The sequence below is a fragment of the Pseudomonas ceruminis genome, from assembly GCF_021602025.1.
Taxonomy (GTDB): domain Bacteria; phylum Pseudomonadota; class Gammaproteobacteria; order Pseudomonadales; family Pseudomonadaceae; genus Aquipseudomonas; species Aquipseudomonas ceruminis.
Map to the genome: position 1 here is coordinate 283669 of NZ_BQHW01000003.1, position 104054 is coordinate 387722.

At 63.6% G+C, this 104054-nt stretch carries 100 protein-coding genes, 1 pseudogene and 1 riboswitch; of the genes and pseudogenes, 42 read left to right on the forward strand and 59 right to left on the reverse strand.

All coding sequences use genetic code 11. The annotated features are described in order from the left end of the window. Positions 1–111: 111 nt before the first annotated feature. Genes L6D80_RS05465 through L6D80_RS05475 form a run of 3 tightly spaced genes read right to left on the reverse strand, consistent with a single transcriptional unit; the run spans position 112 to position 2646 of the window. Positions 112–1206 (reverse strand): protein kinase family protein, encoded by a 1095-nt coding sequence (locus tag L6D80_RS05465; RefSeq protein WP_054901504.1) that lies wholly within the window; start codon positions 1204–1206, stop codon positions 112–114. A gap of 28 nt (positions 1207–1234) precedes the next feature. Next, complete coding sequence (locus tag L6D80_RS05470) at positions 1235–1861, reverse strand: LysE family translocator (protein ID WP_054901505.1); 627 nt, start codon at positions 1859–1861, stop codon at positions 1235–1237. Positions 1862–1863: 2 nt separating this feature from the next. After that, on the reverse strand, positions 1864–2646 hold the full coding sequence (locus L6D80_RS05475; protein WP_176512871.1) for a YqcI/YcgG family protein: 783 nt from the start codon (positions 2644–2646) through the stop codon (positions 1864–1866). 161 nt (positions 2647–2807) lie between these two features. Between L6D80_RS05475 and L6D80_RS05480 the strand changes: the two genes are divergently transcribed. The 3 genes from L6D80_RS05480 to L6D80_RS05490 all read left to right on the forward strand — a co-directional run bounded on the left by L6D80_RS05480 (position 2808) and on the right by L6D80_RS05490 (position 6930). Continuing rightward, the gene (locus L6D80_RS05480; RefSeq protein WP_054901507.1) at positions 2808–3728 is read left to right on the forward strand and encodes a LysR substrate-binding domain-containing protein; all 921 of its coding nucleotides are present in this window, start codon (positions 2808–2810) and stop codon (positions 3726–3728) included. Between the two features lie 74 nt (positions 3729–3802). After that, positions 3803–6163 carry a DNA polymerase II gene (locus L6D80_RS05485; protein WP_176512872.1) on the forward strand — a complete coding sequence of 787 codons (2361 nt, stop codon included), beginning with the start codon at positions 3803–3805 and terminating at the stop codon, positions 6161–6163. 215 nt (positions 6164–6378) lie between these two features. Beyond that, positions 6379–6930 carry a DUF4174 domain-containing protein gene (locus L6D80_RS05490; RefSeq protein ID WP_176512873.1) on the forward strand — a complete coding sequence of 184 codons (552 nt, stop codon included), beginning with the start codon at positions 6379–6381 and terminating at the stop codon, positions 6928–6930. A gap of 52 nt (positions 6931–6982) precedes the next feature. On the opposite strand, the gene L6D80_RS05495 is transcribed toward L6D80_RS05490, so the two are convergent. The 3 genes from L6D80_RS05495 to L6D80_RS05505 all read right to left on the reverse strand — a co-directional run bounded on the left by L6D80_RS05495 (position 6983) and on the right by L6D80_RS05505 (position 9720). Beyond that, positions 6983–7492, reverse strand: coding sequence for an HvfX family Cu-binding RiPP maturation protein (locus tag L6D80_RS05495; protein ID WP_176512874.1), 510 nt, complete (start codon positions 7490–7492; stop codon positions 6983–6985). Between the two features lie 207 nt (positions 7493–7699). Beyond that, positions 7700–8983, reverse strand: coding sequence for a sensor histidine kinase (locus tag L6D80_RS05500; RefSeq protein ID WP_176512875.1), 1284 nt, complete (start codon positions 8981–8983; stop codon positions 7700–7702). After that, on the reverse strand, positions 8980–9720 hold the full coding sequence (locus tag L6D80_RS05505; RefSeq protein WP_054901512.1) for a response regulator: 741 nt from the start codon (positions 9718–9720) through the stop codon (positions 8980–8982). The genes L6D80_RS05500 and L6D80_RS05505 overlap by 4 nt, the downstream gene beginning before the upstream one ends. Positions 9721–9937: 217 nt before the next feature. On the opposite strand from L6D80_RS05505, the gene L6D80_RS05510 reads away from it, so the two are divergent. Together L6D80_RS05510 and L6D80_RS05515 are read left to right on the forward strand one after the other, a co-directional pair. Continuing rightward, complete coding sequence (locus L6D80_RS05510; RefSeq protein WP_176512876.1) at positions 9938–10213, forward strand: DUF2790 domain-containing protein; 276 nt, start codon at positions 9938–9940, stop codon at positions 10211–10213. Further along, complete coding sequence (locus L6D80_RS05515; protein WP_176512877.1) at positions 10203–10736, forward strand: thioredoxin family protein; 534 nt, start codon at positions 10203–10205, stop codon at positions 10734–10736. The genes L6D80_RS05510 and L6D80_RS05515 overlap by 11 nt, the downstream gene beginning before the upstream one ends. Positions 10737–10790: 54 nt before the next feature. On the opposite strand, the gene L6D80_RS05520 is transcribed toward L6D80_RS05515, so the two are convergent. Further along, a complete protein-coding gene (locus tag L6D80_RS05520) occupies positions 10791–11639 on the reverse strand; it encodes a shikimate dehydrogenase (protein ID WP_176512878.1) in 849 nt (282 codons plus the stop codon). Further along, entirely contained in the window at positions 11636–12085 is a 450-nt protein-coding gene (gene aroQ / locus L6D80_RS05525) for a type II 3-dehydroquinate dehydratase (protein WP_054901516.1), read from the reverse strand. Before aroQ ends, L6D80_RS05520 begins: the two co-directional genes overlap by 4 nt. Positions 12086–12322: 237 nt before the next feature. Here aroQ and L6D80_RS05530 point away from each other — a divergent pair, with 237 nt between their 5' ends. Genes L6D80_RS05530 through L6D80_RS05540 form a run of 3 tightly spaced genes read left to right on the forward strand, consistent with a single transcriptional unit; the run spans position 12323 to position 17926 of the window. Further along, complete coding sequence (locus tag L6D80_RS05530; protein WP_054901517.1) at positions 12323–13573, forward strand: TolC family protein; 1251 nt, start codon at positions 12323–12325, stop codon at positions 13571–13573. After that, on the forward strand, positions 13570–14763 hold the full coding sequence (locus L6D80_RS05535) for an efflux RND transporter periplasmic adaptor subunit (RefSeq protein ID WP_054901518.1): 1194 nt from the start codon (positions 13570–13572) through the stop codon (positions 14761–14763). The genes L6D80_RS05530 and L6D80_RS05535 overlap by 4 nt, the downstream gene beginning before the upstream one ends. Positions 14764–14779: 16 nt before the next feature. Further along, positions 14780–17926: an efflux RND transporter permease subunit gene (locus L6D80_RS05540; protein ID WP_176512879.1), complete on the forward strand. Its 3147-nt coding sequence runs from the start codon at positions 14780–14782 to the stop codon at positions 17924–17926. A gap of 36 nt (positions 17927–17962) precedes the next feature. On the opposite strand, the gene L6D80_RS05545 is transcribed toward L6D80_RS05540, so the two are convergent. Then, the gene (locus tag L6D80_RS05545; protein WP_054901520.1) at positions 17963–19300 is read right to left on the reverse strand and encodes an MFS transporter; all 1338 of its coding nucleotides are present in this window, start codon (positions 19298–19300) and stop codon (positions 17963–17965) included. Between the two features lie 238 nt (positions 19301–19538). On the opposite strand from L6D80_RS05545, the gene L6D80_RS05550 reads away from it, so the two are divergent. Beyond that, positions 19539–20267, forward strand: coding sequence for a class I SAM-dependent methyltransferase (locus L6D80_RS05550; protein WP_176512880.1), 729 nt, complete (start codon positions 19539–19541; stop codon positions 20265–20267). Between the two features lie 81 nt (positions 20268–20348). Here the strand turns inward: L6D80_RS05550 and L6D80_RS05555 are convergent, their stop codons facing one another. From L6D80_RS05555 to L6D80_RS05570, 4 genes are all read right to left on the reverse strand, one after another. Beyond that, positions 20349–22496 carry a TonB-dependent receptor gene (locus L6D80_RS05555; protein WP_176512881.1) on the reverse strand — a complete coding sequence of 716 codons (2148 nt, stop codon included), beginning with the start codon at positions 22494–22496 and terminating at the stop codon, positions 20349–20351. 66 nt (positions 22497–22562) lie between these two features. Further along, the gene (locus L6D80_RS05560; protein WP_054901614.1) at positions 22563–22973 is read right to left on the reverse strand and encodes a DUF2946 domain-containing protein; all 411 of its coding nucleotides are present in this window, start codon (positions 22971–22973) and stop codon (positions 22563–22565) included. A 104-nt stretch (positions 22974–23077) separates the two neighbouring features. Continuing rightward, a complete protein-coding gene (locus tag L6D80_RS05565; RefSeq protein WP_054901522.1) occupies positions 23078–23458 on the reverse strand; it encodes a hypothetical protein in 381 nt (126 codons plus the stop codon). 125 nt (positions 23459–23583) lie between these two features. Continuing rightward, positions 23584–24063: a hypothetical protein gene (locus tag L6D80_RS05570; RefSeq protein ID WP_054901523.1), complete on the reverse strand. Its 480-nt coding sequence runs from the start codon at positions 24061–24063 to the stop codon at positions 23584–23586. A gap of 200 nt (positions 24064–24263) precedes the next feature. Here L6D80_RS05570 and L6D80_RS05575 point away from each other — a divergent pair, with 200 nt between their 5' ends. Further along, on the forward strand, positions 24264–24566 hold the full coding sequence (locus L6D80_RS05575) for a hypothetical protein (protein ID WP_054901524.1): 303 nt from the start codon (positions 24264–24266) through the stop codon (positions 24564–24566). Between the two features lie 104 nt (positions 24567–24670). Here the strand turns inward: L6D80_RS05575 and L6D80_RS05580 are convergent, their stop codons facing one another. The 9 genes from L6D80_RS05580 to ribBA form a co-directional block, all read right to left on the reverse strand. Continuing rightward, entirely contained in the window at positions 24671–25459 is a 789-nt protein-coding gene (locus tag L6D80_RS05580) for an ABC transporter ATP-binding protein (RefSeq protein ID WP_176512882.1), read from the reverse strand. Next, positions 25456–26472, reverse strand: coding sequence for a FecCD family ABC transporter permease (locus L6D80_RS05585; protein WP_176512883.1), 1017 nt, complete (start codon positions 26470–26472; stop codon positions 25456–25458). The genes L6D80_RS05580 and L6D80_RS05585 overlap by 4 nt, the downstream gene beginning before the upstream one ends. Continuing rightward, a complete protein-coding gene (locus L6D80_RS05590; protein WP_176512884.1) occupies positions 26472–27482 on the reverse strand; it encodes an ABC transporter substrate-binding protein in 1011 nt (336 codons plus the stop codon). The genes L6D80_RS05585 and L6D80_RS05590 overlap by 1 nt, the downstream gene beginning before the upstream one ends. A 307-nt stretch (positions 27483–27789) precedes the next feature. Next, on the reverse strand, positions 27790–29919 hold the full coding sequence (locus L6D80_RS05595) for a TonB-dependent receptor (protein ID WP_176512885.1): 2130 nt from the start codon (positions 29917–29919) through the stop codon (positions 27790–27792). Positions 29920–30029: 110 nt separating this feature from the next. After that, positions 30030–30235: riboswitch (cobalamin riboswitch) on the reverse strand. Positions 30236–30301: 66 nt separating this feature from the next. Beyond that, positions 30302–31450 carry an ABC transporter ATP-binding protein gene (locus L6D80_RS05600; protein ID WP_176512886.1) on the reverse strand — a complete coding sequence of 383 codons (1149 nt, stop codon included), beginning with the start codon at positions 31448–31450 and terminating at the stop codon, positions 30302–30304. 19 nt (positions 31451–31469) lie between these two features. Next, complete coding sequence (locus tag L6D80_RS05605) at positions 31470–32279, reverse strand: ABC transporter permease (RefSeq protein ID WP_054901530.1); 810 nt, start codon at positions 32277–32279, stop codon at positions 31470–31472. Between the two features lie 6 nt (positions 32280–32285). Further along, positions 32286–33188 (reverse strand): ABC transporter permease, encoded by a 903-nt coding sequence (locus tag L6D80_RS05610; RefSeq protein ID WP_054901531.1) that lies wholly within the window; start codon positions 33186–33188, stop codon positions 32286–32288. Then, positions 33185–34210: a polyamine ABC transporter substrate-binding protein gene (locus L6D80_RS05615; protein ID WP_176512887.1), complete on the reverse strand. Its 1026-nt coding sequence runs from the start codon at positions 34208–34210 to the stop codon at positions 33185–33187. Before L6D80_RS05615 ends, L6D80_RS05610 begins: the two co-directional genes overlap by 4 nt. Before the next feature lie 245 nt (positions 34211–34455). Then, positions 34456–35577 carry a bifunctional 3,4-dihydroxy-2-butanone-4-phosphate synthase/GTP cyclohydrolase II gene (gene ribBA, locus L6D80_RS05620; RefSeq protein WP_176512888.1) on the reverse strand — a complete coding sequence of 374 codons (1122 nt, stop codon included), beginning with the start codon at positions 35575–35577 and terminating at the stop codon, positions 34456–34458. Between the two features lie 78 nt (positions 35578–35655). Here ribBA and L6D80_RS05625 point away from each other — a divergent pair, with 78 nt between their 5' ends. From L6D80_RS05625 to L6D80_RS05650, 6 genes are all read left to right on the forward strand, one after another. Beyond that, positions 35656–35949: a DUF1330 domain-containing protein gene (locus tag L6D80_RS05625; RefSeq protein WP_176512889.1), complete on the forward strand. Its 294-nt coding sequence runs from the start codon at positions 35656–35658 to the stop codon at positions 35947–35949. 46 nt (positions 35950–35995) lie between these two features. Then, positions 35996–36397, forward strand: coding sequence for a hypothetical protein (locus L6D80_RS05630; protein WP_176512890.1), 402 nt, complete (start codon positions 35996–35998; stop codon positions 36395–36397). Between the two features lie 110 nt (positions 36398–36507). Further along, complete coding sequence (locus L6D80_RS05635; RefSeq protein ID WP_003256222.1) at positions 36508–36729, forward strand: MbtH family protein; 222 nt, start codon at positions 36508–36510, stop codon at positions 36727–36729. After that, positions 36726–37445 (forward strand): thioesterase II family protein, encoded by a 720-nt coding sequence (locus L6D80_RS05640; protein WP_176512891.1) that lies wholly within the window; start codon positions 36726–36728, stop codon positions 37443–37445. Before L6D80_RS05635 ends, L6D80_RS05640 begins: the two co-directional genes overlap by 4 nt. 57 nt (positions 37446–37502) lie before the next feature. Continuing rightward, on the forward strand, positions 37503–38054 hold the full coding sequence (locus L6D80_RS05645; protein ID WP_054901537.1) for a hydrolase: 552 nt from the start codon (positions 37503–37505) through the stop codon (positions 38052–38054). 26 nt (positions 38055–38080) lie between these two features. Beyond that, the gene (locus L6D80_RS05650; RefSeq protein ID WP_176512892.1) at positions 38081–39133 is read left to right on the forward strand and encodes a DUF1615 domain-containing protein; all 1053 of its coding nucleotides are present in this window, start codon (positions 38081–38083) and stop codon (positions 39131–39133) included. Positions 39134–39190: 57 nt separating this feature from the next. Here L6D80_RS05650 and L6D80_RS05655 read toward each other — a convergent pair whose 3' ends face one another. The 9 genes from L6D80_RS05655 to L6D80_RS05695 form a co-directional block, all read right to left on the reverse strand. Continuing rightward, positions 39191–40060: a metal ABC transporter substrate-binding protein gene (locus L6D80_RS05655; RefSeq protein WP_176512893.1), complete on the reverse strand. Its 870-nt coding sequence runs from the start codon at positions 40058–40060 to the stop codon at positions 39191–39193. Then, entirely contained in the window at positions 40057–40956 is a 900-nt protein-coding gene (locus L6D80_RS05660; protein WP_176512894.1) for a metal ABC transporter permease, read from the reverse strand. The genes L6D80_RS05655 and L6D80_RS05660 overlap by 4 nt, the downstream gene beginning before the upstream one ends. Further along, positions 40956–41702: a metal ABC transporter ATP-binding protein gene (locus L6D80_RS05665; RefSeq protein ID WP_176512895.1), complete on the reverse strand. Its 747-nt coding sequence runs from the start codon at positions 41700–41702 to the stop codon at positions 40956–40958. Before L6D80_RS05665 ends, L6D80_RS05660 begins: the two co-directional genes overlap by 1 nt. Then, entirely contained in the window at positions 41699–42601 is a 903-nt protein-coding gene (locus L6D80_RS05670; protein WP_176512896.1) for a metal ABC transporter substrate-binding protein, read from the reverse strand. Before L6D80_RS05670 ends, L6D80_RS05665 begins: the two co-directional genes overlap by 4 nt. Positions 42602–42617: 16 nt before the next feature. Beyond that, entirely contained in the window at positions 42618–43187 is a 570-nt protein-coding gene (locus L6D80_RS05675; RefSeq protein WP_176512929.1) for a DUF6162 family protein, read from the reverse strand. Positions 43188–43198: 11 nt separating this feature from the next. After that, positions 43199–43519: a hypothetical protein gene (locus tag L6D80_RS05680; RefSeq protein WP_054901544.1), complete on the reverse strand. Its 321-nt coding sequence runs from the start codon at positions 43517–43519 to the stop codon at positions 43199–43201. Further along, positions 43516–44055 (reverse strand): thiamine pyrophosphate-binding protein, encoded by a 540-nt coding sequence (locus tag L6D80_RS05685; protein ID WP_176512897.1) that lies wholly within the window; start codon positions 44053–44055, stop codon positions 43516–43518. Before L6D80_RS05685 ends, L6D80_RS05680 begins: the two co-directional genes overlap by 4 nt. Next, the gene (locus tag L6D80_RS05690) at positions 44052–45251 is read right to left on the reverse strand and encodes a PepSY-associated TM helix domain-containing protein (RefSeq protein WP_054901546.1); all 1200 of its coding nucleotides are present in this window, start codon (positions 45249–45251) and stop codon (positions 44052–44054) included. Before L6D80_RS05690 ends, L6D80_RS05685 begins: the two co-directional genes overlap by 4 nt. Before the next feature lie 174 nt (positions 45252–45425). Then, a complete protein-coding gene (locus tag L6D80_RS05695) occupies positions 45426–46760 on the reverse strand; it encodes a lysine N(6)-hydroxylase/L-ornithine N(5)-oxygenase family protein (protein WP_176512898.1) in 1335 nt (444 codons plus the stop codon). A gap of 198 nt (positions 46761–46958) precedes the next feature. On the opposite strand from L6D80_RS05695, the gene L6D80_RS05700 reads away from it, so the two are divergent. Then, positions 46959–47393, forward strand: a complete 435-nt coding sequence (locus L6D80_RS05700; protein ID WP_176512899.1) for a hypothetical protein — start codon at positions 46959–46961, stop codon at positions 47391–47393. 63 nt (positions 47394–47456) lie between these two features. On the opposite strand, the gene pbpG is transcribed toward L6D80_RS05700, so the two are convergent. The 3 genes from pbpG to L6D80_RS05715 all read right to left on the reverse strand — a co-directional run bounded on the left by pbpG (position 47457) and on the right by L6D80_RS05715 (position 49302). Further along, positions 47457–48383: a D-alanyl-D-alanine endopeptidase gene (gene pbpG, locus L6D80_RS05705; protein WP_223849219.1), complete on the reverse strand. Its 927-nt coding sequence runs from the start codon at positions 48381–48383 to the stop codon at positions 47457–47459. 317 nt (positions 48384–48700) lie between these two features. Further along, complete coding sequence (locus L6D80_RS05710) at positions 48701–48883, reverse strand: hypothetical protein (protein ID WP_054901550.1); 183 nt, start codon at positions 48881–48883, stop codon at positions 48701–48703. A gap of 95 nt (positions 48884–48978) precedes the next feature. After that, complete coding sequence (locus L6D80_RS05715; RefSeq protein ID WP_054901551.1) at positions 48979–49302, reverse strand: hypothetical protein; 324 nt, start codon at positions 49300–49302, stop codon at positions 48979–48981. Positions 49303–49463: 161 nt separating this feature from the next. On the opposite strand from L6D80_RS05715, the gene L6D80_RS05720 reads away from it, so the two are divergent. Continuing rightward, a complete protein-coding gene (locus L6D80_RS05720) occupies positions 49464–50285 on the forward strand; it encodes a shikimate 5-dehydrogenase (RefSeq protein WP_054901552.1) in 822 nt (273 codons plus the stop codon). 117 nt (positions 50286–50402) lie between these two features. Here L6D80_RS05720 and L6D80_RS05725 read toward each other — a convergent pair whose 3' ends face one another. From L6D80_RS05725 to L6D80_RS05735, 3 genes are all read right to left on the reverse strand, one after another. Then, on the reverse strand, positions 50403–50645 hold the full coding sequence (locus tag L6D80_RS05725) for a hypothetical protein (protein WP_054901553.1): 243 nt from the start codon (positions 50643–50645) through the stop codon (positions 50403–50405). Positions 50646–50742: 97 nt separating this feature from the next. Next, entirely contained in the window at positions 50743–51270 is a 528-nt protein-coding gene (gene gloA / locus L6D80_RS05730) for a lactoylglutathione lyase (protein WP_054901554.1), read from the reverse strand. A 222-nt stretch (positions 51271–51492) separates the two neighbouring features. Further along, positions 51493–51852: a histone-like nucleoid-structuring protein, MvaT/MvaU family gene (locus tag L6D80_RS05735; RefSeq protein WP_054901555.1), complete on the reverse strand. Its 360-nt coding sequence runs from the start codon at positions 51850–51852 to the stop codon at positions 51493–51495. A 357-nt stretch (positions 51853–52209) separates the two neighbouring features. Between L6D80_RS05735 and L6D80_RS05740 the strand changes: the two genes are divergently transcribed. Together L6D80_RS05740 and cobF are read left to right on the forward strand one after the other, a co-directional pair. Further along, positions 52210–53499: an OprD family porin gene (locus L6D80_RS05740; RefSeq protein WP_054901556.1), complete on the forward strand. Its 1290-nt coding sequence runs from the start codon at positions 52210–52212 to the stop codon at positions 53497–53499. 66 nt (positions 53500–53565) lie between these two features. Beyond that, positions 53566–54330, forward strand: coding sequence for a precorrin-6A synthase (deacetylating) (cobF, locus tag L6D80_RS05745; protein ID WP_176512900.1), 765 nt, complete (start codon positions 53566–53568; stop codon positions 54328–54330). 45 nt (positions 54331–54375) lie between these two features. Here the strand turns inward: cobF and L6D80_RS05750 are convergent, their stop codons facing one another. After that, positions 54376–54726, reverse strand: a complete 351-nt coding sequence (locus L6D80_RS05750) for a response regulator (protein ID WP_054901558.1) — start codon at positions 54724–54726, stop codon at positions 54376–54378. A 246-nt stretch (positions 54727–54972) separates the two neighbouring features. Here L6D80_RS05750 and L6D80_RS05755 point away from each other — a divergent pair, with 246 nt between their 5' ends. Genes L6D80_RS05755 through L6D80_RS05775 form a run of 5 tightly spaced genes read left to right on the forward strand, consistent with a single transcriptional unit; the run spans position 54973 to position 61472 of the window. Then, positions 54973–58440 (forward strand): response regulator, encoded by a 3468-nt coding sequence (locus L6D80_RS05755; RefSeq protein ID WP_176512901.1) that lies wholly within the window; start codon positions 54973–54975, stop codon positions 58438–58440. Beyond that, a complete protein-coding gene (locus L6D80_RS05760; protein ID WP_054901559.1) occupies positions 58437–59258 on the forward strand; it encodes a CheR family methyltransferase in 822 nt (273 codons plus the stop codon). The genes L6D80_RS05755 and L6D80_RS05760 overlap by 4 nt, the downstream gene beginning before the upstream one ends. Then, on the forward strand, positions 59255–59830 hold the full coding sequence (locus L6D80_RS05765; protein WP_054901560.1) for a chemotaxis protein CheB: 576 nt from the start codon (positions 59255–59257) through the stop codon (positions 59828–59830). The genes L6D80_RS05760 and L6D80_RS05765 overlap by 4 nt, the downstream gene beginning before the upstream one ends. Beyond that, on the forward strand, positions 59824–61050 hold the full coding sequence (locus L6D80_RS05770; protein WP_176512902.1) for a hybrid sensor histidine kinase/response regulator: 1227 nt from the start codon (positions 59824–59826) through the stop codon (positions 61048–61050). Before L6D80_RS05765 ends, L6D80_RS05770 begins: the two co-directional genes overlap by 7 nt. A 44-nt stretch (positions 61051–61094) precedes the next feature. After that, positions 61095–61472: a response regulator gene (locus L6D80_RS05775; protein WP_054901562.1), complete on the forward strand. Its 378-nt coding sequence runs from the start codon at positions 61095–61097 to the stop codon at positions 61470–61472. Between the two features lie 106 nt (positions 61473–61578). Here the strand turns inward: L6D80_RS05775 and L6D80_RS05780 are convergent, their stop codons facing one another. The 3 genes from L6D80_RS05780 to L6D80_RS05790 are packed head-to-tail and all read right to left on the reverse strand — an operon-like array spanning position 61579 to position 64218. Next, positions 61579–62160: a TetR/AcrR family transcriptional regulator gene (locus L6D80_RS05780; RefSeq protein ID WP_054901563.1), complete on the reverse strand. Its 582-nt coding sequence runs from the start codon at positions 62158–62160 to the stop codon at positions 61579–61581. Between the two features lie 12 nt (positions 62161–62172). After that, a complete protein-coding gene (locus L6D80_RS05785; RefSeq protein ID WP_054901564.1) occupies positions 62173–63021 on the reverse strand; it encodes a 3-hydroxybutyryl-CoA dehydrogenase in 849 nt (282 codons plus the stop codon). A 12-nt stretch (positions 63022–63033) separates the two neighbouring features. Then, positions 63034–64218 (reverse strand): acetyl-CoA C-acyltransferase family protein, encoded by a 1185-nt coding sequence (locus L6D80_RS05790; RefSeq protein WP_176512903.1) that lies wholly within the window; start codon positions 64216–64218, stop codon positions 63034–63036. A gap of 169 nt (positions 64219–64387) precedes the next feature. Between L6D80_RS05790 and L6D80_RS05795 the strand changes: the two genes are divergently transcribed. Further along, the gene (locus tag L6D80_RS05795; RefSeq protein ID WP_176512904.1) at positions 64388–65398 is read left to right on the forward strand and encodes an AraC family transcriptional regulator; all 1011 of its coding nucleotides are present in this window, start codon (positions 64388–64390) and stop codon (positions 65396–65398) included. A 28-nt stretch (positions 65399–65426) separates the two neighbouring features. Here L6D80_RS05795 and L6D80_RS05800 read toward each other — a convergent pair whose 3' ends face one another. Next, on the reverse strand, positions 65427–65864 hold the full coding sequence (locus L6D80_RS05800) for a carboxymuconolactone decarboxylase family protein (protein WP_054901616.1): 438 nt from the start codon (positions 65862–65864) through the stop codon (positions 65427–65429). Between the two features lie 199 nt (positions 65865–66063). Here L6D80_RS05800 and L6D80_RS05805 point away from each other — a divergent pair, with 199 nt between their 5' ends. Then, on the forward strand, positions 66064–66522 hold the full coding sequence (locus L6D80_RS05805; protein WP_054901567.1) for a nucleoside deaminase: 459 nt from the start codon (positions 66064–66066) through the stop codon (positions 66520–66522). After that, the gene (locus L6D80_RS05810) at positions 66519–67715 is read left to right on the forward strand and encodes a CynX/NimT family MFS transporter (RefSeq protein WP_176512905.1); all 1197 of its coding nucleotides are present in this window, start codon (positions 66519–66521) and stop codon (positions 67713–67715) included. Before L6D80_RS05805 ends, L6D80_RS05810 begins: the two co-directional genes overlap by 4 nt. Here the strand turns inward: L6D80_RS05810 and pdxR are convergent. Next, entirely contained in the window at positions 67708–69141 is a 1434-nt protein-coding gene (pdxR, locus tag L6D80_RS05815; protein ID WP_176512906.1) for a MocR-like pyridoxine biosynthesis transcription factor PdxR, read from the reverse strand. The two genes, L6D80_RS05810 and pdxR, sit on opposite strands and share 8 nt — an antisense overlap. Before the next feature lie 39 nt (positions 69142–69180). After that, positions 69181–69519 (reverse strand): hypothetical protein, encoded by a 339-nt coding sequence (locus tag L6D80_RS05820; RefSeq protein ID WP_176512907.1) that lies wholly within the window; start codon positions 69517–69519, stop codon positions 69181–69183. 173 nt (positions 69520–69692) lie between these two features. On the opposite strand from L6D80_RS05820, the gene L6D80_RS05825 reads away from it, so the two are divergent. Next, entirely contained in the window at positions 69693–70277 is a 585-nt protein-coding gene (locus L6D80_RS05825) for a flavin reductase family protein (RefSeq protein ID WP_176512908.1), read from the forward strand. 57 nt (positions 70278–70334) lie between these two features. On the opposite strand, the gene L6D80_RS05830 is transcribed toward L6D80_RS05825, so the two are convergent. From L6D80_RS05830 to glcD, 5 genes are read right to left on the reverse strand one after another with little or no spacing between them, the layout of a single operon-like run. Then, complete coding sequence (locus L6D80_RS05830; protein ID WP_176512909.1) at positions 70335–72503, reverse strand: malate synthase G; 2169 nt, start codon at positions 72501–72503, stop codon at positions 70335–70337. Between the two features lie 43 nt (positions 72504–72546). Further along, the gene (locus tag L6D80_RS05835; protein WP_054901573.1) at positions 72547–72945 is read right to left on the reverse strand and encodes a heme-binding protein; all 399 of its coding nucleotides are present in this window, start codon (positions 72943–72945) and stop codon (positions 72547–72549) included. After that, entirely contained in the window at positions 72938–74173 is a 1236-nt protein-coding gene (gene glcF / locus L6D80_RS05840) for a glycolate oxidase subunit GlcF (protein WP_176512910.1), read from the reverse strand. Before glcF ends, L6D80_RS05835 begins: the two co-directional genes overlap by 8 nt. Positions 74174–74182: 9 nt before the next feature. Beyond that, on the reverse strand, positions 74183–75235 hold the full coding sequence (gene glcE / locus L6D80_RS05845) for a glycolate oxidase subunit GlcE (protein ID WP_176512911.1): 1053 nt from the start codon (positions 75233–75235) through the stop codon (positions 74183–74185). Next, the gene (gene glcD, locus L6D80_RS05850) at positions 75235–76734 is read right to left on the reverse strand and encodes a glycolate oxidase subunit GlcD (RefSeq protein ID WP_054901576.1); all 1500 of its coding nucleotides are present in this window, start codon (positions 76732–76734) and stop codon (positions 75235–75237) included. The genes glcE and glcD overlap by 1 nt, the downstream gene beginning before the upstream one ends. A gap of 196 nt (positions 76735–76930) precedes the next feature. On the opposite strand from glcD, the gene glcC reads away from it, so the two are divergent. Beyond that, positions 76931–77695 (forward strand): transcriptional regulator GlcC, encoded by a 765-nt coding sequence (glcC, locus tag L6D80_RS05855; RefSeq protein WP_176512912.1) that lies wholly within the window; start codon positions 76931–76933, stop codon positions 77693–77695. A 35-nt stretch (positions 77696–77730) separates the two neighbouring features. Here the strand turns inward: glcC and L6D80_RS05860 are convergent, their stop codons facing one another. Together L6D80_RS05860 and L6D80_RS05865 are read right to left on the reverse strand one after the other, a co-directional pair. Then, positions 77731–78963 carry a M20/M25/M40 family metallo-hydrolase gene (locus tag L6D80_RS05860; protein WP_176512913.1) on the reverse strand — a complete coding sequence of 411 codons (1233 nt, stop codon included), beginning with the start codon at positions 78961–78963 and terminating at the stop codon, positions 77731–77733. Positions 78964–79074: 111 nt separating this feature from the next. Beyond that, on the reverse strand, positions 79075–79392 hold the full coding sequence (locus tag L6D80_RS05865) for a DUF2388 domain-containing protein (RefSeq protein ID WP_054901579.1): 318 nt from the start codon (positions 79390–79392) through the stop codon (positions 79075–79077). A 328-nt stretch (positions 79393–79720) separates the two neighbouring features. On the opposite strand from L6D80_RS05865, the gene codB reads away from it, so the two are divergent. The 5 genes from codB to L6D80_RS05890 all read left to right on the forward strand — a co-directional run bounded on the left by codB (position 79721) and on the right by L6D80_RS05890 (position 85125). Beyond that, complete coding sequence (gene codB / locus L6D80_RS05870) at positions 79721–80986, forward strand: cytosine permease (protein ID WP_054901580.1); 1266 nt, start codon at positions 79721–79723, stop codon at positions 80984–80986. Then, complete coding sequence (locus L6D80_RS05875; protein ID WP_176512914.1) at positions 80983–82200, forward strand: PucR family transcriptional regulator; 1218 nt, start codon at positions 80983–80985, stop codon at positions 82198–82200. Before codB ends, L6D80_RS05875 begins: the two co-directional genes overlap by 4 nt. 4 nt (positions 82201–82204) lie before the next feature. After that, a complete protein-coding gene (gene codA, locus L6D80_RS05880; RefSeq protein ID WP_054901582.1) occupies positions 82205–83446 on the forward strand; it encodes a cytosine deaminase in 1242 nt (413 codons plus the stop codon). A gap of 123 nt (positions 83447–83569) precedes the next feature. Further along, entirely contained in the window at positions 83570–84313 is a 744-nt protein-coding gene (locus L6D80_RS05885) for a sulfite exporter TauE/SafE family protein (protein ID WP_054901583.1), read from the forward strand. Between the two features lie 77 nt (positions 84314–84390). After that, complete coding sequence (locus L6D80_RS05890) at positions 84391–85125, forward strand: hypothetical protein (RefSeq protein ID WP_176512915.1); 735 nt, start codon at positions 84391–84393, stop codon at positions 85123–85125. Positions 85126–85132: 7 nt separating this feature from the next. On the opposite strand, the gene L6D80_RS05895 is transcribed toward L6D80_RS05890, so the two are convergent. Further along, positions 85133–85675, reverse strand: a complete 543-nt coding sequence (locus L6D80_RS05895; RefSeq protein ID WP_054901585.1) for a WYL domain-containing protein — start codon at positions 85673–85675, stop codon at positions 85133–85135. Between the two features lie 267 nt (positions 85676–85942). On the opposite strand from L6D80_RS05895, the gene hemB reads away from it, so the two are divergent. From hemB to L6D80_RS05915, 4 genes are all read left to right on the forward strand, one after another. Then, complete coding sequence (gene hemB / locus L6D80_RS05900; RefSeq protein ID WP_176512916.1) at positions 85943–86917, forward strand: porphobilinogen synthase; 975 nt, start codon at positions 85943–85945, stop codon at positions 86915–86917. A gap of 93 nt (positions 86918–87010) precedes the next feature. Continuing rightward, entirely contained in the window at positions 87011–88513 is a 1503-nt protein-coding gene (gene proP, locus L6D80_RS05905) for a glycine betaine/L-proline transporter ProP (RefSeq protein ID WP_054901587.1), read from the forward strand. A 33-nt stretch (positions 88514–88546) separates the two neighbouring features. Continuing rightward, complete coding sequence (locus L6D80_RS05910) at positions 88547–89461, forward strand: LysR substrate-binding domain-containing protein (RefSeq protein ID WP_176512917.1); 915 nt, start codon at positions 88547–88549, stop codon at positions 89459–89461. A gap of 84 nt (positions 89462–89545) precedes the next feature. Beyond that, a complete protein-coding gene (locus L6D80_RS05915) occupies positions 89546–90250 on the forward strand; it encodes an SDR family oxidoreductase (protein ID WP_054901589.1) in 705 nt (234 codons plus the stop codon). 9 nt (positions 90251–90259) lie between these two features. Here L6D80_RS05915 and L6D80_RS05920 read toward each other — a convergent pair whose 3' ends face one another. From L6D80_RS05920 to L6D80_RS05940, 5 genes are all read right to left on the reverse strand, one after another. Then, complete coding sequence (locus L6D80_RS05920) at positions 90260–90889, reverse strand: riboflavin synthase subunit alpha (RefSeq protein ID WP_176512918.1); 630 nt, start codon at positions 90887–90889, stop codon at positions 90260–90262. An 88-nt stretch (positions 90890–90977) separates the two neighbouring features. Next, positions 90978–93962, reverse strand: a complete 2985-nt coding sequence (locus tag L6D80_RS05925) for an autotransporter family protein (RefSeq protein WP_176512919.1) — start codon at positions 93960–93962, stop codon at positions 90978–90980. Positions 93963–94058: 96 nt separating this feature from the next. Continuing rightward, positions 94059–96125 carry a maltose alpha-D-glucosyltransferase gene (treS, locus tag L6D80_RS05930; protein ID WP_054901591.1) on the reverse strand — a complete coding sequence of 689 codons (2067 nt, stop codon included), beginning with the start codon at positions 96123–96125 and terminating at the stop codon, positions 94059–94061. A gap of 85 nt (positions 96126–96210) precedes the next feature. Further along, positions 96211–97107 (reverse strand): aromatic amino acid DMT transporter YddG, encoded by an 897-nt coding sequence (yddG, locus tag L6D80_RS05935; protein ID WP_176512920.1) that lies wholly within the window; start codon positions 97105–97107, stop codon positions 96211–96213. Positions 97108–97175: 68 nt separating this feature from the next. Further along, positions 97176–98093 (reverse strand): LysR family transcriptional regulator, encoded by a 918-nt coding sequence (locus L6D80_RS05940; RefSeq protein ID WP_176512921.1) that lies wholly within the window; start codon positions 98091–98093, stop codon positions 97176–97178. A 120-nt stretch (positions 98094–98213) separates the two neighbouring features. Between L6D80_RS05940 and L6D80_RS05945 the strand changes: the two genes are divergently transcribed. From L6D80_RS05945 to L6D80_RS05955, 3 genes are all read left to right on the forward strand, one after another. After that, positions 98214–98972 carry a 5-oxoprolinase subunit PxpA gene (locus L6D80_RS05945; protein ID WP_054901594.1) on the forward strand — a complete coding sequence of 253 codons (759 nt, stop codon included), beginning with the start codon at positions 98214–98216 and terminating at the stop codon, positions 98970–98972. A 91-nt stretch (positions 98973–99063) separates the two neighbouring features. Beyond that, the gene (locus tag L6D80_RS05950) at positions 99064–99951 is read left to right on the forward strand and encodes a 5-oxoprolinase subunit B family protein (protein WP_054901595.1); all 888 of its coding nucleotides are present in this window, start codon (positions 99064–99066) and stop codon (positions 99949–99951) included. Beyond that, complete coding sequence (locus L6D80_RS05955; RefSeq protein WP_054901596.1) at positions 99948–100919, forward strand: 5-oxoprolinase subunit C family protein; 972 nt, start codon at positions 99948–99950, stop codon at positions 100917–100919. The genes L6D80_RS05950 and L6D80_RS05955 overlap by 4 nt, the downstream gene beginning before the upstream one ends. A gap of 31 nt (positions 100920–100950) precedes the next feature. Here the strand turns inward: L6D80_RS05955 and L6D80_RS05960 are convergent, their stop codons facing one another. Both L6D80_RS05960 and L6D80_RS05965 read right to left on the reverse strand, forming a co-directional pair. Then, a complete protein-coding gene (locus L6D80_RS05960) occupies positions 100951–103110 on the reverse strand; it encodes a TonB-dependent siderophore receptor (protein ID WP_176512922.1) in 2160 nt (719 codons plus the stop codon). Positions 103111–103306: 196 nt separating this feature from the next. Then, positions 103307–103996, reverse strand: a pseudogene (locus L6D80_RS05965) (TIGR03915 family putative DNA repair protein); the annotation flags it as partial. Between the last annotated feature and the right edge of the window lie 58 nt (positions 103997–104054).

The window sequence follows — 104054 nt, forward strand, 5'->3', positions numbered from 1 at the left end:
TGATGGACGGCTTGGGTGTTCATGACAAGTACACGTACGCCTCTGGCGAATCGGAACGACAGCCTATTCTAGCCAAGCGAGCGGTCTGACCGAAAGGCCGTTGCAGCATTGTCAGACCAGCTTGATCGGTGTGACCTTGCGCTGGGCATGTTTTTCCTGGGCAAGGCCAAGCTTGGCGGTGATTACCTTGGCCAAGGCATTGTTACCCAGGTCGTTGAGGTGCAAGCGGTCGATGAACAGATCGGCGCCGAACACCGGGGAGCTGCTGAGCATGCTGTTCATGTCGTAGCACGGCACCGGGTCTGCCTGGCTCTTGATGCGTCGAAAGAAGGCCATGTGCAATTGGCTGTCGAAGGTGCCTTGCAGCAGGCGGTCGAAGTTTGCTGGTTGCAGTTGCAGTGCAGCGAGCATCGCTTGTTCGCCGGCTGGCAGGTTTTCGCGGCACCAGGGCAGCAAGGGCTGCAGGATGAAGGTCAGTGTGGCGTGGCTGTCCGCCAGCATGCGCTCCCACTGGCGCAAACTGCGGCCAATGGTGTCGGCCGCACGTGCCAGGCGTTTTTCCGGGGCCGACAGCGGCCAGGCAGGCGCTACCTCCTGACGCCTGGGGGCCAACGCCTTGCCCAGGCGGTCCCAGAGCGATTCGCGGCGTTGCGGGGCGATCGGTCCCATGCCTTCGTTGAAACTGTTGAGGTAGTCCTGATAAGCCTTGGCGTGCTGTGGGCCCTGCGGGCTGGTCAGGACCTCGCCAAGTGCTTCATGGGCCAAGGTATTCAGGCCGCTGAGTACCACCACGTGGCCGACCTCGCCAAAGCGGTGCTGATGCGTCAGGAATAGCAGGAGCTCCTGGCTGGCATTGAGGCCGCAGCCAGCCAGGCTCAGCCACACTTCGCCCGTCAGCATCGACAAGTGCGAGGCCACCGTGTGCTCATCGCAACTGGCACCGATGCCCAGCGCGGTCGAGCCGCCAACCAGCAGGTTGACACGCCCGCTACCGCCGCGCTCGGCCGCCGAAAAACGCTTGCCGGCGCAATGGCTGTAGCGCAGGCCGAGGGCGTCGGTATTGATGGTGCCGGAGCGGTAGCCACTCTCGTGCACATGCAGGGTGTGGGGCGCGCGGCGGTTGCCCAGTTGCAGGAAGCGCTGGTAGTCCTGTTGCAGCGGCGAAGGGTGGCCCTGGACGTGTGCGGCGGTGTCATTCGATGTCATGGGCGCTCCCGTTGCGTCTGGCCTGGCCTCAGCCCGCCAGCTCCTTGATGTTGTAGGCCAGGCCGCCCACGGCGATCAGCAGCAGGGCAACCCCGGAGGCCAGGGAAATCATGCGGTTGCTGCGGTGCGAGGCAATTTTGCCGATGGCGAAGATGTACAGGCTGAGCACGGCGAAATCGATGGCCACCCAGAGCAGCGACAAGACCACCATGCTTTTGCCGAACGACTCGGTGATCTGGATGAACTGCGGGAAGAAGGCGATGAAGAAGATGATGTCCTTGGGGTTGGAAATACCCACCATGAAGCCTTGCCACAGCCCCCCGCGGCCGGCCTTTGGCGCCTGCTCCACATCCTGCGCGGCAGGCGCCTGCAGGCATTCGCGCAAGGTCCCCACGGCGATGTAGCCGATGAACAGGCAACCGAGCAGGCTCATGCCGCTGAGCCAGGCCTTGTCGATGGCCGCGCTGGTCAGGATGACCCAGGCGGCGGCGCCGATCAGCACCAACGATGCCCAGTTGGTGCCGACGGCAGTGAACATGGCCTTGCGCGATCCGGAGGCCGCGGCGGTGTTGACAATCAGGGCGACCACCGGGCCGGGCGTGGCAATCAGTAGCAGGACGGTGAGGGCGTAGGTTGCAGTCAGGGCGGTATTCACGGTCAGTTCTCGATCAGTGTGTCGGGTGTTGCGTTGGTGTGGGCATGGAAGGGGCAGCGCGATGGGTTCAGCGAGCCTGCTTCCTGCAGTTGGTACTGCTTCCATTCGAAGTTGTCTTGCTCGCCGAAGAACCCCAGGCTGTCGGGCATGACGCCGTCGTTGTAGTGGCGCACGCGATCGCGGATGCGCGCACGAATGCGCTTGCCACTTTCGGTGCCGGCGTTGGCGACCTCGTCGAAGTTCTCCCGCGGGTTGATGACGAAGGTGATGTGGTTGCCCAGGTTGCGGCTCTTCATCATCTGGTGGCCAGGGAAGTTCATGTTGATGAACAACGGCATGCCGGCGTAGCAGAATGACCAGCCGCTGTCGTCGGGGTCGGTGGGTATCGCTTGCGGCCAGGGCTGCGGGTCGCGGGCATGTACGCCGCGCAGCACTTTCCAGGCCAGCGCCTGCTGGTCGGCGAGGCTGCTGTCGGCATGGGTCTCGAGGAACACCACCAACGGGCTGCCGATGCGCTGCTTGACGGGCACCGTGGCGATGGTACGTACGTAGTCGGCCAGCCCTTGGGCGATGTCGTCGGCCAGTTGCTCGGCCCGGGCGAAGAGAATGTGGCAGGATTGGCCGGCCACCGCCTTGCGCCCGAACAGGCATGGGAAGTCGGGGTTGGCAAGAATCCCACGAAAGTGTTGTATGGTTTTGTGCGTCCAGTGTTGCGTGTTCCGGACATGTTCAGCGGCCAGCTCTAGCGCATCCAGGCGATAGCAGTTTCCATAACCCGTAAACATGATTTCCCCAGGCGTTTAGTTAAGTGGAAGTTCAACTCATATGCAGGCAGGTTCAGGTGTTTATCTTTGTTATTTACCTGCATTTTCTGAGACGTACTTAACGTTGTAAAACGCGTGGAACTATGACCTACTATTAGTCTTACTCATGCTTCGGAGGCGCCATGTCGGAACGGATTCAGGCTTTGCACGCGTTGCGTGCCTTCGAGGTGGCCTCGCGTTACGGCTCGTTCACCCGCGCGGCCGAGGAACTGGCACTGACCCAAGGTGCAGTCAGCCATCACATCAAGACCCTGGAAGCCATGTTTGGCTGTGACCTGTTCGAACGTCGCGGCCCCAAACTGAGCTTGACCGAACACGGGCGTTTGCTGGCCCAGGAGCTGAAGGTCGGCTTCAAGATCATCGAGAACGCCTGCGCGCTGTTGCGTCAGGACCGTTACGGGCTGCGTCTGAAGGCGCCTTCGACGCTCACGGTGCGCTGGCTCCTGCGGGCCCTGGACGCCTTCAAGAAGATCGACGACAGCTGCAGCGTGCAGCTGTCGAGCGTGTGGATGGACATTGACTCGGTGGATTTCTATTCCGAGCCCTACGATTGCGCGATCCTGCTGGCTAACGGCCGCTTCCCCGCTGATGTCGAGAGTTTCAAGTTGTTCGATGAATGGCTGATCCCGGTGTGCCACCCGGATTACATGCAGCATGAGCCTGCGCAACTGGGCGACCTGCGCCAGTGCGAGTTCCTCCATCCGTCACCGGACCGGCGCGATTGGCGGCGCTGGCTGGCGCGCATGGATGCGCTGGACATCAGCATCGACCAAGGGCAGGTGTTCGATACCCTTGACCAAGGTATCTCAGCGGCGCAGCAGGGCCTGGGCATTTCGGTAGTCGACCTGGTGCTGGCCAGCACCGACCTGGCGGCCGGGCGCCTTAGCACACCATTCAAACATGCGGTGGCCACCGGTGACGGTTACTACATGACCTGGCTCAAGGCCAGCCCCAAGGCACGACAGATGCACAAGCTGCGTGATTTTCTGGTCGGCCAGGTGCCACCGCTGACCTACAAGGACATCCACTACCTGTACGGTTGATCCCCCCCCACAGGCACCGCTGTGAGGGGTAGAATTGCCCCATTCGACAGATCGGTGGCATCGAGGACATCGCAGTGGAGTTGCAGCAGGGCTTTGTCCTGACCCGGCATTGGCATGACACGCCCGAAGGGACGTGCGTAGAGTTCTGGCTGGCCACCGATCAGGGGCCGCGACTTGTGCGCCTGGCACCCCAGGCGTCGGTGGCGTTCATCCCGCAGGCCCAGGCCGAACATGCCCGGCTGTTGCTGGCGGGCGACGTGGGCGTCGAGCTCAGGCCCCTGCAACTGCGTGATTTTGACCAGCGGCCTGTCGCAGGGTTGTACTGTCGCCAGCATCGGCACCTGCTGCAGGTGGAGCAGCGCCTGCGCGCTGCCGGCATCGATGTGCTGGAAGCCGATATCCGTCCACCCGAGCGGTACCTGATGGAGCGCTTCATCACGGCGGCGGTGCAGTTCACCGGCCAGCCTGACGCCCAGGGAGTGCTGTGCGATGCCCAGCTCAAACCTGCGCAGGGCTACCGCCCGCCGTTGAGGTTGGTATCGCTGGATATCGAAACCAGCGAGCGCGGTGAGCTCTACAGCATTGCCCTGGAGGGCTGCGGCCAGCGCCAGGTGTATATGCTGGGGCCCAGCAATGGCCAGGCGGGTGACCTGGATTTCGACCTGCAATACTGCGACGACCGCGCCATGCTGCTGGTCTGCCTCAACCAATGGCTGGCCAAGCATGACCCGGACGCCATCATTGGTTGGAACCTTGTGCAGTTCGACCTGCGCCTGTTGCATGAGCATGCCAGGCAGCTGCAGGTGCCGCTGGCATTAGGGCGCAATGGCGCGGTCATGACCGTACGCAGCCACGCCAACCGTGGTCATGTATTCGCCGATGCGCCAGGCAGGCTGCTGATCGATGGCATCGAGGCGTTGCGCTCTGCCACCTGGAGCTTCCCCTCCTTCAGCCTGGAGAACGTTGCCCAGACCTTGTTGGGGGAGGGCAAGGCGATCGATACGCCCTACCAGCGCATGGACGAGATCAACCGCATGTTCGCCCAGGACAAGCCTTCGCTTGCACGTTACAACCTCAAGGACTGTGAGTTGGTGACGCGTATTTTCGCCCACACCCGGCTGCGGGAGTTCCTGCTCGAGCGTGCGTCTGTGACCGGGCTGGCGGTGGACCGCAGCGGCGGCTCGGTGGCTGCGTTCTGCCATCTGTACATTCCGCACATGCACCGTCTGGGTTATGTGGCGCCGAACCTGGGTAGCCGCCCCGGTGACGCCAGCCCCGGCGGCTTTGTCATGGACTCGCGCCCGGGGCTGTATGACTCGGTACTGGTGCTGGACTACAAAAGCCTGTACCCCTCGATCATCCGTACCTTCCTGATTGACCCAGTTGGCCTGGTCGAGGGTTTGCGCCAGCCGGACGACAGCCTTTCGGTGGAGGGCTTTCGCGGCGGGCGGTTTTCACGCAGCCAGCACTGCCTGCCGGCGATCGTCGAGCGTGTATGGCAGGGCAGGGAAGCGGCCAAGCGAGAGGGTAATGCACCGCTGTCGCAGGCACTGAAGATCATCATGAATGCGTTCTACGGTGTGCTCGGCTCGAGCGGCTGTCGCTTCTTCGACCCGCGTCTGGCTTCCTCGATCACCCTGCGCGGCCACCAGATCATGCGCCAGACCCGCGCGCTGATCGAGGCACGGGGTTTTGATGTGATCTACGGCGATACCGACTCCACGTTCGTCTGGCTCAAGGGGGCGCACAGCGAAGAGGCGGCGGCCAGCATCGGCCGCGAGCTGGTCGCTGAAGTCAACCAGTGGTGGCGCCAGCACCTGCGCCAGACCCTGGGGCTGGAATGCGCCCTGGAGTTGCAGTTCGAAACCCATTACCGACGCTTCCTGATGCCGACCATTCGCGGTGCCGATGAGGGCAGCAAGAAACGCTACGCAGGCTTGGTGCAACGTGCGGATGGGTCTGAGGATGTCGTGTACAAAGGCCTGGAGTCGGTGCGTACCGATTGGTCGCCATTGGCCCGGGACTTCCAGCAAGCCCTGTACGGGCGGATCTTTCGCGGCCAACCCTATCGCGATTACCTGCGCACCTTCGTACAGCAGACCCTGGCCGGTGAGCAGGATCAATTGCTGATCTACCGCAAGCGCCTGCGCCGCCCGTTGGCCGATTACCAACGCAATGTCCCACCCCATGTGCGCGCGGCACGCCTGGCCGACGAGTACAACGTCCGCCTGGGGCGTGCCCGGCAATACCAGAATGGCGGCTGGATCAGCTACATCATCACCACGGCAGGCCCTGAACCGCTGGAAAACCTGCAATCGCCGATCGACTACGAGCACTACATCAGCCGCCAGCTGCAACCGGTGGCTGATGCCATCCTGCCCTTTGTCGGTGATGATTTCGCAGCGCTGACGGACCGCCAGTTGCTGTTGTTCTAGGCCAGCTCGCAGCTTGCTTGCCTCCAGTGGCTTTGGACTATGCTCAGACAAAGATGTGGGCTGTCTGCGTCAGGGCTGCAAGCCTGTTTGGCTGCGCTGGAAACCGCAAGTTACTTTTCCTGGGCCCTCTGTCGCGCGAAGTGGTTTAGGCTCCAGGTCGGATTTTTCTCCGTGATCTGTAGTCATTGGTTTATCGAGACAATAAGGAGATGCGCATGCTCGTTCGGTCACTGACCCTCGCCACCTTGCTCGCTGTCACCGGCCCCCTGTTCGCCGCCGACAGCGACGCGCCTCTGGCCAAGGAGCTGGGCAAGGCTCGGCCCTTGGTGATCATTGCCCCCAGTTCAGCCGACCCGACCCTGCGGGGGCTGAACGAGGCCATGAAGGACCCTGCCACGCAGGCCGCTTTCAAAGAGCGCGGCCTGGTGCTTTACAGTGTCGCCAACATGATGGGTAAGCGTGAGGACAAGAACCTCGAGCAGCAGACCACGATGGCGCTGATCCGTGAGCTCAAGCTCGGTGCGAGCAAAGGGACCAAGGTGATCCTGGTGGGCAAGGATGGCGAGCGGCATATGCTCAAGGATGACGAAACCGGTGAGAAGATCGACCCACAAGCCATCCTCAAGGCGGTCGATGAGCTACCCGCTACCGAAAAGGCCGTGACCGCCCCTGAGCCCGTGGCGGCGGCCCCTGAAGCCAAACCTAAGGACAGCAAGCCTGCCAAGCCGGCCAAACCGGCGGCGCCGCCCAAACCGTTGGACGACTGACAGGCCGGCCAACGCTGTGGTGGCTTTACCGTGACCCGCGATTGCAGGTGCGTTATACGCGGTGGGCACCTGCAACCGGCCGGTAGCTGGCCGTGAGCCAGTGATCGAGGCTCAAGCGTCCTGCGCCTTTGAGCAACAGGGGCAGCAGCGCCACCAGGTAAATCAGTGGCAGTTTGAAGTTGCCGAAGCCACGGTCGGTGATAGCGTAGCCCTGCGCCAGGTCGGCCAGGCTTGACCAGTGTGCTGGCCAATGTACCGCGGCAATTGCCACCACCGTCACCACCATCAGCCCCGCTGACGCCAGACGCGTGCCCAGGCCCAGTAGCAGCAGCAACGGCAACAGCAGTTCAGCCCACATCGACAGCTGCCAGTTCAGTTCGGCGGGCAGCACGTTGAAGGGGAACGGGAAGCTTGACTGCAAATCGCCGAACCAGTTGCTGCCGTTGAATTTCTCAAGGCCCGACTCGAAGAACTCCCAGGCCAGGAACAGCCGCAGCGGCAAGTCGGCGCTCCAGCTGCCGAAACGGTCAAACGTGGTGAAGGCGCGGTTCAGAGTGATCATGTAAGTTCTCGTCGCAGGAAGGCCGATGGATACCAAACGGCGATCGGGAAACGAAGCATTCCCGAACTGCCGTTGTGCGACCGGTAGTGTGTGCGGCGAGGGTATCTGCAGTGTGTCGGTTCAGGCTCGATTGTGTATCGCACTGTAGGGGCGGGGGCGCGTGCGGCAGGTCAGGCCGGCCTGCCGCGCTGGTTCAGTGGCGTATCGCTAAAGCTCGATTTGCGCGCACAGCCCGCCGCTCGGACGATTGCTCAAGGTCAAGCGCCCGCCCATGGCTTGGGTCAATTGCTGGGCGATGGCCAGGCCCAGCCCGGTGCCCCCGGTGCTGCGATTGCGCGAGCTTTCCACACGGTAGAATGGCTTGAGCACTTCGTTGAGTTCTTCAGCGGGGATTCCCGGGCCTTCATCCAGCACCCTGATCAACGTACGGCCGTGTTCACGGCTTACCTCCAGTTGCGCCTTGCCGGCAAACTTGAGGGCATTGTCCACCAGGTTGACCAACACCCTGCGTAGCGCATGGGGACGGGTTTCCAGCAAGCCGCCAGTGCTGCCATGGCGCTCGACCTGGGCACCGCTGTCCTGGTAGTCGAAAACCACACTGTCAAGGAAGGCATCCAGGTTGATCCGGCACGCAGGTTCGGTGTTGATGTCCATGCTGCGGGCATAGGCCACACCTTCGCGAACCAGGTGTTCCATGGCATCCAGGTCGTGCCACAGTTTGTCTTTCTCAACGCCCTCGTCCATCACCTCGACCCGCAGCTTCATGCGTGTGATCGGCGTTTGCAGGTCGTGGGAAATTGCCGCCAGCAATTGCATGCGCTCCTTGAGGTACGCGGCGATGCGTGCCTGCAGAGCATTGAACGCAACGGCGGCGTATTTCACTTCGCGCGGCCCACTTTCGTCCAGCAGTTTGCCGGGTTTGTCCGGGTCAAGTGCATCGACCGCTTGCACCAGGCGGGTCAGCGGGCCGATAGCCAGACGCACCGCTAGCCAAGTGCAGAACAACAGCACGGCCAGCTGGATCAGCAGCACCAGCGGCAGCCAGCGGGCGACTGGCACGGTGGCGGGGGTAACGTCGATGGTCAGCGGCGCGCCATCGGCCAGGCGAAGGTGTGCCTGAAAGCGCGCGTTCGGCCCTGGTATGTCCTGGAAGGTCAGCCGGTAATGGTCACCGATGGCCTTGACGATCGACTCGGCGGCCATGGGCGGGTCGTTGCTCGGCATGGCGTTCCCACTCAGGCCGTCATCGAGCTGATAGCGGTAGGTGCGCCGCTCCAGGCGTGGCAGCCAGCTGGCACGCTCGGCGGCGGGCAGCCGGTCGAGGATGGCGACCGACGTGGCAACGTCCAGTTCCAGGTTGCTGAGCATCATTGAGCGGCTGCTGATGTAGCGTTCATAGGCCTGCAGGCTGAACGACAAGCCATAGGCCAGCACCAGCCCGGTAAAAAAGATCAACGCCAGGCGCGAAGCCAGGGTGCGGGGCCATTTCATGACGGCGACTCGATCAGTTGTACCGGCAGGGAAAACACATAGCCCTCGCTGCGGACGGTCTTGATGCAGCTCGGTTCGCGGGCATCGTCGCCCAAACGCTGGCGCAGGCGGCTGACCAGCAGGTCGATGGAGCGGTCGAAGATGTCGGCTTCGCGCCCTTGGGTCAGGTTGAGCAACTGCTCGCGGCTGAGCACCCGTTGCGGGTGGTCGAGAAACACCCGTAACAGGCGGTACTCGGCACCGCTCAAAGCCACCAGGGTGCCTTCGCTGTCGAGCAGGTGGCGCGCGGTGGTGTCCAGACGCCATTGGCCAAAGCCGAGCAGGCGGCTGCTTTCACTGATGGTCAGGTTGGGCGGCAGCATGCGGGTGCGGCGCAGCACCGCGTTGATACGCGCCAGCAGTTCGCGGGCAGAGAACGGTTTGGTGAGGTAGTCATCGGCCCCCATCTCCAGGCCAATGATGCGGTCGGTTTCGTCATTGCGTGCAGTCAGCATGAGCACCGGCGTGTTGCGATGCTTGCCGGCACGCAGTTCGCGGCACAGCAGCAGGCCATCATCGCCCGGCATCATGATGTCGAGGACGATCAGGTCGACACTGTTGGCTTCGAGGAAAGCGCGCATCTGTCGGCCATCGGCGACGATGCTGGTGCGCAGGCCGTTCTTCTTCAGGTAATTGCCGACCAGTTCGCGGATCTCGCGGTCGTCGTCGACGATCAGGATGTGATCGACATGTTCCATCGTAGGGGTCCTGTGCGGGGTGAGTGGGCGCAGTGTATCGAGCATGTGGGTGCTTGCCTGCGGGGTTTTGTATTGCAGTGTATCCGGCCTTGGTACAGATACAGCAGGAAGCACAGCACCGCCCGGGCGACACACGCCGGATACCTGGCAGGCGTGAAATGGCTCTGGAACGGGAAGCACAACTTCCCACCGCCCAGCGTTACACAGGAGAAATGCCATGAACTTCAAAATGATCACCAGCGCCGGTCTGTTCGCCGTGCTCAGCCTTGGCGCCGTCGCAGCCCAGGCTACCAGCATGCCGATGAACGATGACGGTGCCATGCAGTACCGTTATGGCGAGCACCTGGATGTCAAGAAGGTACTGTCGATCAAAGACGACCAAAGCAATGTCTGCGGCGTGGTCAATACCCGAATGAACTACCTGGACTCCAAAGGGCAGCACGAAAGTGTCGAATACCGTACCTACGCGACCGGCGGGTGCCATGACAATTGATCGGCGGCTATTGAAAGCCGGTGGCGTGGTTTTGGCGCTTGTAGGCCTGGGCCTGGCCAGCCACCTGATGGCCCGCGACAGTTATGGCGCCATGCCGTCATTGGCGGGGGCCAGCGAGTGGCTCAACTCGCCGCCGCTGGACGCACCGGCACTCGAGGGCAAAGTGGTGCTGGTGGACTTCTGGACCTGGGACTGCATCAACTGCCAACGTAGCCTGCCGCATGTCAACGAGTGGGCTCGGCGCTATGCCGACCAAGGGCTCGTGGTGGTGGGGGTGCACACGCCGGAATACGACTACGAACGTGATGTCGGCCAGTTGAAGCTCAAGGTGGCCAGCCTGGGCATCGGTTACCCGGTAGCGGTGGACAACGACCACCATGTGTGGAATGCCTGGGGCAACCAGTTCTGGCCGGCGCATTATTTTGTCGATCGCCACGGGCAGGTGCGGCATGTTCACTTCGGTGAGGGTGATTATGCCGGGCAGGAGCGCGTGATACGGGCCTTGCTCGATGAACAGTACTAAGCGCGCTACACCGGCTTCTTCGCACGCCATGCCTGCGAAGAAGCCGGTGCTGTTTCAGCCTAGGCTGGCGAAGTGCGCTTGCATCCGGCCTGCATCCGCCTTGCGCCCACTGAAAAGTTCGAAGGCCTTTACCGCCTGGAACACCGCCATGTTGCTGCCATCCAGTGTCTGACAGCCCAAGGCACGCGCGGCGCGCAATAATTCGGTCTCCAGCGGGAAGTAGATGATTTCCGCCACCCAGAGCCGAGCGTGCAGCAGCTCGACCGGCAATGGCGTACCTGGCAACTTGGCCATACCGACCGGGGTGGTATTGACCAGCCCGTCCGCCACGGCGAGCGCTGTAGGCAGGGCTGTGCCGACAACCGCACGGCCGGCACCGAAGTGGCCGTTGAGCTTGTCCACCAGGTTTTGTGCCCGCGTGGTGTCGACTTCGAACAGCACTAGCCGCTCTACGCCCTCGGCCAGCAATGCATGGGCCACCGCCGAGCCGGCTCCGCCAGCGCCCAACTGCACCACTTGCCGGCGTGGCACCTGCGGTAGGCCTCGGCGCAGGCCCTCGGCAAAGCCCAGGCAATCTGTGTTGTGGCCCACCCGCTTGCCGTCCCTGAGGACCACGGTGTTTACCGCACCAATGCTCCTCGCTTCTTCCGACAGCTCATCGAGCAACGGCAAGATCGCCTGTTTGAACGGGTAGGTGATGTTGAGCCCGGTAAAGCCGGTGTGCTGGGCTGCATCGAGCAACTGCGGCAGGGCGCTGTCGGCCAGTTGCAACTGGTCGGCATCGATCAGGCGATAGAGGTAACGCAGGGCCTGGGCGTCGCCTTCATGCTCGTGCAGGGCGGGGGTGCGTGACAGCTGTATGCCTCGCCCGATAAGGCCGGCAAGGATGGCGTGCTCAGTCATGTGGCCTGCTCCCGCAGCATGTCGGCAAAGTGATTCAAGGCCATGCGGTAACCCTGGCTACCCAAGCCGCAGATCACCCCTACGGCGATTGACGATACGAACGACAGGTGGCGAAACGGCTCGCGCTTGTGCACGTTGGAAAGGTGTACCTCGATAACCGGCAATTCGCTGGCCACCAGAGCATCGCGGATCGCTACCGAGGTGTGGGTCCAGGCGCCGGGGTTGATCACAATGGCGTCACAACGGCCACGCGCTGCGTGGATCCAGTCGATCAGTTCGCCTTCGTGATTGGTCTGGCGGAACTCGATTTCCAGGCCGTGGGCCTGGGCTGTTTCAGCGCAACGTTGCGCCAGGTCGGCGAGGGTTTCACGGCCGTATTGGCCAGGTTCGCGGGTACCGAGCATATTCAGGTTGGGGCCGTTGAGCACGAGGACAAGGGGCTTCATGGCGGGTATCGCTTTGTTGTTTTTGGATGCCCCAATGTTTGTACCAACCGGTTAGTTTCGTCAATTTGGGTTACATCCCGGACGGCTGAAAGTGGGCGATTATCGAACCTGCGCTTTTACAAATAGGCAGGCAGATGCGCCACGGCGTGATGACAGGATTGTAATTTTCACGCCACCGCCCCGATAACCACCGCTGCCTACAGTCCTCGCCAATGCTCGCCGACGAGGACATCCGAAGTGCCCACCCCCCGCAAGATCGCCATGCTCTGCTTGCTGCTCACGGCCGCCGCCGGTGCCCAGGCCGGGCAGGGCCTTAGCCTGCCAGAGGCGCTCGCCACCGCCTTTGCCAACAACCCGCAACTGGCTGCCGCCGGGCGCGAAATCGGCATCGCCGACGGCGAGCGTCGCCAGGCTGGGCTCATGCCCAACCCTGAATTGTCCTGGGAAGTCGAAGACACCCGCCGCGACACCAGCACCACGACAGTCACCTTGAGTCAAACCTTGGAGCTTGGCGGCAAGCGGGGGGCGCGCATCGCGGTGGCCGGTAGCGGCCAGGTACTGGCCCAGCTCGATCTGGAGCGTCAACGCAATGGCCTGCGCGCCGATGTGGTCCAGGCATTTCACACCGCGCTGCGCATGCAGGCTGCGCTGGAACTGGCACAACAGTCACAGGCCCTGACCGAGCGGGGCTTGCGGGTGGTGCAGGGCCGCGTTACGGCCGGGCAGTCCTCGCCCGTGGAGGCTACCCGCGCTCAGGTCCAACTGGCCCAGGCGCAGGCTGAAGTGCGTCGCGCTGAAACTCAGCAGGGGGTGGCATACCAGGCACTGGCGCAGCTTACTGGCAGCCCGGTCGCGACGTTCGCCCGGGTGCAGGCCACCGCGTTATCCCCTGGTGCTGCGCCTGCCCACCAGGCCCTGCTCGACAAGCTTGAGCAGACCGCCGAATGGCGCATGGCCGCTGCACAGGTCGAGCGCGGCGAAGCCACCCTAGGGTCGGCAGAGGCCCAGCGCATCCCCGACCTGACCGTCAGCATCGGTAGCCAGTACAGCCGGGAAGACCGCGAGCGGGTCAACGTGGTGGGCTTGTCCATGCCCCTGCCGCTGTTCGACCGCAACCAGGGCAACGTGCTGGCCGCTGCGCGGCGTGCCGACCAGGCGCGTGACCTGCGCAATGCCGTTGAACTTCGCCTGCGCACTGAAACCGCTAGCGCCGTCAGCCAGTGGCGTACGGCAATGCAGGAGGTGGCTGCCTATGACCGCACCATCCTGCCCTCGGCGCAGCAGGCGGTCGATAACGCCACCCGGGGTTTCGAGCGTGGCAAGTTTGCCTTTCTCGACGTGCTCGATGCCCAACGCACATTGATCGAGGCACGTGGCCTGTACCTCCAGGCACTGGCCACCGCCAGCGACGCACGCGCGCAGGTCGAGCGGATTTACGGCGACCTTGAAGGTTTGCGCAATGAATCGTACAGCAGGAGCAATCAATGAATAATCCACGCAAACTGGCCCTCGTGGTTGCCGCCATCACTGTGTTGGGCCTCGGCGGCCTGATCTGGACCAGCAGCGTTGGCCAGGCCAGCAAGGCTCAGGGGCACGATGACCAGGGGGCAGACAGCCACGGCCATGCAGAGGAAGCGGGCGAGGCGCACCCGGCAGAAGCGGGCAGGGTGCAGCTCTCCCGCGCGCAGGTCGACTCTGCCGGCATCCAACTGGTCACTGCCGCACCCGATGAGCTGAGCACCGCCATCAGCTTTGCGGGTGAAATCCGTTTTGACGAAGACCGCACCGCCCATGTCGTGCCCCGGGTGCCAGGTGTGGTCGTGGCCGTGCAGGCGCAGCTTGGTCAGGCGGTCAAGCGTGGCCAGGTATTGGCCGTGATCGCCAGCCAGCAGATTTCCGACCTGCGCAGCGAGCAGCAAGCTGCCCAGCGACGCCTGGAGCTTGCGCGCCAGACCTTCCAGCGCGAGCGACAGCTGTGGCAGGAGGGCATCAGTGCCGAGCAGGACTACCTCCAGGCTCGTCAGGCCTTGCAGGAGGCTGAAATCACGCTGGCCAATGCCCGGCAGAAGGTTGCTGCCGTCGGCCCGGCTGGTACAGGCAATCGTTACGAGCTGCGTGCACCGTTCGATGCCGTGGTGGTGGAGAAGCACCTTGCCGTGGGTGAAGTGGTCGACGAAGCCAGCAACGCGTTCACCCTTTCTGACCTAAGCCGGGTCTGGGCGACCTTCGCCGTGGCCCCGCGTGACCTGGGCAAGGTCACTACCGGGCGCACGGTCACCGTCAGTGCACCAGACCTCGGCGCCGAGGTCGAGGGCAAGGTCAACTACGTCGGCAGCCTGCTCGGCGAGCAGAATCGCGCCGCCACCGTTCGCGCAACCTTGGCCAACCCCGACGGAGCCTGGCGTCCGGGCCTGTTCGTCACTATCGCGGTCAGTGTCGAGCGCTACAACGCCGCCGTGGTGGTGCCCCAGAGCGCGCTGCAGACCTGGGAAGAGCAGACCGTGGTGTTCGCCCGCAGCGACGAGGGCTTCGAGGCCCGTGCGGTGCAGACAGGCCGGCGTGATGCTGGCCGGGTGGAAATCACCTCTGGGCTGGCGCCCGGTACCCAGGTAGCTGCCGCAGGCAGCTTTGTCCTCAAGTCGGAGCTCGGCAAGGGCTCCGCCGAACACAGCCATTGATCACGGGAATGCTTGCATGTTCGAACGCCTGATCCAATTCGCCATCGAGCAGCGCCTGGTGGTGATGCTCGCCGTGGTGCTAATGGCCGCCGTGGGTATCCACAGCTACCGGCAGTTGCCAATCGACGCCGTGCCTGACATCACCAACGTGCAGGTTCAGATCAACACCGCAGCCCCCGGCTATTCGCCGCTGGAAACCGAGCAGCGCATCACCTTTGCCATCGAAACGGCCATGGCCGGCTTGCCAGGGCTCAAGCAGACCCGCTCACTGTCGCGCTCGGGGCTGTCCCAGGTCACGGTAATCTTCGACGACGGCACGGACCTGTTCTTTGCCCGGCAGTTGGTCAACGAGCGCCTGCAGGTGGCCCGCGCGCAACTGCCGCCGGGCATCGAGGCCAGCATGGGGCCGATCTCCACGGGCCTGGGCGAGATCTTCCTGTGGACGGTCGAAGCCCAGGAGGGGGCGCGCAAGGATGACGGTACGCCCTATACCGCCACCGACCTGCGGGTGATCCAGGACTGGATCATCAAACCGCAGTTGCGCAACGTGCCTGGGGTGGCGGAGGTGAACAGCATCGGTGGCCATGCCAAGCAATACCTGATCGCCCCGGAACCCAAGCGCCTGGCGGCCTACAGGCTCACCCTCAACGACCTGGTCGCCGCCCTGGAGCGCAACAACGCCAACGTCGGGGCGGGCTATATCGAACGCAACGGCGAACAGCTGTTGATCCGTGCACCGGGGCAACTGGCGTCGGCGCAAGACATCGCCAACGTCGTCATCTCCAGCGTCGATGGCACGCCGATCCGCGTCAGCCATGTCGCCCAGGTCAGCCTCGGCCAGGAACTGCGTGCGGGGGCGGCCACCGAAAACGGCCGTGAAGTGGTACTTGGCACGGTGTTCATGCTGATCGGTGAAAACAGCCGCAGCGTGTCCCAGGCCGTGGCAGCCAAGCTTGTCGAGATCAACCGCAACCTGCCCAAAGGCGTGGTCGCAGTGACGGTATACGACCGCACCAACCTGGTCGAGAAGGCCATCGCCACCGTCAGGAAGAACCTCGTCGAAGGCGCGATCCTGGTGGTTGCGGTGCTGTTTCTGTTCCTTGGCAACATCCGCGCCGCGCTGATCACCGCCATGGTGATTCCGTTGTCGATGCTGTTCACCTTCACCGGTATGTTCAGCAACAAGGTCAGTGCCAACCTCATGAGCCTGGGCGCCCTGGACTTCGGCATCATCGTCGATGGTGCAGTGGTGATCGTCGAGAACGCCATCCGCCGCCTGGCCCATGCCCAGCACCGCCATGGCCGCCTGTTGACACGTGCCGAGCGTTTCCACGAGGTTTTTGCTGCTGCACGCGAGGCGCGTCGGCCGCTGGTTTACGGGCAACTGATCATCATGGTGGTGTACCTGCCGATCTTTGCCCTGAGCGGGGTCGAGGGCAAGATGTTCCACCCCATGGCCTTCACCGTGGTCATTGCCTTGCTAGGCGCCATGCTCCTGTCGGTGACTTTCGTGCCGGCGGCCCTAGCGCTGTTTGTCACCGGCAAGGTCAAGGAGGAGGAGGGCTGGGTGATGCGCACTGCGCGTAGGCGCTACGCACCCGCACTGAACTGGGTGCTGGGACGACGGCGGCTGGCGTTTGCCGGGGCCGCAGGCCTGGTGCTGTTGTCCGGGGTGATGGCCGGGCGCATGGGCAGCGAGTTCATCCCCAGCCTCAGCGAAGGCGACTTTGCCTTGCAGGCCTTGCGCGTGCCTGGCACCAGCCTGTCGCAATCTGTCGATATGCAGCAGCGGCTGGAGCGCGCGATCATCGCCCAGGTGCCTGAAGTGGAACGGGTGTTCGCCCGCACCGGCACTGCCGAGATTGCCTCTGACCCGATGCCGCCAAACATCTCGGACGCCTACGTGATGCTGCGCCCAAGTGCGCAATGGCCAGACCCAGGCAAGTCGCGTGAAACACTGATCGCCCAGGTGCAGCGCGCCGCCGCCAGCGTGCCGGGGAGCAATTACGAACTGTCGCAACCCATCCAGTTGCGCTTCAACGAGCTCATTTCTGGTGTGCGCAGCGATGTGGCGGTGAAGCTGTTCGGTGACGACATGGCGGTGCTCAACCGCACGGCGGCGCAAATTGCGGGCAGCCTGCAACAGGTGCCTGGGGCTTCGGAAGTGAAGGTCGAACAGACCACTGGCCTGCCGGTACTGACCATTGATATCGACCGCGACAAGGCTGCCCGCCATGGCCTGAACGTGGGTGACGTACAGGACGCCATTGCCATCGCGGTAGGCGGCCGCACGGCGGGCACGTTGTATGAGGGTGACCGTCGCTTCGACATGGTGGTGCGCCTTGCCGAACCCCTGCGTACGGACGTAGATGGCCTGGCCAGCCTGCTGATTCCGGTGCCTGCCAGTGCCGCAGCCGGTGACGCACAGATCGGCTTCATCCCGCTGTCCCAGGTTGCGACAATCAACCTGCAGCGCGGGCCGAATCAGGTCAGCCGGGAGGATGGCAAGCGTGTTGTGGTAATCAGTGCCAACGTGCGCGGGCGTGACCTGGGCTCGTTCGTGGAAGAGGCCGAGCGCACACTGCTCCAGCAGGTGCAGGTGCCACCCGGCTACTGGACCCGCTGGGGTGGCCAGTTCGAGCAGTTGCAATCGGCGGCCGAGCGCTTGCAGGCGGTGGTCCCGATCGCGCTGTTACTGGTCATGGCCTTGTTGTTGATGATGTTCAACAACCTCAAGGATGGCTTGCTGGTATTTACCGGTATTCCCTTTGCCCTGACGGGTGGGGTGCTGGCGCTGTGGCTGCGGGACATCCCGCTGTCGATTTCTGCAGGGGTGGGGTTTATCGCGTTGTCGGGCGTGGCCGTCCTCAATGGCCTGGTGATGATTGCCTTCATCCGTAACCTGCGCGATCAAGGGCGCAGCCTGCGTGTGGCGGTCGAAGAGGGCGCCTTGACGCGCCTGCGGCCGGTACTGATGACGGCGTTGGTGGCGTCGCTGGGGTTCATCCCGATGGCATTGGCCACCGGGACCGGGGCCGAAGTACAACGGCCGCTGGCCACGGTGGTGATTGGTGGGATTCTGTCGTCCACGGCGCTGACCTTGCTGGTGTTGCCGGCCTTGTACCAGTGGGCATATCGGCGCGAAGAGGCTGAGCAAGGGTGAGAAGGCCGGGGCTGCAATGGCAGCCCCGGCCCCCGTTCAAACTGCGCGGCGAACGCCTGGCCGCTCGACATCGCCCCCTGGCGCTTCATGCAACGAAATGCGCGAAGTCTCCGGCAACGCCAGGCCGCCTGCCAGCGCGAGGAGGGCAATCACCACCAGGTAGAACGCTGGTGCCAGGCTGCTGCCGGTCTGTCCGATCAACCACGTCGCCACCAGTGGTGCAGTACCGCCGAACAGCGTGTAGGCCACATTGTAGGTAATGGCCGAGGCGGTATAGCGGGTGCGGGTGGGGAAGCTCTCCGAGAGCAGTGCAGCGGTGACCACGCCGCTGCACAGCGCGCCCACCGCCAGCAGAATCACCCCCAGCAGCGCACCCGACATCGACCCGGAGCTGGCCAGCCAGTAGGCGGGGAAGACGCACAGCATCACCCACAGACAGGTGAAGCCAATGGTCTTGCGTCGCCCGACCCGGTCCGAGAACGCGCCCGCCAGCGGGCAGCCAACGGCGGCGAACAGCAGCGCCACCGTGGTCACCAGCAATGACTGGGCGCGGGTCAGGTTGCCGACCAGTTGCAGGTAAGTGGCGAAGTAGGTGGTGAACATGTAGAACGACAATGCGGTGAGCGAGATGAACGCACCCAGGTTGCGAAGGGTTCGGCCATGGTGGCGCAAGGTGTCCTTGAGCGGTGAATGCTCATGCACCTTGCCTTGGGCGAGGGCTTCGCGAAACGCTGGCGTTTCCTCCATGCGCCAGCGCAGGTAAAGGCCTACCAGGCCCAACGGTGCAGCCACCAGGAATGGTACGCGCCAGCCCCAGGCCGCCATCGCTTCGGCCGACAGGCTCGCTTCCAGGCCATAGGCAATTACCGCTGCGCAGGCAAACGCGGAAAAGGTCGATACCGGCACGAAGCTGCCATAGAACGCACGTTTGTTGTGCGGCGCGTGTTCCATCAGGTACGCACAGGCCCCCGCGTACTCGCCACCGGCAGAGAAGCCCTGCAGGCAGCGCGCCAGGGTCAACAACACCGGCGCGGCAAGGCCAATGCTGGCGTAGGTGGGCAGCAGGCCGATCAGCGTGGTGGAGCCTGCCATCAACAAAATGGTCAGCGACAGGATACGTTTGCGTCCTAGTCGGTCGCCCAGCGCACCGAACACGATGCCGCCCAGCGGTCGCAAGGCGAAGGCCACGGCAAATACCGCAAAGGTCTTGAGCAGGGCAACGCTGGCATCGCCGCTGGCGAAGAACTGGCTGGCGATCAGGGTGGCGAGAAAGCCGTAGACCGCGAAGTCGAACCATTCGACGAAGTTACCGATCGCCGAGGCGGCGATGACCCGGCGAAGTGTGGCGGGGGAGACCTCATGAGATGCGGACATGTGGGAACGCTCCGGTTTCCAAAGGCAGCCTGGAGGGAAAGTGATGCGGTCAAGGCCGCGTCATCATTGTTGTTACCGGCAGTAGACCGGTGCGGGCGGCAGGGCGCTTTGTCGAGGGCGACATCGGGATGTCTATTCCGACCACGCCGACCTCATCGCAGGTTTGCCACGCAGAGGCCAACAAACACCTCAGTTATGAATTACAGTCGTGGGCCACCGCTTGCGCAGGAGCCTGACCATGGCCCAGAACATCTACGACAACCCCGCCTTCTTCGCCGGGTACAGCCAGCTCCCCCGTCAGGTCCTTGGCCTGGACGGTGCACCCGAGTGGCCGGCGATTCGCGCCCTGCTCCCCGAGGTGCGCGAAAAGCGGGTGGTCGATTTGGGTTGTGGGTTTGGCTGGGCCTCGCGCTGGATGCGCGAGCAGGGCGCCGCGTCGGTGCTGGGCCTGGACCTGTCGCAGAACATGATCGACCGCGCCCGCCGTGATACCGACGACGCGGCCATCGAGTACCGCATTGCCGACCTCGATACCCTGCAATTGCCGCCTGCGGCGTTCGACCTGGCCTACAGCGCGCTGACCTTCCATTACGTCGAGAATTTCAGCCGCCTGGTGCGTACCATCGCCCAGTCACTGAACGCCGACGGCCACCTGGTGTTTACTGTCGAACACCCCATCTACATGGCCGCTGCCCATCCGCATTGGCTCAAGGACGCCGATGGCCGCCTGACCTGGCCGGTCAACGGCTACGCGCTGGAAGGGCAGCGGCGCACCGATTGGTTCGCCAAGGGTGTGCTCAAGTACCACCGCACCCTGGCCACCACGCTCAACACCCTGATCGAGGCAGGCCTGCGCATCAACCGGGTCGAAGAGTTCGCCCCCTCGCCCGAGCAGGTTGCCGCGCTGCCAAACCTTGCCGAAGAGCTCGAGCGGCCGATGATGCTGCTGGTGTCCGCACAGCGCTGAGCCGTTGCAACCTGCCCTGGCGCCTGGTTCGCGGGCAAGCCGGCGCCGGGGCCTGTGTGCAAGGCCGTGCGGTGGCCAGGGTCAGAAGCGCATATCCACCGCCAGCTCAAACGTCCTCGGCGCGCCCGCATAGTACTGAAGCCCGTACGCCTGCTTGGCATACAGCTGATCAGTCAGGTTGCGTACCCGGCCAGTAAGCGTGGTGTGTTCATCCAGCCGGTAGCGGGCGAAGGTACCCAACAGGGTATAGGCCGGCGCCTTGAGTGTGTTGGCATTGTCGGCGTACACCGACCCTACATAGCGTGCGTCCACCCCCGCCGACCACGCCGGGGTGAAGCTGTAAGTCAGCCACAGGTTGGCGACATTGGCTGGCACGTTGACCGGTGCATTGCCTTTGCGCGACACCGACACGCCGTTGACCGCCTCGTTGAACGCATCGTACTTGGCATCGACATACGCATAATTGGCTTCAGCCAACAGCCTTTGCGTGACTTGCAGGCGACCGGACAACTCGATACCGCGTGAGGTCTGCTGCCCGGCCTGGACCGTCAGGTTGGGGTTGGCCGAATCGCGCACGGCGAAGTCCTTGCGCACGATCTGGTACAGCGCCACCGTCGCCGCTCCACGCCCGTCGAGGAAGTCGAACTTGCTGCCCACTTCCCACTGCTCGCCCTTGGACAGGTCGAACAGGCCGACGTTGGAGTAAGTGGCTGCTGCCAGCGAACCGGCAGGCAGGTCGGCCGCGGTGCTGTACTGGGCGTAGACACTGGCAGATGGGGTCAGCTCGTAGGTCAGGCCGATGCGCCCGGAGAGGGGCTGCCAGCGCCGTTGGAAGTACGCTGGAGAGGTGGGGGTGACGGCACCGTAGTTGGTTACCTCCATGTCCAGGTAGTCATAGCGCAGTGCGGTCAAAAGGGCCAGGCGCTCAGTCAGTTGCAGGCGGTTCTCGGCAGACACGGCGCGGTTGATGAGTTCATGACGACGCTGTTTGGTCAGGCCCGCATTCACCACCGGTATGTCGTTGAAGCTGCCGGGGTCGAAGTGTTCAGGGTCCACCACATCGCTCCAGTTACCCGAGGTGGGGTAGAGGGTCTGGCGCATGCGCGAGTAGTCCAGGCCCAGCGACCACTGGCTGGCCAGGCCGAATACGGTGTGGTCATGGCGCAGTTCGATGCGGTCGCCGAGCACGTTCTGGTCGTGGCGTTGCAGGTAAGGGCCGGCGCGTAGCACATTGCCGTCATTGGTGTAGCTGTAACGCTCGACGTTGCGGTAGTCGCGCTGGGCGTTGTAGTGATAAAGCGTGTTTTGCACGCTGGTAGTGTCGCTGACCTGGTAATCGAGGATCGAGCGCAGCCAGCGCACCCGTTGTTCGTAACGGCCGTCGGCGACGTTGTAGTTTTCGAAGCGGCGGCTCTTGTCGATCTTCATGGTGCTGCGCCCAGGCAGGATCGGCGAACCCCAGTAGGGGCTGTCCTCACTGTCTTGCTGATACTCCACGGCCAAGGTGTGAGTGAGGTTGGGCGTGAGGTCGCTGAGCAGTGAAAACGCCAGGCTGTCAGTGTGCCGTTCGTTGCGGTCGATGTAGCCATTGCTGTGGCCTCGGCTGAAGTCCAGGCGCATGAAGTGCCGGGCATCGGCAGGATTGCTGGCCAGTGCCTGATTGATGCCGAAGGCCACTTGCGAATCGTCGAAGCTGCCATAGCGTATGCGCCCGTCGATGATTTGCTGATCGCGGCTGGCGAGCTTGGTGATGTAGTTGATCGAACCACCGACCGAGCCTGCGCCATGCAGGAACGATGACGGCCCGCCGAGCAGTTCGACCCGGTCCAGCACCCAGGCGTCCACCGGCCGGGTGGCGCTGCTGTAGCCCAGGTTGATGCCGTTGTAGAGCTGGGTGACCTGGTTCTGGGTGAAACCACGGTAGCTGACGAAACCGCCGTAGCCCGGGTTAGCCGAAGCGTTCACGCCGGTCATGGCGTTGATCACGTCCTGGCTGTCGTTGGCGCTTCGCTCTTCGATGATGCGGCGGTCCGAGACGCTCACCGACGCAGGCGTTTCTCGGGCCGTGAGGCCCAGCCGCGAGCCAGTACGGATCGGTTCGTCCAATTGTACGCCGGAGGGCGCCGCGCGTTGGCCATCAATGGTGGTGGCAGAGAGTTCTACGGCATCGTCCGCGCAAGCGAATGTGCAGGTGCCCATGAGGAGCACCAGGGAGGTGTTGCGGAGCATGTTGTTGTCTTCCACGCAAAGGTCATGGCTGACCACGACCGCGCACACAGGTGCGCCCGGGCAGGGTCAGGCGAAATGAATGGCTACTGCGGGGAAGGCGAAGGGGGAGGCGCGGGGGTTGAGGGCTGGGCGTTGGTAACGCGGTGGCGGTTGCGCCCAGCTGCGCACGACGATGGGCGATGTGGCGCCGGCGCGTACAGCGGTAAAGGACCATTGGCCACTGCTTAACGGCACGGCCATGCCGAACGATGAACACACAGGGCAGTCAAGCTGGGCCATGTGCTGGTCGCCGCCAGCGTCATCGAGGTCGATGGCCACGCCATGTTCGCTGTTGATCGAACAGAACCCACCTTGCAGGCCGGCCAGGCGCAGCCCGCCCATCTGGCCATGGTGCAGGCCGCACAGCAACAGGCTGAACAGGACGCTGGCGTAGAGCGTCCAGGCCGTCAGCGTGCGGGTTTGCCGGGTGATTTTCATGGCGGCGAATTTATCATCCGGATGAGCGGTCGTGTAGCCCCGCGGCGCGGCAGGTTGTCGCAGGTCAGGCGGCGCGCTCAAGGGCATCCGTGCGGCGGATCAGATCAGCCGCCGCCACCGCTTCCTCCACTGCCGCTTCCACCGCCACTGCCGCCGGCCCCCGTACCCGACCCACCGGTGCCGCTACCGGTTCCCGAGCCGGTACTGCCCCCGTTGCCCATGCCGCCCGAGCCGTTGGTACCTGATCCAGCGCCATGGGTGGTGCCGTCCCCGCCGGTGCTGTCGGTGTCATTGGCACCGGTCCCGCTGCCGGTCGCATCGCCTGGAACGCCAGACCCGGTAGCGCCACCCTTGCTGCCATTTTGCGTGCCGGTTGCGGGGGGTGTACTGCCGTTGTTGTTCATGTCGGTCGCCGCCAGGGCGATCGGTGCGCTGGCGCCCAGACACAGGGCGAGCAGCAGCGTAAGAGGTGTCATACGTTTCATGGGTGAGTCTCCTGGTGGAGTGATTACCCAATGTTCGGCAGCTCGTTGTGCCACGCAGTGCAGTGCAGCCGACGGGTGGCCGCTTGAGCCCGGTGCATGTGACCTTTCAGGTCCACGATGGCAGATCAGGAACCGGCGTTTTCCAGTGCGTTCAGCTCCTCTTCAACCTGTTGCAGGCGCTGCTCTGCCAGGGCCTGGGCTTTTTCATCCCGCGCGGTCTCACGCATCAGCCGGGTCAGCTTGGCGCTCAGTGTCTGGCCTTGCTCTGTCTCTTCGAGCGCCTTGGCCTTGGCCGGGTCACGGGTTACTTGGACGATGGTGGCGAATTCGGCGTCGCTGAAGTTCTTTTCGCTGTAGAGCTTGAACAGGTCCTGGCGCTGGTCTTCGACCGTGAGGTGCTTGCGCAGCACGCCGCGGATGGTGTCTTCGGCGAGCTGCGGGTGGGTGCGGGTCAGTAGCAAAGCCATGTGGTCGATGTTGTGCTCATAGGCTTCCTGCAGCGGTAGGTTCGCCAGGATTTGCTCCTCGCGAGTGGGTTTTTGCTCGCAGGCGGTGAGGGCAGCGGTGAACAGCAGCGGCAGTAGCAGCGTGGTGATGCGGGGCATGGAAATGGCCTTGGGCGCGCGTTTTAAAGGTTTGGATTATAGCGGTGTCGTTGGCTGATCGACGTAGAGAATGACCCACTGTAGCCCGCCGGGTAGGTGCTTTCCTACTTGGCAATGCCCGCGATGGCCACCCCGTTCATTTCAATCATCCGACGATTTACTTACCTTCGCGTGCCGATATTGACGAAGGAGCAATGCCCATGGCCTATCTTGCGCTGTACAAGCTCGAACTGCTTGATGAGTTCGAAAACCGCAGGGATGACTGGACCTTCGCAGACTTTGAAAGACGCCTCACCGAGAAGAAGACGCCGGCCAATTACCAGGATGCCAACGCCATCATCATTGCTGCGCACAAGGAGGGCAATTGGCCGAAGGCCGTGAAGCGGTACTTGCTGACCAATCAGCATGTGCACAAGCACGTCAGCTCGGAGTTCAACGAGGTTTTCACTGAGGTGGTTGCGATGTTGTCCGAGAAGGAGAAGCAAATTTGGGGGTTGGCATAGGCCTGTAGTCACCGCCGCACACTGCACAGACATTCAGCAATCGGCAAGGCGCTGGCAAGCAGCAGGGTGGGGGCGCGCAGGAGCATAGCGGAACTGTTCCTGGTTCAGGGGGCGCGAAAACGCAGGATGCGTGCGCCGTCGAAGGGGTCGGTGAGGTAGCGCGCGTGCACGCCGAAGGTGACCAGCAGGCGATCTGGAGTCAGCACCTCCAGGGGTTTGCCAAGGGCCACCAGGCGACCCTGGTCGAGCACCGCCACGCGGTCGCAGGTCAGCGCCTGGTTGAGGTCGTGCAGGGCCACCAGCGTGGTGACCGGCAGCGCCTGCACCTGCTGCAGCAGGCTCAGTTGATGCTGGATGTCGAGGTGGTTGGTCGGCTCATCGAGCAGCAGTACCCGCGGGCGTTGGGCCAAGGCGCGGGCAATGTGTACCCGCTGGCGTTCACCGCCGGACAACGAGCTCCACACCCGTGCACGCAGGTGAGTGGCATCCAGATCGGCAAGGGCTTGCTCGACGATGGCGTGGTCTTCATGGGCGAAGGGCGCCAAAGCGGATAACCAGGGTGTGCGGCCCAGGGCCACGGCGTCGAATACGCGCACGGCATCAAGGGTGTCGGCTTGTTGCTCGACCAGCGCCAAGGCCTGAGCGACGCGGCGCCGAGGCAGGCGCGCCAGCGGCTCGCCAAGTAACTGCACGCTGCCGCTGCTGGGCGTGCGCAGCCCGGCCAGTACCTTGAGCAAAGACGATTTGCCAGAGCCGTTAGGGCCGACGATGCCCAGGGTTTCACCGGCGGTCACCGTGAGGTCGATATCGCGCAATACGCGGTTGCCCGACAGTTGCAGGTTCAGGCCCTGACAGGCGAGAGGAGCGACGGGCCTGGGCTGCATGACCGTCATGGGCGCCCCCGGCGGCTGACCAGAATGAGCGCGAACACCGGCGCCCCGATCAGTGCCGTGACCACGCCCACCGGGATCACCTGGCCTGGGATCAGGGTGCGCGACAGCATGTCGGCGGCAATCAGGAACAACGCGCCACCCAGGGCACTGGCTGGCAGCAGGCGGCTGTGGCCGGGGCCGAGCAGCAGGCGCAAGGCATGCGGGATGACAAGGCCGACAAACCCGATGGCACCGACGATCGACACCATCACCGCCGTCACCAGCGCTGCACAGCTGATCAGCAGCAGTTGCGTGCGGCGCACCGCGATGCCCAGCGACGCGGCCGAATCAGCGCCAAACGTGAATGCGTCCAGGGCGCGCCGATGCCACAGGCAGACCACCAGCCCGAACAGTACCACTGGCAGGGCGAGCCATACCGATGGCCAGCGCACACCGCTGAGGTTGCCCAACAGCCAGAACAGGATGCCGCGGGCCTGCTCGGCGGTAGCCGACTTGGTGATCAGAAACGCGGTCAGGGCATTGAACAGCTGCGAACCGGCAATACCTGCCAGGATCACCTGGGCGTTGTTGCTGCTGGGGCCGGCCGCGCGGGCCAGTGCCAGCACCAGGGCAAAGGCCGCCGCAGCGCCGACAAAAGCCCCGGCGGACATGCTCAGGGCCACGCTGCCCAGGCCCAGCAGGCCAACCAGCACAGCCCCGGTCGAGGCGCCAGCCGACAAACCCAGCAAGTACGGTTCGGCCAGCGGGTTGCGCAGCAGGGCCTGGAGGATTACCCCGCAGGTCGCCAGGCCGGCGCCGCAGGCAGCGGCAACCAGGGTGCGGGTCAGGCGGTAGTTCCAGACGATGCCGGCATCGATCGGGTCGACCGAATAGCCGGCATGCCACAGCTGGTTGGCCAGCACCTGATAGACCACGGTGGGCGACACGCTGGTTTCACCTATCGCGGTACCGGCCAGCAGCGCCGCCAGCAAGGCCGCCAGCGCCAGGGCACTGCAGGGCAACAGACGCTTCATCACGGCGCTGCCGTACCGCGGGCAAAGGCCGCCGACAGCGTCTGCAGGCCACGGAACAAGCGGATACCCGCCTGCATGGCATCGGCGTCGAGGATGATGATGCGGTTGTTCTTCACCGCATCCATGTTGCGGGTAACCGGGTCACTGTGGAGAAATTCGAGTTTTTTCTGGTGGTCGTCAGCGGGGAAGCGGCGGCGGTCCATACGGGCGATGATCAGCCAGGTAGGGTTGGCCTTGGCCAGGGTTTCCCAGCCCACGGTCGGCCATTCTTCGGTGGACTCCACGACGTTGCGCACGCCCAGGGTACGCAGCATGAAGTCGGCCACGCCCTGCCGGCCGGCGACATAGGGGTCCAGTTCCAGGTCGGCACTGGAGAACCAGAACGCCGCCGACGTGTTGCTCAGGTCCTTGCCGGCCAGCTGCTGCTTGGCGCTGATCAGGCGGGCTTCGAGGTCTGTGTTCAGGGCAGCGCCACGGTCTTGCACGTCAAAAATCTCGGCCAGCTGGCTGACGCTCTTGTAGATGCTCTGGACCTGAAACGCCTGCAGGCGGGTGCCATCGGCGCCCACCAGGTTGTCCTTGCCTTCGCAGTCCGAGGGCAACAGGTAAGTGGGGATGTTCAGTTCGTTGAACTGTTCGCGGGTACCCACCACGCCCTGAGCGCCAACCATCCACTCGAACTGCACGGCGACCAGTTGTGGGCGTTTGCCAACGACGGCCTCGAAGCTCGGGTCGTTGTCGGCCAGCCGCGGCACCTTGTCGTTCAACGTCTTGAATTCTGGCAGCACGTTGTTGAACCACAGCGAGGTGCCTGCCAGTTTGTCACCCAGCCCCAGGGCATAGAGCATTTCGGTGCTGGCCTGGCCGATGGTTACGACGCGTTGGGGGGCGTGGCCGAACGTCTGCGTTACGCCGCAGTTGGCGATAGTCAGCGGGTAGTGGGTGACAGCGGCATGGGCGATGCCGGTGAGGCTCAGGCCGGCGAGCAGGGTGACGAAACGGAGCAACATGCTGGGCGATCTCCTATCGGACAGTCACGGAAGGAACGCACGGACAGGCGTCGCCAAGCGCCCGCGCAAGGTGGGGGCAATACGGCTGGCCAATCCCGGACACCCCGCCGGTTGGTGAATGTAGGCCGGCAGGTCTCCTGACGGGTGCGTCTTGGCCTGGCTCCGCCTTTTTGATTCCGTGGTGGAAACCGGCGGGCCGCATGGTAGACCATCAGGCTGCCGGGTGAAACGCAAATTCAGAACATCGGCGCGGCGCCGAGTTTTGAGTTGTCAGCACCGGCCCTAGCGCCGGCGCTGACACTTCAAATCAAAAACTGTAATCCACCGTCGCGAAATAGGCGCGGGGCGTTCCCATGATCCATTGCTCGCCACTGAAGGCAGCAGCCACGTACTCGCGGTCGAACAGGTTGTTCACCTGCAATCCCAGCCGCACATCCGGCAACACCTGCCAGCCGATGTTGGCATCGACCACGGTGTACCCTGGCGCGCGCTGGGTGTTGGCGGTATTGGCGTAGCGCTCATCCACATAACGGGCGCCGATGCCAGCCTCGACCTGCTGGCCGAAGCCCTTGCTCAACCACAGGTTGGCGGTGCGCCGTGGCACGTTGGCCGGGCGGTTGCCGGCGCGGTCCTGCGGCACGCCGCCGACCATCTGGTCGAAGTCGTCGTACTTGGCGCGTACCACCGAGGCATTGGCCGAAACGTGCCACTGGTGCGCCAAGGCCAGTTCAAGTGTCGCCTCCAGGCCATCGGAGGTCTGTTGCCCGGCCTGCTGTTTTTCGTGGGTGACAGGGTCATCCACCAGCAGTTTTTTCTTGACGATGTGGTAGGCCGCCAGCGTCCATTCACCGCGCCCTTCCCAGAAACGCTGCTTGAGCCCCAGCTCGGTCTGCTTCGACTCGGTCAGGTCGTAGTTCATCTGCGTCGGGTTTAGGCTGATGAGGTTGTTCACCCCGTCCTCACTGGTGGAGTACTGGCCATACAGCGACATGTCATCGTTGACCGCGAACACCAGCCCGGCGCGCCAGTTGCCGCCTTGCAGGCTGCGGTCGCTACGGGTGTCGTTGGTGAGGTTGTCACGGTCGATGTGGTTCTGGTCGCGGCGTACACCGGTCACCAGCGACAGGCGCTCAGTCAGTTGCAGGCGGTTCTCGGCGAACAGGGCGAAGGTATGGGTGGTGGAGAGCGTCTGTGGGCGCAGTGGCGAATCACTGTGGAACCAACCTGGCGTTGGGTTCCATGGGTCGACATAGTCACCAGGCTCAGCATCGATGTACGGCGAGTTGCTGTCGACGTTGAAGCGAATCTTGTTGTACTCGGCACCGACCATCGTCCTGCTCGCCAGGCCGAACAGCGAATGGTCAAAGGTGAAGGTCTGGCGGTCGCCGATCTGTTCCTGGTTGTGCTTGATCTCCAGGTAACTGCCGCGCTGGAGTTGGCCCAGGTCGGCGTCCCAGCTGTAGTCCTCGGCATTGCGCCAGTGGCGGCGGCTCTTGATGTAGTAGAGCTGGTTGCTGGCGCTGAGCTGGTCGTTGAGGGTCCAGTCGGTGGTGAAGCGGGTCCATTCATCGTGGTAGCGCTGCACGTCGTTGTGGATGTTGAAGTTCTTCTTGCGCAGGCTGCTGCGGTAGTGGCCGTCGATCAGCGGGGTGCCGTAGTAGTTGGCCGGCTCGGCATCGCCGCGCTCATGGGCCAGGGTGAAGCTCAGGTCGTCGGTGGCGTCGAAACGCAGCGCGGCACTCAGGGCCAGGCTGCGTGAGTCGGTGCGGTCCACCCAGCCGTTGCCAGCCTGCTGGTTCAGGGTAACCCGGTAGCTCAGGCGCTCGCTGAGGCTGCCGCCGCTGTCCAGGCCCAGTTGCTGGCGGTCCCAGGAGCCGTAGCCCAGGCGCAGGTGGTTGTGAATGTCGCCGGTGAACGGTTTTTTCGGGATGACGTTGACCACCGCACCGGTGGCACCCTCGCCATACAGCACCGAGGCCGGGCCACGGATCACGTCGATGCGCTCGACCATCCAGGGGTCTACCGGGAAGGTCTGGGTACCGGCACCGGTGTACAGGCGTGCGCCATCGAACAGTGTCATCACCGAGCCATGTCCGTCAAAACCGCGAGCCGACAGGCCCGTGCCACCGTCACCCGGGGTGCCGGTGAAGGTGATGCCCGGCGAGCGGGTCACGGCATCCTGAACGGTGACGTTGTTGCGCTGCTGGATGTGTTCGGCCGTGATGCTGCTGGTGCTGGCCGGGGTTTCCAGGGCGCTGAGGTTCAGCCGTGAGCCAGCCTGGGTGGGCGTCGCAAGGTCGACTACCTGAGCATCGCGGGTGTCCGTAATGGCCGTGGAGGGGAGTGCCAGGACCGCCTTGTCGTGGTCGTCGGCCAAGGCCGGGAGGGTGACTGCCAGGCAGGCCGCCAGAGGGTGAAGCTTGAAGAAACGGGACATGTCTTTCCACTGTTGCAGGAATGAATGGATCCCGGTGGAGAACACGCAAAGGCACAACCACGCACGCAGGCGCGCACGCAGATACCGGCCTGCGCCCGCCCACCGCGGGTTGCCAAGTAACGCTTCAGGCCGGTCTCCGGGCTTGCGAGGGTCATGAGGCCTTCACCTTCCCATGCAGGTGCACAGTGGTGTATCGAAGGCATCGCTCGCTTACCGTTGCGGGGGCAGCGCCGGACTTGTCGTGAACCACGACGCACCGGCTTCCCGTTTCACCCTGCGCTCGGCGGCGCAGGACACCTGAAACTGGCGCGCATATGACCATTGGTCAGCGCGCACGTCAATGGGGTACGTAACAACACACAGGGTGCCGTATGTATGCCTGTCAGTGCGCACCCGCCCCCTTGCTCAGGTCACTCTGCGCCCATTGCGTGTAGATGCAGGCATCAGCCACTGCCCAGCGTACCTTCACGCTGGCCCCCGGCTGCATCGCCATGCCTGCCGCAGACAGCGCCTTGACGGTAAGCTCAGTACCGCCGGCGGTGAGCACATGGCAGGTCTGGCTTTCGCCCAGGAACAGCACTTCAGTGACCTTGGCACTGACTTCATTCCAGCCCGCTGGCAGCGGTTGGCGTGCGGCTTGCTCTGTGGTCAGGGCCAGGGCCTTTTCCGGGCGCACCATGATCAGTGCCTCCTGCCCGGTGGCCAGGCCCGCGGTCAGGCGCATCGCTACAGGCTGGCCTTCGAAGCTGGCCGCGCCATGGCTGCTGGCCTTGACCTGAAGGAAATTCGAGTTGCCCAGGAACGACGCAACAAAGGCATTGGGCGGATTCTGGTAGAGGTCGTAGCCGGTGCCGAGGCCGACGACCTTGCCGTGGCTGAAGATGGCGATGCGCTGGGACAGACGCATGGCCTCTTCCTGGTCGTGGGTCACATAGACGATGGTAATGCCCAGCCGACGGTGCAGTTGGCGCAGCTCGTCCTGCAGGTCCTCGCGCAGTTTCTTGTCCAGCGCGCCAAGCGGTTCGTCCATCAGCAGGATACGTGGCTCATAGACCAATGCCCGGGCAATGGCCACGCGCTGTTGCTGGCCGCCAGACAGCTGCGCCGGCTTGCGATGGGCGAACGCCTCCAGTTGCACCAGCTTGAGCATGGCCTCGACCCGTTTGTGGGTTTCGCTGGCGCCCAACTTGCGGATGGCGAGCGGGAAGGCGATGTTGTCGCGCACATTCAGGTGCGGAAACAGCGAATAGCGCTGGAACACCATACCGATGTCACGCTTGTGCGGTGGCACGTTTACCAGCGACTGGCCATCGACCAGGATTTCGCCGCTGCTTGGCGTCTCGAACCCGGCGAGCATCGACAGGGTGGTGGACTTGCCCGAGCCGCTGGAGCCGAGAAAGGTCAGGAACTCACCGTCCTGGATCTCTAGGTTGAGGTTGTCCACGGCGGTGAAGTCGCCGTAGTGCTTGTTCAACCCGCGAAGGCTGACCAGGGGTTTGTGGTGCGCATTGTCTTTGATGACTGCACTCATTGTTGTTCTCTCCGGGTACTCAAGCGTTGGCGTCGGTACGCCGGCGCAAAGCGGCGGCCACGACCATGACAAGCAGCGACAGGCCGATCAGCAGCGTCGAGGCGACGGCAATCACTGGGCTCAGGTCCTGGCGCAGGGTGGTCCACATTTTTACCGGCAGGGTCTGCAGATCGGGGCTGGCCATCATCACGCTGAGCACCACCTCATCCCACGACACGAGAAAGGCGAACAGCCCGCCGGCAATCATCCCAGGGCGAATGGCCGGGAAGGTCACCTTGAAGATCGCTTGCAGGCGCGAGGCGCCGCAGATCACTGCGGCGTCCTCGATCGACTGGTCGAACAGCTTGAGCGAGTTGATGATCGAAATGATGGTAAAGGGCAGGGCGACGATCACATGGCTGACCACGAAGGCGAACAGCGTGCCGGTGTAGCCAAGCTTGAGGAAAAGTGCGTACACCGCCACAGCGATGATCACCAGCGGCACGATCATCGGCATGGTGAACAGGCCATAGAGCAGTTCGCGGCCGGGAAAGCGGCCACGGACCAGGGCGAATGCGGTGGGCAGGCCCAGCAGCACGGCAGCGAGGGTGGTCAGCACCGCGACCTTGAGGCTGGCCAGGGCCGCATCCATCCACTCAGGGTTGGAGAAGAACTGGCCGTACCACTTGAAGGTCCAGCCCGGTGGCGGGAATACCAGCCACTGCGAAGACCCGAACGACAGCAGCACGATGAACACCACCGGCAGCAGCAAAAAGGCCGCGATGACCCCGGTGGTCAGGTACAAGCCCGTACGCAACGGGCGACCCATGGCATTGGGTGACAGGAGCATGGCAAATTACCTCGCGGTGCCAACCGGCGATTCCGGCTGCAGCTTCAGGTACAGGTAGAAGAGCACCAGCGTGATCACTACCAGCAGTGCGGCGGCGGCGCTGGCCAGGCCCCAGTTGAGGAACGACTGCACCTGCTGGATGATGAATTCGGGCAGCATCATGTTCTGCGCGCCACCGAGCAGCGCCGGGGTGACGTAGTAACCGAGCGACATCACGAACACCATCAGCGCACCGGAGAACAGCCCCGAGCGGCACAGCGGCAGGAACACCTTCCAGAAGTTGGTCCACGGGCTTGCCCCGCAGATCGAACCGGCCTGCAGCACCATGGGGTCGATGGCATGCATGGTCGCCTGCAAGGGCAGCACGATGAACGGGATCATGATGTAGCTCATGCCGATCACCACGCCGGTCAGGTTGTGCACCATCTCCAGCGGCGCATCGATGATGCCCAGGGCCATCAGCACCTTGTTGATCACCCCCGAGCTTTGCAGCAGCACCAGCCACGAGTAGGTGCGGGCCAGCAGGCTGGTCCACATCGACAGCAGCACGATGTTCAGCAGCCAGCGGCCCCAGCCGTTGGGCACCAGGGTTATTGCCCAGGCCAGTGGAAAACCCAGCAGGACGCTGATCAGGGTGACCACGCCAGCCACCGAAAAGGTATTGAACAGTACCCGCGCATAGGCCGAATTGGCGAACAGCTGCTCGTAGTTGCCCAAACCCGGCACCGGCTCCAGTACCCCGCGCAGCAGCAGGCCGATCAGCGGGGCGAAAAAGAACAGGCCAAGAAACAGCAGGGCCGGTAGCAGGTTGCGGCTGCCTTTCCAGCGGCGGCTCAGTGGCTCGCGGCGAGGGGCCGCGCCCGTGGGCGCACCTTGCGCGTTGTGCAGGGCGTTGATGGCGACTTTCATTTGACCAACCACTCATTCCAGCGCGCGGCGATGGTTTGGCCGTTCTTGGCCCAGTAGGCGAAGTCCAGTGTCACCTGGTCCTGGACATAGGCGGTTGGCAGGTTGGGCGCGAGATCTTTATCGAGCTTGGCGACGCTGTCGATGTTTACCGGTGCGTACGCCGTCTTGTTGGCGAACTCGGCCTGGCCTTCGGCGCTGCTGGCGTTCGCCAGGAACTTCATGGCGGCGTCCTTGTTCCTGGCGCCTTTGGGGATGACCCGCAAATCGGCCATGACCAGGTTCTGCTTCCAGCTCACGCCCACCGGCGCCCCGTCTTGCTGCAGGGCATAGACGCGGCCGTTCCAGAACTGCCCGAGCGAGGCTTCACCCGAGGCCAACAGCTGCTGTGACTGGGCGCCACCGCCCCACCAGACGATGTCTTTCTTGATCGTGTCGAGCTTTTTGAAGGCGCGATCCAGGTCCAGTGGGTAGAGCTTGTCGGCGGGCACACCGTCGGCCAGCAGGGCCAGCTCCAGCACGCCGGGGCTAGGCCATTTGTACAGGGCGCGCTTGCCTGGGAACGTCTTGGTGTCGAACAGGGCGCTCCAGTCGACTGGTTTGTTGGCGCCGAGCTTGCCCTCGTTGTAGCCGAGCACGAAAGAGAAGAAGAACGAACCCACGCCATGGTCGGAGACAAAGCGCGGGTCGATCTTGTCGCGCTCAATGGTGGTGAAGTCCAGAGGTTCGAGCAGGCCTTCGCTGGCGGCACGCAAGGCAAAGTCGGCCTCCACGTCGACCACGTCCCACTGCACGTTGCCGCTTTCGACCATGGCCTTGAGCTTGCCGTAGTCGGTGGGGCCGTCCTGGACGACCTTGATGTCGGTCGATTTGGAGAACGGTACGGCCCACGCTTCCTTCTGGGCGTCCTGGGTGGTCCCGCCCCAGCTGACGAAGTTGAGGCTCTCGGCGGCCTGGGCAGCCTGACACGCCAAGGTCAGCAGGCTGGCAGACAGCACTGCGGTTACACGTTTGCTCAACAGCATGGTTACGCCCTCGTTGCTTTTTGTTATTCGAGGCGGGGCTGATGGTGCGCCCGCCAACAGTATTCGGGGAGCAGCTAAAACAAAGTGTGAAAGGCCGTAGGTGACGGTAGGTGGCGGCCTGCAAACTCAAGGTCTACGGGATATCATATTATGGTATTCCAAGATTTTGGCAAGCGCGGAAGGCTACCGGCCATCACTCTGTGCCCCCGGGCGGTTACAATCCCAGCGCGGTAGCCATCGCCCCATCAGGTCGCCAGGGGCGGCTCGAATGCAATGCTCTGCACCACCTCCAGCGCATACCCCGCCAGCCCCGCATACTTGAGCGGCGGCCCAAGGTGGCGCAGCTTGCCGACGCCCAGGTCTTGCAGAATCTGCGCGCCGGTTCCGACTTCGGAGTACACCTTCGACTGTCCGCGCTGGTAAGGCCGCACAGGTTGGGTCAACTGCGGTACACGCTCGAGCAGCGCCTGTGAAGATTCGTGGTTTGCCAGGATCACCACCACGCCGGCGCCTTCCTCGGCCACTTTCTGCAGCGCTGCCCACAACGTCCAGTTGGCAGGGCCTGCGTACTCGGCCCCCACCAGGTCGCGCAGCGGGTCGATCACATGCACCCGCACCAACGTCGGCTGCTCGCGGCGGATATCGCCCATCACCATGGCCATGTGCACACCACCTTCGATGCGGTCCTCATAGGTGACCAGGCGGAAGGTGCCATGCACGGTCGGCAGATCGCGCTCGCCGATGCGCTTGATGGTCTGTTCAGTGCTCAGGCGGTGATGGATCAGGTCGGCGATGGTGCCGATCTTGATGCCGTGGCGGGCGGCGAACACTTCAAGGTCCGGGCGGCGGGCCATGGTGCCGTCGTCGTTGAGCACCTCGACAATCACCGAGGCAGGGCTGAAGCCTGCCAGGCGAGCCAGGTCACACCCGGCTTCGGTATGGCCGGCCCGGGTCAGCACGCCCCCTTCGCGGGCGCGCAGGGGGAAGATGTGGCCGGGCTGCACCAGGTCTTCAGGGCAGGCCTCGGCGGCCATGGCCGCAGCCACGGTGCGTGCCCGGTCGGCGGCGGAAATACCGGTGGTGACGCCGCTTGCGGCCTCGATCGACACCGTGAACGCCGTGCTGAACGCGCTACCGTTGGCCGGCACCATCTGTTCCAGGCCAAGGCGCTGGCAGTGCTCATCGGTCAGGGTCAGGCAGATCAGGCCTCGCGCTTCGCGCGCCATGAAGTTGATGGCCTGGGCGTCGCAGCGCTCGGCGGCGATCAACAGGTCGCCCTCGTTTTCCCGGTCTTCGTCGTCCACCAGCAGGACCATCTTGCCTTGCCGGTAGTCCTCGAGGAGTTCTTCGATGCGGTTGAACGCCATGTTGCACACTCGCTGTGAGAGGTTGATTATTATGGTATACCATCATACACAGTTAATGGTGCAACAGGAGCGTAGCGGATGAAAGCCTATTGGATCGCCCATGTGGACGTGATCGACCCCGAGCAATACCAGCAGTACACCCAGCGCGCCCCGGCGGCGTTCGCGGCCTTTGGCGGACGCTTTCTGGCCAGGGGCGGGCGCAGCGAGGCGATGGAAGGGCGAGCCACGCCGCAACGCAGCGTGGTGATCGAGTTCGACTCGTATGAGCAGGCGGTGGCCTGTTATCGGTCCGAGCGCTACCAGCAGGCATGCAGCCATAGGCAAGGGGTGGCGAAGGCAGAGGTGATCATTGTCGAAGGCATCGCGCCCTGAGCGGTCCGGGCCTGACCGCCAGGGCGGTACAGGCTATGCTTGCCCCATGAGTACAACGCCCCCTTTACGCCAACCTTGCCCACCTGGCGCTTGTGACTGCGGCCGCGAACACTTGGCCGAGCACCCGCCAGCCGCGCAGCGCATCCTCCTGCTCACGCGCCAGGAGGAAAAGCGCCTGCTCGCACGCCTGGAAAACCTCACAGACCTGGAAGACCTCCACCGTCTGCAGGCGCGGCTGTACGAAAACCTCGGCATCCGCGTGCACATCGCGCCAGGTTTCAACGAGGTGCGCACCATGCGTGGCTTCGTCATCGAACTGGACGCCCAGCCTGGCCTGTGCCGGAAGACCCGGCAGGCGATTCCGGCGGCCATACGGCGTGGTCTGGAGCGTAATCCGCAGGTGGCGTTTCGTTTGCTGGATGCCCATGACTTGCTCGGCGATGCGTGAACGGTTGTCCTTCGCCAATCTTGGCTAATTTTCCTGCGCGTTTCTCCGTCTATCAGAGAGCCTCTCTGCGCCAATCGCGCATCGGCATCTATCACTCAAGGAGACAGGCAATGACTTCCGTTTTCGACCGCGACGATATCCAGTTCCAGGTAGTGGTCAACCACGAAGAGCAATATTCCATCTGGCCCGACTACAAGGCGATCCCGAACGGCTGGCGCGCCGTCGGCAAGAGTGGCCTGAAGAAGGACTGCCTGGCCTACATCGATGAAGTGTGGACTGACATGCGCCCGCTGAGCCTGCGCCAGAAAATGGCAGAAGCCGCCGCACAGTGACCACGGTCAACCTGCTGTGCCTGCCGTATTCGGGTGCCAGCGCCATGGTCTACAGCCGCTGGCGGCGCAAGCTGCCCGCGTGGCTGCAGGTGCGTCCGGTCGAGCTGCCTGGGCGCGGAGCGCGCCTGGGCGAGCCGCTGCAGACCGACATGCAGGCCCTGGCCCGGCAACTGGCGACGGAGCAGCGCGTGGCCGCCAACGCACCTTATGCCCTATTAGGCCATAGCCTTGGCGCACTGCTGGCGTTCGAACTGGCCCATGAACTGCGAGCACTGGGTTGCCCGCCGCCTTTGGCCCTGTTCGCGTGTGGTACCGCGGCACCCACGCGGCGCGAAGACTACGACGGTAATAACTGGCGGGCCCCCAAGACCGATGATGAGCTGCGCAACGAACTGCGCGAACTCAACGGCACCCCGGAGGAGGTGCTGGCCAACGCGGAGCTGATGAGCCTGACCTTGCCGGTGCTGCGAGCGGATTTCCTGTTGTGCGGTCGTTATGCGTATCGTCAGCGCGCGCCGTTGGCCTGCGCGCTGCATGTGCTTGGCGGTGAGGATGACCGGGCCAGCAAGGAGCAACTGCAGGCCTGGGCCAGGGAAACCCAGGGGCCGTTCTCGTTGCAGATGTTCCCTGGCAGCCATTTCTTCATCCATGAACAGGAGGACCAGGTACTGGCCGAGTTGGCGGCTTCCCTGGCGCCGCATCGGCTTTTCGCCTGATTGACGCCGCCGCTTGCCTGGGGGAGGCTAGGCGTTTTCCCAGGCAAGGGGCAGGCAATGCTGATCGAACCTCACAAGGCCACACTGTTGGTCGTCGACATCCAGGAAAAACTCATCGGCGCCATGAGCGACCCCGAAGGCACGCACGCCCGGGCTCGCTGGCTAGTGGCGGCCAGTGCCGAGCTGGGGTTGCCGGTAGTCATCTCCGAACAGTATCCCCAGGGCCTGGGCCATACCCTGCCAGCGCTGCTCGCTGCAGCTCCGGCCGCTGAGGTGGTTGAAAAGAAGCACTTTTCCTGCGTCGCCGCCCAGTGCCTGCCCGACAGCCTGCTGGCCCGTGAGCAGGTGATCGTCTGCGGCATGGAAACCCACGTCTGCGTGCTGCAAACCGCCCTTGGTCTGCTCAGCCTGGGCAAGCAGGTATTCGTGGTTGAGGACGCCTGTGACAGCCGTACCCCGGCGAACAAGGCGGCAGGATTGGCACGCATGCGCCAGGCGGGCGCCCAGGTAGTCACCCGGGAAATGGTCCTGTTCGAACTCATGGGCAGTGCCAGCCACCCGCAGTTCCGGCACATCAGCAAGACCTACATGGTCGGTGAACAGCCCTGAACGGGCGGCTGTTGACGGCTGGCCTGATGGCCCTGGCGTTGCTGCAGGGCTGCGCCGGGCGCCGTGAGGAAGAGCCCGAAGCCGACCCTGCCAAGGTACGCGCCCAGCTGTTGCGCCTGCTACCGTCCCAGGCCAAAGACCGGGAAGGGTGGGCCAAGGACATCCAGCAGGCATTCGAGGCCCAGCGCATCGCGCCGAACAAGAGCAACCTGTGTGCCGCGCTGGCGGTGACGGAGCAGGAGTCGACCTTCAACGCCGACCCGCAGGTGCCCAACCTGGGCCGTATCGCCCGCGAGGAAATCGACCGCCGCGCCGCGCGGCTGCATGTGCCGCGCCTGCTGGTCGATGGCGCGCTGAACACCACCTCGGGCAACGGCAAGACCTACCAACAGCGCTTGCTCGCGGTGCGCAGCGAAAAAGAACTGAGCGCGCTATACGACGAATTCATCGCCCGTCTGCCGCTGGGCAAGACCTTGCTCGGCGGCCTCAACCCGGTGCACACGGGCGGGCCGATGCAAGTCAGCGTCGCCTTTGCCGAACAGCATGCCAAGGACTATCCCTACACCTACAGCGGCACGGTTCGCCAGGAAGTGTTCACGCGCCGAGGAGGCATGTACTTCGGCATTGCCCACTTGCTGGGTTACCCCGCGCACTATGAGCGCCCGCTCTATCGCTTTGCCGATTTCAATGCCGGTTGGTATGCAAGCCGCAATGCGGCGTTTCAGGCGGCGTTGAGCCAGGTGACCGGGGTGAGATTGGCGCTCGATGGCGACCTGATTGCGCCTGGGGCGATCCTGCCGGGGAGCACTGAGCAGGCGGCGCGCAAGCTCGGGGTGAAGCTGGGGTTGCGCAATACGCAAATTCGCAGCCAGCTTGAGCTGGGTGATCGCCTGGCGTTCGAGGACAGCAAGCTGTACAGCGGGGTATTCGCCCTGGCCGATGCCGCCGCGGAAAAACCGGTGCCGAGGGCGGTGTTGCCGGGAATTGAGCTGAAGAGCCCGAAGATTACCCGCCAGCTGACTACCGCATGGTTTGCCGGGCGGGTGGATGAGCGTTATCAACGCTGCATGAAGCGTTAGCGGGCTGTACTGGCCCCTTCCCGGGCTTGCCCCGCGAAAGGGCCCGTGAGGGCAGCATCAACCCTCGCTCAGTGCCCCAACCACCTGATCGACGCTGGCCTTGAGCCCGGCCACCGCATCCTCCGGATCGCTCTCCACCACCAGCAGCGTCGCCCCACTGGCCTCGATCACGGCAGCGACCGCTGCCTGCGGCTGCCGATGGTCCAGCACCAGGGCCACATCCTGCGCTTTCAGGTTTTGCGCCAACGCCTTGAGCGCCGCCTTGTCCCACTTGCCATCGGTAGGCAACGCCTGCTCTACCACATCCAGATTCAAGCCGCTGGCCAGGTACCCAAGACGCTCGGACAGGCTGACCACGCTCAGGTTGTCGACCTGGGCGAGCGCTGTCTGGCTTTTGGCGGTCAATTCCAGCAGTTGCCGCTTGAGCGCCGCCAGGTTTTCCTGAATTCGCGCCTTGTCCGCAGGTGCCAGACGCTCCAGGTCGTTGGCCAGAACGTCTGCCATGCGCCCCAGGTTGGTTGGGTTCAACCAGGGGTAGGTGCTGTAGGCCTCGTCGCCATTGACCGCAATACCTGGCAGTGCGCCATCCACCGGCTGCGCGGCATCGATTTCGACAATGCGGATGTTGCTGCGCCGGGCCATTGGGTACAACGGGTCATCACGCCAGATCGAACGTACGCCGATCACCGCGTCGGCCTGCAGCGCCGCCTTTGCCAGGCTGGCCGCCCCACGGTTGCTGAAGTACGACGGTTGCCGGCTGGCTGGCACGTTACCTGGCGCGGCACGCTTGAGTTGCACTGACGTACCCTTGAGCAGGGTGCTTGCCAGGCTGTGGGTGACGGGCAGGGTGGTCAGTACTTGCGTGGCCAGGGCCCATGAGGGCAGGGCGGCCAGTGCCAGTACCACGGTCAACTGTTTCAGGTTCATGCCGGGTTTCCTTGCAGGCGTGGAACGAGGGCGCGGGCCAGGGCCGCGAGGGCGAAGCACATGCCCGCAACCAGAATGATCGCGGCGCCCGAGGGCACCGGCAGGTCGAAGACGATCGGCAGCAGAATGCCGCACAGTGTGCTCAGCGTGGCGATCAGCACCGAGATGAAGAAAAAGCCCTTGAGCGACTGGCTCACCAGCCGTGCGGCCGCAGCTGGAATCACCAGCAGCGCGCCCACCAGAATCGCCCCGATGACTTTCACCGAGGCCACGGTAACTAAGGTCACCAGCACCACGAACAGGTAGTCCAGGGTCTTCACCGCTACCCCACGCACGGCCGCCAGTTGCGGGTTGAAGCTGGCCAGCATGATGCGGTTGTACAGCGGCAGGGCTAGTGCCAACACCATCACCGCGACCATGCCGAGCACCACCAGGTCCTGGCCGCTGACTGTCAACACTGAGCCGAACAGTACGTTTTCCAGGATGTGCACGTTGATCTTGCCCGCCAGCATCAGCAGCAGGCTCGCGCCCAGCGCCAGCGACACCGAGAGAAACACGCCGATCAGCGTGTCCGGCGAAAGCCCAGTACGGTTGCGCAGGAAGTTGAGCAGAATGCCGAACAACAGGCAGTAACCGAACAGGCTGCCATAAGGGCCGGTGTAAGGTTCGCCGAGCAGAATGCCGATGGCCACACCGGTGAGTGCGGCGTGGCCGACAGCCTCGGAGAAGAAGGCAAAGCGCTTGACCACCACGAGCGTTCCCAGGCCGCCCAGCACCGGGCCGATCATCAGGCCGGCCAGCAGCGCGTTGATGACAAAACCGTAGGCCAGCGCCTCCGGCAGGTAGCCAGCGCCGGCCCATTCCTGGACCACTTGGCGAAAGGTTTCATAGCTCATCAGGTGCGGCCCTCACTGCGCGGGTGGACGGAGAACAGGCCAAGCAGGCGCTCTGGGGTCAGGGCCTGGGCAGGCGGGGCGTCGAACAGTACCTGGCGGCTCAGGCCGGTGACCCGGTCGGCCAGGCGCAACACCGCTGCAAGGTCATGCTCGATCCACAGCACGGTCGTACCGGCCTGGCGCCAGCCCTGTAGCAATTGCTCGAACACCTGGATGCCCGCTTCGTCGAGTGCCGACATCGGCTCGTCCAGCACCAGCAGCTGCGGCTCGGGGATCAACCCCTGGGCGAGCAGCACTCGCTGACGCTCGCCCCCGGACAATGCCCCCATGCGTCGTTTGCGCTTGTCGAGCATACCCACCCGGGCCAGTGCCGCATCGATCGCCGGCTGTACCCGGCGTGACAGGCCGAGGAACGCCGGGCGCTGTTGGCACATCGCAGCCATGAAATCATCCACGGTCATGGGCAGGCCACGGTCGAACTCCAAGGCCTGTGGCACATAGCCGATCACCTGCCGTTCACCTGGCCAGTGCAGGGTCAGTTGACCCTGGTGCGGCATCTGCCCCAGCAAGGTCTTGATCAGCGAGCTCTTGCCGCCGCCGTTGGGCCCGACGATGGCGTGTACGCTGCCGGGGCTGACATTGAAACTGACCTGCTCGAGAATGCGCGTGCGGCCCAGCGTGAGGTTTATACCGGCAAAATCGATCCGCGGCCCGTCCGCGGCCCTGATGCTGGCTGCGGCGGTCATGCGCGGTTCTCCTGGATGGCGCGTACCACGGTATCGAGGTTGCGCTTCATCTCCACTTCGTATTTCTCAGGGGTGTACTCGCCGTAGGAGATATGCGTCAGCGGGTACAGGCGCACGCCGGACTCGCGCTGGATGGTCTGGACATAGGCGGAAGGGAAGTCCATCTCCGAGAAGATCACCCTCACGTCCAGGGCCTTGAGCTGGTCGATGGTTTTCTTGAGCTGTGCCGGGCTTGGCTCGATGCCGTGGGCGGGCTCGACCACGGCGGTGACCTCCAGGCCGAAGTCACGCACCAGGTAGTCGTAGGCGGCGTGAATGGTCGCCACGCGGAAGTCAGCACCCGGCGCTTCGGTGACCTTGGCCAGGGCTTGGGCACGCAAGGTGCGCAGCCGCTTGGCGTAGGCGCGGGCGTTCTGGGTGTAGAAGGCAGCATTGTCCGGGTCGAGCTTGCCCAGCTCGCGGGCAATGTTGTTGACCTGGGCGATGGTGGTGCTGATGGACAGGAACGTGTGCGGGTTGACCACTTTGCCGGCGCCGCGCGCGGCGATACCGGTGGCCGCCAGCAAGGGTACGTTCTGGTTGGCCTCGATGGTCTTGATCTGAGGCTTTTCGCTGGCGGCGATCATGCGGTCGGCGAAATCGTCATGGCCCACACCGTTGAGCACGACCACATCCAGGCTACCGATGCGCTTGATGTCCTCGGCCCGCGGCTCGTAGGCATGCGGGTTGAAACCCGCCGGGATCAGCGGTACCACTTCGGCCTTGTCGCCGACGATATTGCTCACATAGCTGTAGTAAGGGTGCAGCGTGATGCCGATGCGCAGGGGCCTGCCGGGGTCGGCCAGGGCAAGCAGCGGCATGGCGCAGGCAAGGATCAGGGCGAATGCGGAGCGGAACATGGGCGATTCCTTGGATTCAGTGACGGTGTTCGCGGGTGACCCCGGCGTCGTAGTGGCTGACCACCTGCTGCCAGCCAGCGGCGATCAATGCAGCCTGGCCGAGGTCGTCCGGGGTGACGGCGGCGCTGTCGCGGCGTAGCCAGACATCGGCCTGGCCGCTGCTGTCCCCCGGCAGGATCAGCAGGAAGCTGCCGGCGAGCTGTGGATCCTGACTGCGACCCAGGTAGGCACCGGTCTGCAGCCACAGCCACTGGTGGCTGCCGCGGCTTTGGCTGCCGGCGTCCTCCACGAACGGCGGCAGGCTTTCCGCTGCCAAGGCGTCCACGCCTGGCACGGCGGCAGTTTCCTCGCGCAACAGTTGGATTTCGTCGAACGCGACGCGCAGGTCGGTATAGATGCCCTGTTCAGCGGCTGTCAGGTCGCGGCGCGCATCAACCTGGTGGCTGGCGATGGCCTGCTCGTCCTCGCGCTCCCCACGCATCCACACTACGGTGGCGGCAAGGACGACGATCAGCAGGCTGATCAGCACCACGTAAAGGGTTTCATGCCCGGCCCCGGCCGGGCGTACCACCTGGGTACGGCGCATGGTCGGGTTATTCATGGTTGCGCGATGTCGGCGTAGTCGACTTCCACCACATGGCCTGGGCCGGCGTCGAACAGCACATAGAATTCGCCATCCGGGCGCTTGAAGGTCAGGGTCGAATCTTCGCCAAGCTTGCCACCGACCAGTACCTGCTCGTCATAACCGATCACGTCCAGGGTCACGCCAGGGGCGCCGCTGCCATCCGAGAAGCCACCGGTGCATCTGACCTGGCCACCGTCCACTTCTTCACATTCGCACATCGGGTTGTGCGCCAGGGCCGGGCCTGCGGCCAGCACCAGCAAGGGCAGGGCGAGCCTGCGCATCAGGTGTTTCATGGTTTGCCTCCTTTTTTCTCGAGCCAGGCCACGGTGGCTGGCGACGCCTTGGCCAAGGGCACCGACGCTTGGTGCATGCTGCCGTCCCAGCCTTCGATGGTGATCCACACCTGCGCATCAGGTTGGGTGCGTGGTGGTATGGGCAGGTTCGTGCCCATGCGGTAGGGCGCGCCGAAGAAGATGGTGCCGGCGGCGCGCAGGCTGCGGGGCTTGCCAATGCGCAGGTAGACGGCCTTGACGTCGCTGATGCAGGCCTTGCACAGCGCGGCGTTGAACAGCTTGAAATGGCCCGCCGTGCCGTCGGCGCGAGGGGGTTCGCTACGCAGTTCGGCCAGGTCGAGGCTGTAAGGGCCCACCTGAATGTCGTTGATCGGGTTCACCCCCAACCCGGCATCACCGCGAAACAGCTTGGCATCGGCAAAATACTTGGGCATGAACCCCAAGGGGATGAGGATGAGCAAGATGTTCAGGTGGAAGCGCCATTTCAGCCACAGCTGTTTGAGGGGGCGGTTGGGCAGGGCCTGGGACTGGCTCATGGGCGTATCTCCACGGGGTTGTCGCTGCCTGACGTGCGGGTAGGGGGCGTGCGCTCGCTGCGTTTGAGGGCGGCTGCGGTCGCCTGGGCGGTGCGCTTGGTCCAGATCAACAGGCCACTGAATACCATCAGGGTCAGGATCAGGCCGAAGAAGAACCACACCAGTTTGATCGGCAGGCCGCCAAAGTCACCGGTGTGCAAGGGGCGCATGGATTCGGTGACGAACTCCAGGGCAGAGCGGTCCGCAAGCAGGAACTGGCTGTCTACCACGCGGGTATAGGGATTGACCTCGGCCGTCTGGTACATCAACGGGTACCAGCCGCGCCCGCCCAGGCTGATATGGCTGTAGGCGGTGGCGGGCAGGGAGATGAAGCTGATGTCCAGGCCCGGGATGGCCAGGCCGGCGATGCGCGCGGCTTCGTCCAGGTCGATGCGCGGTGCTGGGCTGCCGTCGCTGGTCAGGGGTACATCTTCGCGGGCGATCACCGGCACGATCGGTTCGCTGGATATCGTGATCTGGTTGTCGAACAGGATCGCCCGGATCAGGAACCAGACCCCGGTGATGGCAATGACGGCGATAAACCATATCGACCAGACGCCCGCCAGGCGATGCACGTCGCCCCAAAAGATCCGCGAGCCGTGGCCCGTGCGCACCGGCTTGAAAAAGCCCTTCCAGAATTTTTTGTACACCACCAGCCCGGTGACCAGCGACGCCAGCATCGGCAGGCCGAGCAGCGAGACCAGGTACCAGCCCCAGCTGAAGCCGTTGGTGAAAGGCACCAGCCACCAGCCGTGCAGGGCGCGGGTGAACGCTTCGAAATTGAAGTCCGGGCTCTTGCCCTGGATGGCCCCGGTGTACGGGTTGACGTACAGCGTCGGGCTGGTGCCGTCGGGGTAGGTCACACTGGCTGTGAGGGCGAAGTGAGAGCCGTCGGGCTGGCTCAGTGAGCGCACCATCATTTGCGGCTCGGCGTGGTTCAGCGCGCTCAGCACTTGCTGAAAGCTCAGCCGTTCGGCGCTGTCGTCGGGCTTGCTGGCACGGACATCGGGGTTGGCCAGCCAGACGATTTCCTGGCTGACCACCGCGAGCATGCCGGTAAAGCAGACAATCAGCACGAAGAACCAGATCGGCAGGGCGAGCCAGCTGTGCACGAGGAACCACAACTTGGACTTGGATTTTTTCTGAGATTTGGCCATCGGTCGTCTTCTGAAATAGGGGGCGAGCACATGCCCAGCCAAAGGGGCTGCATCTATAAGGACGAATGAGAATGGAAATCCTGCCGATTTAAGTGAAAGCAAATGTTTCAGAATGCACAAAGCCGACAGCGCGCCCTTAGGCACCCTGTCGGCGTTGTCATGGTTTGAACGCTATCAGGCGCTGGTCAGGGCGACCGCTGCTGGCGTTTTGTCGAGCTGACGCGCTAAGTCGTGGTACAGCGCCTGGCCGATTTCTGCGGCGCGGGAGGGCAGTACCGACAGCAATGTGTCGCTCAGGCCATGGCTGTTCTCGCAGAAGCCTTGCAGGTAAACCGAGGCTTGCAGGTCCGGGCTGGTCAGTACCCGATAGTTGCGGTCGACGCTGAAGTCGTCCAGGTAGCCCGCCAGCGGTGCCAGCAGGTCGCGGTGTGAACGGCGCTCGTAGCCCGTGGCGAGAATCACTGCATCGTAGCGGTGGGTCTGCTGCTGGCCGGTCGCCAGGTCACGCAGGGTCAGCTCGATGCCATCGCGGGTGGCCACCACCGCCTCGACCTGGCGACGGCATAGCACGTTGTGGCGGAACTGGTGCGATACCTTCTGACGGTAGAGGATGCCGTAGATGCGCTCGATCAGGTCCAGGTCGACTACCGAGTAGTTGGTGTTGTGGTATTCGCCCAGCAGCTTGGCCCGCTGGTCGGCCGGCTCGTTGTAGACCAGGTCGGTGTAGTCCGGCGAGAAAATTTCGTTGACGAACGGGCTGTCGTCGGCGGGTTTGAGCGCAGAGCCGCGTAGGATCATGTCGACCTTGACCGACGGGTAGCTGTCGTTGAGGTCGATGAAGGCTTCCGCGGCGCTCTGGCCAGAGCCGATCACTGCGATGCGCATAGGTTTGCCCTCGGTGCAGGGCAGTTTGTCGAGGCTGCTCAAATACTGCGAGTGGTGGAAGACGCGCGGGTCATCCTTGAACGCGCCGAATTTTTCCGGGATTTTCGGCGTGCCGCCACTGCCGACCACTACCGAGCGGGTTCGTCGGCTGTATTCACGGCCTTGGGTATCGCAGGACACCAGGCGCAGATGCTCCACACGGCCGCCTTTCACTTCCGGCTCGATACGCAGCACCTCCTCACCATACACGGCCTGTGCGGCGAAATGCTCAGCCGCCCAGCGCAGGTAATCGTTGTACTCCAGGCGGCAGGGGTAGAACGTACCGAGGTTGATGAAGTCGGCCAGACGCTGCTTCTGGTGCAGGTAGTTGACGAAACTGTAGGGGCTGGTCGGATTGCGCAGCGAAACCAGGTCCTTGAGGAAAGAAATCTGCAGTTCGCTCTGGGTGGCCAGGGTTTCTCCGTGCCAGCGGTATTCCTTCTGCTTGTCGATGAACAGGGCGTCGAGTGCGTGGCCCTGGCTCTGCGCGAGTTCTTCCAGGGCGATGGCCAAGGCCAGGTTGGAAGGGCCGAAGCCCACGCCTATCAGGTCTTTGATGGTTTCCGGGTGTGAAGACTGGCTCATGGCTGCGATTCCATAATGGTCGAATGTGGACGCCCGCCGGGGCTCCGGCTCCTGCGCAAGTACATTGGTTGGAACGAGCCACGTTGTGGGGAATTTACTGAACGGCGAGGGGGGGGTGAACGGCTGACGCTAAAGATCTGCGTCAGGCCGCCGATAGGCAGGGCATCGCACGGACCCGTTCACAGCAGGGAGAACGTCATGGTAGGTATTACAGCAGTCATCAACAGCAGCAATTCGGCCCAGGTACTCAACGCCGGCCAGGCAGCCAAGGACAAGGAAACCGAGAAAACCGAGGAGGGCCGCTCTACGACGCAGGTCGATACTTCCAAGCTGCGCAACGGCGGCCAGGCTCAAGGCGCTGAAGAAAGTAGCGCAAGTGAAGAGCCGGGATACATCAAGCAGTTGCGTGAGATGATCAAGCGCATGCAAAAGCAGCTGGCTGACGAACAGAAGCAGTTGGCCGACCTGATGGCACAGAAGGACGAGGGCACCAAGCTTGCGGCGGTAACGGCCAAACAGGCCAGCATCTCGACCCTGACCGGCGAGATCATGAAGGCTACTGCGCAGCTGCTCGAAGCCCTGGCCAAAACCGGTGGCAGCAGCGCCGGTGGCTCGGTCAACACCCAGGCCTGAGGCAGCCCGACACCCGCCCCATCATCACTGGCGTCTCGACGATGAGGCGGGGCCGGTCTAGTGCTACTCCGATGCCAATCGGCTCTTGTTCTGGCGGTCCGACTTGTACTGCATCGCCACCGCCGGTGCTGGCTTGGCCGCGCCTGTTTCCAGCCATTGACGCATGCGGCTGGCATCGGCGAAGTGGGTGTATTTGCCGAAGGCGTCGAGGATCACCATGGCCACCGGGCGGTTGTCCATGCGGGTCAACAGCACCAGGCAATGGCCTGCCTCATTGGTGAAGCCCGTCTTGGTCAGCTTGATGTCCCAGTTGCTCTTGTTCACCAGGTGGTCGGTATTGCGGAACCCCAGCGTGTAGTTGGGCTTGCGGAAAGCCACGGTCTTCTCGCGGGTGGTCGACAGCTCGCTCAGCATCGGGTATTTGCGCGATGCCATCAGCAGCTTGGCCAGGTCGCGGGCGTTGGAAACGTTCTGCGTCGACAGGCCTGTGGGCTCAACGTAGCGGGTATGGCTCATGCCCAGGCTGCGCGCCTTGGCATTCATGGCTTTGATGAAGGCCGGGTAACCCCCCGGGTAATGGTTGGCCAGGGTCGTGGCGGCGCGGTTTTCCGACGACATCAACGTGATCAGCAGCGTTTCGCGGCGGTTGAGCTCACTGCCCAGGCGTACCCGCGAATAGACACCTTTCATGTCCGGGTTGTTGGCGATGGTCATGGTGAGCATCTCATCCATGGGCAGCTTGGCGTCCAGCACCACCATCGCGGTCATCAGCTTGGTCACTGAGGCAATGGGGACTACGCGGTCGGCATGGCTGGAATACAATTCCTGGTTGCTGTTCAGGTCGATCAGCAGCGCACTGCCTGATGCCAGGTGCAATTTGGACGGGTCGCGTTGAACCTGGGCCGGGGGTTGTGCAGCAGCGGTCGACGGAAGGGTCGCGGTTCCTGTGAGCAACAGCAGCAGGCTGAGGATGGACAGGGATGTTTTCACGTTGAGGCTCACTAAAGGTTGGTATGTCGTTGGCTGTGCAAGGGTTTTCCCCCTAAAAACCGCTCGCATTCTGGAGTATGGCTTAATCCCTGTCGAATGCCTTATGACTAAAGGGCGCAACGTGAACGAAATTTAATCCTGCTCTCAAAATGGTATGGATGAACGCAGACGTAGAAATCGCCCGCCGATGCCGCGACCATTGATGATGTCGTTGTTCAGTGGCAACGGCTCCTGCACAGGATGCCAGGGGATGAACAAAAAAAGGCCCGCCAGAGGCGGGCCGGAAGAGGCGTAGGGAGCAACGCACAACAAATACTTCAAGCCAGCAGGCAAGCCTCCTGCAGCTGTTCGGCCAGCGCCTGGGCAGAGGCCCGGCTGGCCAGCGGGCCGCTTACGGCTTCACCGTTGCGCACCAAGTACCAGCATGCCAGCAGGCCTTGCTCGCGCAGGGTAGTAGGGACAGCGCTGCCGACGACGGACATGATCTGGATAGCGGCCATGGGAGACCTCCTGTGAAACATGGCCCTACCTTACGCAGCCGCCGGCGCGGTTTGAAATCAACTCGCTCAATAGTGCTCATCAGTTTTATCAACGGTTACCAGCGTGGCGGCCCGTAATACACCGGCGGCGGGCCATAGCGGTACACCGGCGGCGGTGCAGGCACGTAGTACGGTTGGTAATAGACCGGCGGTGGCGGCGCCTGTACATACACTGGCGGCGGCGAATAATAAGCAGGTTGACGTTCGACGTAGACGGTCCGGTCGTGGCCACCGGAAACTGTCGCCCCGACCACAGCCCCGACGACGGCCGCACCGAGCAGGGGACCAGGGCCATACCAGCCACCACCGTGGGCGCAGGCCTGCCCACTGATGGCCAGGGCACCGACCAGCAGGGCGATTCCGGGGATAAGACGGTTCATGAGACTTCCTCGTAAGAAAACCCCGCGCTTGGGGCCTTACTACTATGACTCTGTGCACTGTCAGCTGAGTACACGGGAACGGTAAAGGTTGTGTAAGGGACGACAAGCGGTGGGCTCTGTTACGCTGAACAAACGTTTCAGTCATGAAGAAGGAGCAGGTTATGGCGGCAACTCCCAGCAGAGACACTGTGCTGTGCATTTCTCTTGCCGGTCGCCCCGGCCACTTTGGCGTGCGCTTTCATAACCACCTGTACCAGCAACTTGGGCTGGATTTCTATTACAAGGCGATGAGCACCGATGACCTGCCGGCTGCTGTGGCAGGTATCCGTGCGCTGGGCATACGGGGGTGCGGGGTATCGATGCCCTACAAGGAAGCGTGCATGGCCTTGGTCGATGAAATCGACCCCTCCGCCGCTGCGATCGAGTCGGTCAATACGCTGGTCAACACCGCCGGGCACCTCAAGGCGTACAACACCGACTACCTGGCGGTGCGCCAGTTGCTTGAGCAACATCAGGTAGACCCGGCCACCGCCTTCGCCCTGCGTGGCAGCGGGGGCATGGCCAAGGCGGTGGCCAGCGCCCTGCGTGATGCCGGGTTCCAGGAAGGGATCATCGTGGCGCGTAACGAGCAGGCCGGGCGGCAGCTGGCCGATCTGTGTGGCTACCGTTGGGTCGCCGACCTGGGTGATCTGTGCCCTCCAATGCTGGTGAACGTGACGCCGATCGGCATGGCGGGTGGGCCGGAGGCCGAGCAGCTTGCGTTCAGCGAGAACGCCATTGCCGCCGCCGAGCGGGTGTTCGATGTGGTGGCGCTGCCAGCACAAACACCATTGATTCGGCAGGCACAGGCGCTGGGCAAGCCGGTGATTACCGGGTTGGAGGTGATTGCATTACAGGCGCTTGAGCAGTTCGTACTGTATACCGGCGTGCGGCCGACTCAAGCGCAGATTGATGCTGCGGTGAAGTACGCACGGGATATCTAGGTTGGGTGCCGGCTCTTCACGGGCCAAACCACCCCACTGGTTGTGCGCCCAGCGCGATGGCGTGGCCAACCGTTGGTGGTGAGCTTGGCCCGCGAAAGGGGCATTTGCACCATTGCATCAGGAGGCACTGTGCTCCCTGTCCAGCCGCTCATCCACCAAGGCCCGGCCATGGGCCAGGGACACATGCTGAGCATGCTCAAGGTCCGAGAAGAACTTCATCGGCATCGATATTCGTTTGCTGGTATGGCCTTGCGGGTCGGTGATCAGGCAACCGGCGGCATAGGGAAGGGGAGAGTCGGGGTGAGGCATCACGCTGGCGGTGATGGTGTGGTCGCGGTATTCACAGTGAAGAGATTGCATCGTCCTTACCTCGCTGTGGCATGTGAAGCGCTTACTTTCATATACCACAGCGAGAGGCCGGGAGTTCCCGGCCCGACGAACGAAGACTGCCGTAGGGTCAGCCTTTGACTTCGGTTGGCTGGATTACTTCGACCCAGTAGCCGTCCGGGTCCTTGATGAACGCCAGGTGGTTCATGCGACCGTCAGCCAGGCGCTTCTGGAACGGTACGTTCAGCGCCTCGAAACGGGCGCAGGCAACGTGCACGTCCGGAACCGAAATGCAGATATGGCCAAAGCCACGCGGGTCGGTGTTGCCATTGTGGTAGGCGAACGCTGGGTCGCTTTCGGTGCCGTGGTTGTGGGTCAGCTCCAGCACGCCAGGGATCGACTTCATCCACTGGTGGCGCTCGTGGTCGTCGGCGGGGATTTGCGCGGGGTCGACCAGGGCCAGGAAGTACAGGCTGAAGGCCGCTTCCGGAAAGTCACGCTTGTCGACCAGGCGGAAGCCCAGCACGCGCGTGTAGAAGTCCAGAGACTTCTCGATGTCCTTTACCCGCAGCATGGTGTGGTTGAAGACGAACTTGGCGGTGGCGGCGTCAGGTTGTGCGGTGACACCAGGCAGGGTTTGCAGATTTTGCAGGCTCATGGGAACTCCAGAGACGGGGCTGGCATCGATGCCAGCGCAACAGACAGGAGGGCCATGATACGGCAGTGAACCGATTGCGCAAATGAAAGCGCCCTGCAAGGGGCAGGGCGCTGGAAGAGAGGCCCGCATGTGCGGGCGCGTGATGGGGTCGCTAGTCCTTTAGCTGTTTCGATACTGAGCCAGTCCTTGTGAAAAAAGTGTGAAGCAGGCGTTGACGTTTCATCAGCGCAGCCAACTTTCCACGGTGGCAGCCCCGTATTCTTCTTTCCAGGCCTTGAGGCCGCGGTGGTTGCCACCTTTTGTTTCGATCTGCTCGCCGGTGTGAGGGTTTTCGTACACTTTCACCACGCGCGGTCGGCGTTGCTGTTTGGGCGCGCTGACCGCGCCGCGTGTAACGGCCTTCGGATCAAGAATAGCGATGATATCGCGCAGACTTTTGTCATAGCTTTTCATCAGGCCGACTAGTTTCTGCTCGAATTCGATTTCGCGTTTTAGGCCGGCATCCTTTTTCAGCGCTTCCAGTTGAGCCATTTGCTCCTGGAGCGCTTTTTCGGCAGCACGAAACTCTGCAAGTCTGGACACTGTAATCACTCCTGTACGTCTTTCGTGGCATGGCGTGACGAACATTGAACAGAAATCAACGCCGGCCACACGGGTGGGTGAAACTGTTCGCTGATATCGAGTGTAGACACTCGTGGCAATTGGGTAAACCGCAAACTTTTTCAAGTAAGACGGGAACTTTGCTAGTTTTCCGTACGGGCAGCCCGCGCATTTTTTGCAGTGCCGCTCCTGGCCTATAGACCATGGTCCAATGGCCCATGGTAGAGCCTTCGCGCGATCATTTCAGATGATGGTCGAGCCGTGTTCGGCCGTCTTGCCTCAGCGTGGCGCATGTCCGCCACGGTTTGTTTTTTGCCTTTCTTCTGGATGTTCCCTCGCATGTTTGCCCCTTTTCCTCTCGCCCCTGGGCGTCGTGTTGCCGGCCTGTTCCTTTTGTGTGCCGGTGCGCACGCCCAGGCTGCCGGTTTTCTTGAAGACAGCAGTGCCAAGGTCGAAGCACGCAATGTCTATTTCAACCGGGATTTCCGTGACGGCCACAGCAGTTCCAGCCAGGGAGCGTCAAAGCGCGAAGAGTGGGCGCAAGGCTTCATTCTCAATGTGCAGTCGGGTTATACCCAGGGCCCGGTAGGCTTTGGTGTGGACGCGTTGGGCATGTTTGGTATCAAGCTCGATTCCAGCCCTGCAGACAGTAACAGTGGCTTGTTGCCTTCTTCCGGTCATGATCCACGGCACTCCGCCGACCAGTACGCGAAGATGGGCCTGGCGGCCAAGGTCAAGGTCTCCAACACCGTGCTCAAGTACGGCTCGATGATGCCGGATGTGCCACTGTTGAAATACAACGATGGTCGCCTGTTGCCGACCATGTTCCATGGCGCCATGCTCACGTCCGAAGAAGTACACGACCTGAAGTTCACCCTGGCGCGCTTGAACCAGTACACCGCACGTGACTCTACCGACCGCCAGGACATTCGCGTGCATTGCAAGAACAAGCGCTACGCCTGCGATACCGAAGCCGACCACTTCGACCTGGCGGGGCTGGATTACCGTTTCAACGACCGGCTCAGCGCCCAGTACCAGGTGGCCAAGCTGGAAAACATCTACCGTCAGCACTTCCTGGGTCTGGTGGCCAGCCAGCCGCTCGCGGTCGGCAGCCTGTCGGCGGACCTGCGTCTGATCAAGAGCGATGACATCGGTAACGCCCGCGCGGGTGAAATCGACCACCGCGCGTTCAGCGGCATGCTCGGCTACAGCCTGGGTGGCCACAAGATCAGTGCGGGTTGGCAGCGCATGTATGGCGAAAGCGCCATGCCCTACCTCGATGGCACTAACCCTTACCTGGTCAACTACGCGCAGGTCAACGACTTTGCCGCTGCCCAGGAGCGCTCCTGGCAACTGCGCTACGACTATGACTTCAAGGCCCTGGGCGTGCCTGGCCTGACCTTCTTCACCCGTTACATCAATGGCGACCACATCAAGGTCCCCGGCAGTAACGCCGAAGGCAAGGAATGGGAACGCGACACCGAGTTCAAGTATCAGGTCCAGACCGGCACGTTCAAGGATGTCAGTGTGCGCCTGCGCAACTCCACCTACCGCAGCAACTACGAGAAATGGGCGCGTGACATGGACGAGACCCGTGTCATCGTCAGTTACAACTTCTCGATCTTCTGACGTCGCTTTGCCAAAACACCAGCAGCCGGCCGACAATGGTTGCTGGTTCCCGTCAGGGTTTGGGTAATGAAAGACGTGCTGCTTATTGGCATCGGGCCAGGTGATCCACGTCAGGTCACCTATGAGGCGGTCGATGCGCTGCGCCGCGCTACGGTATTCTTTGTTCTCGACAAGGGCTCGGGCAAGGATGAGCTGGTGCACCTGCGCAAGGCCATTCTCGAACGCTACCGCCCTGCGGGCGACTACCGCCTGGTGCAGGTGGCGGACCCGCAACGTGACGCGGAGGCCGCCGACTATGTGGCCGCGGTCCAGGGCTGGCACCGCCAGCGCGCCACGCTGTATGCCCGCCTCCTCACCGATGAGATGGGCGCCGGCGATATCGGCGGCTTTCTGTTATGGGGCGAGCCTGCCCTTTATGACAGCACCTTGCGCATTCTCCAGCTGGTTCGCGAGGGTGGCGTATCGCTGCGCCTGGAGGTCATCCCCGGTATCAGCAGCGTGCAGGCTCTGGCGGCGCGGCACCAGGTGCCGCTCAACCGTATTGGCGAGCCGTTGGTCGTGCTGCCGGGCCGCCGCCTGGCGGATCAGGGGCGAGTGAACAACGTGGTGGTGATGCTTGATGGGCAGTGCGCGTTTGCCGCGCTCGATGACCCTGAGCTGCTGATCTACTGGGGTGCGTACCTGGGCACCGAGGACGAGGTGCTGATTGCCGGGCCGTTGCCGTTGGTCAAAGCGCGGATATTACAGGTACGGGAGCAAGCGAGGGCGCGCAAAGGGTGGATCATGGATACCTACCTGTTGCGCAGGGAGCTGTCACCAGAGGTTGCCTGAACCGGCCCGATCACCGGCAGGCCGGCGCTCGGGCCAACACAGCGTTCACGCCTTACCGAGAATGGCGACCACCTTGTCACGCAACTGATCGATGCTGAATGGCTTGCCAATCATGTGCATACCCTCTGGCACGTCGAGGCTTTCGGAATAGCCACTGGCAAACAGCACCGGCAACGAGGGCCGCAGGGCACGCGCCTTGGCCGCCAGCACCTCGCCACGCATGTCCGGCAGGCCCACATCGGTCATCAGCAACGCCAGGGGCTGGCTTGGGTCTTCGAGGATCGCCAGTGCTGCCGTGGCGCAGTCTGCCTCCAAGGCCGCATAGCCCAGTTCGTCGAGCACTTCGATCATCAGCATGCGGACGATGTCGTCATCTTCGACTACCAAGAGGTGCATTGTTTGATCCTGTACCAGAAGAATGTCTTTATTCTGTGCGCCAGGCAGCGCCAGAAGTTCCCTGAGGATACCGTTGGTTGCAATTGGATGGAACGATTGAGGAACGCTGCCTTCAAATAGCGGCTAAATGCCTGCCGAAGCCCGCAAAGGTGGTTAGACTCGCTGCTAACCGGTAAGTGGGTGGCAGGCAGGAACAGGCTTCATTCGCCACACCGTTCAATGGACTTTTCGCTCAGGCGTTTTCAGATGATTCAAGCAGCCTCGATGGACCAACAAAGCTTCCGCAAGCTGTTGAGCCGCAACATCGGCTTGCCCTTGGGGGTGGGTCTGCTCGGTGCCGTGGCCTTTGTCGCGGTGATCAATTACCTGCTGTCGGCCATGCAATGGGTCGAGCATACCGACCGGGTCATCGGCAATGCCAACGAAACGGTCAAGCTGTCGATCGACATGGAAACCGGTATGCGCGGCTTCCTGATTACCGGTGACGAAAGCTTTCTCGACCCCTACGAGGTGGCCAAACCGAAGATTCTCGGCAGCCTGCGCAGCTTGCGCGGCCTGGTCGAAGACAACCCGCAGCAGGTTGACCGTATCGACCGTCTGATAGCCCTGCAGCAGGCCTGGAACGACTTCGGCGGTGAGATGATCGCCCAGCGTCGTAATGGCGGCGACTACCGTCAATCGATCGGCAATGGCCGGGGCAAACGCATCACCGACGAAATCCGCAAGGAGTTCGACGGCCTGGTGAGTACCGAGCAGCAACTGCGCATGGCCCGTAACGAGAAGGTCAACAGTGTCACGGTCACCGCCATTTCGGTCTTCGTGTTGTTCATCGTCGGCCTGAGCGGGCTGCTGGCCTACCTGGGGCGGCGCGACCTGGTGGCCTTGTCTAGCAGCTACGACGACAACCTCAAGGCCCAGCAGCGCTCGGCCGAGCGCCTGGAGCACCAGGCTTGGCTGCGCAACGGCCAGACACAACTGGCCGAACAGGTGCTGGGGCAACTGACCTTGCCAATGCTGGGCGACAACATTCTGCGTTTCTTTGCCAGCTACCTGGGCAGCGTGGTCGGCGCCCTGTACGTGCGCGACGGGCACGGGCGCCTGGTGCGGGTGGCCACCTATGGCCTGGACGCCCAGGAGCAGGCCCGCGAACAGGTGGTGGCCGCCCATGACGGCCTGCTGGCCCAGGCGGTACGTGAAGGCCGGCTGCTGCGCCTGGACGACTTGCCTAAAGACTACTACCACCTGAGTTCCGGTTTGGGCAGCGGTCTGCCGCGCAGCGCCTTGCTGATGCCGGCCAGCGACGACGGCCAAGTCAACGGCGTGATCGAACTGGGCTTCCTGCGCCCGTTGCAGGAGCGTGACGATGAGTTGCTCGAGCGTGTCGGCGGCAACCTGGGCATGTCTATCGAAAGTGCCCGTTATCGCCAACGCCTGCAGGAGGTGCTGGCAGAGACCCAGCAGCTCAACGAAGAGTTGCAGGTGCAGCAGGAAGAACTGAAGACCGCCAACGAAGAGCTCGAAGAGCAGTCGCGCGTGCTCAAGGAGTCGCAGGCCCATCTGGAAACCCAGCAAGCCGAACTCGAGCAGACCAACGAGCAACTGTCCGAACGCACCGAAGCCCTGGACCGCAAGAACGACGAATTGAGCCAGGCCCAGCGCGAGCTGCAGGCCCGCGCCGACGACCTGCAGCGTTCGAGCAAATACAAGTCCGAGTTCCTTGCCAACATGTCCCATGAGCTGCGCACGCCGCTCAACAGCTCGCTGATCCTGGCCAAGCTGCTGGCCGAGAACGGCGAGGGTAACCTCAGCGCCGAGCAGATCAAGTTCGCTGAGTCGATCTATTCGGCCGGCAACGACTTGCTGAACCTGATCAACGATATCCTCGACATCGCCAAGGTCGAGGCCGGCAAGCTCGACGTGCGCCCCGAGACCACCCAGCTGGCTCGCCTGGTCGAAGGCTTGCGGGGTATGTTCCTGCCGCTGGCCGAACAGAAGGGGCTGTCCTTCGAGGTCAAGCTCGACGGGCATGTGCCGGCCACCCTGTTCACCGACCGCCAGCGCCTGGAGCAGATCCTCAAGAACCTGCTGTCCAACGCCATTAAGTTTACTGACCATGGCCAGGTCAGCCTGACCATCAGCCACCAGGCCGGCACCGGCATCGTGTTCGCCGTGCGCGATTCTGGCATCGGCATCGCTACCGAGCAGCAGCAGGCGATTTTCGGCGCCTTCCATCAGGTCGACGGCAGCAGCAACCGCCGCTACGGCGGCACCGGTCTGGGCTTGTCGATTTCCCGCGACCTGGCCCATCTGCTGGGCGGGCAGATCAGCGTCGACAGCAGCCCCGGCCAGGGCAGCGTGTTCAGCCTGATCATGCCGGAACGTTACGAGGCCGAGGCCGACGAAGTGGAGGCGCTGAGCCTGCGCCCGGCGGTCGACACCTTACCGCCAGTACCAGAGGCAGCGGCACCGGCAGCGCCCAAACTGCCGGCAGCGGCATTTGCCGATGACCGTGAGCGTGCACCGTTCGGCAACCGCTGCATCCTGGTGATCGAGGACGAGCCGAACTTCGCCCGTATCCTCTTCGACCTGGCCCACGAACTGGGCTACAGCTGCCTGGTGGCCCACGGTGCCGACGAGGGCTTCGAGCTGGCGGCGCGGTACATTCCCGATGCCATCCTGCTGGACATGCGCCTGCCCGACCATTCAGGGCTTACCGTGCTGCAACGCCTCAAGGAACAGGCCGGCACCCGGCACATTCCGGTGCATATCATTTCGGTGGAGGACCGCGTCGAGGCGGCCATGCACATGGGCGCAGTGGGCTATGCCGTCAAGCCCACCAGCCGCGAAGAACTCAAGGAAGTGTTCGCTCGCCTTGAGGCCAAGCTGACGCAGAAGCTCAAGCACATCCTGCTGGTGGAAGACGACGACCTGCAGCGTGAGAGCATCGCCCGTCTGATCGGCGATGACGATGTCGAGATCACTGCCGTGGCCATGGCCCAGGATGCCCTGGCGCTGTTACGCGAGAACATCTACGACTGCATGATCATCGACCTCAAGCTGCCGGACATGCTGGGCAACGAGCTGCTCAAGCGCATGACCGCTGAAGACATCCGCTCGTTCCCGCCGGTGATTGTGTACACCGGTCGCAACCTGACCCGTGAAGAAGAAGCCGACCTGCTCAAGTATTCGCGCTCGATCATCATCAAGGGCGCCCGCTCGCCAGAGCGTCTGCTCGACGAAGTGACGCTGTTCCTGCATAAAGTCGAGTCTCAGTTGTCCCATGAACGCCAGCGCATGCTCAAGACCGCGCGCAGCCGCGACAAGGTATTCGAGGGCCGCAAGGTGCTGCTGGTGGATGACGATGTGCGTAACATCTTTGCCCTGACCAGCGCCCTGGAACACAAGGGCGCCATTGTCGAGATCGGCCGCAACGGGCGCGAAGCCATCGAGCGCCTCGAGCAGCACGACGACATCGACCTGGTCCTGATGGACGTGATGATGCCGGAAATGGACGGCTTCGAGGCCACCCGCCTGATCCGTCTGCAACCGCGCTGGCGCAAGCTGCCGATCATTGCCGTGACGGCCAAGGCGATGAAGGATGACCAGCAGCGTTGCCTGCAGGCCGGTGCCAATGATTACTTGGCCAAACCGATCGATCTGGACCGCCTGTTCTCGTTGATCCGCGTATGGCTGCCGCAACTGGAGCGAATTTGACTAGCGAGCGCAACACCGACATTGAAATCCGGCTGCTGATCGAGGCGATCTACCTCAAGTACAGCTACGATTTCCGCAACTATTCTGGCGCTTCGATCAAGCGTCGGATCCTCCATGCCCTGCGCCAGTTCGACTGCCTGACGGTGTCGGCATTGCAGGAGCGGGTGCTGCACGACCCCGGCATGTTCATGCAGTTGCTGCAGTTCCTGACGATCCCGGTCAGCGAGATGTTCCGCGATCCAAGCCACTTCCTTGCGTTGCGCAACGAAGTGGTGCCGCTGTTGCGCACCTGGCCTTCGATCAAGGTGTGGATCGCGGGCTGCAGCACCGGCGAGGAGGTGTACTCGATGGCCATTCTCCTGCGTGAGGAAGGCCTGCTCGAGCGCACCATCATCTACGCCACCGACATAAACCCGCATTCGCTGGAGAAGGCCAAGCAAGGCATCTACTCAATGCAGAGCATGCGCGAATACGAGCAGAGCTACCGCCTCGCCGGCGGGCGTCGTGATTTCGCCGAGTACTACACCGCCGCCTATGGCAACGCCATCATGGACAGCACCCTGCGCGAAAACGTGACCTTCGCCGATCATAGCCTGGCGACCGACAGCGTGTTTTCCGAAACCCAGCTGGTGTCTTGCCGCAACGTGCTGATCTATTTCAACAAGGAACTGCAGGACCGCGCTTTGGGCCTGTTCCATGAGTCGTTGTGCCACCGCGGCTTTCTGGTGCTGGGTAGCAAGGAGTCAGTGGATTTCTCGGCTTACAGCGAGCGCTTCGAGCCGCTGGTCAAGCCCGAACGGATCTACCGCAAATCATGAAGGGCGTGCGTGCGGTAGTGATAGGGGCCTCTGCCGGCGGCGTGGCGGCATTGTTCACGGTGCTCGGCAGCCTGCCGGCGGGCTTCGATTTCCCGGTCATGTGCGTGCTGCATTTGCCCGACGATCGCCACAGCCGCCTGGCCGAGGTGCTGCAGCGCCGGCTGCACCGTCCGGTGCAGGAAGCCTGCGACAAGCAGGCCATCGCCCCAGGGCAGATCTATGTGGCGGGGCCGGCTTACCACCTCTCCGTAGAACGCGACTTCAGCTTGTCGCTGAGCCAGGAAGAGCCGGTGCATTTCTCGCGCCCGGCCATCGATTTTCTGTTTACCTCGGCGGCCGATGCCTATGGCCCCGAGCTGCTTGGCGTGCTGCTCACCGGTGCCAACGAAGACGGCGCCAAGGGCCTTGCCTATATCAAGAACAGCGGCGGCCGGACCGTGGTCCAGGACCCCCGCGACGCACAGGTGGCGCTGATGCCGGAGGCCGCCCTGGCCCTTCACCAGCCTGACCATATACTTTCTCTGAGCGGAATCGAGCAGTTGCTCGCGACCCTGGAACCCTGCGCATGCTAAGCCACACCACCGCCAAACTGCTGATCGTCGACGACCTGCCGGAAAACCTGCTGGCCCTCGACGCCCTGATTCAGGGCGTAGACCGCGAGGTGCACCAGGCCCAGTCTGCAGAAGCGGCATTGTCGCTGTTGCTCGAACACGAATTCGCCCTGGCCATCCTCGATGTGCAGATGCCGGGTATGAATGGCTTCGAGCTTGCCGAGCTGATGCGTGGCACGGAAAAGACCCGCAATATACCGATCGTCTTCGTCACGGCCGCCGGACGAGAGATGAACTACGCCTTCAAGGGCTACGAAAGTGGTGCGGTGGATTTTCTGCACAAGCCGCTGGACACCTTTGCGGTAAAGAGCAAGGTCACGGTATTCGTCGACTTGTACCGGCAGCGCAAGGTGCTTGACCGCCAGCTCCAGGCCCTGGAGCGAAGCCGCCAGGAGCAAGAGTTGCTGCTGGGGCAATTGCAGGTTGCCCGTGGCGAGCTGGAGCATGCGGTGCGCATGCGTGACGATTTCATGTCGATCGTCTCCCACGAAGTGCGCACGCCGCTCAATGGTCTGATCCTCGAAACGCAACTGCGCAAGATGCACCTGGCGCGTGGCAACCTCGATGCCTTCAGCGCCGACAAGCTGCAGGCGATGGTCGAGCGTGACGAGCGGCAGATCAACAGCCTGATCCGGTTGATCGAAGATATGCTGGATGTCTCGCGTATCCGCACTGGCAAGCTGTCGCTGCGACCCAAGCTGTTCGACCTTAGCCAACTGGTGCGCGGTCTGGTGGAAAATTTCGCCGCCCAGGCCTTGGCACTGGAGACGCATATCGACCTTCAGCGTTGCGAGCCGCTGCAGGGCGAGTGGGATGAATTTCGGATTGAACAAGTACTGGCCAACCTGTTGTCCAATGCATTGCGCTATGGCGAACGCCGGCCCGTACAGGTACGGGTGTTCGCGCAGAACGGCATGGCCTGCGTACAAGTGCAGGACAATGGCATCGGCATCAGCGGTGTCAATCAGCAGCGGATCTTCCAGCAGTTCGAGCGTGTGGCCACGCAACAGGCCAGCGGCGGGCTCGGGTTGGGGTTGTACATTTCGGAGCAGATCGTGCAGGCCCATGGCGGGCAGATCCAGGTCGAAAGCGAGGAAGGCAAGGGTGCCACGTTCACCCTTCGGTTACCGTTGACGAAGCGGGTAGAACAAAACGATCAGGTGCGGGCAACCTCTGCCTAAGCCTGGGGTCAGATGGCCAACTGTATGAATTTCAAGGCGTTGTCATGAGTGAAGATGCACAAGATGTGGTACTGGTAGTCGAGGATGAGCCGGCGATCCGCATGATCCTGCGCGACTACCTGTCGGGGGAGGGTTACCACGTACTGGTCGCCGAAGACGGTGAGCAGGCGTTCGCAATCCTGGCGAGCAAGCCGCACCTGGACCTGATGGTGACAGACTTCCGCTTGCCTGGGGGGATCTCCGGGGTGGAGATTGCTGAGCCCGCGGTGAAATTGCGGCCAGACCTGAAGGTGATTTTCATCAGTGGCTACCCGGCGGAAATTCTCGAGTCAGGCAGCCCGATCACCCGCAAGGCACCGATCCTGGCAAAGCCGTTTGACCTGGATACCTTGCACGAGCAGATCCAGTCGCTGTTGCGCTGAGGCGGCGGGCCCTTCGCGGGGCAAGCCCGCCTCCAGAGGTTTCGCCGCATCCCTTGGCATGGGGGGAACTGGGCGCGGGCTTGCCCTGCGAAGCGGCCCTGGCAGGCTATCGCAGCGTCCGCTCGATCCCACCGACCAGCAAGTTTTCCATCAGCTCCAACCCTTGCGCTTGAGGCAATGCTTTGAGCAACCCCGGCAGTTGGTTGAGCAACGTCGCCAGTACATGTGCTGTAGCGTCCAACGCACGCCCCGGCAGTTTCGCTTGCGGTGCAATCAAGCGCAGCAACCCTGCCTCATACCGCTTGCGCAACGATGCCAGGTGCGCCTGTTGCGCCTCACTCAAACAGCATAAATCGCGCTCGGCCAGGCGAAACTGCAAGGGGCGCTCGGCATGCAACTGCCAATGCGCCGCGATCAGGCACGACAACGCCGATGCCCCCCGGGCCATGGCGCGGCGGCCTTGGTCCAGGGTGGCCTGCAGCTCCTCGTACACCTCTTCGATCAAGTCGTACAGCAGGTCTTGCTTGCTCGGGAAATGGTGATACAACGAACCTGCGGTCAGCCCCACATGGGCCGCCAGCTCGCGCATGCTCACCTGGCCGAAGCCTTTCTCGGCAAACAGCGCCATGGCCCGGTCACGTCGCTCTTCAAAGTTGGCACAGCGCATTGCGGCATTGACCGGGGGCATGCTGCTTCGTCCTCAGTAGGTAAAGAAACCGCGGCCACTCTTGCGCCCCAGCCAGCCGGCCGCGACCATTTCCTTGAGCAGCGGCGCAGGGCGGTACTTGCTGTCGTTGAAGCCCTCATGGAAGGCCTCCATGATCGCCAGCAATGTATCCAGGCCAATCAGGTCCGCCAGGGCCAGCGGACCGATCGGTTGGTTGCAGCCCAGGCGCATGCCGGTGTCGATATCCTCGGCACTGGCCAGGCCCTCCTGACGCACGAAGATCGCTTCGTTGATCATCGGCACCAGGATGCGGTTGACCACGAACCCTGGGCGGTTACCGGCGGTGATCGGTGTCTTGCCCAACTTTTCGGTCACCAGCAGCGCCTGGGCATAGGTCCCGTCGCTGGTCTGCAGGCCACGGATGATCTCGACCAGGGCCATCATCGGCACCGGGTTGAAAAAGTGCACGCCGATGAAGCGTTCAGGGTGCTCGATACTGGCGGCCAACTGGGTGACCGACAGCGACGAGGTATTGGTGGCGATCAGGCAATCGGCCGTTACGTTAGCGGCGACCTGCTGGAGGATGCGCTGCTTGAGCTGGAGGTTCTCGGTGGCGGCCTCGATCACCAGATGGGCGGCGCTGAGCTGTGCGTAATCGGTGCTGGTGCGGATGCGCGTTCTGGCCGCTGCAGCGCGTTCGGCGTCGAGGGTGCCCTTGCTGACTTGGCGCTCCAGGTTCTTGCCCAAGGTGGCCACGCCACGCTCCAGCGCGGCGTCGGAAACATCCACCAACAGCACCTGGTAACCGGCCACTGCACACACCTGCGCGATGCCGTTGCCCATGGTGCCGGCGCCGATAACGGCGATCTGTTCAATGCTCATGGTTCTGTTCCCTCAGACGCGCTCAAAGACAACGGCGATGCCTTGGCCGCCGCCGATGCACATGGTGGCCAGCGCGTAGCGGCCCTGGATGCGGTGCAGTTCATGGATGGCCTTGGTGGCAATGATCGCCCCCGTGGCGCCAACCGGATGGCCGAGGGAAATGCCCGAGCCGTTCGGGTTGACCTTTTCGGGGTCCAAGCCCAGGGCGTTGGCCACGGCGCAGGCCTGGGCAGCAAAGGCCTCATTGGACTCGATCACGTCCAGGTCGGCGATGTTCAGGCCGGCCTTTTCCAGTACCTTGCGCGTGGCCGGAATCGGTCCCAGGCCCATCAGTTCCGGCTCGACGCCCGCGTGGGCGTAGGCCACCAGGCGCGCCAGCGGCTTGAGGCCCAGGCGACGCACGGCGTCACCGGTGGCCAGCACCAGGCCCGCAGCGCCGTCGTTGATGCCACTGGCGTTGCCTGCGGTGACGGTGCCGTCCTTCTTGAATACGGTTTTCATGCCCGCCAGTTGCTCAGCGGTGACATCCCCGCGTACGTGTTCGTCTACTGCGAACTGGACGCTGCCTTTGCGGGTCTTCAGCTCCAACGGCACGATCTGGCTGGCGAAGCGGCCCTCGGCAATGGCGCGGGCGGCGCGGCGCTGGCTGGTCAGGGCCAGCTCATCCTGCATTTCCCGGGTGACGCCATGTTTGGCAGCGACATTTTCCGCGGTAATGCCCATGTGGAAGTGCTCGAACGGGTCCTGCAACACGCCCACGGTGTAGTCGATCCCCTGCAGGTCGCCCATGCGCGCTCCCCAGCGGGCCTGTGGCAGCAGGTAAGGGCCGCGGCTCATCGACTCGGCACCGGCTGCCAGGGCCACGTCGGCGTCGCCGAGCAGCAGGCATTGGCTGGCCGAAACAATGGCCTGCAGGCCCGAGCCGCACAGGCGGTTGACGTTGAATGCCGGGGTTTCCTTGGGGATGCCAGCGTTCATCGCCGCCACCCGTGCCAGGTAGGCGTCACGTGGCTCAGTGGGAATGACGGTGCCCATGACCACGTGGCCGATCTGATCGGCGGCCACGCCCGAGCGCTCGATGGCGGCGCGGCTGACGGCGGTGGCCAGGTCGGCCAGCGGCAAGTCCTTGAGGGAACCACCAAAACCGCCGATGGCGGTACGGACGGCACTGACGACGTAGATTTCTGCGCTGCTCATAGAGGCTCCGATTGCGAAGGCATGGCGGGAGCGGGCCAGGCTCTGCGAGAATGGCCGGCGACCCCGTCGTTGGGTCCGAGTCTAGGCAAAGGCCCTGTTCGAGCCTATGCCGGATCTGTTCAGTCAACCTGGCACTTTTTGCCACTCAGCATAGACAGCGAATTCCGCCATGCGCGATAGCGATTCGGTCGCCGTGTACTTTCTCAATGCCATGCTCCATGCCCTGCGCGACAAGCCTGAGCTGCGCGATGCCCACCTGCGCGCGGTGGGCATCGACCCCGGTGTGCTTGGACAAGCACAAGCCCGCGTGCCCGCCAAGGCGTTCGCCCAGCTGTGGCTGGCGCTGATTCAGCGGTTGGATGACGAGTTTTTCTGCCTGGACAGCCATGGCATGCCGTTGGGCAGCTTCGCCTTGATCTGCCGAGGGCTGATCCAGGAGCCGAACCTGGAAAAAGCCCTGCGCCAGTGCATGGGCAATTTTGGCCTGTTCCTGCGCGACCTGCGGGGCAGCCTGACGGTGCGGGCCGGGCGGGCGACGATCAGCGTGCACTCGAGCATCGCCGACCCGTTGACCCGGGTGTACGCCGAGGAAACCTACCTGGTGCTGGTGGTGGGCCTGCTGTGCTGGCTGGCTGGGCGCCGCCTGGCCATCGACCGCACCGAACTGGCGGTGGCGCGCCCAGCGCAGGAGGACGACCTGCTCTTGTGGGGACCGGACCTGCGCCTTGGCAGTGGGCGTACCGAAGTCGAATTCGACAGCGCCTACCTGCGTTTGCCCGTGGTGCAGGACCTCGGCAGCCTGAAGACCTTCCTGCGCAGCGCGCCGCAAGGGTTGGTCATCCGTTTTCGCAACCAGAATGGCCTGGTTGCACAGGTGTATCGCCATCTACGCGCGCGGCGCTACGGCCAATGGCCAACCTTGGCGGCATTGGCCGTGCAACAGGGCGTCAGCGCCAGTACCTTTCGCCGCCAACTGGAGCGGGAAGGGCGGTCGTATCAGCAGATCAAGGACGAGGTGCGCCGGGCAATGGCATTCGAGCGCTTGCGCGAGGGCGTGTTGAGCATTGCCGAAATCGCCGAACAGGCAGGCTTTCAGGAGCCCAGTGCGTTTCACCGGGCCTTCAAGAAATGGACCGGGCAAAGCCCCGGAAGCTATCGGGCCTTGTTGGCCAGGCGCTGACGGGGCTGCTGCCGGTCGTCGGCATCGATCAGGCCGGCACCATGGCAAATCCCACCCCGAACCGGTTCCAGGCATTGATGGTGGCGATGGCGAGTGTCAGGTTGACCACCTCGGTGGGTTCGAAGTGCGCTTGCAGCGCTTCATACTCCGGCTGTGGCGCGCCTTGCTCCGGCAAGCGTGTGAGGCACTCGACCCAGGCCAGTGCCGCACGCTCGCGCGGGGTGAAGTAAGCGGTGTCACGCCAGACGCTTAAGGTCTGCAGGCGGGCTTCGGTCTCGCCGGCCTTGCGTGCGTCATTGGCATGCATGTTGACGCAGTAGGCGCAGCCGTTGATCTGCGAAGCGCGCAGGCGCACCAGTTCCAGCAGCGCGTTTTCCAGGCCGCTCCTGGCCAGCGCCTGCTCCAGGCCGACCATGGCTTTGTAGGCGTCAGGTGCGTGCTTGGCCCATTCGATACGATTGTGCATGGTGATCTCCAGATCAAGGTGGGTGGACATGGCGCTACCTTAGCGCCGCCCGCCCGATGCCCCGATAGCCAATCGCACGCTTTGCCAGGAGGCCAATCGCGCCATTCAGGTGGCCACTGGCATGCATCCAATCTCTTCATTTCAGCCTGGGTCGAGGAGACGGGATAATGGCCCGGTCTAGCTCCAGGAGAACCGATTCATGTCCGAAGAACGCTACATGCGCGAAGCCCTTGACCTGGCCCGTGCCAATATCCAGGCCGGTGGCCGGCCCTTCGGCGCCGTGCTGGTGTACCAAGGGCGGGTGATCGCCCGCGCCGTCAACGAGATCCACAGCACTCAGGACCCGACCAGCCACGCTGAGATGCAGGCCATTCGCAAGGCGTCCCACGCCTTGGGCCGGGCACGCCTGGACGGTGCTGAAATCTATGCCACGGGGCACCCGTGCCCGATGTGCCTGGCGGCCATGCACTTGTGTGGCATCGAACGCGCCTGGTTTGCCTATGACAATGAGGAAGGCGAGCCCTATGGCCTTTCCACCGCGGCGGTCTATGCGCAGATGGCTCGCCCGCCACAACAGCAGAGCTTGCCGTTACGCCCGCTCAAGCCAGCAGGCGAAGCAGGGTTGTATCAGCAATGGAAGCAGGCGAGCCAGCCATGAGGGGCGCGTTGAACCTGTTGTTGGTGATATTGCTGGCCTTGAACCTGCGCCCGATCCTGACCAGCATCGGGCCGCTGCTTGAGCCCATGCGCGCCGGCACCGGGTTGGGCTACCAGCAGGCGGCGCTGCTGACAGCATTACCGGTGCTGTGCATGGGCCTGGTGCCGTTGCTGCAACCCTGGCTGCGACGCTGGATCAGCGAGCATGGCGGCATGCTTGGCGGCCTTGGCGCCATTGCCCTGGCCTGCCTGTGGCGGTTGCAGCTGGACAGTGCCTGGGCGCTGATTGCCAGTGCGGTACTGGCCGGGTTGGGGGTGGCGGTGGTCCAGGGCATGATGCCGGGGCTGGTCAATCGCTGGTTTGCCAATCGCCTGGCTGCGGCCATGGGCCTTTACTCGGCGGCGCTGATGAGCGGTGGCGGGCTGGCGGCGGTGCTCGGGCCGCATATCAGCGGGCACTTTGGCCATTGGCAGGCGGGCCTTGGCGTGTGGGCGGTACCGGCGGTACTGGCGGTGCTTGCCTGGGCCGCGCTGCGCCCGCGTGAGGCTGCACCCGTACTGACGGGAGCGGGTGCAGGGCACTGGTTCGGCACGCGCCGGGCCTGGCTATTGGCGCTGTACTTTGGCCTGATCAATGGCGGCTACACCAGTATGGTTGCCTGGCTGCCGGCCTACCACCTCGAGCAGGGCGGCACAGCCCAGGGGGGTGGAGACCTGGTGGGCCTGATGACCCTGTTCCAGGTCGCCGGGGCGCTGGGGCTGCCGTTGCTGTTGCGCCGTTGGGCTGATCGACGGCCTGGGCTGTGGCTGGCGTTGTCGATCCAGCTGGTCGGCTTTCTCGGCCTGCTGCTGGCGCCAACGCTGGCCATGGGAGCGTGGGTGGCGATGATCGGTTTCGGGCTGGGTGCGTGCTTCAGCCTGAGCCTGACCTTGACCCTGGAACACCTGAAAACCCCCGCCGAGGCTGGCAGCCTGGCGGCGTTCGTGCAGGGCATTGGCTTCATCATCACCGGCATCGTGCCGTACATCACGGGCGGGTTACGGGAGGTGAGCGGCAACTTCCAGGCGTCCTGGACATTGCTGACGGTTACCGTGCTGGCCATGTTGCTGGTGACCCGGTGCTTCGCACCGCGTAGCTACGCGGCTGCCGTCGCTAGGCCTGGGCCTGGCAGCCAGCCGGCCGTGGTCAGGTGAGGCGCTGCAGGGTATCGCGCACACGGTCCAGCGCCGGGTCGATGTCCAGCAGTTCGATGGCACCAAAACCGAACACCAGGCCGGGGCGCACGGGGGCCTCGCTGAAGAAGGGCGCCAGCGAGTAAAGGCCAACCTCCACCTTGCGGGCAAGGTTGGTCAGCATCTCTATATCGATACCCGGCTGGGCGAGGGCGCTGAGGTGGAACCCGGCGTTGGCCGGCACGGCGCTGAGCCAGGGTGCCAGGTCTTCCTCCAGGCGTGCCAGGATGCGCGCCCGGCGGGCACTGTAGATGTCGTGGCAGCGGCGGATGTGCTTGCTCAGGTGCCCCTCGCTGATAAAGCGCGCCAGCGCCCACTGCAACAGCGACGGGCTGTGCCAGTCACTCAAGTGCTTGGCCACGCAAGCGGCGCTCAGCACTGCGGGCGGCAGGACTGCGTAACCCAGGCGCAGTTCCGGCAGCAGGGTCTTGGAGAAGGTGCCGACGTAGGCCACCAGGCCGTGGCGGTCGAGGCGCTGCAGGGCATCGCATGCCTGGCCCTGGTAGCGGAATTCGCAGTCGTAGTCGTCTTCGATGATCAGCGCGCCCAGCGCGGCGGCGCGGGCCAGCAACGCTTGCCGACGCGGTTCACTCATCGGCATGCCCAGGGGGAACTGGTGCGAGGGCGTGACGTAGATCAACCGGGTACCGTCGGCGATCTGTTCTACACACAGGCCCTGGTCGTCCACCGGGACCGATTGCAGGCGCGCACCCAAGGCCAGGAACAACTGGCGTGCCGGCGGGTAACCGGGGTCTTCCATGGCCACCGGGCAGCCGGGCTCGATCAGCACCCGAGCGATCAGGTCCAGGGCCTGCTGGGCACCGTTGCACACCAGCACGTCAGCCGCGCTGCAGTGCACGCCGCGGGCGAAGGCGATGTGGTGGGCAATGGCCTCGCGCAGCTCGGGCAGGCCCTGGGCCGCGAACTGTCGCTCTGGGTGCCGCTGACTGCGGCGTAGGGCGTAGTTCAGGCAGCTGCGCCAGTGGTCGAAGGGAAACTGCGCTTTGATCGACGCTCCGCCGACGAAGTCATAGCGTGAAGGCGCCTGCTGAGTGCGCCCGGCCAGCACCGTGGCGCGTTGTTGCCAGCGCTCCAGGGAGGCGGCTGCGGCCAGTGGCACGGGCTGGGTTTCGCTACTGCGCACAGGCTGGCGTGGGGTTATGAAGGTACCGCGGCCGACCACACCGCTGAGCAGGTTGTCATAGGTCAGCCGCGAATAGGCTTCGGCAACGGTCTTGCGCGACACACCCAGTTGCTCGGCCAACAGGCGGGTCGGTGGCAGTTGCGTGCCGGCGGCCAGGTGGCCACTGTCGATGCCAGCACGCAGCTGTTGGTAAAGCTGGTCGGCCAAGCCTTTGCGGCCTTCCAGGCGGATGTGTAGTTCCATGGTGACGGTCCGGAGCGCGGGAGTGCTCAGGATAGCGGATCAGAAGCGCGCGGTGCTCACGGTGATGTAGCGCTTGCCAGGCAGGGCGATGTGTATGACCGTTTCGTCAGCCGGTGCCGAGCGCTTCTGCCTGATGCACACGCCCTCGATGGCAGCGGCGCGCATACGGTGGGCGATGGCGCGGCCGCAGGTGTCGAAAAATACCTCACTGGCCAACAGTTCGATACGCTCGATCAACTGCCGGGTGCGTTCGTCGGTAGCGCAGAAGAACAGCACACCCGAGAGGTGCGGGTCCTCGTCCGGGTTGCTGATCTCATGAGCCATCAGTTCGCGCAGGGTGCTGCGCAGTTCGGCAGTGGTACGGGCAAGTGAGTGCATGCTCAGCCTCCTCTGGAAGACGAGTGCCGATCATGTTTTTGCCTGCCCACAGCGACAAGTAAGGCGTTTCCGATCTGTTGGGTAGGACAATTCCCAAGTTACAGAGTGGGTGCCTCAACGCCGTTGATACGGCACAATTGCGCGCCTGATACCTGCGCGGACCGAGGACACCGATGAACAGCCACTTTCAAGCCGTCGACCTGCAAAAGGCCTATCGCCTGCTCAACCATGGACCGACCGTGCTGGTGTCGGCCAGCCACGAAGGTGTGGACAACGTCATGGCCGCCGCCTGGGCATGCGCGCTGGACTTCAACCCGCCTAAGGTCACCGTGGTACTGGACAAAAGTGCCCGTACACGCCAACTGATCGAAGGCAGTGGCTGGTTCGTGCTGCAGGTTCCAACTGCCGCCCAGGCCCATCTGACGCACCAGGTCGGTACCCGCAGCCTGTTCGACCAGCCCGACAAGCTGGCCAGCATCGGTGTCGAACTGAAACGCGTCGAAGGGTATGCGGCGCCGCTGGTCATGGGCTGCTCGGCCTGGTTGATGTGCCGGGTGATCGATGAGCCGCACAACCAGAACACCTATGACTTGTTCATAGGTGAAGTGGTGGCGGCGTGGGCCGATGACCGGGTGTTCAAGGATGGGCACTGGGCATACGAGCATGCCGATCCACAGTGGCGCAGTTTGCATTACGTGGCGGGCGGGCATTTTTACGCCATTGGTGAGCCCGTGGTGGTGGACCAGCAAGGCAACTGATGCGTGTGCCGGTGCCCGTTTGTCGGCAATCGGGCCGCATCGCGGCCCTGTGCACCCTCAGCCTCGGGAGTCCTGTTTGAAGCGCAACCGCCAGCCATGCAGCAACGGCTCGGTGTAGCCACTGGGCTGCTCCAGCCCTTTGAACACCAGCTCCTGCGCCGCGCGGAAGGCATGTGACCCAGCGAAGTTCTCCGCCATCGGCCGATAGGCACCATCACCGGCATTCTGCTGGTCGACCACCTTGGCCATTCGCTGCAGCGTGGCCTGCACCTGCTCGGCCGATACCACGCCATGGTGCAGCCAGTTGGCAATGTGCTGGGCCGAAATGCGCAGGGTGGCGCGGTCTTCCATCAGGCCGACGTCATGGATGTCCGGTACCTTGGAACACCCGACGCCTTGTTCTACCCAGCGCACCACATAGCCCAGGATACCCTGGCAGTTGTTGTCCAGTTCGGCCTGGATCTGCGTTGCGTTCCAGGGCCTGTCCGGGCTGACCGGGATGCTCAGTAAGTCGTGCAGCAACTGCTCGCGCTCGGCGGCCAGGTCGACCTGTTCCAGTTGCTGCTGCACGGCCGCTACGTCGATCTGGTGGTAGTGCAGCGCATGCAGGGTTGCCGCGGTCGGGGAGGGTACCCAGGCAGTATTGGCACCGGCGCGGGGTTGGGCGATTTTCTGTTCGAGCATGGCCGCCATCAGGTCTGGCATGGCCCACATGCCCTTGCCGATCTGCGCCTTGCCGCGCAGGCCGCAGGCCAGGCCAACCAGTACGTTGCTGCGTTCGTAAGCCTGGATCCAGGCGCTGCCTTTCATGTCGCCCTTGCGCAGCATGGCGCCGGCCTGCATGGCGGTGTGCATTTCATCGCCAGTGCGGTCGAGGAAACCGGTATTGATGAACACCACCCGCGCTGCTGCGCTGGCGATGCAGGCCTGGAGGTTGACGCTGGTCCGTCGTTCTTCGTCCATGATGCCTATTTTCAGGGTGTGCCGTGGCAGCTCCAGCAGGTCCTCGACACGGCGGAACAGCTGGTCGGCGAAGGCCACCTCGTTGGGCCCGTGCATCTTCGGCTTGACGATGTACAGGCTGCCCTCGCGGGAATTACCCCGGCGCTTGAGATCATGCAGGCCGATCAGACTGGTGACCACGGCGTCGAGAATGCCTTCGGGGATTTCCCTGCCCTCGCGATCATGGATTGCCGGGTTGGTCATCAGGTGGCCGACGTTGCGGATGAACAGCAGCGAGCGCCCCGGCAGGCTCAGCGGCTGGCCGCTTACGCCGTGGTACTGGCGGTCTTGCGCGAGTGAGCGCGTGAAGGTTTTGCCGCCCTTGCTGACCTGTTCGCTCAGGTCGCCCTTCATCAGGCCGAGCCAGTTGCGATAGACATTGACCTTGTCTTCGGCATCCACGGCCGCCACCGAGTCTTCACAGTCGATGATGGTGGTCAGCGCGGCCTCCAGCAGGATGTCCTTGACCCCGGCAAGGTCGGCCTGGCCAATGGCGCTGGTGGGGTCGACCTGGATCTCGAAGTGCAACCGATGGTGCTGCAGCAGCAAGGCGGCCGGTTTGCCCGGCTCGCCCTGGTAGCCCTTCAGTTGCGCGGGTTGCTCTAGGCCGACCTGGCGGCCATCGCTCAGGGTGGCTTGCAGCGTGCCATTGCTGACGGCATAAACCTTGACATCGGCATGCGAGGCACCTGCCAGGGGCGCGACCTCATCGAGAAAACGTCGGCCGAAGGCGATCACCCGAGCTCCTCGCGCCGGGTTGTAGCCCTGGCCGCGTTCGGCGCCGTCGCTGTCGGAGATGGCGTCAGTGCCGTACAGCGCATCGTACAGCGAGCCCCAGCGGGCATTGGCGGCGTTCAGCGCATAGCGCGCGTTGCTCAGAGGTACCACCAACTGCGGGCCGGCTTGTTCGGCGATTTCGCGGTCGACGTTAGTGGTGGTGATGCGGACCTGGCCGGGCGTGTCGACCAGGTAGCCGATGCTGCGTAAAAAGGCCTGGTAGGCCGCCATGTCGGCAATCGGTCCCGGATGCTGGCGATGCCAGTTGTCCAGCTCGGCCTGCAGGCGGTCGCGTTCGGCGAGCAGCTCGCGGTTGCGCGGGGCGAGGTCATGGACCAGGGTGCTGAAGCCTTGCCAGAAGCGGGTGGCGTCGATGGCAGTGCCGGGGAGCACCTCGTCTTCGATGAAACGCTGCAGCACAGGGGCAATCTGGAGATGGTGGGACATGGTTGTCTCGCTCTTTTTCAGTATTCGGCAATGTGGTGCGTGTTCAAAGGGCCGCGGCCCCGGCCTTGGCCACCTGGGCATCCTGCTCGGCCCTGACGCCGGACACGCCGATGGCGCCGACCACCTGGCCATCGACCAGCACAGGCACGCCGCCCTCCAGGCTGGTCAGCAGGGGCGCAGTGACGAAGGCCGTGCGCCCACCGTTGACCATCTGTTCGTAATCACGGGTTTCCTTGCGCCCCAAGGCTGCACTGCGGGCCTTTTCCACGGCGATGTAGGCGCTGGCCGGCGCGCAACCGTCCATGCGCTGCAGGCCCAGCGGGTGGCCGCCGTCATCAACCACGGCGATGGTCACGTTCCAGTGGTGTGCTTCGGCCTCCTGGCGGGCGGCGGCCAGCAGGCGAGTCACCTCCACCTGGCCGATCACGGATTTGCTATGCATGGCTGTTCTCCTGGTTCAAGGCGGCTTCGACGATTTCGATCCAGTGCCGCACCGGTGTGCGCCCGGCACCGTCGAGGTGGGTCTGGCAGCCGATGTTGGCGGTGGCGATGAGTTGTGGCTTGCCGCTTTCCAGCGCGTTGAGGCGGTTGTCGCGCAATTGCCGCGACAGTTCCGGCTGGGTCAGCGAATAGGTCCCGGCAGAGCCGCAGCACAGATGGCCGTCCGGCACGGCGGTGAGGGTAAAGCCCAGGCGGGTCAGCAGGCTCTCCACCTGGCCGCCGAGCTTGAGTGCGTGCTGCAGCGTGCAGGGGCAGTGAAAGGCCAGGCGCTGTTCGCTGCACAGCCCCAGTTGCTCGACCGGCTCCTCGCGCAGCACCTCGACCAGGTCACGGGACAGCGCGCTGACCCGGGCGGCCTTGGCGGCATAGTGCGGGTCGTTCTCCAGCAGATGGCCATAGTCGCGGACGAAGGCGCCGCAGCCGCTGGCGGTCTGCACGATGGCTTCGGCGCCCGCTTCAATGGCTGGCCACCAGGCATCGATATTGCGCCGGGCGCGTTCCAGGCCGCGTGCTTGGGCATTGAGGTGATAGTCCACTGCACCGCAGCAGCCTGCTTCGAACGCAGGTTCCACGCTGATGCCCAGCCGGTCGAGCAGGCGCGCGGCAGCAGCGTTGGTGTTGGGCGAGAGCGCCGGCTGCACGCAGCCTTCGAGCAGCAGTACCCGGCGAACGTGGCGTATCACCGGGCGTTCGCCGGCATCGGCCACCTGGGCGGGCAACTTGCTCTTGAGCGTGGTCGGCAGTACCGGGCGCAGGGCCTGGCCGGTGCGCATCAGCGCCTTGAACAGCGTCGGGCGCGGCACCACTGCGCGCAGCCCTTGGCGCAGCAGGCGCTGGCCCAGGGGGCGAGGTACTTGCTGTTCGACCACGGCGCGGCCGATGTCCAGCAAATCATGGTATTTCACCCCCGAGGGGCAAGTGGTTTCGCAGTTACGGCAGGTCAGGCAGCGGTCCAGGTGCAGCTGGGTGCTGGCAGTGACCGGTGCACCCTCGAGCACCTGCTTGATCAGATAGATGCGCCCGCGTGGGCCATCCAGTTCATCGCCAAGCAACTGGTAGGTCGGGCAGGTGGCGGTGCAGAAGCCACAGTGCACGCACGAGCGCAGAATACGTTCGGCCTCTTCGGCGCGGGCCAGGCCCTTGGCGGTTTCGCTCAGGTTGGTTTGCATGGCGTGGCCTCACAGGTCCGGGTACAGGCGGCCAGGGTTGAATATGCCCTGGGGGTCGAGTTGCTGCTTGAGCGCATGGTGATAGCGCATCAGCGCTTCGGGCAGCGGAGCACTGCTGTCATCACCTGGCAGGTAGCCGGTGGCATGGCCGCCCACTGTGGCGGCCTGCTCGCGGATCAGTTGCGCGGGCGCGGTCGACTTGAGCCAGCGTTGCGCACCGCCCCAATCGATCAATTGCTGGCCAGGCAGCGCCAGTTCACCGGTGACAGTGGGCACCGACAGCCGCCACAGCGGTGCGGGGTCGTTGAAGAAGGCCAGGCGCTGCTCGCGCAGGTCGCTCCAGAAGCGGCTGTCGAGCAGCTCACCCCCCAGGCGCTGGCGCGCCGACTGCACCGAGCCTTCGCCCCCTTCCAGGCGCAGATACAAGGCTTCGCCATCGTGGCAGGCTGCGCTGATGGGCAAGGGTTGCTGGCCCCATTCGGCGAGCTCGGCCAAGGCGTGGTGCCGGCTCATCGGCAGGCACAGGCTCAGGCATTGGCGTGGGCGTGGCAGCACCTTGAGCGACACCTCGGTGAGCAGGCCCAGGCAGCCGAAACTGCCGGCCATCAAGCGTGAAACGTCATAACCGGCGACGTTTTTCATCACTTCGCCACCAAAGCGCAACAGCTTGCCGTGGCCGGTGATGACCCGTGTGCCGAGGACGTAGTCACGTACTGACCCCGCCCAGGGCCGACGGGGGCCTGACAGCCCAGCCGCGACCATGCCGCCGACGGTGGCATCGGCACCCAGGTGGGGTGGCTCGCACGGCAGCATCTGACCGGCCTCGTGCAGTACGGCCTCGATTTCCAGCAAGGGGGTGCCGGCACGTGCGGTGATCACCAGCTCGGTCGGGTCGTAGCTGACAATGCCACGGTGGCTGCGGGTATCCACGATCTCCCCGGTCACGGGACGCCCCAGCATGGCTTTGCTGTTGCCGCCTTGAATACGCAGCGGGGTGCCCAGGTTCAGGGCCCGATTGACCTGTTCCAGCAGGTCCTGGCTCATGTCGCGGTCCATGCTCATCAGAAACGCTCCAGGTCAGGGAAGGGCAGCTGTCCTTGATGCACATGCATTGCACCGAACTCGGCGCAGCGGTGCAGGGTGGGGATGTTCTTGCCCGGATTGAGCAGGCCTTTGGGGTCGAACGCTGCCTTCACCGCGTGGAACAGGGTGATTTCATCGCTGTTGAACTGGGCGCACATCTGGTTGATCTTCTCCCGCCCTACGCCGTGCTCACCGGTGATGCTGCCGCCTACCGCCACGCACAGTTCCAGGATGCGTCCACCGATCGCTTCGGCACGCTCCAGCTCACCGGGCAGGTTGGCATCGAACAGGATCAGCGGGTGCATGTTGCCGTCGCCTGCATGAAACACGTTGGCGACCCGCAGGCCGTACTGCTCGGAGAGTTCGCTGATGCCCTTGAGCACCCGCGGCAGTTCGCGGCGCGGAATGGTGCCGTCCATGCAGTAGTAATCCGGCGAGATGCGCCCCACCGCCGGGAAGGCGTTCTTGCGCCCGGCCCAGAAGCGCACCCGCTCGGCCTCGTCGCAGGCCAGGCGGACCTCGCGGGCGCCGGCCTGCTGCAGTACCGCCGCAACCCGCTCGCAGTCGTCCTGCACGTCGGCCTCGACGCCATCGAGCTCGCACAACAGAATCGCCGCCGCGTCCACCGGGTAACCGGCGTGGATGAAGTCCTCGGCGGCACGGATCGCCAGGTTGTCCATCATCTCCAGGCCTCCAGGGATGATGCCTGCGGCGATGATCTCGGCCACGGCCCGGCCGGCGTCTTCGACGCTGTCGAAACTGGCCAGCAGCACCCGTGCGACCTGAGGTTTGGGCAGCAGCTTGACGGTCACTTCGGTGATGATGCCGAGCATCCCTTCGGAGCCGGTGAACAATGCCAGCAGGTCGAAGCCGGGGCTGTCGAGGGCTTCGCTCCCCAAGGTCAGGCGCTCGCCTTCGACCGTCAGGATCTCGACCTTGAGCACGTTGTGCACGGTCAGGCCGTACTTCAGGCAATGCACGCCGCCGGCATTTTCAGCGACGTTGCCGCCAATCGAGCAGGCGATTTGTGAAGACGGGTCTGGCGCGTAATACAGGCCATAGGGGGCGGCTGCCTGAGAGATCGCCAAATTGCGCACGCCCGGCTGAACCCGGGCGAAGCGGCCTTGCCGATTGACCTCGAGAATGCGGTTGAAGCGCGCCATTACCAGCAGAATGCCTTTGGCCAGCGGCAGCGCCCCGCCCGACAGCCCGGTGCCCGCCCCGCGCGCTACCACGGGCACGCCACGCTGGTGGCATACCTTGAGCAACGTCTGCACCTGCTCCAGGCGCTCGGGTAGCACCACCAGCAGCGGTACCGTGCGGTAGGCCGAGAGGCCATCGCATTCATAGGGCTTGAGGTCCTCTGCACGGTGCAGGATCGCAAGGTCCGGCAGCGCCTCACGCAGTGCCTGCAGCAGCGCCTGCGTATCCACGGCAGGCAGCGCACCGTCGACACGTTCGTCGTAAAGAATGTTCATCGGGCTCACTCAGCGGCAATTTTTGTTGTTGTAGCAACACCGGTAACCCTTGCAGCCTGCGCCTCGGCGACGGCTCTGGTCGAGCACATTGAGCACTGGTCCTACCAGTTTCTAAGGGACAGGCTATTTATTTACGGGTTTGTCTGGCTAGATTAGGTAAAAAGACCCGCAGAGGTCCTACCAGTTGAGGTGTTGTATGGGTGCGCAAGGCAAGGCGAAGGTCGCCGATCAGGTGGCTGAGCGGGTGGAGCGCTTGATCGTCGAAGGCGTCCTCAAGGTAGGCCAGGCGTTACCTTCGGAGCGGCGGCTGGTGGAAAAACTCGGTTGTTCGCGCTCGGCGCTGCGCGAAGGCCTGCGCATTCTGCGCGGGCGCGGCATCATCGACACCGAGCAGGGGCGCGGCTCGTTCGTCGCCGACCTGACCGGGCAAGCGGGCAACACACCGTTGATGCACCTGTTCGGCTCACAACCTCGCACACTGTTCGACCTGCTCGAGGTGCGTGCATTGCTTGAGGCCGAGTCTGCGCGCCTGGCGGCCCTGCGCGCTACGGAAGTGGACCGCTTGCTGATCCGGCGCCGCTACGAAGAGATGCTTGCCGCCCACGCCTCTGGCGACATGCTCGACCCCCGCGAGCATGCCCGGCGCGACCACGCGTTCCACCGGGCCATCAGCGAGGCCTCGCACAACCCCGTGCTGGTGCACACGTTGCAATCGCTCAGTGATCTGACCTTGAGCACGGTGTTCGCTTCGGTCAACAACCTGTACTGCCGCCCGGCGCAGAAGCGCCAGATCGACCGGCAGCACGCGCGGCTTTACCGCGCTGTGATGGAGCAGTTGCCAGAGCAGGCGCAGCGGGCGGCCCGCGAGCATATCAACGGGATTCGCGACAGTTTGCGCGAGATCGAGCAGGAAGAGCAGCGCTTGGTGCGGGCGACGATGCGCATGGATGGATGGGGGTGACGAGGCCCCGCGAAGGGGCCGCTGCAGACCCTACGTCACTGTGCCAGATGCCTGATCATCGCCACGGTTAGGTACAGCCGCGGCGCCACGCTGGCCAGCTCGATGTATTCATCGTCCCCATGCAACCCAGCCCCGACCACACCCAGCGTCTCCAGTACCGCCGGCTTGGCGTTGTCCGGGACGTAGGCATATCCAGCATCGGTGCCGAAGCGCATGGCAATCGGCTCGATCGTGTGGCCGACCTCGGCATAGAGCTGCTGCGCGGTTTGTGCCAATTTCGTTGAGGCATCGTTGCGCGCCAGCGGCGGGCGGCCTTTTTCAACAGTGACGGTGACGTGGGTATCGGCTACCAGCTGCTTGTTCACGATACGCTGGGCATCAGCCTGTACCCGATCGGTTTCACCCAGGTCCGAATAGCGCATGTCTGCTTCGGCCGTGGCCAAGGCCGGGATGATGTTGGCCTTTTCACCGGCCTTGGCCAAGGTCCAGTTCACTGTGGTGCCTTTGCTGGCATCGCCCAGGTCCTTGAGCTGGAGCAGTTGGTGGGCCAGTTCGATGAGCGCGTTGCGCCCTTGCTCGGGCGCAGAGCCTGCGTGCGAGGCTCGGCCCTTGACCTCGAGCTTGAGGCGGTTGATGCCGTTGGTGGCCACCGTCACGGCGTCCTTGTCTGGTGGCTCGTAGGAAAATACGTAGTCATGCTTGCGAGCCAGCTCGGCGATGATCTGCTTGGAGCCCGCCGAGCCCATTTCCTCGTCAGGGTTGAACAGCACGGTGATTGTGCGGTAACCCGTGAACTGCTCAGCCTGCAGGAGCTTGAGCGCATGCAGGATCATCGCCACGCCGCCCTTGGCGTCCGCAACGCCTGGGCCATAGGCGCGCGGGCCGTCGACGCGAAACGGCCGCTTGGCCACGGTGCCGGGCCCGAACACGGTGTCGTAGTGCACCATCAGCAAAAAGTCCTTGCTGCCGGTGCCTTTGAACGTGCCGACGATGTTGTCGCCCACGGAGGGTGTGGCAGGGTGGGTCTGGACTTCTGCGCCCAATGCCTTGAGGCGTTTGACCAGCTCGGCGCTGATCTGTGTCAGGCCCGCCTCGGTGCCGGTACCGGTGTCCACCGAGACCAGAGCCTTGAGGGTGTCCAGGTACGCCGCCTGCTCGCCCTCGGCCTGTTTGAACAGGGCCTGGGCGGAAGGTTCGGCTGCGGTTGCCTGGGTGCAGGCAACCAAGAGCGCCAGGGCAATGGCGTGGGGAGGGCGGGGCAATGGCATGAGATCTTCCTTGTAGGGGTCGAACTCATGAGCCTAGACCGTTACCACCCTCCTTGCGCAGTCCTGGGCGGCCCACCCGCGCATCACGCTCGCGAATGGGCGGCGACGCCCTCAGTGGTCAGCCACGGGGTCATCCTGGGACAAGATGGCGCGCGCCAGTTCTTCATCGTTGGCCTGCAGGCCAGGATGGTCCTTGCGGACTTGTTCCAGCGCCGACTCCACATACGCACCCCGAATGGCACCGCCACTGGCGACGAAGGCAGAAAGCTCGTCACGTGCAGGGATGATCCGTTTGTCGTCTTTGAACGTCGAATACAGCGACGCGGAGACCCCGGCCGAGGTGGCGACGTCGCCCGCATCGACGCGGGCCAGGGCAGCACCGGCTGGCAGCAGGAGCAGCAGGGCAGGGGCGAGGAATAGGTGGCGCATGTCGTGTTCTCCAATAGCGTGAAGCCCAAGGAAATAACCACTCATGCTTAAGAGGGTGCGCACGTGCCGGTAGTTCCCGATAGCGCAGCGCGCTCGTCGCGTCCTTGCACTGCCTGGGTGAAAACTACCCAGCAGCGTTCCGCTTTGGTGCACGGTGGCTTCAAATTGAGTCACTGAGCACAGGTGGGGGCCAGTACGACGTTGTCTTCTGTGCAATCTGCACGCTTCTGGCTGGGCTGAGTGCCTGCTTTTTTGCCCCCTGCGGCCCGCTGAAAAGCGGCCCGCATATTGCTCATGCTGCTCCATCTTCAACCCGGAGCACCTGATAATGAGCTCACCCTCCGAATTCCCCCTGTGCGAAGCGCCCCGGCACGCCCGCAAGGGCCTGTTGCCGATCGCCATGGTCCTGTTCAGCTTCACCTTCTTCACCGGCACGATGTTCGCCGGGGGCAGGCTGGGCATGGCCTTCAGCTTCACTGACATGTTGTGGGTCGCCACCCTCGGCAACACATTGCTGGCCCTGTATGCCGCGGCGTTGGCGTTCATCGCTTCACGCAGCGGGCTCAATACTGTGCTCATGGGCCGCTTCTGTTTCGGTGAAGCGGGCAGTCGCCTGTCGGACTTTCTACTGGGTTTTGCCGAGCTTGGCTGGTATGCCTGGGGCACCGCCACCGTGGCCATCGTGCTGGTCAAGCTGTTGGGGCTGGCCGAGGGCTTTACGGTACCGTTGATGGTGCTGTTCGGGCTGGGGTTCAGTATCACCGCAATCGTTGGCTTCAAGGGTCTGGACGTGCTGTCGCGGGTCTCGGTGCCATTGATGTTCGCGCTGCTGATCGTTTCCATGGTCATCGCCACCCGCGACGCCGGTGGCCTGCAGCAGCTGGCGGCGCTGGTGCCGCATGAAACCCTGACCTTTTCTGCGGCAGTGACCATGGTCTTCGGCACCTTCGCCAGTGGTGCCACCCAGGCGACCAACTGGACACGCCTGTCGCGCAGCGGGCGTGTGGCGGTGACCGCCAGCGTGGTGGCGTTTCTGCTGGGTAACGGACTGATGGTGGTGGCCGGGGCCTGGTGTGCGATGGTCTATCAGCAGGCCGATATCGTCGAAGTCATGGTGCTGCAGGGGTTGTCGTTCGCGGCGGTGGTGATGCTCTGCCTGAACCTGTGGACCATCCAGGGGCCGACCATCTACAACGTTGCCGCGGCGGCCTGTCACCTGCTGCGCAGCGAGCGGCGGCGCACGGCAACCTTACTGGCGGCCGGTGTGGGTATCGTGTTGGCCATCGGTGGCATGTACGAGCTGCTGATTCCGTTCCTGGTGCTGCTGGGCTCGATCATTCCCCCGGTGGGCGGGGTGATCATGGCGGACTTCTGGTACCGGCATCGGGGCAAGTACCCGGCGTTGGCGACGGCCCGCTTGCCGCGTTACAACCTCAGGGGACTGTTCGCCTATGCAGTGGGTGCGGTGCTGGCCTATGCCTCGCCGTGGGTGGCGCCCCTGGTGGGCATAAGCGCCTCGGCGCTGTGTTATATCCTGCTGCTGGAGCTCAGTGGTCGGTACCAGGCGCTGGGCCAGGCACGGGGCGAGCCGTGAGCCTGGCCCTGGAAGACATTCTGCGCCTGCCGGGCTTGCAGGAGATGACCGTGCGGGCTGCTGCGCGCAACCTGCAGCGGCGGGTGCGTTGGCCTTATGTGGCAGAGAACGAAGGCCTCGCCGAGTGGGTGATGGGCGGTGAACTGGTGTTCGTCACCGGCATCAACCATCCCCGTGGCGAGGGCAACCTGCTGAGCCTGCTGGACGATGGCGACGCGGCGGGCATCGCCGGCATGGTGATCCTCACCGGCGGCAGCTTCATCCAGGGGATACCGCCTGCAGTGGTCGACCGTGCCGAGCAGTTGGGTCTGCCCCTGATCGAACAGCCTTACGCCCTGAAAATGGTCGTGGTCACCCACGTGATCGGCACGGCCCTGGTGCAGACGACCCAGGTGCGTCGCTCGCGTAACGACATCCTCGGCCAGCTGCTGACGGGTGACTATCCAAGCCTGGCCATAGCCCGGCAGCGGGCGGCGCATGCGCAGCTGGACCTGCAAGGGCCGCGACGCCTGGTGGCGTTGCGCTTGTCGGCGGTGGAGGGGCTGTTCAAGCGGCATGGCCTGAGCGAAGGCGAGCGCCTGTGGCAAGGTACCCGGCAACGCTTGGAAGACCAGCTTGAGGGTTGGTGCCGTGGCCGACCCGCGGCGGTGACGGCGCAGTTGGCGGGAGACCTGTTCGTACTGCTGTTGCCGGATGTCCCGGACCTGCGCACGGCGCTGGTCGGGCTGCACCGGCATCTGCTCGCGGTGGCGGGGGAGATGGAGCTGTACATGGGGCTGTCGGGCATTGCCGAGGACTGCGCCCAGTACCGTCAGGCCCTCAACCAGGCCCGCCAGGCCCTGGAGGTGGCCCAGAACTTGCGCCCTGCCACGGGCCTGTGCGACTTCAGCGAGCTGGGCGTGCTGCGCTTGTTGCAAGGCATCGTCGACCGCTCGCTGCTCGACGACTTCGTCGCTCAGACCCTCGGCCCGCTGCGCGCCCCGGGGCGCAAGCAGCCCGACGCCCTGTTGCACACCCTCGATGCGCTGCTCAAGGAGAACGGCAATGGCCTCAAGGCCGGGCAGCGCCTGGGTGTGCACCGCAACACCATCAACCAACGGATGCAACGCATCGAGCAACTGAGTGGGCAGTCCCTTGACGATCCGCTTTTTCGCATGAACGCTGCGGTCGCTATGCTGATATGGCGCATGACCGAAGCCCAAGGCAAGGAGTAACACCATGAACATCATCAATGCACGCCTGCGCGGCAAGGCCGGCCTGTTTCGCATCGAGCTGGACGGTGAGCGTATCGCCGCCATCAAGCCTCAGGCTGCGGTGGCGGCACCCGGTACCGACGGTGACCTTGACGCCCAGCAGAACCTGGTGGTGCCCCCTTTCGTCGAGCCGCACATTCACCTCGATGCCACCCTGACCGCCGGCGAGCCGAAGTGGAACATGAGTGGCACCTTGTTCGAGGGCATCGAACGCTGGGCCGAACGCAAGGCGCTCACCACCCACGATGACATCAAGGTCCGCTCCAAAAAGACCATTGACATGCTGGTGGACCATGGCATCCAGCATGTACGCACCCACGTCGATGTGACCGATCCCACGCTCACCGCACTCAAGGCGATGGTGGAGGTGCGCGAGGAGGTACGCGACCTGATCGACCTGCAGATCGTCGCCTTCCCTCAGGAAGGCATCGAGTCGTACGCCAACGGGCGGGCGCTGATGACCGAGGCGGTGGCCATGGGCGCCGATGTGGTCGGGGGTATTCCGCATTTTGAGAACACCCGTGACCAAGGCGTGTCGTCGGTGAAGTTCCTGATGGAGCTGGCCGAGCGTACCGGCTGCCTGGTGGACGTGCACTGCGACGAAACCGACGACCCGCAGTCACGATTCCTCGAGGTGCTGGCCGAAGAAGCACGCGTGCGGGGCATGGGCGCGCGGGTGACGGCGAGTCATACCACGGCCATGGGCTCGTATGACAATGCCTACTGCTCCAAGCTGTTCCGCCTGTTGAAGATGTCCGGCATCAATTTTGTCTCGTGCCCGACGGAGAGCATCCACCTGCAAGGGCGCTTCGACACCTACCCGAAACGGCGGGGGCTGACCCGCGTGGCCGAGATCGACCGGGCGGGGATGAACGTCTGCTTCGGCCAGGACTCGATCGTCGACCCCTGGTACCCGTTGGGCAATGGCAACATCCTGCGCATCCTCGAGGCGGGGCTGCATATCTGCCACATGCTGGGTTACGAGGACTTGCAACGTTGCCTGGACCTGATCACCGACAACAGTGCGCGCACCCTCAACCTGGGCGAGCGCTACGGGATCGAAGTCGGCCGCCCGGCCAACCTGCTGCTGCTGTCGGCACCGGATGACTATGAGATGGTCCGCAGCCAGGGGCATGCGTGGGTGTCGGTGCGCCATGGCAAGGTGCTGATGCGGCGCACACCGGCGCGAATCGAGCGCTTTGGCTGACCGTTTCGTCTGCCGATGAGCGGCCCTGCCACCGATAAGCCGGCGACAGGGCGATTACCGGCAGACATCCGCCGTGGGCTCTGGCATGGTAAGCCGTTGATCAAGCCAGGCTGACAAGCACGTATGGATTCGTTCTACCTCATCGCCCTCGGCGCTGTCGTTGCCGGTTTTGTCCAGGGCCTTTCCGGTTTCGCCTTCGGCATGGTTGCCATGTCCTTCTGGGCCTGGGGGCTGGAGCCGCGCCTGGCTGCGTCGCTCACTGTGTTCGGCAGTCTCACCGGCCAGCTCATTGCAGTCTTCAGCGTGCGGCGCGGCTTTAGCTGGCCGTTGCTATGGCCGTTCGTGCTGGGCGGCCTGGCCGGCATTCCCTTGGGGGTGTGGGTGCTGCCGTACCTGGACATGCTCTGGTTCAAGGCTGTGTTCGGCACCCTGCTGGTGCTCTGGTGCCCGTTGATGCTGCTGGCGCCGCGCTTGCCGCGGCTGCCGGGCAACCGCCTGGCCGACGGCGCTGTGGGCATGCTCGGCGGGGCACTGGGCGGAATCGGTGGCTTTACCGGCACAGTGCCTACACTGTGGTGTACCTTGCGCGGGTTCGAACGCGATACCCAGCGTGCGGTGATTCAGAACTTCAACCTGTCGATGCTGCTGGTGACCATGCTCACCTACTTGGGCACGGGCGTGGTCAGCCGCGACATGCTGCCCTCGTTCGCGGTCGTACTGCTGGCCATGGCGCTGCCGGCCCTGTTGGGCACACGGCTGTACCTGGGCATCAGCGAACTGACGTTTCGCAGGGTGGTGTTGGGGTTGCTGACGTTTTCGGGCATTGCCATGCTGACGGCATCCGTGCCTGCCTTGCTGGGTCGCTGAATGCTTGCCTGCGGGCGTCGAACTTGGCACCCTTTGGGCCCTTCAACTGTCCATGGCGCAATAGAAGGAACAAACCGTTGAGTTGGGACAAAGTCGGGAAACTCCTCGTGGCCCTGTTGCTTGGCATGATGCTCATGCTGCTGGCCTATGTGGTGCTCAAGGACAACGCACGTCTGGAAGCCTCCCTCACCTACGCCTACCTCACGTACCCGAGCCAATTCAGCGAACGCATCAGCAAGGCCAGCGAGCAGCTCAAATACGAGCGGCTGCAGCCGCGAATCAACAGCATCAGCCAAGGGGTGTTGAACCAGGAGCAGGTCGACAGGCTGATCGATCTGGCCCAGGCACCGTATGCCCAGCTGTTCGCCAAACCCTTCGAGGCCGGCTTGGTGGATCACCGTACCGGCTTGCTGATCGACCTGCGCAACACCGGCGACACCGAGGTGCGCGAGGTCAGGATTCGCCTCCCGGCCAAGGGCCTTGTGCAGGTCCGCGATGCGGCAGGCAACGACACCCTCTACGAAGCCTCGACGCCTGCTGTGGAGATCCCCGCCATCGAGCAGGGCGGGGAGTGCAAGGTCTGGGTGTACTTTGACGCGGACTATTCGCAGATCCGCCAGGGCGGTATCAGCATCAGCCATGCCGATGGCGTGGCTGATGTCAGGGTGTACCGCGAGTTCGCCGGTTTCCCGGCGTGGGTGGCGCGCTATAGCCGTGAGCTGATGATCGTGCTGTGCGGGTTGCTGCTGAGCGTGCTGGGCCTCGGGTATGCCTGCCTTGGGCGGCGGCGTGCGTCAGCGTTGCCCGAGTGACGACGGTTCAATGACCACCCTCATGCAGGGCCAGGCTCTGGCGTAGCTGCGCGAGCAAGGCGGCGCGCAATGTCTCAGGGGCCTGGATACGGATGGAAGCGGCCTGGGACAGCAGCCAGCCCATCAGCGCACGGCTGTCATCGACGGTCGCATCGAGTGTCGCACCGCCCGTGTCTTGGGCGGCCAGGCGCATGTCGTCGGACAGCGGCTGCTCCTGAAGCCGCCGGGCCAGGCCGTCGTCCACCCAGGCACGCAGTTCGATCTTTTGCGCAGGGGTCAGTGCATCCGGTTGCAGGCGCTGGGCCTGGGCAAAGCTCAAGCCCGGCTGCCAGTACCAGCCATAGGGCATGCCCTTGTTGTTGCAATGCACCGGGAACAGCGCCGCCAGTTCGTTGAGGTCACGCTCGACCGTGCGCTTGCTGGTCTTGTAGCCAGCGCAGGCCAGTGCCATCTGCAGCTGCGCAGTGCTCATGCCGGGGTGACGGTCGGGCAGCAACTTGAGCAGTTGCCACTGGCGGGCGATGGTGTGGCGGGTAGGGTTGCTTGGCAAAGGGCTCGTCCTTGAGGCCAGGCGCACGGCGCGCCTGAGTGATGGCATATAGCTATTGCGCAGAGCATAACGCTTTCAGTGGATCGGATCCAAGTTTTAGCCGAGCCAGCCTGCAGCGCCTGTGCGTCGTTGTGACGCGCAAGGCCCGCCGCACGGCGGCAATCCGCCGCTACCACGGCACCTGCAATAGACTATCTCGATATCCGGCCTTTTCACTGCGGCCCAACAGGCATATGGTGTACGCCGTCCATGTTCCCTGGAGCTTCCATGTCCAACCGTTTCCCTTCCGTCCGCCCCCGCCGCCTGCGTCAGAACGAGTCCCTGCGCACCATCTTCCAGGAGACGGAGTTCCGCCTCGAAGACCTGATCCTGCCGATCTTCGTCGAGGAGGGCATCGATGACTTCGTGCCGATCACCAGCATGCCGGGGGTCAACCGCATCCCCGAAAAACTGCTGGCCCAGGAAATCGAGCGCTATGCCCGCGCCGGGATCAAGTCGGTAATGACCTTCGGCGTTTCCCACAACCTGGATGCCACCGGCAGCGACACCTGGAACGAAAACGGCCTGGTTGCGCGCATGGCGCGTATTTGCAAGGACAGCGTGCCGGAAATGGTGGTGATGTCCGACACCTGCTTCTGCGAATACACCAGCCACGGCCATTGCGGTGTGCTGCACGACCATGGCGTGGACAACGACGCCACCCTCGCCAACCTTGGCAGGCAGGCCGTGGTTGCCGCCGCCGCCGGTGCCGACTTTATCGCGCCGTCGGCCGCCATGGACGGGCAGGTCCAGGCGATCCGTGGCGCACTGGACGCCGCAGGCTTCCATGACACCGCAATCATGGCCTATTCGACCAAGTTCGCCTCGTCGCTGTATGGCCCATTCCGCGAAGCGGGCGGCACGGCGCTCAAGGGTGATCGCAAGAGCTACCAGATGAACCCGATGAACCGCCGTGAAGCGGTGCGCGAATCGCTGCTCGACGAGCAGGAGGGGGCTGATGTGCTGATGGTCAAGCCGGCCGGCGCCTACCTCGACGTGATCGCCGACATCCGCGCGGCGTCGCGCCTGCCACTGGCCGCGTACCAGGTCAGTGGCGAGTACGCCATGATCAAGTTCGGCGGCCTGGCCGGTGCCATCGACGAAGGCCGGGTGGTGCGTGAAAGCATCGGTGCGATCAAGCGGGCAGGCGCCGACTTGATCCTGACCTATTTCGCCATGGACCTTGCACGCGAAGGCATCTGACGGCAAAAAACACGCGAGAAATCGTTGAGCGTGGAATTATTTAGTGTCCCTGTGTATCTGATGCCAAGGAGCCACAGCTACAGGGACACTGGGATGAAATCACGCAAGAAAACCGTCAAGCCCATCGGCTTGAAAGATATCACCATCGTCGACGATGCCAAGATGCGCAAGGCGATCACCGCCGCTGCGCTGGGCAACGCCATGGAATGGTTCGACTTTGGCGTCTATGGCTTCGTCGCCTACGCGCTGGGCAAGGTGTTTTTCCCTAATGCCGACCCCAGCGTGCAGATGATCGCAGCGCTGGCTACCTTCTCGGTACCTTTCCTGATTCGGCCCTTGGGTGGCCTGTTCTTCGGCGCCCTGGGTGACAAATTCGGACGACAGAAAATCCTCGCCGCGACCATCGTCATCATGTCGCTCAGCACCTTTGCCATCGGCCTGATACCGTCCTACGCCTCGATCGGTATCTGGGCGCCGATCTTGCTGTTGTTGGCAAAAATGGCCCAGGGCTTCTCGGTGGGTGGCGAGTACACCGGTGCGTCGATTTTCGTCGCCGAGTACGCACCGGACCGTAAGCGAGGCTTTTTGGGCAGTTGGCTGGACTTCGGTTCGATCGCCGGTTTCGTGTTGGGGGCAGGCGTGGTGGTGCTGATTTCCACCATCATGGGCGAGGAGAAGTTCCTTGAGTGGGGCTGGCGCCTGCCATTCTTCCTGGCCTTGCCACTGGGCATCATCGGCCTTTACCTGCGCCATGCGCTGGAGGAGACTCCGGCATTCCAGCAGCACGTCGACAAGCTTGAGCAGGGTGACCGCGAGGGCCTGGCATCGGGGCCGAAGGTGTCGTTCAAGGAGGTCGCCACCCAGCATTGGCGCAGCCTGATCACCTGCATCGGTGTGGTGATCGCCACCAACGTCACCTACTACATGCTGCTCACCTACATGCCCAGCTATCTGTCGCACAACCTGCACTACAGCGAAGACCACGGTGTGCTGATCATCATCGCGATCATGGTCGGCATGTTGTTCGTGCAGCCGATTATCGGCCTGCTCAGTGACAAATGGGGCCGCCGGCCATTCATCATCGTCGGCAGCGTCGGCCTGTTCGCCCTGGCGATCCCGGCCTTCATGCTGATCAACAGCGGCAAGCTCGGGGTGATTTTCGCCGGTCTGCTGATCATCGCCGTGCTGCTCAACTTCTTCATCGGTGTGATGGCCTCGACGTTGCCGGCGATGTTCCCCACTCACATCCGCTACAGCGCCCTGGCCAGTGCTTTCAACATCTCGGTGCTGATCGCTGGCCTTACGCCGACCCTCGCCGCCTGGCTGGTGGAAAGTACCGGCGACCTGTACATGCCCGCTTACTACCTGATGGTGATTGCAGCAGTCGGCCTGATCACCGGGTTGACCATGAAAGAAACCGCCAACAAGCCCCTGCGCGGTGCTGCGCCTGCCGCGTCGGACATCGACGAGGCCCGTGAGCTGCTGCAGGAGCATCACGACAACATCGAGCAGAAGATCGAGGATATCGACGAACAGATCGCTGACCTGGAGGCCAAGCGCAAGCTGCTGGTGCAGCAACATCCGCGGATCGAGTAAGCTGTGGGCTTGTTCACTCAGTAGATTAACGAGATGGCCGAGGGTTTTTCCGCGCTGCCGCCACTCAATGCCCTGCGGGTGTTCGAGGTGGTGGCGCGGCACCTCAACTTCCGCCTGGCGGCGGACGAACTGGGGGTTACCCAGGCTGCCGTGGCGCAACAGGTCCGCGGGCTCGAGGCGAACTTGGGCATCAAGCTGTTCGAACGGCTGCCCAGGGGCCTGAGCCTCACCGGTGCCGGCCAGCGCTACAGCAGCGACATCCGCAGCGCCTTTGCCCTGATCAGCAGTGCGACCCAGGCACTCAGGCCAGATGGCGCGCAGCTGACGGTCAGTGTCACCCCGACCTTTGCCGCGAAGTGGCTGATCCCGCGGTTGTCGTCGTTCACCGCGCAGCATCAGGGCATCGACCTGCAGGTGCTGGCCACCGACCGCTTGTCACAGTTTCGCCCGGAGGGCGTGGACATTGCCGTGCGCTATGGGCGGCCGCCGTTTGGCCCGGCACTCAACACCGAACTCTTTCTCCAGCAGCGCATCGTTGCCGTCGGTAGCCCTGCATTGTTGCAAGCTTCGGGGGCGCCCCACGACCTGCAGCAATTGCAGCGCTACACCTTGCTGCATGACGCCCACAACTTCTGGCCAGACTTCATCAGCGATGTGTTCCAGCAGCTGCTGCAGGCACCGGCGCGCAATGTCCGCTTCAACCAGACCGCACTGGCCATCGATGCGGCCATTGCGGGCCAGGGGCTGGCGTTGGCCAGTTACTATTTCGTCCAGAGCGACATCGCGGCAGGGCGCCTGGCGCTGGCCTTCGACCACGAACTGCGCCTGGACCAAGCCTTTTACCTGGTGTGGCCGCGCAATGCCTACCAGCCACCCGCGCTGGCGACTGTGCGTGCCTGGTTGATCGAGCAGGCGCAGCAGCCAATAGATTTTCTATCGAGTGATTGAAGTGTGAGTGGCTCTCTGCACCGTGCCCCCTGGTGCTAGGCTGAACCCATCATCCATGCACACTGAGCTCGACAAGGGGGCCTCATGGCAGTTGAAAAGGTAGCAATCGTGATCGCGGGCGGTAGCGGTATGGGCGCAGCGGCAGCCAGGCGTCTGGCCGCCGACGGCTTCAAGGTCGGTATCCTGTCGTCCTCGGGCAAAGGGGAGGCGCTGGCCAAGGAACTGGATGGGATCGGGGTCACCGGCAGCAACCAGTCAAATGACGATATCCAGCGCCTGGTCGAGGCCGTGGTTGCCAAATGGGGGCGCGTCGATGTACTGGTCAACAGCGCCGGCCACGGCCCGCGTGCGCCGATCCTGGAGCTCAGCGACGAAGACTGGCACCAGGGCATGGAAACCTATTTGCTCAACGTCATCCGTCCGGCCCGCCTGGTCACGCCGATCATGCAGCGCCAGCAGGGCGGGGCGATCATCAACATTTCCACCGCGTGGGCGTTCGAACCAAGCGAACTGTTCCCTACCTCGGCGGTGTTTCGGGCGGGGCTGGCGGCGTTCAGCAAGATCTTCGCGGACACGTATGCCGGCGACAACATCCGTATCAACAATGTGCTGCCGGGCTGGATCGACAGCCTCCCAGCCACCGACGAACGCCGCGACAGCGTACCGCTCAAGCGCTACGGCACCCGCGAGGAAATCGCGGCCACCGTGGCATTCCTGGCCAGCGAGGGGGCGGCGTATATCACCGGGCAGAACATCAAGGTCGACGGCGGCATTACCCGCAGCGTCTGACCCGGTTGTTCAGGGCAACAGCTTCTCACGGGCCAGCGTGCCTTTGAGGGTGCGTTCCACCACGTCGACCAGCACCATGGTCTGGTGGTCCACTTCGATGTTGATCAGCTCGCCGGCCTTGTAGCCGGCGAAGGTCGTCTGGCGCAGGGTTTCGGGTATCAGGTTGATGGTAATCAGCGTGTCGTCCACGTCGGCGACGGTCAGGCTGCAGCCGTTGACGCCCAGGAAGCCGCGGGGGAACACGTACTTGGCCCACGCCGGTGGCATGCGGAACGTGATGAAAGCCCCGGTCTCCTTGATCGACAACTCAACGATCTCGGCGGTGGTGGCGATGTGGCCGGCCATCAGGTGGCCGCCGACTTCGGCGTTCATCTTCGCCGAGCGCTCGATGTTGACGCCCTGGCCCGCCTGGAAGAAGCGCAGGTTGGTGCGTTCCAGGGTGGCGGTCATGGCGTCGAACTTGACCTGAGACCCGTTGATTTCGGTGACCGACAGGCAGGTGCCTTCGACACTGACGCTGGCGCCGATCTTCAGCTCATCGAGCAGCTCGGGGGTAAGGTCGATGGTGAACTGGTTGTGGCCCGGGTAGGTGGCCACATCAAGCAGAGGGCGAACGGCCTGGACGATGCCGGTGTACATGGAAGTGCTCCTGGGCTCTGGAAACATAAGCTTTCGCAAACTATGCCCGTGAGCCCGGGAATGCAAGCGGCGCCAGGTGGTGATGCCGCTAGAACTTCAGTTGCCACTGCCCGACCACGGCATGGTTATGGCTGTTGTTGCCCAACTCGCCGCTGTAACCCACGCCAATGGTCTGCCGCGCACTCAGACCCAGGTCCACCCCCGCTTCGGCCACCAGGCTGTCACGGTCGATTGCGCTGCCTTCGACACTGAACGCATCCCCACCCGCCAGAAATGCCTGGCGTGTACGGGTGTCGATGCTGCCATAGGTATGGCGCCAACCCAGCGTCGCCCGCGGTGTCAAACTCATGCCGTTGTCCAACTGCCCCAGGTGCGCCACGCGCAAGCCAAAGGTGCTGCTGAAGTTGTGCTGGGTATCGGCATCCACGGCCAGGGCCGCATCACCGCCTGTTTCCCGATAGCTGTCGCGGTGGTAACGCTGGTAGCCCAGGGTGGCGAACGGCTCGGCGCTCAGGCGGCCATTGCCCAAGGCATAACCCAGCTCAACGAAGGCCTGCTGGCTGTCGGCATCGTAATCACCCTTGAGGCGCTCTTCGAAGTCGCTGAAGGCCACGTTGCGTTTGCTGTCGCCGTCATGGCTGCTGTACGCCGCGCCCAGACGCAGTGCCAGCGGGCCGCTCTGGCGCTGGGCGTACACCCCGGCGTGCCAGCTGCGCACGCTGCCATCCAGGCCGGTGCTGTCCAGGCGCGTGCGCGAATAACCGCCCAGCACGCCCAGGCGCCATTCACCGCCCAGCGCCCAGTCGATACCGAGTACGCCACCGCCGGTACGCTGCTCCAGGGCGCTGGCACCCTGGCTGCCATCGATCTTGCCGTAACTGCCCAACGCCTGCGCCCAGACCCGCCCTTGGGCGTTCGGGTCATTGAGGTTGCGCGCCTCACGCGGCACGCCGGTGGCGGCCAGGGCAGGGCTGTCACTGTCATTCAGGCCGACCTGCAGGCCAGCGTTGCTGCCCATCGATTGCATCGCGCCAAGCATGCTGCTGCCGACCTGGGTGGTCGCAGCCAACGTGGCCGCCGCGAGGTTGGCGGTGTTGCTGCCGGCCAGTTGTTCGATGGCATGGCCGGCGCTGCTGGCGCTGGTGCCGAGCACGGCGTTGTACAGCCTGCTGTCCGGGGCGAGGCTATCCAGGCTGCGGGCCGCGGCGGCGCCGTTGCCGCTGTGGGCATAGTGTTCGAAGGCAATGTCGTTGCGGCGGTAGGCCAAGGTCACTGCGTTGCTGGCGTAGGCCAGGGAGGGGGTGAGGAAGGCATAGTCGCTGCTGACCTGGGCAAAGGTACCGTTGACGGTACCGGCAGTGAGTACGGTGTACTGGCTCTGCCATGGATATTCGCCTGGGCTCGGCTGCACGCGCAGCGTGGCGCCGGTCAGGTTTGCCACGCCACTGACGCTGATGGGGGCGCTGCTGCCATCGGCATTTACCCCGTACACCAGGCTCGCGCCTTGGCCAAACGTCAGGTCGCCCTTGACCTGCGCCACGCCCAGGTCGGTATTGGTCAGCAGCGTGCCGTCGACGCGCAGGCCACCGACTGCGCCGCCGCCGGCGTAGAGAGCCCCTTGATCGACCTGTATCTGGCCAAGGATGCTGCCTTGGTTGATCAGCGTCGCGCCGCTGGCCACCACACCCCCCTGGCTGAAGTCGTCGACACTGCTCAGGGTCCAACTGCCGCCAGTCACACGTAACGTTTCGAAGTTGCGGCTGTTGCCGAAGCTGCCAGTACCGTCCAGGGTGACGCTGTCGATACCCGCGCCGCCATCGACCAGCCCTTTGAACACACCACCGGTCGCGACCACCAGGTGGTCGTTGCCTGCCCCCATGCTCAGGGCCAGGCCATTGCCACCGCTGATGGTGCCTCGGTTGATCACGGTGTCGTCGTACTCGCCGATCAACTTGACGCCGAAGCCACCTTCGCCTTCGATACGGCCGGCGTTGTCGATGTAGGTGGCAGCCACGCCGGCCCCCTCGGCACCGTCGTCGACCAGGACGCCGTTGTCGACGCTGCGGATCAGCCCGCTTGCGGTGTTGACGATGCTGCCGCCACCCATGGCGATGCCCTCACTGCCGTTGGGCCTGCCGCCGCTGTCGACGCCTTTGGCGCCCAGGCCCTGGATGGTCCCGGCGTTGTACACGTGGCCGACCAGGTCGATGTCGACGCCATCGCCGTCGCCATTGACCTTGCCGTCGGCGATGGCGCCCGTGATGGTGCCGTAGTTGTACACCGTACCGCTGCCATCGGAGCCAAAGCCCGAGCCGTTGCGGCCGGTGATACTGGCGCCCTCGTAGTTGTACAGGGTGGCATCGGTCTTCAGGTCGACACCGTGGCGGTCGGCGCTGATGGTGCCGTAGTTGTGCACGGTGACGCCGGTCGAGGTGCCGATCTTGATGCCGTCGTACTTCTGATCGAGGCCGTTCTTGTCCTGTGGTGCGGTGTCGGTGTAGATCAGCCCGTAGTTGGTTATCGTGGCGTTGGAGCCGGTCTTGATCGCATCGTTACCCACCGCGTGGATGACGCCACCGGCCTGGTTGAGCAGGGTCGTGGTGAAGGCAGGGTTGTTGAGGGATTCCAGGTCGATGGCCTGGCCGTCGACGGTGGACTCGATGGTGCCCGCGTTGATGATCTTCAGGCTGCCGCCCGCCAGCGGGTTGGTCTGCAGGCGCAGGCCGTCATTGGTGCCCTGGATCAGCGCACCGGCCTGGTTGCTGATGACAAAGTGGCTGAGGTCTTCGCCGTCACTCTTGGAATCGATGCCGCGGCCGTCGGTGGAGCGGATGAGGCCGGCGTTGTCCACGCTGACGGTGGCACCGCTGGTGTGTTTGGGCAGGATCACACCATCGTCGTCACCGGCCACGATACTGCCCGTGGAGGCCACCTCAAGGGTGTCCGACTTTTTCAGTTCCAGCGTGCCGGTGGTGGCGCTGTCGATCAGATAGTCCTTGGCCAGAACGGCAGGGGCGAGGGCGGCGCAGGCCAGTGCGATGCACAGGGCCAGTCGGTTGGGCGTGAACGGCATTGAGCGACCATGGTGAGTGTTCAGGGGCGCTCAATATGGCTATCGGATATTACGGTTTCATGGAGCCTGTTCCGCCAGCGAAGAGGCCGTGAGGCCTTACACATGCCCGCTGCTGTTCACGATCCTCAGGCACAGTGCCTCGTAAGGGTCCAGGTTGACCATCAGCCGGCCGTCTTCGGTGAGGTCACCTTCGACCGTTTCGTTGATCATGTCCACCACGGGCCCAGGCGTGAAACCTGTCAGTTGTAGCTGCTCGGCAATCACCTCCTGACCAAAGTTCAGCGCGCTGATTTGTATGCCGCGCCCAGCCGGCAGCTCGTGCACCATCACCAGTAAGCCGGGGCTACTGACCTCCGGCACCAGCACCTGGCGGCTGGTGGCAATGCCATAGGCCTGGCGCACGGCGAGGAGTTTTTTCACCTTGCTGGCGAACGAATCGCTGTTTTCCAGTTGGCTGTCGAGGCTGCCATACAGCGAACGGGCCCGCGGCATGCCACGTACCGAGGCCTCGGCTTGTGGGGCGAGCCCTGCCAGGTCGTAGCCCCCGCGGTGGATCCAGCGGGTGTCGCCATCGACCATCTTTTCTGCCACCGCCTCGGCCGGCAGCGGTAGGGCACCGACCAGGTCCCAACCCGATAGCGCGACTACACCGGGTTGCATGGCGTTGTACATGACCAGCAGCAGGTGCACTTTCTGGATCAGTTCGATGTCTGTCGCACCGATGGCCTCCAGGTCGCGAATACCCAGCGCCGCCGTGATCAGGCTGGCGGTGGTGCACGAAATGCCGTTGGTGACGAAGCGCAGGTTGTAAGGTGCATGCTCGCCAGACAGGCGTTCATAGATTTCCTCGCGGATATGCTCGCGCAGGATGCTGCCGGGCAAGGTCTGGCCTTTGTACAGGTACATGTCATGGGCGTGCAGGGTCCAGAAGTGCACCAACTCGACGGTAAGTTCGTCGTGGTTCTGCAGGGCATGGATCAAGGACGCCGGGTCGATGCCGAAACTGTGCATCTCTTTGAGCATCAGGCGCAGGAATTCGGTATCGCCTGTCAGCAATGCGTGCTGGTAGGCCGGGCGCGTGATGAAGTCATAGGACAGGTCGGCCCCGCCCTTGGACATCTGCGCGATGTCGTCCAGCGTCAGGTTCAGCTCCTGGAAGCTGAAACCGCCGGCCTTGCGGATCATGCCGCCAATCAGCTGGTTGCCGACGATCGACAACGGATGGCTCTCGGACCAGGCGGTACCGCTTGCGCGGGTCTCTACGCCGAGAAACCCGTTGGCATCCAGGCGCAGGCCGCGTGCACCCAGGCAGTCCAGCGCATGCAGGGCATCGCCGATGATCATCTGCTGGGCGGCAAAGCTTGGGTCAAGCCAGTTGAGTGACGGTTGGCCTTCCTTGAAATAGTGCAGGTAGACCCAGCGCCGGGTCTTGCCGTCGACCCCGGTGATCGGCGGGGTCACGCTCCAGTCGGTTTCCTTGACCCCCGGCTCGAAGAAGATCACCCGTTGCAACTGCCCGACGATGTAATGGTGCGCCTTGAGCTCATCGCACTGCGCCGGCAGCAGGTTGACGGCATCCCGGCCAGCAGGCACGTCGGGCAGCAGCGGCCAGTCTTCCTCACGGATCTCGACCATGTGGTAGAGGCCGGGGTAGGCGCCGTGGGCCAGTTCGGCCAGGCGAAAATCCGTGCCTTTGCCAGTGTGCGAGGGGATCAGGTCGTCGATGGTCACCGCGTTGTGTGCAGCAGCCATGCGGCTCATCTGCACCAGCGCCTGCTCGGTGCCGTAAAGCGGGTCGATGTCGAAGCTGATGCGGTCGAAATTGCCGTCGACGCTGGGGGTGTACTCCCGTCCACGCACGCCGCCGGACTGCTTGATAGGGCCGGTATGGATACCTTGCACGCCGATTTCAGACAGGCGCTTCCACAAGGTTTGATGACCCAGCGCGTCCAGTACCGAGCACCCTTCGGGGGCGATGATGGCATCGGGGTAGACGGTCAGCCACACCGAGGCGATTTCAGTGGCGCGGCGCGGCTGTGCCTCGGCATAGGGGTTGAGCCACAGGCGCGACTGGCCAGAATAGAGGCGGGCCCGCTCCTGCGAGGCCTTGAGCATGGAGCGGTCTTCGAGCCATTTGACGTATGACGGGTCTGGTTGGGTCATGTCGCGTCCTCTCTGCGTGTCGGCACCGGCTCAGGTTATGACGGCATTGGCGACGGAACGTTCGGCTAAAGACACATACCAACCCTCACCCTTCACCGCGCTGGCGGGTGGCCTGCCAGCACAGCAGCGACCCGGCTGTAACCAGCAGCGCACCTTGCCAGAACTGCAGACCCAACTGTGCACCGAGCCACGCGGCGGCAAAGGCCGAGGACAACACTGGGGCAAAATAGGAGGCCGTTGCCATCAACGTCAGGTTGCCGCGCAGGATGCCGATGTTCCACAACGCGTATCCGCCGGCCATGCCCACAGCCGCCGCCAGCAACTCCAGGCCATGGCGCAGGGAGAAGGGCGGCAGCGTCTCGTTGCTTACCAGGTACTGCAGCCAAAGGACGGCGGCGGTCAGCACGAAGAACAGCACCACATGGCTCTGGCCATTGGCGTAGCGACGGGTCACGTTGCAGTACAGGGCGAAGGTGATCGCGCAGGTTGCCGCCAGCCCATAGCTGAGCGGGTTGGAGGTGATATTTTCGCGGATACCCGCCAGCGACAGGCCGTCGGTGCTCACCACCCAGAGAATGCCCAGCAGGGCGATGGCGGTGCCGGGGACGATGATCCAGCGGGCGGGCTGGCGGTTCATGGCGATCGCCAGCAGTATCGTCAGGCTTGGCCACAGGTAGTTGACCACCACCAGCTCAATGGCCTGGGTGCGGCTGACGGCATAGCCCAGCGCCAGGCACAGGCAGATTTCGTAGGCGACGAACAGTGCGGAGCCTGTTACCAAATAGAACCGCGACGCCTGGCGCAGGCGGGGTCGGCCTAACAGCATGACCAGCAGGGCGGCCCCCAGGGTGTAGATCAGTGCGGCGCCGCCCACCGGGCCAAAGTGCTCGCTGACACTGCGGATCAGGCCGCTGGCCGTGCTCCACAGCAGGATCGCCGCCAGGCCGCAGGCGGTGGCGGCAGGGCCGCTGGTGATGCGCATGGGGTGCTCCAGTGTCTGGGACTTTTTCGGTTCGGCACAATACCTTGTTGTCGGGCAATGCGCAGGCCTCAGCGCCGTGCCGACAATTGCTGGGGGGCGAGGAAGGCATCATGGAAGTAATTGCGCAGCGCCTGCATCGCCGGGCTGAATGCTCGCTCGCGGTGCCAGGCCAGGCCGACGCTCATGGGGGTGACCGGGTCGCTGATGGTCACTGTTTCGATGCGCTTGCCTTCCAGCGACCAGGGGCGGTGCACCAGGTCCGAGAGGATTGCCACGCCACTGCCATTGGCAACCATGCTGCGCACTGCCTCGACCGAGCTGGTGCGTACCCGTACGCGGGGCCGCTGGCCGGCCAGCTCCCAGTAGCGCATGGCGCTTTGCTCGGCTTCGTCCACGGTGAGCAGAATGAACGGCTCATGGGCGACATCGGCCAGGCTCACCGCCGAGCGTTCGCACAGCGGGTGATGGCTGGGCAGCCACAGCCGGCGTTCGGAGTTGAACAAGGTTTCTGAAACGATATCCGGGTGGGTAAGGTTAGCGGTCAGCACCACCGCCATGTCGAAGCGGCCCTCCAGCAGGCCTTGCTCGATAGCGCTGCGTTCCTGCTCGTGCACCTCCAGCGTGACATCCGGGTGCCAGTGCCCCAGGCGCTGCAAATGGTGCGGCAGAAAGTAGCCGATCACTGTGTAGCTGGCCGCCAAACGCAGCAACCCACTGGCGCGAACGTCCGGCAGTGGGCTGTTAAGTGCATCGTCCACGCTGCGCAGGATCACATAGGCACGGTTGAGAAAGTGTCGCCCGGCATCTGTCAGGCTCATACCCTGGGCCGAGCGCTGAAACAGCAGTGCCCCGAGCATGGCTTCCAGCTCCTTGATTGCGGTGGTGACAGCGGACTGGGAAATATTGAGGTGGATTGCCGCTTGCGAAATCTGGCCGATCTCGGCGGTGGCGACAAAATAACGGACTTGGCGCAAAGTCAACGACACGAGAAACACTCCTGGGTATCTGTTTTTCAGAAGACATCCTATCTGTTTATAGATCTACCCAAGGGGTCGCAGAGAATCTAACGTGGCCGGTACGCAGTCACAAGTACCTGGAGAACTGGCATGCAGGCAGTGGATTTCAACTCGGACATGGGCGAAGGCTTCGGCCCGTGGACCATCGGCGATGGCGTCGATAATGAGCTGATGGCCTTCATCAGCTCTGCCAATATCGCCACTGGTTTTCATGCGGGCGACCCAGGCACCATGCGTCGCACGGTCGAGCGTGCCAAGGCGCTGGGTGTGGCGGTCGGTGCCCACCCCGGCTTTCGAGACCTGGTCGGGTTCGGCCGTCGGCACATCAATGCGCCGGCCCAGGAGCTGGTCGACGACATGCTCTATCAGCTTGGTGCTCTGCGCGAAATTGCCCGTGCCCAGGGCGTTCGGCTGCAGCACATCAAACCCCACGGCGCGCTGTACATGCACCTCGCTCGCGATGAAGAAGCCGCGCGGCTGCTGGTACAGCACCTGCGGGTGATTGAGCCTGAACTGCTGCTTTACTGCATGCCCGGTTCGGAAATCTGCCGGGTGGCGCAGGAATGCGGGCAGCCGGTGGTGCGCGAGTTCTACGCCGATCGTGAGTACGACCTGAGCGGCTCAATCGTGTTTACCCGCAACGTGCGTGGCCATGAGCCGCAGCGGGTCGCCGAGCGCGTGCTGCGCGCCTGCCAGCAAGGCCTGGTGCGTACCGTAGAGGGACAGGACCTGGCCATCGAGTTCGATTCCATCTGCCTGCACAGCGACACACCGGGTGCGCTCGAGCTGGTCCAGGCCACCCGTTCGGCACTGGATGCCGCCGGCATCGAGGTGCGCACACCGCGTTGAATCACGGGCACCCGGGGCGCAGACCCCGGGGCCGCTGTACCGCATTGTTTTTTGCCTGCCTTACGAATAAAGATTCCAAAAAGGAGCAGACATGGCCGAGCCGCTTGCCAGTACCCCGATCCGCTACAGCTTCGGTGCCGATGAGCATCTGTTTGCCGAGGTCAGCGACAGCATGTCGCTCGAGGCCTTCTTCAAGGGCATGGCCGTTACCCGCGCCGTGGAGCGCCTGGCCTTGGAGGGCGTGCTCGATATCTGCCTGGCCAATGCCTCGTTCCAGATTCGCTTCGACCCTGACCGCATCGCCCCGGCAGCCCTGCTGGAGGCTGTGAAGGGCGCTGAAGCCGAGGCTGTGGCAGAACGTGCGTTGCACACCCGCATCATCGAGATCCCGGTGCTGTACAACGACCCCTGGACCCACGAAACCCTGATGCGTTTTCGCGACCGCCACCAGGACCCGGACAGCACCGACCTTGAATACGCCGCGCGCATCAACGGCCTGGCCGACGTCGAGGCATTCATCGCTGCGCACAGCGGCGCGCCGTGGTTCGTATCGATGGTCGGCTTCGTTGCCGGCTTGCCGTTCATGTTCCAGATGGTCGAGCGTGAGCGACAATTGCAAGTGCCCAAGTACCTTCGCCCACGCACCGACACACCAAAACTGACCCTCGGCCACGGTGGTTGCTTCGGGTGCATCTACTCGGTGCGCGGTGCCGGGGGTTACCAGATGTTCGGGGTGACCCCGGCACCGATCTATGACCCTCAACAGACCCTTAGTTACCTGAAGGCGCACATGGTGTTCTTCCGCCCAGGTGACATCGTCCAGTTCAAGCCCATCGATCGTCAGGCCTATGACCAGGCGGTAGCGGAGGTGGAGGAGGGGTGCTTCGACTTGCGCATCCGCCCCGTGGAGTTTTCCCTGGATGCATTTCTGGCCGACCCGGTCGGCTACCCCCGATCGTTGCAGGAGGCGCTGGCATGATCAAGGTACTCAAACCTGGCCTGGCCACTTCGGTGCAGGACCTGGGTCGAGAAGGCTATTACCACCTGGGCATTCCGCCCTCGGGTGCGCTTGACCAATACGCCTTGCGCGCGGCCAACCACCTGGTTGGCAACCCGGCCGGGGCAGCGGGCCTTGAGTGCGCGCTGGTGGGGCCGGAGTTGGAATTCCAGCAGGATGCGCTGGTGGCAGTGTGTGGGGCGCAGATGCCGGCCTTGCTCGATGGCCGCGAGCAGCGGCCTGACACTGCCTTTGCGGTCAGGGCCGGGCAGGTGCTGCGCTTTGCCTTCCCCACTGCAGGGGCACGGGCGTACCTGGCGGTCGCGGGCGGTATCGATGTGCCCGAAGTGCTGGGCAGCCGCTCTACCTATGCATTGGGTGCGTTGGGCGGCTATCACGGTCGCAAGCTGGTGGCGGGCGATGTGCTGCCAGTGGGGCTGCCCAGTGGCAAGGCGCGCGCCGGTGCCAGCCTGCCAATGGCCTTGCGCCAGGCGCTGGGTGGGGAGGTGGTGTTGCGGGTGGTGCCAGGCTTGTACTTCCACCGCCTGACCGAAGCAGCCGCGAACAGTTTCTTCACCGATGCTTGGACGGTCGGCTCCGAGGCCGACCGTATCGGCTATCGCTACAAAGGCGGAAACGCACTGAGCTTCCGCCCGCGTGAGCAGCCCTTTGGTGCCGGTTCGGATCCGTCCAACATCGTCGACAGCTGCTACCCGATCGGTTCGATCCAGGTACCGGCAGGGCTGGAACCAATCATCCTGCACCGCGATGCGGTATCCGGTGGCGGCTACGCGATGATCGGCACGGTGATCAGCGCCGACCTGGACCTGATCGGGCAGATGCAGCCGAACCAGCAGGCCAGATTCTTGCCGGTGAGCATGGAAGGGGCCCTGGAAGCGCGGCGGTCGTACCAGAAGAAACTGGGGTATCTGGGCCGGTTGTTCAGTTGATCGATGGGGTGCAGGCACCCCATCAGTCGCGTCAGAAGCTGTACTTGGCAGTCAGCATCATGTTGCGCGGCGCCCCCCAGGTGTCGCCGGCATAGTCCACTGAACTGGCGATGGCCGAGTAGTACTTGCGATCGAACACGTTGTTGGCGTTGAGTTGCAGGTCGAGGTGCTTGTTGACCTGGTAGCCCGCCATCAGGTCGGTGACCGCATACGCCCCCTGGATCAGCCGGTACTCGCTGCCATCGGCCACCGTGAAGTCGTTGTAGATGCGGCTCTGCCAGGAAATGTTGCCCCCCACCCGCAGTTTTTCCAGCGGGCCCTGGAAGCGGTAGGTGGTGGTCAGCTTGAACATGTGCTCCGGGGTGTCGGTGTCGAAGCGCTGGTTCACGTTGCCTGGGTTGGCCGCGTCCTTGAGCGTATGCACGCGGGCGTAAGTGTAGCCGGCACCGATCTGCCAGTGCTGGGTCAGCGCACCTTGCAGTTCCATGTCGATACCCTGGCTGCGCACTTCGCCGGAGGCTTCATAGCAGGCCGATTGCGGGCAGTCCGGCACGAACACCTGCACGGCGCGATTTTCCTGGTCGATGCGGAACAGCGCGATGCTGGCGTTGAGTGCGCCGCCGAAATATTCGCCCTTGATGCCGATCTCGTAGTTTTTGCCCACGATTGGCTTGACTGGCGTGCCCGAGGTGCCCTTGGAGCTCTGCGGGGTGAAGATGTCGCTATAGCTCACGTACACCGAGTGCTGGTCGTCGAGGTCGTAGATCAGGCCGGCGTAGCGGGTGACATTGCGGGTGACCTTGTAATCGCCTTCGCCGTCCCGGTTATCGTAGTCATACCAGTCCAGGCGGCCGCCAAGGATCAGCTTGAGCGGGTCAGCCAGGCTCAGGCGGGTGGTCATGTACACACCTTCCTGGGTGGTGACTTCACGGGTGTTGCCGGTATGTACGAAGTTCGGCTTGCCAGCGTTCAGTGGCCAGTTGGTGTCATAGGGGCTGTAGTTTCGGGTGTCCATGTCGTAGATGCGTTTGCTGGCACCCACCACCAACTCGTGAGTGCGGCCAAAGGCCTCGAACGGGCCGCTGACGAAGCCGTCCAGGCCGGCCTGGTTTTCCTGGTGCCTGGACTGGTACACCGTGCGCGACAGCGGCGCCTGCAGACCGGCCCAGCGCGACTGATAGGAGCCGGTGAATGTTGCGTTCTGCTCGGAATAATTGGCGTTGACCTGGAGCTTCCAGTCATTGGCCAGGCGCTGGCGGACTTCGGCGAATACGGTATTGATGTCCTGGTCTTTGTTCTCCCAGTCAGTGCCAGGGTTATAGGCGCGCGAGAAGCCCATGTGATGGCCGTCCAGCGCGGTTGGCATGGCGCCCCAGAAGTAGTTGGTCTTGTCCTTCTGATGGGAGAAGCCGAGGGTCAGGCTGGTGTCTTCGGAAAGGTCAGCCTCGGTGACTGCATAGAACAGGCCGTGGTTTTCTTCGGCGTCATCGATGTAACTGTTGGCATCGTGGTACGACGCCACCACGCGCCCACGCAGCGTGCCACTGTCGTTGAGCGGGCTGGACGCGTCGATTTCCCCGCGGTAGTTGTCCCAGCTGCCAGCAGCGCCGGTCAGGGTGACTTTCTGTTCGGCCAGTGGGCGCTTGCGCACCAGGTTGATCGCCGCCGACGGGTTGCCGGCCCCGGTCACCAGGCCAGTGGCCCCGCGCACGATCTCGACCCGGTCGAACATGGCCAGGTTCGGCTGGGCACCGACCGTCCAACCTTGATAACCGCTCGGAATGCCATCGTACATCAGGTTATCGATGTCGAAGCCGCGTGCCGAATAGGTCTGTCGGCCCGGGCCATTGGAATAGTCGAGGAACAGCCCCGGGGTGGCCTTGACCACATCGTTGATGCTGGTCATGGCCTGGTCATCCATGCGCTGGCGGGTGATCACGGTCACGGCCTGCGGGGTCTCACGCAAGCTCAGTGGCAGCTTGGTGGCGGTGGACATCGCGCCGGTGGTGTAAGACTGCGAGCCTTCGGTGGTACTGCCCAGTTGATCAGAGCTGATTTCGGTGGCACCCAGTTCCAATGTGGCGGGCTGGCCATCGTCGGCCAGTGCTGGAGGGACGATGGCCATGTACACGGCCATGGCGAGCAGATTGCGAGCGGGGAGGGAGCGCATGGGCGCCAGGTACGACGGCATGGGAGAGAGGATCCTGTGATAGGTAATTGCGAATGTTTATGAGAACTATTGGCAATAAGTGTGTCAGGATACGTCGCAGGGTGAAAGTCTGTGGTCTCAGGAAATTCACGAATTTTTCACATTTTTTGTAATGGCGCCGGGCTGCGTCACGCGTTGGGGGGCCGACGCACCTACGTGATGGACCGTGGTGAAGGCGCTAGGGTGAAGTGGGGCGTGTGACCTGTTTGCCCCGTTGGCTGGCAACTTCCTGCGCTTGGCCGTCCCGCTGCTTGCCTTGGCGCGCCAGCCCCTCGAGCTGTGGAATCAACATGCCCTCGGGCAGATGCCGCCAGAACCGGCCGGGCATGTGCAAGCGCAGCGCGTCCGGGTTGAGCCGGGCAGGGTTGAAGGTATGGCGATAATAAGTACGCCACAGTTCGGCGCCGGGGTCGTCGGCATTGCGCGCCCATTGCCGCCAATCGTCAGGGCAACTGTGCCGATAATCAAAATCCTTGCCATCGAAGCGGATGCCGTCCTGCGGTGTGGCGATCAGCCAGCGTAGCCGGCCCAGACGGTCAGCGAAGTGCCCGCTGGCACTGAGCAGAATGTCATGGGCCGGTTCGTGATAGGCCACCAGGTCCAGTTGCAATTGGGCTGCCAAGGCGTCTGGCAAAGGCACGAAACGCACGAAGGCATGCAGGTGATGCGCCTCGCGGCTGACCTGTTTGATGCGTCGATGCAGTTCGCTGCCCAGGCGGTCTCCGGCCAGCATCGCCGTGCGGTCACCATGGGCCACGCGCCAGAGCACTTCGTAAAGCAGGTTCCAGCGCTGTTCGCCGCGGTAGCGGGCAGCCTGCTCCAGCAGGCCCAGCAGGGCTGCGGGCACCTTGGCGCGAGCAGGCTCGGGCCTTGCTCGCCCATGGCATCGACCCAGCCGAGGTCACCTGGGGGCAAGGCCCGATCGA

What these genes read in the sequence shown, in the direction of transcription:
- L6D80_RS05465 (WP_054901504.1), bottom strand. Translation starts at nt 1,206, where the DNA reads ATGACATCGAATGACACCGCCGCACACGTCCAGGGCCACCCTTCGCCG.
- L6D80_RS05475 (WP_176512871.1), bottom strand. Translation starts at nt 2,646, where the DNA reads ATGTTTACGGGTTATGGAAACTGCTATCGCCTGGATGCGCTAGAGCTG.
- L6D80_RS05480 (WP_054901507.1), top strand. Translation starts at nt 2,808, where the DNA reads ATGTCGGAACGGATTCAGGCTTTGCACGCGTTGCGTGCCTTCGAGGTG.
- L6D80_RS05490 (WP_176512873.1), top strand. Translation starts at nt 6,379, where the DNA reads ATGCTCGTTCGGTCACTGACCCTCGCCACCTTGCTCGCTGTCACCGGC.
- L6D80_RS05495 (WP_176512874.1), bottom strand. Translation starts at nt 7,492, where the DNA reads ATGATCACTCTGAACCGCGCCTTCACCACGTTTGACCGTTTCGGCAGC.
- L6D80_RS05500 (WP_176512875.1), bottom strand. Translation starts at nt 8,983, where the DNA reads ATGAAATGGCCCCGCACCCTGGCTTCGCGCCTGGCGTTGATCTTTTTT.
- L6D80_RS05505 (WP_054901512.1), bottom strand. Translation starts at nt 9,720, where the DNA reads ATGGAACATGTCGATCACATCCTGATCGTCGACGACGACCGCGAGATC.
- L6D80_RS05510 (WP_176512876.1), top strand. Translation starts at nt 9,938, where the DNA reads ATGAACTTCAAAATGATCACCAGCGCCGGTCTGTTCGCCGTGCTCAGC.
- L6D80_RS05515 (WP_176512877.1), top strand. Translation starts at nt 10,203, where the DNA reads ATGACAATTGATCGGCGGCTATTGAAAGCCGGTGGCGTGGTTTTGGCG.
- L6D80_RS05520 (WP_176512878.1), bottom strand. Translation starts at nt 11,639, where the DNA reads ATGACTGAGCACGCCATCCTTGCCGGCCTTATCGGGCGAGGCATACAG.
- aroQ (WP_054901516.1), bottom strand. Translation starts at nt 12,085, where the DNA reads ATGAAGCCCCTTGTCCTCGTGCTCAACGGCCCCAACCTGAATATGCTC.
- L6D80_RS05535 (WP_054901518.1), top strand. Translation starts at nt 13,570, where the DNA reads ATGAATAATCCACGCAAACTGGCCCTCGTGGTTGCCGCCATCACTGTG.
- L6D80_RS05540 (WP_176512879.1), top strand. Translation starts at nt 14,780, where the DNA reads ATGTTCGAACGCCTGATCCAATTCGCCATCGAGCAGCGCCTGGTGGTG.
- L6D80_RS05545 (WP_054901520.1), bottom strand. Translation starts at nt 19,300, where the DNA reads ATGTCCGCATCTCATGAGGTCTCCCCCGCCACACTTCGCCGGGTCATC.
- L6D80_RS05550 (WP_176512880.1), top strand. Translation starts at nt 19,539, where the DNA reads ATGGCCCAGAACATCTACGACAACCCCGCCTTCTTCGCCGGGTACAGC.
- L6D80_RS05555 (WP_176512881.1), bottom strand. Translation starts at nt 22,496, where the DNA reads ATGCTCCGCAACACCTCCCTGGTGCTCCTCATGGGCACCTGCACATTC.
- L6D80_RS05560 (WP_054901614.1), bottom strand. Translation starts at nt 22,973, where the DNA reads ATGAAAATCACCCGGCAAACCCGCACGCTGACGGCCTGGACGCTCTAC.
- L6D80_RS05565 (WP_054901522.1), bottom strand. Translation starts at nt 23,458, where the DNA reads ATGAAACGTATGACACCTCTTACGCTGCTGCTCGCCCTGTGTCTGGGC.
- L6D80_RS05570 (WP_054901523.1), bottom strand. Translation starts at nt 24,063, where the DNA reads ATGCCCCGCATCACCACGCTGCTACTGCCGCTGCTGTTCACCGCTGCC.
- L6D80_RS05575 (WP_054901524.1), top strand. Translation starts at nt 24,264, where the DNA reads ATGGCCTATCTTGCGCTGTACAAGCTCGAACTGCTTGATGAGTTCGAA.
- L6D80_RS05580 (WP_176512882.1), bottom strand. Translation starts at nt 25,459, where the DNA reads ATGACGGTCATGCAGCCCAGGCCCGTCGCTCCTCTCGCCTGTCAGGGC.
- L6D80_RS05585 (WP_176512883.1), bottom strand. Translation starts at nt 26,472, where the DNA reads ATGAAGCGTCTGTTGCCCTGCAGTGCCCTGGCGCTGGCGGCCTTGCTG.
- L6D80_RS05590 (WP_176512884.1), bottom strand. Translation starts at nt 27,482, where the DNA reads ATGTTGCTCCGTTTCGTCACCCTGCTCGCCGGCCTGAGCCTCACCGGC.
- L6D80_RS05595 (WP_176512885.1), bottom strand. Translation starts at nt 29,919, where the DNA reads ATGTCCCGTTTCTTCAAGCTTCACCCTCTGGCGGCCTGCCTGGCAGTC.
- L6D80_RS05600 (WP_176512886.1), bottom strand. Translation starts at nt 31,450, where the DNA reads ATGAGTGCAGTCATCAAAGACAATGCGCACCACAAACCCCTGGTCAGC.
- L6D80_RS05605 (WP_054901530.1), bottom strand. Translation starts at nt 32,279, where the DNA reads ATGCTCCTGTCACCCAATGCCATGGGTCGCCCGTTGCGTACGGGCTTG.
- L6D80_RS05610 (WP_054901531.1), bottom strand. Translation starts at nt 33,188, where the DNA reads ATGAAAGTCGCCATCAACGCCCTGCACAACGCGCAAGGTGCGCCCACG.
- L6D80_RS05615 (WP_176512887.1), bottom strand. Translation starts at nt 34,210, where the DNA reads ATGCTGTTGAGCAAACGTGTAACCGCAGTGCTGTCTGCCAGCCTGCTG.
- ribBA (WP_176512888.1), bottom strand. Translation starts at nt 35,577, where the DNA reads ATGGCGTTCAACCGCATCGAAGAACTCCTCGAGGACTACCGGCAAGGC.
- L6D80_RS05625 (WP_176512889.1), top strand. Translation starts at nt 35,656, where the DNA reads ATGAAAGCCTATTGGATCGCCCATGTGGACGTGATCGACCCCGAGCAA.
- L6D80_RS05630 (WP_176512890.1), top strand. Translation starts at nt 35,996, where the DNA reads ATGAGTACAACGCCCCCTTTACGCCAACCTTGCCCACCTGGCGCTTGT.
- L6D80_RS05635 (WP_003256222.1), top strand. Translation starts at nt 36,508, where the DNA reads ATGACTTCCGTTTTCGACCGCGACGATATCCAGTTCCAGGTAGTGGTC.
- L6D80_RS05645 (WP_054901537.1), top strand. Translation starts at nt 37,503, where the DNA reads ATGCTGATCGAACCTCACAAGGCCACACTGTTGGTCGTCGACATCCAG.
- L6D80_RS05650 (WP_176512892.1), top strand. Translation starts at nt 38,081, where the DNA reads ATGGCCCTGGCGTTGCTGCAGGGCTGCGCCGGGCGCCGTGAGGAAGAG.
- L6D80_RS05655 (WP_176512893.1), bottom strand. Translation starts at nt 40,060, where the DNA reads ATGAACCTGAAACAGTTGACCGTGGTACTGGCACTGGCCGCCCTGCCC.
- L6D80_RS05660 (WP_176512894.1), bottom strand. Translation starts at nt 40,956, where the DNA reads ATGAGCTATGAAACCTTTCGCCAAGTGGTCCAGGAATGGGCCGGCGCT.
- L6D80_RS05665 (WP_176512895.1), bottom strand. Translation starts at nt 41,702, where the DNA reads ATGACCGCCGCAGCCAGCATCAGGGCCGCGGACGGGCCGCGGATCGAT.
- L6D80_RS05670 (WP_176512896.1), bottom strand. Translation starts at nt 42,601, where the DNA reads ATGTTCCGCTCCGCATTCGCCCTGATCCTTGCCTGCGCCATGCCGCTG.
- L6D80_RS05675 (WP_176512929.1), bottom strand. Translation starts at nt 43,187, where the DNA reads ATGCGCCGTACCCAGGTGGTACGCCCGGCCGGGGCCGGGCATGAAACC.
- L6D80_RS05680 (WP_054901544.1), bottom strand. Translation starts at nt 43,519, where the DNA reads ATGAAACACCTGATGCGCAGGCTCGCCCTGCCCTTGCTGGTGCTGGCC.
- L6D80_RS05685 (WP_176512897.1), bottom strand. Translation starts at nt 44,055, where the DNA reads ATGAGCCAGTCCCAGGCCCTGCCCAACCGCCCCCTCAAACAGCTGTGG.
- L6D80_RS05690 (WP_054901546.1), bottom strand. Translation starts at nt 45,251, where the DNA reads ATGGCCAAATCTCAGAAAAAATCCAAGTCCAAGTTGTGGTTCCTCGTG.
- L6D80_RS05695 (WP_176512898.1), bottom strand. Translation starts at nt 46,760, where the DNA reads ATGAGCCAGTCTTCACACCCGGAAACCATCAAAGACCTGATAGGCGTG.
- L6D80_RS05700 (WP_176512899.1), top strand. Translation starts at nt 46,959, where the DNA reads ATGGTAGGTATTACAGCAGTCATCAACAGCAGCAATTCGGCCCAGGTA.
- L6D80_RS05710 (WP_054901550.1), bottom strand. Translation starts at nt 48,883, where the DNA reads ATGGCCGCTATCCAGATCATGTCCGTCGTCGGCAGCGCTGTCCCTACT.
- L6D80_RS05715 (WP_054901551.1), bottom strand. Translation starts at nt 49,302, where the DNA reads ATGAACCGTCTTATCCCCGGAATCGCCCTGCTGGTCGGTGCCCTGGCC.
- L6D80_RS05720 (WP_054901552.1), top strand. Translation starts at nt 49,464, where the DNA reads ATGGCGGCAACTCCCAGCAGAGACACTGTGCTGTGCATTTCTCTTGCC.
- L6D80_RS05725 (WP_054901553.1), bottom strand. Translation starts at nt 50,645, where the DNA reads ATGCAATCTCTTCACTGTGAATACCGCGACCACACCATCACCGCCAGC.
- gloA (WP_054901554.1), bottom strand. Translation starts at nt 51,270, where the DNA reads ATGAGCCTGCAAAATCTGCAAACCCTGCCTGGTGTCACCGCACAACCT.
- L6D80_RS05740 (WP_054901556.1), top strand. Translation starts at nt 52,210, where the DNA reads ATGTTTGCCCCTTTTCCTCTCGCCCCTGGGCGTCGTGTTGCCGGCCTG.
- cobF (WP_176512900.1), top strand. Translation starts at nt 53,566, where the DNA reads ATGAAAGACGTGCTGCTTATTGGCATCGGGCCAGGTGATCCACGTCAG.
- L6D80_RS05750 (WP_054901558.1), bottom strand. Translation starts at nt 54,726, where the DNA reads ATGCACCTCTTGGTAGTCGAAGATGACGACATCGTCCGCATGCTGATG.
- L6D80_RS05755 (WP_176512901.1), top strand. Translation starts at nt 54,973, where the DNA reads ATGATTCAAGCAGCCTCGATGGACCAACAAAGCTTCCGCAAGCTGTTG.
- L6D80_RS05765 (WP_054901560.1), top strand. Translation starts at nt 59,255, where the DNA reads ATGAAGGGCGTGCGTGCGGTAGTGATAGGGGCCTCTGCCGGCGGCGTG.
- L6D80_RS05770 (WP_176512902.1), top strand. Translation starts at nt 59,824, where the DNA reads ATGCTAAGCCACACCACCGCCAAACTGCTGATCGTCGACGACCTGCCG.
- L6D80_RS05775 (WP_054901562.1), top strand. Translation starts at nt 61,095, where the DNA reads ATGAGTGAAGATGCACAAGATGTGGTACTGGTAGTCGAGGATGAGCCG.
- L6D80_RS05780 (WP_054901563.1), bottom strand. Translation starts at nt 62,160, where the DNA reads ATGCCCCCGGTCAATGCCGCAATGCGCTGTGCCAACTTTGAAGAGCGA.
- L6D80_RS05785 (WP_054901564.1), bottom strand. Translation starts at nt 63,021, where the DNA reads ATGAGCATTGAACAGATCGCCGTTATCGGCGCCGGCACCATGGGCAAC.
- L6D80_RS05790 (WP_176512903.1), bottom strand. Translation starts at nt 64,218, where the DNA reads ATGAGCAGCGCAGAAATCTACGTCGTCAGTGCCGTCCGTACCGCCATC.
- L6D80_RS05795 (WP_176512904.1), top strand. Translation starts at nt 64,388, where the DNA reads ATGCGCGATAGCGATTCGGTCGCCGTGTACTTTCTCAATGCCATGCTC.
- L6D80_RS05800 (WP_054901616.1), bottom strand. Translation starts at nt 65,864, where the DNA reads ATGCACAATCGTATCGAATGGGCCAAGCACGCACCTGACGCCTACAAA.
- L6D80_RS05805 (WP_054901567.1), top strand. Translation starts at nt 66,064, where the DNA reads ATGTCCGAAGAACGCTACATGCGCGAAGCCCTTGACCTGGCCCGTGCC.
- L6D80_RS05810 (WP_176512905.1), top strand. Translation starts at nt 66,519, where the DNA reads ATGAGGGGCGCGTTGAACCTGTTGTTGGTGATATTGCTGGCCTTGAAC.
- pdxR (WP_176512906.1), bottom strand. Translation starts at nt 69,141, where the DNA reads ATGGAACTACACATCCGCCTGGAAGGCCGCAAAGGCTTGGCCGACCAG.
- L6D80_RS05820 (WP_176512907.1), bottom strand. Translation starts at nt 69,519, where the DNA reads ATGCACTCACTTGCCCGTACCACTGCCGAACTGCGCAGCACCCTGCGC.
- L6D80_RS05825 (WP_176512908.1), top strand. Translation starts at nt 69,693, where the DNA reads ATGAACAGCCACTTTCAAGCCGTCGACCTGCAAAAGGCCTATCGCCTG.
- L6D80_RS05830 (WP_176512909.1), bottom strand. Translation starts at nt 72,503, where the DNA reads ATGTCCCACCATCTCCAGATTGCCCCTGTGCTGCAGCGTTTCATCGAA.
- L6D80_RS05835 (WP_054901573.1), bottom strand. Translation starts at nt 72,945, where the DNA reads ATGCATAGCAAATCCGTGATCGGCCAGGTGGAGGTGACTCGCCTGCTG.
- glcF (WP_176512910.1), bottom strand. Translation starts at nt 74,173, where the DNA reads ATGCAAACCAACCTGAGCGAAACCGCCAAGGGCCTGGCCCGCGCCGAA.
- glcE (WP_176512911.1), bottom strand. Translation starts at nt 75,235, where the DNA reads ATGAGCATGGACCGCGACATGAGCCAGGACCTGCTGGAACAGGTCAAT.
- glcD (WP_054901576.1), bottom strand. Translation starts at nt 76,734, where the DNA reads ATGAACATTCTTTACGACGAACGTGTCGACGGTGCGCTGCCTGCCGTG.
- glcC (WP_176512912.1), top strand. Translation starts at nt 76,931, where the DNA reads ATGGGTGCGCAAGGCAAGGCGAAGGTCGCCGATCAGGTGGCTGAGCGG.
- L6D80_RS05860 (WP_176512913.1), bottom strand. Translation starts at nt 78,963, where the DNA reads ATGCCATTGCCCCGCCCTCCCCACGCCATTGCCCTGGCGCTCTTGGTT.
- L6D80_RS05865 (WP_054901579.1), bottom strand. Translation starts at nt 79,392, where the DNA reads ATGCGCCACCTATTCCTCGCCCCTGCCCTGCTGCTCCTGCTGCCAGCC.
- codB (WP_054901580.1), top strand. Translation starts at nt 79,721, where the DNA reads ATGAGCTCACCCTCCGAATTCCCCCTGTGCGAAGCGCCCCGGCACGCC.
- codA (WP_054901582.1), top strand. Translation starts at nt 82,205, where the DNA reads ATGAACATCATCAATGCACGCCTGCGCGGCAAGGCCGGCCTGTTTCGC.
- L6D80_RS05885 (WP_054901583.1), top strand. Translation starts at nt 83,570, where the DNA reads ATGGATTCGTTCTACCTCATCGCCCTCGGCGCTGTCGTTGCCGGTTTT.
- hemB (WP_176512916.1), top strand. Translation starts at nt 85,943, where the DNA reads ATGTCCAACCGTTTCCCTTCCGTCCGCCCCCGCCGCCTGCGTCAGAAC.
- proP (WP_054901587.1), top strand. Translation starts at nt 87,011, where the DNA reads ATGAAATCACGCAAGAAAACCGTCAAGCCCATCGGCTTGAAAGATATC.
- L6D80_RS05910 (WP_176512917.1), top strand. Translation starts at nt 88,547, where the DNA reads ATGGCCGAGGGTTTTTCCGCGCTGCCGCCACTCAATGCCCTGCGGGTG.
- L6D80_RS05915 (WP_054901589.1), top strand. Translation starts at nt 89,546, where the DNA reads ATGGCAGTTGAAAAGGTAGCAATCGTGATCGCGGGCGGTAGCGGTATG.
- L6D80_RS05920 (WP_176512918.1), bottom strand. Translation starts at nt 90,889, where the DNA reads ATGTACACCGGCATCGTCCAGGCCGTTCGCCCTCTGCTTGATGTGGCC.
- L6D80_RS05925 (WP_176512919.1), bottom strand. Translation starts at nt 93,962, where the DNA reads ATGCCGTTCACGCCCAACCGACTGGCCCTGTGCATCGCACTGGCCTGC.
- treS (WP_054901591.1), bottom strand. Translation starts at nt 96,125, where the DNA reads ATGACCCAACCAGACCCGTCATACGTCAAATGGCTCGAAGACCGCTCC.
- yddG (WP_176512920.1), bottom strand. Translation starts at nt 97,107, where the DNA reads ATGCGCATCACCAGCGGCCCTGCCGCCACCGCCTGCGGCCTGGCGGCG.
- L6D80_RS05945 (WP_054901594.1), top strand. Translation starts at nt 98,214, where the DNA reads ATGCAGGCAGTGGATTTCAACTCGGACATGGGCGAAGGCTTCGGCCCG.
- L6D80_RS05950 (WP_054901595.1), top strand. Translation starts at nt 99,064, where the DNA reads ATGGCCGAGCCGCTTGCCAGTACCCCGATCCGCTACAGCTTCGGTGCC.
- L6D80_RS05955 (WP_054901596.1), top strand. Translation starts at nt 99,948, where the DNA reads ATGATCAAGGTACTCAAACCTGGCCTGGCCACTTCGGTGCAGGACCTG.
- L6D80_RS05960 (WP_176512922.1), bottom strand. Translation starts at nt 103,110, where the DNA reads ATGCCGTCGTACCTGGCGCCCATGCGCTCCCTCCCCGCTCGCAATCTG.